Source organism: Streptomyces sp. NRRL WC-3618, assembly GCF_001280005.1.
Lineage (GTDB): Bacteria > Actinomycetota > Actinomycetes > Streptomycetales > Streptomycetaceae > Streptomyces.
This window is the reverse complement of sequence record NZ_LGDW01000455.1, coordinates 1-113,084: the sequence shown is the minus strand read 5'-3', so window position 1 is coordinate 113,084 and position 113,084 is coordinate 1. Positions and strand designations below refer to the sequence as shown.

Annotated in this window: 94 protein-coding genes and 2 pseudogenes; 52 read left to right on the top strand and 44 right to left on the bottom strand. The window is 72.0% G+C overall.

The genetic code is table 11. The annotated features are described in order from the left end of the window. Nucleotides 1-415: pseudogene (locus ADL01_RS32100) on the top strand (serine/threonine protein kinase); the annotation flags it as partial. 285 nt (nt 416-700) lie between these two features. Here ADL01_RS32100 and ADL01_RS32095 read toward each other — a convergent pair. Beyond that, entirely contained in the window at nt 701-1,810 is a 1,110-nt protein-coding gene (locus ADL01_RS32095; protein WP_053745534.1) for a LacI family DNA-binding transcriptional regulator, read from the bottom strand. A 178-nt stretch (nt 1,811-1,988) separates the two neighbouring features. Here ADL01_RS32095 and ADL01_RS32090 point away from each other — a divergent pair, with 178 nt between their 5' ends. The 3 genes from ADL01_RS32090 (at nt 1,989) to ADL01_RS32080 (ending at nt 4,625) form a co-directional block, all read left to right on the top strand. Beyond that, nucleotides 1,989-2,945 (top strand): ROK family protein, encoded by a 957-nt coding sequence (locus ADL01_RS32090; RefSeq protein ID WP_053745533.1) that lies wholly within the window; start codon nt 1,989-1,991, stop codon nt 2,943-2,945. 278 nt (nt 2,946-3,223) lie between these two features. Beyond that, entirely contained in the window at nt 3,224-3,427 is a 204-nt protein-coding gene (locus ADL01_RS32085; protein WP_053745532.1) for a hypothetical protein, read from the top strand. A gap of 142 nt (nt 3,428-3,569) precedes the next feature. Beyond that, a complete protein-coding gene (locus ADL01_RS32080; protein WP_053745531.1) occupies nt 3,570-4,625 on the top strand; it encodes an NUDIX hydrolase in 1,056 nt (351 codons plus the stop codon). A gap of 19 nt (nt 4,626-4,644) precedes the next feature. Here the strand turns inward: ADL01_RS32080 and ADL01_RS32075 are convergent, their stop codons facing one another. Continuing rightward, entirely contained in the window at nt 4,645-6,000 is a 1,356-nt protein-coding gene (locus ADL01_RS32075; protein WP_053745530.1) for a dipeptidase, read from the bottom strand. A 134-nt stretch (nt 6,001-6,134) separates the two neighbouring features. Here ADL01_RS32075 and ADL01_RS32070 point away from each other — a divergent pair, with 134 nt between their 5' ends. Next, nucleotides 6,135-7,343: a geranylgeranyl reductase family protein gene (locus tag ADL01_RS32070; RefSeq protein WP_053745543.1), complete on the top strand. Its 1,209-nt coding sequence runs from the start codon at nt 6,135-6,137 to the stop codon at nt 7,341-7,343. A 25-nt stretch (nt 7,344-7,368) separates the two neighbouring features. Here the strand turns inward: ADL01_RS32070 and ADL01_RS32065 are convergent, their stop codons facing one another. Then, nucleotides 7,369-7,824, bottom strand: coding sequence for a nitroreductase family deazaflavin-dependent oxidoreductase (locus ADL01_RS32065; RefSeq protein ID WP_053745529.1), 456 nt, complete (start codon nt 7,822-7,824; stop codon nt 7,369-7,371). A 183-nt stretch (nt 7,825-8,007) separates the two neighbouring features. On the opposite strand from ADL01_RS32065, the gene ADL01_RS32060 reads away from it, so the two are divergent. The 3 genes from ADL01_RS32060 to ADL01_RS32050 all read left to right on the top strand — a co-directional run bounded on the left by ADL01_RS32060 (nt 8,008) and on the right by ADL01_RS32050 (nt 10,701). Then, nucleotides 8,008-8,715, top strand: coding sequence for a TetR/AcrR family transcriptional regulator (locus tag ADL01_RS32060; RefSeq protein ID WP_053745528.1), 708 nt, complete (start codon nt 8,008-8,010; stop codon nt 8,713-8,715). Between the two features lie 109 nt (nt 8,716-8,824). Further along, the gene (locus tag ADL01_RS32055) at nt 8,825-10,039 is read left to right on the top strand and encodes a sensor histidine kinase (RefSeq protein WP_053745527.1); all 1,215 of its coding nucleotides are present in this window, start codon (nt 8,825-8,827) and stop codon (nt 10,037-10,039) included. Beyond that, on the top strand, nt 10,036-10,701 hold the full coding sequence (locus ADL01_RS32050; RefSeq protein ID WP_053745526.1) for a response regulator transcription factor: 666 nt from the start codon (nt 10,036-10,038) through the stop codon (nt 10,699-10,701). Before ADL01_RS32055 ends, ADL01_RS32050 begins: the two co-directional genes overlap by 4 nt. Here ADL01_RS32050 and ADL01_RS32045 read toward each other — a convergent pair. From ADL01_RS32045 to ADL01_RS32030, 4 genes are all read right to left on the bottom strand, one after another. Then, entirely contained in the window at nt 10,662-10,985 is a 324-nt protein-coding gene (locus ADL01_RS32045) for a DUF6332 family protein (RefSeq protein WP_053745525.1), read from the bottom strand. The two genes, ADL01_RS32050 and ADL01_RS32045, sit on opposite strands and share 40 nt — an antisense overlap. A gap of 71 nt (nt 10,986-11,056) precedes the next feature. Then, nucleotides 11,057-12,544 (bottom strand): MFS transporter, encoded by a 1,488-nt coding sequence (locus ADL01_RS32040; protein WP_053745524.1) that lies wholly within the window; start codon nt 12,542-12,544, stop codon nt 11,057-11,059. A 72-nt stretch (nt 12,545-12,616) separates the two neighbouring features. Beyond that, entirely contained in the window at nt 12,617-13,366 is a 750-nt protein-coding gene (locus tag ADL01_RS32035; RefSeq protein ID WP_053745542.1) for a maleylpyruvate isomerase family mycothiol-dependent enzyme, read from the bottom strand. Nucleotides 13,367-13,455: 89 nt separating this feature from the next. After that, a complete protein-coding gene (locus ADL01_RS32030) occupies nt 13,456-14,295 on the bottom strand; it encodes an alpha/beta fold hydrolase (RefSeq protein ID WP_053745541.1) in 840 nt (279 codons plus the stop codon). A 264-nt stretch (nt 14,296-14,559) separates the two neighbouring features. On the opposite strand from ADL01_RS32030, the gene ADL01_RS32025 reads away from it, so the two are divergent. Together ADL01_RS32025 and ADL01_RS32020 are read left to right on the top strand one after the other, a co-directional pair. Continuing rightward, nucleotides 14,560-17,772, top strand: a complete 3,213-nt coding sequence (locus tag ADL01_RS32025; RefSeq protein WP_053745523.1) for an amidohydrolase family protein — start codon at nt 14,560-14,562, stop codon at nt 17,770-17,772. Nucleotides 17,773-17,830: 58 nt separating this feature from the next. Beyond that, complete coding sequence (locus tag ADL01_RS32020; RefSeq protein ID WP_053745522.1) at nt 17,831-18,286, top strand: RpiB/LacA/LacB family sugar-phosphate isomerase; 456 nt, start codon at nt 17,831-17,833, stop codon at nt 18,284-18,286. A gap of 106 nt (nt 18,287-18,392) precedes the next feature. Here ADL01_RS32020 and ADL01_RS32015 read toward each other — a convergent pair whose 3' ends face one another. Next, complete coding sequence (locus tag ADL01_RS32015; protein ID WP_053745521.1) at nt 18,393-19,172, bottom strand: DeoR/GlpR family DNA-binding transcription regulator; 780 nt, start codon at nt 19,170-19,172, stop codon at nt 18,393-18,395. 153 nt (nt 19,173-19,325) lie between these two features. Here ADL01_RS32015 and ADL01_RS32010 point away from each other — a divergent pair, with 153 nt between their 5' ends. From ADL01_RS32010 to ADL01_RS32000, 3 genes are all read left to right on the top strand, one after another. Then, nucleotides 19,326-20,225: an SIS domain-containing protein gene (locus ADL01_RS32010; protein WP_053745520.1), complete on the top strand. Its 900-nt coding sequence runs from the start codon at nt 19,326-19,328 to the stop codon at nt 20,223-20,225. 90 nt (nt 20,226-20,315) lie between these two features. Beyond that, nucleotides 20,316-21,221 (top strand): class II fructose-bisphosphate aldolase, encoded by a 906-nt coding sequence (locus ADL01_RS32005; protein ID WP_053745519.1) that lies wholly within the window; start codon nt 20,316-20,318, stop codon nt 21,219-21,221. Next, nucleotides 21,193-21,981, top strand: a complete 789-nt coding sequence (locus ADL01_RS32000) for an AraC family transcriptional regulator (RefSeq protein ID WP_053745518.1) — start codon at nt 21,193-21,195, stop codon at nt 21,979-21,981. The genes ADL01_RS32005 and ADL01_RS32000 overlap by 29 nt, the downstream gene beginning before the upstream one ends. 36 nt (nt 21,982-22,017) lie before the next feature. On the opposite strand, the gene ADL01_RS31995 is transcribed toward ADL01_RS32000, so the two are convergent. Further along, nucleotides 22,018-23,154 (bottom strand): methyltransferase, encoded by a 1,137-nt coding sequence (locus ADL01_RS31995; protein ID WP_053745517.1) that lies wholly within the window; start codon nt 23,152-23,154, stop codon nt 22,018-22,020. Nucleotides 23,155-23,220: 66 nt separating this feature from the next. Between ADL01_RS31995 and ADL01_RS31990 the strand changes: the two genes are divergently transcribed. The 5 genes from ADL01_RS31990 to ADL01_RS31970 all read left to right on the top strand — a co-directional run bounded on the left by ADL01_RS31990 (nt 23,221) and on the right by ADL01_RS31970 (nt 28,949). Continuing rightward, a complete protein-coding gene (locus tag ADL01_RS31990; protein ID WP_053745516.1) occupies nt 23,221-23,862 on the top strand; it encodes an alpha-ketoglutarate-dependent dioxygenase AlkB family protein in 642 nt (213 codons plus the stop codon). A gap of 70 nt (nt 23,863-23,932) precedes the next feature. Then, on the top strand, nt 23,933-25,153 hold the full coding sequence (locus tag ADL01_RS31985; RefSeq protein WP_053745515.1) for an ROK family protein: 1,221 nt from the start codon (nt 23,933-23,935) through the stop codon (nt 25,151-25,153). 147 nt (nt 25,154-25,300) lie between these two features. Further along, nucleotides 25,301-25,621 (top strand): SHOCT domain-containing protein, encoded by a 321-nt coding sequence (locus tag ADL01_RS31980; RefSeq protein ID WP_053745514.1) that lies wholly within the window; start codon nt 25,301-25,303, stop codon nt 25,619-25,621. Beyond that, on the top strand, nt 25,618-26,370 hold the full coding sequence (locus tag ADL01_RS31975) for an ABC transporter ATP-binding protein (RefSeq protein ID WP_053745513.1): 753 nt from the start codon (nt 25,618-25,620) through the stop codon (nt 26,368-26,370). Before ADL01_RS31980 ends, ADL01_RS31975 begins: the two co-directional genes overlap by 4 nt. Beyond that, entirely contained in the window at nt 26,367-28,949 is a 2,583-nt protein-coding gene (locus tag ADL01_RS31970; protein ID WP_053745512.1) for an ABC transporter permease, read from the top strand. Before ADL01_RS31975 ends, ADL01_RS31970 begins: the two co-directional genes overlap by 4 nt. A 55-nt stretch (nt 28,950-29,004) precedes the next feature. Here the strand turns inward: ADL01_RS31970 and ADL01_RS31965 are convergent, their stop codons facing one another. Both ADL01_RS31965 and ADL01_RS31960 read right to left on the bottom strand, forming a co-directional pair. Further along, nucleotides 29,005-29,580 carry an ATP-binding protein gene (locus ADL01_RS31965; protein ID WP_078960866.1) on the bottom strand — a complete coding sequence of 192 codons (576 nt, stop codon included), beginning with the start codon at nt 29,578-29,580 and terminating at the stop codon, nt 29,005-29,007. 240 nt (nt 29,581-29,820) lie between these two features. Further along, nucleotides 29,821-30,144 (bottom strand): hypothetical protein, encoded by a 324-nt coding sequence (locus tag ADL01_RS31960; RefSeq protein WP_053745510.1) that lies wholly within the window; start codon nt 30,142-30,144, stop codon nt 29,821-29,823. Between the two features lie 334 nt (nt 30,145-30,478). On the opposite strand from ADL01_RS31960, the gene ADL01_RS31955 reads away from it, so the two are divergent. Then, the gene (locus ADL01_RS31955; protein ID WP_053745509.1) at nt 30,479-31,612 is read left to right on the top strand and encodes a PLP-dependent cysteine synthase family protein; all 1,134 of its coding nucleotides are present in this window, start codon (nt 30,479-30,481) and stop codon (nt 31,610-31,612) included. A 74-nt stretch (nt 31,613-31,686) separates the two neighbouring features. Here ADL01_RS31955 and ADL01_RS31950 read toward each other — a convergent pair whose 3' ends face one another. Next, nucleotides 31,687-32,505, bottom strand: coding sequence for a DeoR/GlpR family DNA-binding transcription regulator (locus tag ADL01_RS31950; RefSeq protein WP_053745508.1), 819 nt, complete (start codon nt 32,503-32,505; stop codon nt 31,687-31,689). 379 nt (nt 32,506-32,884) lie between these two features. On the opposite strand from ADL01_RS31950, the gene ADL01_RS31945 reads away from it, so the two are divergent. Then, nucleotides 32,885-35,302: a hypothetical protein gene (locus ADL01_RS31945; RefSeq protein WP_053745507.1), complete on the top strand. Its 2,418-nt coding sequence runs from the start codon at nt 32,885-32,887 to the stop codon at nt 35,300-35,302. Here ADL01_RS31945 and ADL01_RS31940 read toward each other — a convergent pair. The 4 genes from ADL01_RS31940 to ADL01_RS31925 all read right to left on the bottom strand — a co-directional run bounded on the left by ADL01_RS31940 (nt 35,272) and on the right by ADL01_RS31925 (nt 39,880). After that, complete coding sequence (locus tag ADL01_RS31940) at nt 35,272-37,692, bottom strand: right-handed parallel beta-helix repeat-containing protein (RefSeq protein WP_053745506.1); 2,421 nt, start codon at nt 37,690-37,692, stop codon at nt 35,272-35,274. The two genes, ADL01_RS31945 and ADL01_RS31940, sit on opposite strands and share 31 nt — an antisense overlap. Nucleotides 37,693-37,809: 117 nt before the next feature. Next, nucleotides 37,810-38,415 carry a hypothetical protein gene (locus ADL01_RS31935; protein WP_053745505.1) on the bottom strand — a complete coding sequence of 202 codons (606 nt, stop codon included), beginning with the start codon at nt 38,413-38,415 and terminating at the stop codon, nt 37,810-37,812. Between the two features lie 154 nt (nt 38,416-38,569). Then, a complete protein-coding gene (locus tag ADL01_RS31930; protein WP_053745504.1) occupies nt 38,570-39,394 on the bottom strand; it encodes an MOSC domain-containing protein in 825 nt (274 codons plus the stop codon). Nucleotides 39,395-39,436: 42 nt separating this feature from the next. Beyond that, the gene (locus ADL01_RS31925; RefSeq protein WP_053745503.1) at nt 39,437-39,880 is read right to left on the bottom strand and encodes a DUF6643 family protein; all 444 of its coding nucleotides are present in this window, start codon (nt 39,878-39,880) and stop codon (nt 39,437-39,439) included. Nucleotides 39,881-40,143: 263 nt separating this feature from the next. On the opposite strand from ADL01_RS31925, the gene ADL01_RS31920 reads away from it, so the two are divergent. Then, nucleotides 40,144-41,433, top strand: coding sequence for a TerD family protein (locus tag ADL01_RS31920; RefSeq protein ID WP_053745502.1), 1,290 nt, complete (start codon nt 40,144-40,146; stop codon nt 41,431-41,433). A gap of 10 nt (nt 41,434-41,443) precedes the next feature. Here ADL01_RS31920 and ADL01_RS31915 read toward each other — a convergent pair whose 3' ends face one another. Then, complete coding sequence (locus tag ADL01_RS31915) at nt 41,444-42,610, bottom strand: glycosyltransferase (protein ID WP_053745501.1); 1,167 nt, start codon at nt 42,608-42,610, stop codon at nt 41,444-41,446. 70 nt (nt 42,611-42,680) lie between these two features. Here ADL01_RS31915 and ADL01_RS31910 point away from each other — a divergent pair, with 70 nt between their 5' ends. From ADL01_RS31910 to ADL01_RS31895, 5 genes are all read left to right on the top strand, one after another. Continuing rightward, on the top strand, nt 42,681-43,466 hold the full coding sequence (locus tag ADL01_RS31910; protein ID WP_053745500.1) for a glutamate racemase: 786 nt from the start codon (nt 42,681-42,683) through the stop codon (nt 43,464-43,466). A gap of 85 nt (nt 43,467-43,551) precedes the next feature. Then, nucleotides 43,552-44,118, top strand: a complete 567-nt coding sequence (locus ADL01_RS31905) for a hypothetical protein (RefSeq protein WP_053745540.1) — start codon at nt 43,552-43,554, stop codon at nt 44,116-44,118. 230 nt (nt 44,119-44,348) lie between these two features. After that, nucleotides 44,349-44,489 (top strand): hypothetical protein, encoded by a 141-nt coding sequence (locus ADL01_RS44965; protein ID WP_159049700.1) that lies wholly within the window; start codon nt 44,349-44,351, stop codon nt 44,487-44,489. Nucleotides 44,490-44,620: 131 nt separating this feature from the next. Then, nucleotides 44,621-46,231, top strand: a complete 1,611-nt coding sequence (gene lnt / locus ADL01_RS31900) for an apolipoprotein N-acyltransferase (RefSeq protein ID WP_053745499.1) — start codon at nt 44,621-44,623, stop codon at nt 46,229-46,231. Nucleotides 46,232-46,297: 66 nt separating this feature from the next. Next, nucleotides 46,298-46,792 (top strand): NUDIX hydrolase, encoded by a 495-nt coding sequence (locus ADL01_RS31895; protein ID WP_053745498.1) that lies wholly within the window; start codon nt 46,298-46,300, stop codon nt 46,790-46,792. 113 nt (nt 46,793-46,905) lie between these two features. Here the strand turns inward: ADL01_RS31895 and ADL01_RS31890 are convergent, their stop codons facing one another. Beyond that, a complete protein-coding gene (locus ADL01_RS31890) occupies nt 46,906-48,171 on the bottom strand; it encodes an alpha-L-fucosidase (protein WP_053745497.1) in 1,266 nt (421 codons plus the stop codon). A 65-nt stretch (nt 48,172-48,236) separates the two neighbouring features. Next, the gene (locus tag ADL01_RS44960) at nt 48,237-48,413 is read right to left on the bottom strand and encodes a hypothetical protein (protein WP_159049699.1); all 177 of its coding nucleotides are present in this window, start codon (nt 48,411-48,413) and stop codon (nt 48,237-48,239) included. Between ADL01_RS44960 and ADL01_RS31885 the strand changes: the two genes are divergently transcribed. Then, complete coding sequence (locus ADL01_RS31885; RefSeq protein WP_053745496.1) at nt 48,412-48,822, top strand: SseB family protein; 411 nt, start codon at nt 48,412-48,414, stop codon at nt 48,820-48,822. The two genes, ADL01_RS44960 and ADL01_RS31885, sit on opposite strands and share 2 nt — an antisense overlap. Before the next feature lie 73 nt (nt 48,823-48,895). On the opposite strand, the gene ADL01_RS31880 is transcribed toward ADL01_RS31885, so the two are convergent. Continuing rightward, on the bottom strand, nt 48,896-49,303 hold the full coding sequence (locus ADL01_RS31880) for a MarR family winged helix-turn-helix transcriptional regulator (RefSeq protein WP_053745495.1): 408 nt from the start codon (nt 49,301-49,303) through the stop codon (nt 48,896-48,898). Between the two features lie 285 nt (nt 49,304-49,588). Here ADL01_RS31880 and ADL01_RS31875 point away from each other — a divergent pair, with 285 nt between their 5' ends. The 10 genes from ADL01_RS31875 to ADL01_RS31830 all read left to right on the top strand — a co-directional run bounded on the left by ADL01_RS31875 (nt 49,589) and on the right by ADL01_RS31830 (nt 58,868). Next, a complete protein-coding gene (locus ADL01_RS31875; protein ID WP_053745494.1) occupies nt 49,589-49,876 on the top strand; it encodes a helix-turn-helix domain-containing protein in 288 nt (95 codons plus the stop codon). A gap of 295 nt (nt 49,877-50,171) precedes the next feature. Next, entirely contained in the window at nt 50,172-50,630 is a 459-nt protein-coding gene (crcB, locus tag ADL01_RS31870; RefSeq protein ID WP_053745493.1) for a fluoride efflux transporter CrcB, read from the top strand. Beyond that, a complete protein-coding gene (locus ADL01_RS31865; RefSeq protein WP_053745492.1) occupies nt 50,627-51,010 on the top strand; it encodes a DUF190 domain-containing protein in 384 nt (127 codons plus the stop codon). The genes crcB (ADL01_RS31870) and ADL01_RS31865 overlap by 4 nt, the downstream gene beginning before the upstream one ends. Continuing rightward, nucleotides 51,007-51,363, top strand: coding sequence for a fluoride efflux transporter CrcB (crcB, locus tag ADL01_RS31860; RefSeq protein ID WP_053745491.1), 357 nt, complete (start codon nt 51,007-51,009; stop codon nt 51,361-51,363). Before ADL01_RS31865 ends, crcB (ADL01_RS31860) begins: the two co-directional genes overlap by 4 nt. Before the next feature lie 101 nt (nt 51,364-51,464). After that, nucleotides 51,465-52,298: an undecaprenyl-diphosphate phosphatase gene (locus ADL01_RS31855; RefSeq protein WP_053745490.1), complete on the top strand. Its 834-nt coding sequence runs from the start codon at nt 51,465-51,467 to the stop codon at nt 52,296-52,298. An 833-nt stretch (nt 52,299-53,131) separates the two neighbouring features. Next, nucleotides 53,132-53,821 (top strand): FadR/GntR family transcriptional regulator, encoded by a 690-nt coding sequence (locus ADL01_RS31850; RefSeq protein ID WP_053745539.1) that lies wholly within the window; start codon nt 53,132-53,134, stop codon nt 53,819-53,821. Further along, a complete protein-coding gene (locus ADL01_RS31845) occupies nt 53,818-55,314 on the top strand; it encodes an amino acid permease (protein ID WP_053745489.1) in 1,497 nt (498 codons plus the stop codon). Before ADL01_RS31850 ends, ADL01_RS31845 begins: the two co-directional genes overlap by 4 nt. A 50-nt stretch (nt 55,315-55,364) precedes the next feature. Beyond that, nucleotides 55,365-56,384 (top strand): asparaginase, encoded by a 1,020-nt coding sequence (locus tag ADL01_RS31840; RefSeq protein WP_107091047.1) that lies wholly within the window; start codon nt 55,365-55,367, stop codon nt 56,382-56,384. Between the two features lie 66 nt (nt 56,385-56,450). Beyond that, the gene (aspA, locus tag ADL01_RS31835; protein ID WP_053745487.1) at nt 56,451-57,881 is read left to right on the top strand and encodes an aspartate ammonia-lyase; all 1,431 of its coding nucleotides are present in this window, start codon (nt 56,451-56,453) and stop codon (nt 57,879-57,881) included. A 39-nt stretch (nt 57,882-57,920) separates the two neighbouring features. Then, nucleotides 57,921-58,868, top strand: coding sequence for a glutaminase (locus ADL01_RS31830; protein ID WP_053745486.1), 948 nt, complete (start codon nt 57,921-57,923; stop codon nt 58,866-58,868). Here ADL01_RS31830 and ADL01_RS31825 read toward each other — a convergent pair. Further along, nucleotides 58,857-59,153 carry a hypothetical protein gene (locus ADL01_RS31825; protein WP_053745485.1) on the bottom strand — a complete coding sequence of 99 codons (297 nt, stop codon included), beginning with the start codon at nt 59,151-59,153 and terminating at the stop codon, nt 58,857-58,859. The two genes, ADL01_RS31830 and ADL01_RS31825, sit on opposite strands and share 12 nt — an antisense overlap. A 223-nt stretch (nt 59,154-59,376) precedes the next feature. On the opposite strand from ADL01_RS31825, the gene mptB reads away from it, so the two are divergent. Together mptB and ADL01_RS47580 are read left to right on the top strand one after the other, a co-directional pair. Further along, complete coding sequence (mptB, locus tag ADL01_RS31820) at nt 59,377-60,783, top strand: polyprenol phosphomannose-dependent alpha 1,6 mannosyltransferase MptB (RefSeq protein WP_267889950.1); 1,407 nt, start codon at nt 59,377-59,379, stop codon at nt 60,781-60,783. Between the two features lie 5 nt (nt 60,784-60,788). Then, a complete protein-coding gene (locus ADL01_RS47580) occupies nt 60,789-62,177 on the top strand; it encodes a glycosyltransferase 87 family protein (RefSeq protein ID WP_053745483.1) in 1,389 nt (462 codons plus the stop codon). Between the two features lie 35 nt (nt 62,178-62,212). Here the strand turns inward: ADL01_RS47580 and ADL01_RS42865 are convergent. The 4 genes and pseudogenes from ADL01_RS42865 to ADL01_RS31800 all read right to left on the bottom strand — a co-directional run. Next, nucleotides 62,213-63,109: pseudogene (locus ADL01_RS42865) on the bottom strand (D-alanyl-D-alanine carboxypeptidase family protein); the annotation flags it as partial. A gap of 120 nt (nt 63,110-63,229) precedes the next feature. Continuing rightward, nucleotides 63,230-64,375, bottom strand: a complete 1,146-nt coding sequence (gene rho, locus ADL01_RS31810; protein ID WP_053745482.1) for a transcription termination factor Rho — start codon at nt 64,373-64,375, stop codon at nt 63,230-63,232. Between the two features lie 327 nt (nt 64,376-64,702). Then, nucleotides 64,703-65,530: a class I SAM-dependent methyltransferase gene (locus ADL01_RS31805; protein ID WP_053745481.1), complete on the bottom strand. Its 828-nt coding sequence runs from the start codon at nt 65,528-65,530 to the stop codon at nt 64,703-64,705. A 44-nt stretch (nt 65,531-65,574) separates the two neighbouring features. Continuing rightward, nucleotides 65,575-65,976, bottom strand: coding sequence for a nuclear transport factor 2 family protein (locus ADL01_RS31800; protein ID WP_053745480.1), 402 nt, complete (start codon nt 65,974-65,976; stop codon nt 65,575-65,577). Between the two features lie 76 nt (nt 65,977-66,052). On the opposite strand from ADL01_RS31800, the gene ADL01_RS31795 reads away from it, so the two are divergent. Further along, nucleotides 66,053-66,835 carry a class I SAM-dependent methyltransferase gene (locus ADL01_RS31795; protein ID WP_053745479.1) on the top strand — a complete coding sequence of 261 codons (783 nt, stop codon included), beginning with the start codon at nt 66,053-66,055 and terminating at the stop codon, nt 66,833-66,835. Here the strand turns inward: ADL01_RS31795 and ADL01_RS31790 are convergent. The 3 genes from ADL01_RS31790 to ADL01_RS31780 form a co-directional block, all read right to left on the bottom strand. Next, nucleotides 66,825-67,646: an alpha/beta fold hydrolase gene (locus ADL01_RS31790; RefSeq protein WP_053745478.1), complete on the bottom strand. Its 822-nt coding sequence runs from the start codon at nt 67,644-67,646 to the stop codon at nt 66,825-66,827. The two genes, ADL01_RS31795 and ADL01_RS31790, sit on opposite strands and share 11 nt — an antisense overlap. 169 nt (nt 67,647-67,815) lie before the next feature. Continuing rightward, a complete protein-coding gene (locus ADL01_RS31785) occupies nt 67,816-68,982 on the bottom strand; it encodes a serine hydrolase domain-containing protein (protein ID WP_053745477.1) in 1,167 nt (388 codons plus the stop codon). Nucleotides 68,983-69,102: 120 nt separating this feature from the next. After that, on the bottom strand, nt 69,103-70,071 hold the full coding sequence (locus ADL01_RS31780) for an acetylxylan esterase (RefSeq protein WP_053745476.1): 969 nt from the start codon (nt 70,069-70,071) through the stop codon (nt 69,103-69,105). A 134-nt stretch (nt 70,072-70,205) separates the two neighbouring features. Between ADL01_RS31780 and ADL01_RS44135 the strand changes: the two genes are divergently transcribed. Then, complete coding sequence (locus ADL01_RS44135) at nt 70,206-70,442, top strand: hypothetical protein (RefSeq protein WP_234354858.1); 237 nt, start codon at nt 70,206-70,208, stop codon at nt 70,440-70,442. A gap of 22 nt (nt 70,443-70,464) precedes the next feature. On the opposite strand, the gene ADL01_RS31770 is transcribed toward ADL01_RS44135, so the two are convergent. The 3 genes from ADL01_RS31770 to ADL01_RS31760 all read right to left on the bottom strand — a co-directional run bounded on the left by ADL01_RS31770 (nt 70,465) and on the right by ADL01_RS31760 (nt 72,528). Continuing rightward, nucleotides 70,465-71,061, bottom strand: coding sequence for a hypothetical protein (locus tag ADL01_RS31770; RefSeq protein ID WP_053745538.1), 597 nt, complete (start codon nt 71,059-71,061; stop codon nt 70,465-70,467). Between the two features lie 110 nt (nt 71,062-71,171). Continuing rightward, complete coding sequence (locus ADL01_RS31765) at nt 71,172-71,930, bottom strand: ferredoxin reductase (protein WP_053745474.1); 759 nt, start codon at nt 71,928-71,930, stop codon at nt 71,172-71,174. Beyond that, nucleotides 71,923-72,528 carry a sulfite oxidase-like oxidoreductase gene (locus ADL01_RS31760; RefSeq protein WP_053745473.1) on the bottom strand — a complete coding sequence of 202 codons (606 nt, stop codon included), beginning with the start codon at nt 72,526-72,528 and terminating at the stop codon, nt 71,923-71,925. The genes ADL01_RS31765 and ADL01_RS31760 overlap by 8 nt, the downstream gene beginning before the upstream one ends. Nucleotides 72,529-72,759: 231 nt before the next feature. Here ADL01_RS31760 and ADL01_RS31755 point away from each other — a divergent pair, with 231 nt between their 5' ends. The 3 genes from ADL01_RS31755 (at nt 72,760) to ADL01_RS31745 (ending at nt 75,448) form a co-directional block, all read left to right on the top strand. After that, nucleotides 72,760-73,707, top strand: coding sequence for an NADP-dependent oxidoreductase (locus tag ADL01_RS31755; RefSeq protein ID WP_053745472.1), 948 nt, complete (start codon nt 72,760-72,762; stop codon nt 73,705-73,707). Then, nucleotides 73,704-74,420, top strand: a complete 717-nt coding sequence (locus tag ADL01_RS31750) for a GNAT family N-acetyltransferase (RefSeq protein WP_053745471.1) — start codon at nt 73,704-73,706, stop codon at nt 74,418-74,420. The genes ADL01_RS31755 and ADL01_RS31750 overlap by 4 nt, the downstream gene beginning before the upstream one ends. A 206-nt stretch (nt 74,421-74,626) precedes the next feature. Next, nucleotides 74,627-75,448: a putative protein N(5)-glutamine methyltransferase gene (locus tag ADL01_RS31745; RefSeq protein ID WP_053745470.1), complete on the top strand. Its 822-nt coding sequence runs from the start codon at nt 74,627-74,629 to the stop codon at nt 75,446-75,448. A gap of 56 nt (nt 75,449-75,504) precedes the next feature. Here the strand turns inward: ADL01_RS31745 and ADL01_RS31740 are convergent, their stop codons facing one another. Next, a complete protein-coding gene (locus ADL01_RS31740; RefSeq protein WP_053745469.1) occupies nt 75,505-76,074 on the bottom strand; it encodes a hypothetical protein in 570 nt (189 codons plus the stop codon). A 440-nt stretch (nt 76,075-76,514) separates the two neighbouring features. Between ADL01_RS31740 and ADL01_RS31735 the strand changes: the two genes are divergently transcribed. Next, nucleotides 76,515-77,246, top strand: coding sequence for a glycoside hydrolase family 75 protein (locus tag ADL01_RS31735; RefSeq protein WP_053745468.1), 732 nt, complete (start codon nt 76,515-76,517; stop codon nt 77,244-77,246). Nucleotides 77,247-77,318: 72 nt separating this feature from the next. Here ADL01_RS31735 and ADL01_RS31730 read toward each other — a convergent pair whose 3' ends face one another. From ADL01_RS31730 to dhaK, 3 genes are all read right to left on the bottom strand, one after another. Then, on the bottom strand, nt 77,319-77,747 hold the full coding sequence (locus ADL01_RS31730) for a PTS-dependent dihydroxyacetone kinase phosphotransferase subunit DhaM (protein ID WP_405764516.1): 429 nt from the start codon (nt 77,745-77,747) through the stop codon (nt 77,319-77,321). Next, on the bottom strand, nt 77,740-78,339 hold the full coding sequence (gene dhaL, locus ADL01_RS31725; protein ID WP_053745467.1) for a dihydroxyacetone kinase subunit DhaL: 600 nt from the start codon (nt 78,337-78,339) through the stop codon (nt 77,740-77,742). The genes ADL01_RS31730 and dhaL overlap by 8 nt, the downstream gene beginning before the upstream one ends. 71 nt (nt 78,340-78,410) lie before the next feature. Continuing rightward, nucleotides 78,411-79,403 carry a dihydroxyacetone kinase subunit DhaK gene (dhaK, locus tag ADL01_RS31720; RefSeq protein WP_053745466.1) on the bottom strand — a complete coding sequence of 331 codons (993 nt, stop codon included), beginning with the start codon at nt 79,401-79,403 and terminating at the stop codon, nt 78,411-78,413. A gap of 1,094 nt (nt 79,404-80,497) precedes the next feature. On the opposite strand from dhaK, the gene ADL01_RS31710 reads away from it, so the two are divergent. The 5 genes from ADL01_RS31710 (at nt 80,498) to ADL01_RS31690 (ending at nt 84,380) form a co-directional block, all read left to right on the top strand. Next, entirely contained in the window at nt 80,498-80,707 is a 210-nt protein-coding gene (locus ADL01_RS31710) for a DUF6243 family protein (RefSeq protein ID WP_053745464.1), read from the top strand. Nucleotides 80,708-80,898: 191 nt separating this feature from the next. After that, a complete protein-coding gene (locus ADL01_RS31705) occupies nt 80,899-81,717 on the top strand; it encodes a phytanoyl-CoA dioxygenase family protein (RefSeq protein ID WP_199834986.1) in 819 nt (272 codons plus the stop codon). Further along, nucleotides 81,714-82,037 (top strand): hypothetical protein, encoded by a 324-nt coding sequence (locus ADL01_RS31700; RefSeq protein ID WP_053745463.1) that lies wholly within the window; start codon nt 81,714-81,716, stop codon nt 82,035-82,037. Before ADL01_RS31705 ends, ADL01_RS31700 begins: the two co-directional genes overlap by 4 nt. A gap of 219 nt (nt 82,038-82,256) precedes the next feature. Continuing rightward, entirely contained in the window at nt 82,257-82,523 is a 267-nt protein-coding gene (locus ADL01_RS31695) for a hemerythrin domain-containing protein (protein ID WP_053745462.1), read from the top strand. Nucleotides 82,524-82,955: 432 nt separating this feature from the next. After that, nucleotides 82,956-84,380 carry a non-reducing end alpha-L-arabinofuranosidase family hydrolase gene (locus ADL01_RS31690; RefSeq protein ID WP_053745461.1) on the top strand — a complete coding sequence of 475 codons (1,425 nt, stop codon included), beginning with the start codon at nt 82,956-82,958 and terminating at the stop codon, nt 84,378-84,380. 136 nt (nt 84,381-84,516) lie between these two features. Here the strand turns inward: ADL01_RS31690 and ADL01_RS31685 are convergent, their stop codons facing one another. From ADL01_RS31685 to ADL01_RS31650, 8 genes are all read right to left on the bottom strand, one after another. Then, nucleotides 84,517-87,156 carry a non-ribosomal peptide synthetase gene (locus ADL01_RS31685; protein WP_420719759.1) on the bottom strand — a complete coding sequence of 880 codons (2,640 nt, stop codon included), beginning with the start codon at nt 87,154-87,156 and terminating at the stop codon, nt 84,517-84,519. 52 nt (nt 87,157-87,208) lie between these two features. Next, entirely contained in the window at nt 87,209-88,033 is an 825-nt protein-coding gene (locus ADL01_RS31680; protein WP_053745460.1) for an SDR family oxidoreductase, read from the bottom strand. 11 nt (nt 88,034-88,044) lie between these two features. Beyond that, entirely contained in the window at nt 88,045-88,752 is a 708-nt protein-coding gene (locus ADL01_RS31675) for a thioesterase II family protein (RefSeq protein ID WP_053745459.1), read from the bottom strand. Nucleotides 88,753-88,829: 77 nt separating this feature from the next. Further along, complete coding sequence (locus ADL01_RS31670) at nt 88,830-89,042, bottom strand: MbtH family protein (protein WP_053745458.1); 213 nt, start codon at nt 89,040-89,042, stop codon at nt 88,830-88,832. After that, nucleotides 89,039-92,992 carry a non-ribosomal peptide synthetase gene (locus ADL01_RS31665; RefSeq protein ID WP_053745457.1) on the bottom strand — a complete coding sequence of 1,318 codons (3,954 nt, stop codon included), beginning with the start codon at nt 92,990-92,992 and terminating at the stop codon, nt 89,039-89,041. Before ADL01_RS31665 ends, ADL01_RS31670 begins: the two co-directional genes overlap by 4 nt. Before the next feature lie 81 nt (nt 92,993-93,073). Continuing rightward, on the bottom strand, nt 93,074-99,385 hold the full coding sequence (locus ADL01_RS31660; protein ID WP_053745456.1) for a non-ribosomal peptide synthetase: 6,312 nt from the start codon (nt 99,383-99,385) through the stop codon (nt 93,074-93,076). 6 nt (nt 99,386-99,391) lie between these two features. Then, nucleotides 99,392-107,032, bottom strand: a complete 7,641-nt coding sequence (locus ADL01_RS31655; RefSeq protein WP_053745455.1) for a non-ribosomal peptide synthetase — start codon at nt 107,030-107,032, stop codon at nt 99,392-99,394. 61 nt (nt 107,033-107,093) lie between these two features. Next, nucleotides 107,094-108,413, bottom strand: coding sequence for a cysteate synthase (locus ADL01_RS31650; RefSeq protein ID WP_053745454.1), 1,320 nt, complete (start codon nt 108,411-108,413; stop codon nt 107,094-107,096). A gap of 447 nt (nt 108,414-108,860) precedes the next feature. Between ADL01_RS31650 and ADL01_RS31645 the strand changes: the two genes are divergently transcribed. Together ADL01_RS31645 and ADL01_RS31640 are read left to right on the top strand one after the other, a co-directional pair. Continuing rightward, the gene (locus tag ADL01_RS31645; RefSeq protein WP_053745453.1) at nt 108,861-109,850 is read left to right on the top strand and encodes a thiamine pyrophosphate-dependent dehydrogenase E1 component subunit alpha; all 990 of its coding nucleotides are present in this window, start codon (nt 108,861-108,863) and stop codon (nt 109,848-109,850) included. A 1-nt stretch (nt 109,851) separates the two neighbouring features. Further along, complete coding sequence (locus ADL01_RS31640; protein ID WP_053745452.1) at nt 109,852-111,930, top strand: 2-oxo acid dehydrogenase subunit E2; 2,079 nt, start codon at nt 109,852-109,854, stop codon at nt 111,928-111,930. Nucleotides 111,931-111,947: 17 nt separating this feature from the next. Here the strand turns inward: ADL01_RS31640 and ADL01_RS31635 are convergent, their stop codons facing one another. Continuing rightward, nucleotides 111,948-112,964 carry a zinc-dependent alcohol dehydrogenase gene (locus ADL01_RS31635; RefSeq protein WP_199834985.1) on the bottom strand — a complete coding sequence of 339 codons (1,017 nt, stop codon included), beginning with the start codon at nt 112,962-112,964 and terminating at the stop codon, nt 111,948-111,950. Nucleotides 112,965-113,084: the final 120 nt, after the last annotated feature.

The following is a 113,084-nucleotide window of genomic DNA, read 5'->3' as shown; positions in this document are numbered from 1 at the left end:
GGGCGGCGCCACCGCCGGCGACGCGGGAAGGGGGACGACCGGCGGAACGGGCGCGACGGGCACCACCGGCGGGAGCAGTACAGGCGGCGCCGCGACTCCCACACCCACCCCCACTTCCGCCCCCGCCTCCGACCCGGCGTGCGAGTCGACAGGCGACGGCAAGTACAACTGCACGGTCTGGCGCACCGCGAAGTCGTACACCGCCTCCGGCACCGAGGTCGGCGTCCTCAACTCGGGCACCAACTACTTCTACTGCCAGCAGAACCTGGGCCGGCGCGAGACATACGGCAAGTGGACGAACGTCTGGTGGGCGAAGACCGACGACGACAGCGGCAACGCCGGTGTCTACGTCAGCGACGTCTACCTCAAGGGCGGCGACAACGACACCCCGGTGCCCGGACTCCCGGTGTGCTGAGCCCGCCGGCACGGCTCCGGACGGGACGGACGGAACTCCTCGGGTGCGGCGCCGAACAGGTTCCTCAACTGCGATGATCCGTCGAGGAGTTCGGGGAGCGGTTGCTGTTCTCCCCGCCCTCCGCGCGGATCGGCTCGACGCCCACCTCGGGGGAGGGAGCGGCCGGGCACGGTCGTACGGGCCTGTCGGCGCCGGCGCTCCCTGGCTGGCGTCGAGCCACGTGGCGAACAACTCCCGTACGTTCCCGGGGACGTTGAACCAAGGCCCGTCCAGGATCCCGGACCGTCAGTCCGCCGGCGGCAGTTCCCCCGAGCCCCGGGTGATCAGGCGGGTCGGGAGTTCGATGCGTTCCGGAGTGAGCAGAGTGCCGTCCAGCTGACGGAAGAGTCGTTCGGCGGCCGTACGGCCGAGCTGGGCCGAGTCCTGGGCGACGACGGTGACGCCCGGCTGGAGCAGATCGGCGAGTTCGAAGTCGTCGAAGCCCACGAGGGCGACCGCACGGCGATGTTCGGCGAGGACCCGGACGACCGTGACCGTCACCCGGTTGTTGCCCGCGAAGATCGCCGTGACCGGAGACGGCCCGACGAGCATCTCCTCGGCCGCGCGGCGCACCCGCTCCGGGTCGGTGACGCCGAGGGACATCCACTCGTCCTCGACCGGTATGCCGGCGTCCTCCATCGCGGCGCGGTAGCCGCGCAGCCGCTCGGCTGCGGTGTGGATGCGGGGCATGTCGCCGATGAAGCCGATCCGGCGGTGTCCGTGCGCGATCAGATGGGCCACACCGTCGCGTGCGCCGCCGAAACTGTCCGACAGGACCACATCGGCGTCGATCTGACCGGCCGGCCGGTCCACGAACACCGTGGCGACGCCCGCCTTCAACTCGGGCTCCAGATAGCGGTGGTCGTCACCGGCCGGAATGATCACCAGCCCGTCCACGCGCCGCGCGCACAGCGCCAGTACCAGCTCCTGCTCGCGGTCCGGGTCCTCGGCGCTCGACCCGTTGATCAGCAGCGCGCCGTGCGCCCGGGCGATCTCCTCGACCGCCCGGCTCAGGGGGCCGTAGAACGGGTCGGCGAGGTCCTCCAGGACGAGGCCGATGCTCGCCGTACTGCCCTTGCGCAGCACCCGTGCGCTGTCGTTGCGGCGGAATCCCAGCGCGTCGATGGCCTCCTGGACTCGGCGCTCGGTCTCCGGCGTGACCCCGGGTTCGCTGTTGACGACACGCGAGACCGTCTTCAGCCCGACCCCGGCGCGCGCGGCCACGTCCTTCATGGTCGGACGGTTGCCGTAGCGGTTCTCCGGGCGGCGGGCGGTGTCGGCCACGATGCGCTGTCCTGTCCTGTCGTCGACGGGACGACGGCGGTCCACGGCGATCCACTGGTGCCTGCGGACCATGGTGCGTCCGGGGGATGCGTCGTCCCTTGTTGTATATGAGGATGTCGGATCGAGCATAGAGCCTGGACAACGTTGTCAGGTGCAGGGGACACTGTCCCCCACCAACTCCGGCCTGCGCCCCCCACCATCAGACCGGCCCGCCCCTATTCGCCATGGTTGACAGGGAGATCCGACACTGATGCACACCGACCTCGTGGCAGCGCTCGACATCGGCGGCACCAAGATCGCCGGAGCACTGGTGGACGGCCTCGGCGGGATCCTGTTGCGCGCACAGCGCCCGACGCCCGCGCGGGAGGACGGGGAAACCGTGATGCGGGCTGTCGAGGAGGTCCTCGGGGAGCTGACCGGCTCCTCGCTGTGGAGACGTGCGAGAGCCGTCGGCATCGGCAGCGCGGGTCCGGTGGACGCCTCCGCGGGCACGGTGAGCCCGGTGAACGTGCCCGGTTGGCGCGGCTTTCCGCTCGTCGGACGGGTCCGCGCCGCGACCGGTGGCCTGCCCGCCGAACTGATCGGCGACGGCGTGGCGATCACGGCGGCCGAACACTGGCAGGGCGCCGCCCGAGGCCACGACAACGCGCTGTGCATGGTCGTCTCGACCGGGGTCGGCGGCGGCCTGGTCCTCAACGGGCGACTGCACCCCGGCCCCACCGGCAACGCGGGCCACATCGGGCACATCAGCGTCGAACTCGACGGCGACCCCTGCGCCTGCGGCTCCCGTGGCTGCGTGGAGCGCATCGCCAGCGGCCCCAACATCGCGCGCCGCGCACTGGCGAACGGCTGGCAGCCGGGCCCCGGCGGCGACACCTCGGCCGCCGCGGTCGCCGAGGCGGCGCGCTCCGGTGATCCGGTCGCTGTCGCCTCCTTCGAACGCGCGGCCCAGGCGCTCGCGGCCGGCATCGCCGCCACCGCGACCCTCGTCGAGATCGACGTCGCCGTGATCGGCGGCGGCGTGGGCAACGCCGGCGACATCCTGTTCACGCCCCTGCGCGCGGCGCTGAAGACGTACGCGACCCTGTCGTTCGTCCACCGCCTGGAGATCGTACCGGCGCAGATGGGCACGGACGCGGGCCTGGTCGGCGCGGCAGCGGCGGCGCTGACGCGTTGGGCGGACGACACGGCTGAGGCGGGTGTCTGAGGTCCCGCGGACCAGTTGCTCACCGGCCTCCTGGCAGCGGTCGCGGTGCGGGGACCCGGCCTTGCCAGGCGGCCGGGTCGCGCCGTGACACGTCGTGTTGGCTGCTGCCCCGGCTGTCGGCACGCGGTCGCTGCTGTGGTCCGTGGACGGTGTTTCAGGAGCGGGAGGCACGGGAGCCGTGAATCTGACACGACGGGCGGACGTCTGTCCGGTGTAGCAGTACGACGAAGCCGTCCCTTGGGCGTGACCCCCGCCCCGGTTCGGCAGTTGAGCCGGGCATGAAGAAGCGCAGCATGCTCGCCATCGCCTCCCTCGCCACCGGGTTCGTCGTCGCGGCGATCACCCCTTCCCACGGTCTCGGGGCCGACGCCCTCGGGGATCTGAACGTGGACGACACGCTCAGCGCCCTCGACCACACCGTCGCCAGCGACAGCATGGCCGTGGACGAGAACGCGCTGGGGGGCCCAAGCACCAACCGCTGACGAGGCGGAAGTTGTCGCAGTGGCGCCGGTGACCCGTGTGACGGGGCACCGGCGCCACTGTGTCGGCGGCCTCAACGGGATCTGGTTTCCGTGGCAGGGTGGAGCGGGCAAGCCTCAGGGGTCCAACAGAAGAGGGGGAAACGTGATCGTCTGGGTCAACGGCGCGTTCGGTGCGGGAAAGACCACCACCGCACGCGAACTGATCGAACTGATCCCGAACAGCACGCTCTTCGACCCCGAGGTCATCGGTGGGGCACTCGCGCAGCTGCTGCCGCCCAAGCGCCTCGCGGACGTCGGCGACTTGCAGGATCTGCCGATCTGGCGGCGGTTGGTCGTGGACACCGCGGCCGCCATGCTCGCGGAGCTCGGCGGCACCCTCGTGGTGCCCATGACGCTCCTCCGCCAGGAGTACCGCGACGAGATCTTCGGCGGTCTCGCCGCCCGCCGGATCACGGTCCGGCATGTGCTGCTCGCCCCGGCGGAAACGATCCTGCGTGAACGAATAGGCACCCGGGAGGTCCCACCCGACCTCCCGGACGCGGAGATACGCGTACGACAGTGGTCGTACGACCAGATCGAGCCGTACCGGGCGGCACTCGCCTCCTGGCTCACCGCCGACGCGCACCCCATCGACACCAGCGCCCTCACCCCGTACGAGACGGCCGTGCGGATCGCCGAAGCCGTCAGCACCGGGACCGCGCCCGTGTGCGACATCGTGCAGACCCCGGAACCCACCGGCGAGACCGTGGCCTCCGGGGTCCTGCTCTTCGACGAACAGGACCGGGTCCTGCTCGTCGACCCCACCTACAAGGCGGGCTGGGAGTTCCCGGGCGGAGTCGTCGAGCGGGGCGAGGCGCCGGCGCGCGCGGGCATGCGTGAGGTCGCCGAGGAGACGGGCATCCACCTCACCGACGTACCCCGGCTCCTCGTCATCGACTGGGAGCCGCCCGCACCGCCCGGCCACGGCGGGCTGCGCCTCCTCTTCGACGGGGGGCGGCTCGACCGCGCCGAGGCCGGGCAACTGCTGCTGCCCGGCCCCGAACTGCGCGAATGGCGCTTCGTCACCGAGGAGGAGGCCGCCGGCCTGCTGCCTCCCGTCCGCTACGAGCGCCTGCGCGGGGCGCTGCGGGCACGCGAGCGGGGCGCCGCGCTCTATCTGGAGGCGGGGGTGGCGGTGGGACAGGCCGAGGTGGAGTAGGGCGGGTGTCCCGGCGGGTTCAGGACGCGGCGTAGTTCCGGAGGAACAGGGCCTCTGTCACCGACAGGCGCTCCAGTTCCTCCGGGGACACGCTCTCGTTCACCGCGTGGATCTGGGCCTCCGGCTCGCTCAGGCCGATCAGCAGGATCTCGGCCCGCGGGTAGAGCGACGCGAGCGTGTTGCAGAGCGGGATCGAGCCGCCCTGGCCCGCGTACTGCATCTCCTGGCCCGGATAGGCGACCGCCATGGCCTCGGCCATCGCCGTGTACGCCGGGCTCGTGGTGTCGGCGCGGAACGGCTGGCCCTGACCGATCTGTTCCGTGCTCACCCGCGCGCCCCACGGGGTGTGCGCCGTCAGATGCGCCTCCAGGAGCTTCGTCGCCGCCGCCGCGTCCACGCCCGGCGGCACCCGCAGGCTGACCAGCGCGCGTGCGCTCGCCTGCACGGACGGGGTGGCGCCGACCACGGGCGGGCAGTCGATGCCGAGGACGGTGACCGCCGGGCGCGCCCAGATCCGGTCGGCGACCGGGCCGGAGCCGATCAGCTCCACCCCGTCGAGCACCTTGGCGTCCGCGCGGAACTGCTCCTCGTCGTAGGCGAGCCCGTCCCACGACGCGTCGTCCGTGAGCCCGTCGACCGTCGTCGAACCGTCCTCGGCGCGCAGTGAGTCGAGTACGCGGATCAGCGCGCCCAACGCGTCGGGCGCGGCCCCGCCGAACTGGCCCGAGTGGAGGTTGCCCTCGAGGGTGTCGACCTTGACGCGCAGCATGGTCATGCCGCGCAGCGTCGAGGTGACCGTCGGCAGACCGACCCGGAAGTTGCCCGTGTCGCCGATGACGATCGTGTCCGCGGCGAGCAGCTCCGGATGCGCCTCGGCGTACTGCTCCAGACCGCCGGTGCCCATTTCCTCCGAACCCTCGGCGATCACCTTGACGTTGACCGGGACGCCGCCGTTCGCCTTGAGGGCCCGCAGCGCGAGCAGGTGCATGATGAGGCCGCCCTTGCAGTCGGCGGCGCCACGCCCGTACCAGCGGCCGTCCCGCTCGGTCAGCTCGAACGGCGGGGTCACCCAGCCGGCCTCGTCGAGCGGCGGCTGCACGTCGTAGTGGGCGTAGAGGAGGACGGTCTTCGCGCCCTCGGGGCCGGGCAGGAAGCCGTACACCGACTGTGTGCCGTCGGGGGTGTCCAGCAGGGCCACGTCCTGGAAGCCGTCGGCGCGCAGCGCGTCGGCGATCCAGTTCGCGGCGGCCTCGCTCTCGCTCTTCGGGAACTGCTCGAAGTCCGCCACCGACTTGAACGCCACCAGTTCGGTGAGCTCCACCCGTGCCCTCGGTATGAGTGAGGCGACGGTCTCGGCGACCGGATTCGAGGACATGGGCACGCTCCTTGTGGGTGCGACGTTGTATGGGACAAGTCCTGTGATCCTCCCACAGCGGACTGTGGCGACGCCCGCCGTAGGATGCGGGGGAACAGGTGCGGCAGGCGGATGACCAGGAGCAGCAGACCATCGTGAGCAGCGAGAACTCTTCGGCGGACGACGTGGCGCAGGTGTGGGACGTCGTCGTGGTGGGCGCGGGACCGGCGGGCGCCTCGGCCGCCTATGCGGCGGCGGTCGCCGGCCGCAGTGTGCTGTTGCTGGAGAAGGCGGAACTGCCGCGCTACAAGACATGTGGCGGCGGGATCATCGGCCCCTCCCGGGACTCCCTGCCGCCCGGTTTCGAACTTCCCTTCCAGGACCGGGTGCACGCGGTCACGTTCTCCCACAACGGCCGCTTCACCCGCACCCGTCGCTCCAAGCAGATGCTGTTCGGCCTGATCAACCGGCCGGAGTTCGACCAGCAGCTCGTCGAGCACGCCCAGAAGGCGGGCGCCGAGCTGCGTACGGGCGTCACGGTGTCGCGGGTCGAGCAGCACGGCTCGGCGGTACCGGACCGGCGGACGGTCGCCGTGGTCATGCAGGGCGGTGAGACGGTGCTGGCCCGCGCGGTCGTGGGCGCGGACGGCAGTGCCAGCCGCATAGGAGCACACGTCGGAGTGAAACTCGACCAGGTGGATCTGGGCCTGGAGGCGGAGATCCCGGTGCCGCAGACCGTCGCCGAGGACTGGCAGGGGCGGGTGCTCATCGACTGGGGCCCGATGCCCGGCAGTTACGGCTGGGTGTTCCCCAAGGGTGACGTGCTGACGGTGGGCGTGATCTCCGCGCGCGGTGAGGGCGCGGCCACCAAGCGGTACCTCGAGGACTTCATCGCCCGGCTGGGGCTGGCCGGCTTCGAGCCGAGCATCTCCTCCGGCCATCTGACGCGCTGTCGCGCCGACGACTCGCCGCTCTCCCGTGGCCGGGTGCTGGTCTGCGGTGACGCGGCGGGCCTGCTGGAGCCGTGGACCCGCGAGGGCATCTCGTTCGCGTTGCGCTCGGGGCGGCTAGCGGGGGAGTGGGCCGTACGGATCGCGGAGGCGCACGACGCCGTGGACACGCGCCGTCAGGCCCTGAACTACGCGTTCGCGATCAAGGCGGGGCTCGGCGTCGAGATGGCCGTCGGCCGGAGCATGCTGAAGGCGTTCGAGCGGCGCCCCGGTATGTTCCATGCCGTCCTGACCGGGTTCCGCCCCGCCTGGAACGCCTTCCGGGACATCACCCGAGGCTCCACCTCACTGGGCGAGCTGGTCCGCTCCCACCCCATGGCCGGGCGCGCCCTGACCGCGCTCGACAGGCCCTGAGACGCGGCGCGGGCCCCAGGGGAGTTCACGGCTTGACGGTGATCCGGAAGACGGGGTGCTTGGGCGCGGCGGCGAGCAGTTCCGCGTCGGTCGAGTTCACGTCGACGTCGCCGAAGAAGCGACCGACCTCCCAGCCCCACTTCTTGAGGTAGGTGCGCAGCACGACCGGCTTCTCCGCGTCCGGGAGCTCGACGGCGGTGAACTCCTGTACCCGGCGGCCGACCTTGAGCCGGCCGCCGCCGGCGGCGCGCATGTTCCGCACCCATTCGGAGTGGCCGCGCGCCGAGACGAGGTACGGACCGCCCTCGTAGGGCAGCGGGTTGACGGGCACCTGGCGCCATTCGCCGCTCTTGCGGCCGAGCACGGAGAGCTCGGCGGTGCCCATGACGCTCACGCCGTGCCGGGCGAGCCAGCCGATGAATCCGTTCATGACCTTGTCGAACGCCTTGGGCTTCATGTAGTGGGCTGACGGTGACGTCATGGTGTCCTCCTGGGGTTCGGGGTTCGAGCATCGGAGAGCGCGAGGATGATGCTTGCGAGAGCACCGCTCTCGCTTGTGAAGAGTCTGCCTGAGATAGGTGCTCCAAAGCAAGAGCGCTGCTCTCTTTTTAGTTCGGCGCTCTCGTTTGTGTGCACTGATCTGAAGGCGTGGCACACTCGAACCATGAGCAGCACACAAGGAGCCCGCGCCCGCGCCCGGATCGAAGTCACCTCGTCGATCAAGGACGAGGCGCGCAGACAGCTCGCGGCGGAGGGCGCCGCCAAACTCTCACTGCGGGCCGTCGCCCGCGAGTTGGGCATGGTCTCCTCCGCGCTGTACCGCTACTTCCCCAGCCGTGACGACCTGCTGACCGCTCTCATCATCGACGCCTACGACTCGGTGGGCCAGGCCGCCGAGACCGCCCACGCCGCCGTCGCGGACACCGGTTCGCTACGGCGCTGGGTCACCGTGTGCGAGGCGGTGCGCGGCTGGGCGCTCGCCCATCCCCACGAGTACACGCTGATCCACGGCTCGCCGGTACCCGGCTACAAGGCGCCCGACACGACCGTGCCGGCCGCCGCGCGGGTCGGCCTGCTGCTGATCGGCATCGTGCGCGACGCCCACCGGCGCGTCGGCGTGGCGCGGACCCCCATCCCCGCCGAACTGCGGCCCGAGGCCGACCGGTTGGGCGCCGACCTAGCCCCCGACCTGCCGCCGGAGGTGGCGGTGGCGCTCGTCGCGGGCTGGGCCCAGATGTACGGGCTGATCGGGTTCGAGCTGTTCGGCCAGTTCAACAGGATGGTGGAGGACCGGGAGACGTTCTTCCGGTACGCCGTGACCCGGATCGCCCATGAGGTGGGGCTGGTGTTTCCGGAGAAGGAGAAGAAGTAGGAGAAGGGGTAGGAGAGGGGCGGCCCCGGCCTCGTACTCCCCGGGGAGTACGGGTGATCACCTCGCCCGGCGGACGCCGTCGCCGGGCGGTGCCGTCTAGCGTGGCGGCATGGACGAGCAGCGCGTAAGCGGGGGAGGCCCGCCTCCGTGGTGGGGACGGCGGGACGGTGTGGACCGGGGCGCCGGCCGGTGGCCCTGGCGTTCCACCGCTGTGCTGACCGTCTTCGTGCTGGCCGGCTCGCAGTTCGCCGCCGACCGACAAGGGGGTGACCGCGCCCACCTGGACCTCTTCGCGCGTCTCCTGCTCGTCGCCGGTTCGGGACTGCTGCTGTGGCGGAAGCGGTACCCGGTGCTCGTCGTCTTCGGCACCGCCACGGCCGCCATGGTCTATCTCGGCGCCGGATACCCGTACGGGCCGGTCTTCCTGACCGTGGCCCTGGGCTGCTTCAGCGCTGTCGCCGCCGGGCACCGGAAGGCGGCCTGGGCGGCCGTCGGGACGCTCTGGGCGGGGCATGTGCTGATCGGGCACTGGCTGTACCGGTGGCTGCCGCCGTCAGGGGACGAGGCCGCCTCCTGGGGGCAGGAGATCGTCGTCACCGCCTGGGTGGCGGCCATCGTGGCGGTCGCCGAACTGGTCCGGGTGCGGCGGGAGCAGTGGGACCGGGAGCGCGCCGAGCGAGCCCTGGCCGCGCGGCGGCGCGCCGACGAGGAGCGGCTGCGGATCGCGCGGGAGCTGCACGACGTACTCGCGCACAGTATTTCGGTCATCAACGTGCAGGCCGGGGTCGGACTCGCGCTGCTCGACTCCGACCCCGAGCAGGCCCGCACCGCGCTCACCACCATCAAGGCGGCCAGCAAGGAGGCGCTCGGCGAGGTGCGCCAGGTGCTCGACACGCTGCGTACGCCGGGGGACGCGCCGCGCGCTCCGGCGCCGGGTCTTGACCGGCTGCCCGAGCTGGTGGAGCAGGCGGCCGGGGCGGGTCTGAGCGTCGAGGTGCGGGGCGCGGTCCCGAAGTTGGCGCCGGGCGCCGATCTGGCGGCCTTCCGGATCGTCCAGGAGGCGCTCACCAATGTCGTACGGCACTCCGGTTCGCGCCGCGCGCGTGTGCGGGTCGATGCCGATGAAGCGGACGGCGCTCTGCGGCTGTGCGTCGACGACGACGGGCCCGCGACGGGCGCCGACGCGGGTGGCAGCGGGAACGGGCTGGCCGGGATGCGGGAGCGGGCCGCCGCCCTCGGTGGCACGATCGAGGCGGGCCCGCGCGCGGACGGCGGTTTCCGGGTGCTGGCCGTGCTGCCGCTCACAGTCAAGGAGGACCGGTGATCCGTGTACTGCTCGCCGACGACCAGTCGTTGGTCCGCGCGGGGTTCAGGGCGCTGCTCGACGCGCAGCCGGACATCGAGGTGGCCGGGGAGGCCGCCGACGGGGAGGACGCGCTGCGCCGCGTACGCGAACTGCGCCCCGATGTCGTCCTGATGGATATCCGGATGCCGGTGCTGGACGGGCTGGCCGCCACTCGCCGGATCACCGGCGACGCGGCGCTGGGCGAGGTCAGGGTGGTCATGCTGACCACGTTCGAACTCGACGAGTACGTCTTCGAGGCGATCCGCAGCGGAGCCTCCGGCTTTCTGGTGAAGGACACCGAGCCGGACGAACTCCTGCGCGCCGTAAGGGCGGTGGTCGCGGGTGACGCGCTGCTCTCACCGGGAGTCACCCGACGCCTCATCGGCGAGTTCGCCGCCCGCTCGAAGGAACCGGCCGTCGCCGACACCCTCGCCGCGCTCACCGAGCGGGAACGTGAGGTGATGGCCCTCGTCGGGATCGGCCTGTCCAACGAGGAGATCGCCCGGCGTCTGGTCGTCAGCCCGCTCACCGCGAAGACCCATGTGAGCCGCACGATGGTGAAGCTGGGCGTCCGCGACAGGGCCCAACTGGTCGTACTGGCCTACGAGTCGGGGTTGGTACGGCCGGGCTGGCTCGGCTGAGCGTCGCCCTTGCCGTCGTGCTCGCGGGTGAAGCGGCCCAGCACGCTCACCACGCGCACCGTGAACAGCACGGCGCCCAGCGTTGCCCCCGAGGCGACGAGCGTGGTCTTCGCGCCGTCCGACAGCGCGAAGACCCATGCGGGCCCGGCGACCACCCCGAAGACCAGGGCGGCCAGGAACGCGGCACTGCACAGGGCGTATCCGATCTCCACGGTGACCGCGTCCCGCCGCGCCTGGGTGTCCCGCGTGCGGCCCTGCCCTATGCGTCCCCCGTGGTCGTCCATCCGCAAAGTCAAACAGGCGGGCGCCCGGCCGGGCAAGCAACCCCGGCCGGGCACGGACGCTGACAGCCTTTTCAGTCGCGGGCCGACAACGGTTCCGTCACCGTCTCCTCCTGCCGTCCAAGGGACTTGGCGACGACGACGGACTGACGCGGACGCCGGGTGCGCAGGCCGGGGAGCGAGACGAGCAGGCCGACGAGGGCGATACCCGTCGCCACGATCAGTCCTGGCCGGTAGGCGTCGAGGACGGCCTGCGGTGAGGGACTGGCGGGGGTGCCGGCGGTGACGACCGCCGTCACGACGGCCAGGAAGATCGCGCCGCCCACCTGGACCGAGGTGTTCAACAGGCCGGAGACCATGCCCTGTTCGTGGTCGTCGACGCCGCTGGTGGCCTGGATGTTCAACGAGGGGAAGATCAGCGCGAAGGCCCCGCCGATCAGCAGCATCGACGGCAGGATGAGGGTGACGAAGCTCGGGTCGAGGCTGACGCGCAGGAACAGGGCGTACCCGGTGATCATCAGGGCGAAGCCCGCCACGATCAGCCGCTGGGTGCCGAACCGGTCGACGATCGCGCCCATCTTCGTCGCGGACAGCGCGACGACCGCACCGGCGGGAAGGAAGGCGAGCGCGGTGTGCAGCGCCGACCAGCCGAGCAGCGACTGCATGTAGATGGTCACCAGGAACTGGAACCCGACGTACGAGCCGAAGAGGGTCAGCGCGCCGAGCTGGGCGCGGATCTGGTTGCCGGAGCGCAGCACCCCGAGCCGGACGAGTGGCCCGGCGGAGCGCCGCTCGACACCGGCGAAGACGGTCAGCAGGGCGGCCACCGCGAGGAAGGACAGCAGTGTGCGGGCCGATGCCCAGCCGGCTTCCGGGGCCTGTACGACGGTGAAGACCAGCAGCAGCATCGAGGCGGTGCCGAGAATCGCGCCGGGGATGTCGTAGCCGTTGTGGTCCTTCTCGCGTTCGCTGCGCGGCAGCAGCTTCAGGCCCGCGACCAGGGCGAGGACGGCGACCGGGGCCGGCAGCAGCATCGTCAGGCGCCAACTCGCCTCAGTGAGCAGGCCGGAGAGCACCAGGCCCATCGAGAAACCGGTGGCCGCGCAGGTGGTGTAGATGGACAGGGCCCTGTTGCGCAGCGGGCCCTCCGCGAACGTCGTGGTGATGATGGACAGGCCTGCCGGGGCGGTGAAGGCGGCGCTGAGCCCCTTGACGAAGCGGCTGGCGATCAGCAGCGGGCCCGAGTCGACGAGTCCCCCGAGCAGCGAGGCGAGCGCGAAGACGCCGAGCGCCACGAGGAACACCTGGCGGCGGCCGAGGAGATCGGCGGTCCTGCTGCCGAGGAGCAGGAGTCCGCCGTATCCCAGGATGTAGCCGCTGACGATCCATTGCAGCGTCGAGGTGGAGAGGTCGAGGTCGGAACCGATGGACGGCAGTGCGACACCGACCATCGACACGTCGAGTGCGTCCAGGAACATGGCGGCGCAGAGCACCAGCAGGGTGCCCCACAGTCGGGGAGTCCAACGGCCGTCGGCCGCCGGGGTGTTGAGCGGAGAGGTCATGAGGACGACAGTACATGCACATGCATCGAATGCAAATGCATGTAATGTCGTGCAGCAAATGACCGGTTGGATTCAGACGGCGGACTTCTCCTGCCACAGGGCGGCGAGTGCGGGATCGCCGCTCACGGCGGGGAACGGCTGCCGGTTCCACAGCGCGAGATAGAGCGCGGCGGCGGGGCCGGTCACCTCGCAGTCGGCGTCCTGGCCCACCAACTCCGCCCGCGCCGTGACGCGTTCGGCAGCCGGTGGCTCCGACGTCAGGCGTACGGCCCACACCGCGTCGTCCCTGTCGGTCGCCCGGACGCGCAGCACCCGGGGCTCGTCCGTGCGGACCTGGCTCTTGGGGCGGGCGTGGAAACCGAGCAGCAGTTCGTCGATGCCGTCCGTGGCGAAGTCAGGGGCGAGCGGGGTGGACGCGGTGCCGAGGGCGGACTCCGCGTCCACCCGGTGGACGGCGGTCTCATGCGCCTGCCGCCTGGTCCAGAACGCGAGCGGCGAGGGGGCGGGCATGAATGTCCAGCACTCGACGTCGGGCGGGGCCGAGGCCAGGGTGTCGACGAGGGTGCGATGGCCCTCCCGGAACCAGGCGAGCAGCGCGCCGCCGTCGAGGTCGGGCGGACTGTCGGGGCGGTTGGGCGTCATGCGCCGCTCGGCGATGTGCGCGGCGGCCCATCGGTGCACGGTGCCCGTGTGCCGCAGCAGGTCGCCCACCTGCCAGCCCGGACAGGTCGGCACCTTGGCGTCGGTGCCGGCCCGCTCGGCGGCGGCAGCGAGCAACTGGCCCTCCGCGTCCAGGATTTCCAGGAATCGCGCGGTTTCGATCAAGGCAGGCTCCATGGGGGATTGCGGTTCGGGAGGGATGCGGTTCGGGAGTGCGGTTCGGTATCGCGGCTCGGGATTGCGGTGGTTTTTCAGCTCAGGAACGCTTCCGTGGCCGCCACGAACCGCTTCGCGTCGTCGAGCCACGGGAAGTGTCCGGCGCCCGACTGGACGATCAACTCGGCGTGCGGGAACAGTGCCGCGAGCTCTGCCGTCGCGGGGGGCGGGGAGTTGAGGTCGACCTCCCCGGCCAGGACCAGGACCGGTGAGGTGAGACGGGTGAGTGCCGCGCGGGTCGCGGGCGGGTCGAAGGCGCCTTCGACGGCGAAGACGGCCGCGGCCTCGTTGTTGCGCTGTACGGCCTCCGCGGCCCGGTGGGCGCGGGCGTTCTCGTCCCAACGGCCGTACCAGAAAGGGGCGATGGCCTGGAAGGCGTCGGCGCCCGCCCGGCCGGCGACGAGCGCCTCGAGGGCCGCGAACGCCTCCGGGAACCACGGCTCGTCCCGGCGCAGCCGTGCCGTGGCGACCCGGACGTCTCCCGTGACGGTGATGCCGAGGGCCCCCGCGCTGGGGGTGATCAGCGCGAGTCTGCCGACGCGTTCGGGGTGCCTGGCCGCGTACAGCGTGGCCAGGTTCGTGCCGGCGGAGTGGCCGAGCAGGTCCAGCCGGTCGAGGCCGAGGTGCTCACGCAGGGCCTCGACGTCGTCGACGAGGCGGTCGCAGCGGTAGGACGCGGGGTCCTCGGGTACGGCCGACCGTCCGGTGCCCCGGAGATCGAGCATGATCAGGCGGCGGTGCGCGGACAGGCCGCCCAGGTCCCCGAGGTAGACGGAGTCCTGCATCGGCCCGCCGGGCAGACAGACGAGTGGCGGTCCTTCTCCGAGTTCACGGCAGGCCAGCTTGGTTCCGTCGTACGCGGAGAAGACAGACATGGTCATGACTGTCGCAGCGGTGTTCCGGCCGGGCAACCGGGTTTCGCGCGGGGCCGGGCCGAGGAGAGGGCGCCGGCCCGTTCGGCGGCGACGGGAAACTCCCCGATGGCGCGGCGGTCGCGCGACGGCCCGCACGTCAGGGTGAAGATTCGGCCGATAACGCAGGGCGGGGTCGCCCCAGGGCCGTTTCGCCCCGTACGTTTTGTCAGCGGTCGCTTCTGCCCGACCCGCCCCACACGCCAACTCCGCGCACTGGGAGCTCCTTTGGTCACCGAAGACACCACTTCGCACACCACGGACGACGACACCGGTTTCGGCCCGCTCTCCCGGCGCAGATTCCTCCAGGCCACCGCCGGCGCCACGGCGCTCGCCACCGTCGGTGCGCCGGCCGCCTCCGCCGAGCCCCGGACAATGACCCCCCTCACCTTCACCGCCGCCACGGGCGGCTCCGCGACCCTCGCCCCCTCCGGTGACCGGCTGGTCGCGGAGATCCAGAACGTGCTGTGGTCCGTGCCGCGCGGCGGAGGCACCGCCGTCGCGCTGACCTCACCCGGTCTCGAACCCACCCGCCCCCAGTTCTCGCCCGACGGCAGCCGTCTCGTCGTGTGCGCCTACCGTGGCGGCGGCTTCCACCTCTGGACGCTCCGTCCCGACGGCACCGGGCTCCGGCAGCTCACCGACGGCCCCTGGGACGACCGGGGCCCCGCCTGGTCACCGGACGGCACCCGGATCGCGTTCGCCTCCGAGCGCGGGGGAGACACCGTGACCGGCGCCCCCTACCGCGTCTGGGTGGTGGACGTGCGCACCGGCGAGCTGACCCGGCTCACCGGGCGCCCCGGCCAGCCGGGTCCCGGGCAGGACACCGCCTGGGAGGACTTCGACCCGACCTGGACACCCGACGGCGAGCGGGTGCTGTTCGTGCGCGCGACGGTTCCCGCTCCGGGCACCCTCCGTGCGGCCACCGTCGCGTCGGTGGCCGCCGACGGCTCGGGCGCCGTCACCACGGAGCGCACCGACGACTCCGGCGCCCAGCTCATGACCCCCGCGCTCTCACCCGCCGGACGTCTCGCCTACCTGCGTACCACGGGGGCGCCCGCCGCCTCCTGCACCCTCGTCGTGGACGGCACACCGGTCGCCGTCGAGGGCGACGTCCTCCCGGCGCCGCCCCGCTGGGCGGACGGTGAACGGCTGCTGCTGAACGTCGACGGCCACTTCCGCCTGGTCGACCCGGCCGCGCCGGACGACGGCGAGGAGATCCCGTTCACGGCCACGCTGCCGGTGGAGCGGCCGGCGTACCGCGCCAAGGCGTACGACTTCGCGGGCACCGGTGTCCGGCCCGTGCGCGCCCTGCACCTGCCCGCGCTCTCCCCGGACGGCCGGTCCGTCGCCTTCGCCGCCCTCAACGCGCTGTGGATCGCGGGCACGAAGGGCGGCCGTCCACCCCGTAAGGTCCTCCAAGTCCCCACGACGCGCTATGTGTTGGCGCCGACGTGGACAGCCGACGGCACGGCGCTGGTGTACGCCGACGACCGCGACGGCCTGTTCGCCGTACGGCGCCGGGACCTTCGCTCCGGCGCGGAGACCGCGCTCGCCGGGGGTGGCCGTGTCTTCCCGGCGCTCTCGCCCGACGGGACCCGGCTCGCCTGCCTCGACATGTCGGGCAACCTCGTGGTGCGCGACCTGCCCGACGGCGCCGAACGCGTGCTTGCGGCGGCGCTCGGCGCGGGGGGCCTGCCCGGCCGTCCCAGCTGGTCGCCCGACGGCCGGTACGTCGCCCTGTGCGACCGGAACCGGATCAACCAGCGCTTCCGCGAGGGCTACAACCTCATCCGGGTCGTCGACACCACCACCGGCACCGCAGCCCTGCACGCCGTCGCCCCGCACACCTCGCTCGCCGACCGCTACGACTCCGGCCCCGTCTGGTCCCCGGACGGCCGCTGGATGGCCGTCGTCGCCGAGTCCGCGCTGTGGCTCCTGCCGGTCCGCTCCGACGGCACCCCGGACGGCGAACCCCGCCGGCTCACCACCGAGGCCGCCGACCACCCGTCCTGGTCCGCCGACGCCCGCACCCTCCTCTACCTCTCGGCGGGCACCCTGCGCCTGATCGACATCGCCGACGGCAGCACCCGTACCGTCCGCGTACCGCTGGACTACCGCAGGCCCCGCCCGGCCGACACGGTCGTGCACGCGGGCCGCTTCTGGGACGGCACCGGGCCGGACGTCCGCGAGGACATCGATGTCGTGGTCCGCGACGGCCGGATCACCGAGGTCGCCCCGCACCGGCCCGGCCGCCCAGCAGTGCGCCGGGTCGACGCGAGCGACCGCACCGTGATCCCGGGCCTGTGGGACGCGCACACCCACCCCTGGCAGTCCACCTACGGCGGCCGACAGACCGCGCTGCAGGTCGCGTACGGCATCACGACGGCCGTCTCGCTCGGCGGCTTCGCCTACGAACAGGCCCGCATCCGCGAGGCGGTGGCCGCCGGCGCCCTCGCCGGACCCCGGCTGCTGTCCACCGGCGAACTGCTCGACGGGACGCGCGTCGCCTACAGCATGGCCCGCGCCCACCGCACCCCCGAGGGCCTGCGCCGCTCGCTGGCGCGTGCGAAGGCCCTGGAGTGGGACTTCGTGAAGACGTACGTACGAGCCCCCGGCTGGGTGATGAAGGAGGCCGCCGACTTCGCCCACGAGCGGCTCGGGGTGCGCAGCGGCAGCCATCTGTGCAGCCCGGGCGTCCAGCTCGGCCAGGACCTGACGACCCATCTGCAGGCCACGCAGCGACTGGAGTTCGGGCACGCGACCACGGCGACGGGGCGCGCCTACCAGGACCTGGAGGAGATCTACACCCGTACCGACTTCCATCTCGTCGCCACCCCGTTCACGGCACTTCCCCTGCTCGGCGCCGACCCCGCGCTCGCGGACGACCCGCGCGTGACCACGCTCATGCCGCCGTGGGACACCGCGCTCGTCCGGCAACAGGCGGCGGCGCCGCCCACCCATGCCCAACTGGCAACGCTGGACCGGGAGTTGGACGTCTATCGGCGGATCCTCGCGGCGGGCGGCCTGGTCGCGCTCGGCACGGACCAGCCACTCGTCCCGGTCGGGCTGCACCTCCACCTCTCCCTCCGCGCGCTGCACCGGGCCGGCCTGTCACCGGCGGAGGCTCTGCGCACCGCCACCCTGGTGCCCGCGCGGGTCTTCGGCGCCGACGCCGACCTGGGCACCCTCGAAGAGGGCAAGCTCGCCGACCTCACGATCGTGGACGGCGACCCGTTCACCGACTTCGCCACCCTGATCCGCACCGAGTCGGTCCTGCGCGGCGGCGTCCCCTACGCACAGGCCGACCTGGTGGACGCCTTCACATCCGCCACCACGCGAGGCCACGCCCCACAGCGGTCCGCGTCGCCCGTGGACTGGCTGGAGGTCAGCCGCCAGATGCGACGGGAGGGCTGCTGCTCTCCCGAGAGCGGAGGCTGACCGCACGGTCGCGCGGCTCGCGGCGGCCGTCCGTTCCACGGCTGGGTAGTCTCGGGGTATGCGCATCTCCGTTTCCTCGGACATGGACGAACCCGTGGCGCGCGCCCTCCTCGGCCAACTGCGCGACCGCGGACACGATGTGGTGACGTACGGGGCGCTGAGCCCCGGCGCCGATCCGCAGTGGGCCGCCTGCTCGGAGGCGGCGGCCCGCGAGGTCGCCGCCAAAACCGCCGACCAGGCCGTGGTGTGCTGCTGGACCGGTACGGGCGCGTCGATCGCCGCGAACAAGGTGCCCGGTGTTCGCGCGGCGCTGTGCACGGACGCCTACACGGCGGACGGAGCGCGCCGCTGGAACGACGCCAACGTGCTCGCGCTCAGCCTGCGACTGACCTCGGAGCCGCTCCTCAAGGAGATCCTCGACGCCTGGTTCGCCGCCGAGGCGAGCGAGGACCCCGAGGACCGGGAGAACGTGGCCCGCGTCGAACGGCTGGACCACGGTGGAAACGCCTTGTGAACCAAGGGAGTTGAGAGGACAACGGGGACAACGGGGGCGGCCGACCAACAGGCCCGTGGCCCGGCGGCGCACCTGAGCGCCGACCCGCCGCTCGGGCAATGACTGCTCAGACCGTGATCACCCTGATCCCGGCCTCCTCGAACCGCCCCACCGTCTCCTCGTCCGCCGCCGTGTCCGTGACCAGCGTGTCCACGGCCCCCGCCGCGCAGATCCGCGCGAACGCCCGCCGCCCCAGCTTGCTGGAGTCGGCGGCGACCACCACGCGCTCGGCGCGCTCGCACAGCAACCGGTTGATCGCGGCCTCGGCCTCGTCGTTCGCCGCAGCCCCGTGCGTGACGTCGAAGGCGACCACGCCCAGCACGGCGACGTCGACGGTGATCTGGCTCAGCACGCCGTCGGCGAGCGGCCCGACGAGCTCGTACGACTGCGGGCGCGCGACCCCGCCCGTCACCACGATCTTGAACTGGGGCCGTACGGCAAGCTCGTTGGCGATGTTCAGCGCGTTGGTGACGATCGTCAGCGCGGGCGAGTCGGCGGCCAGATCGCCGCGTACGGCCAGCGCGCGGGCCACCTCCGTCGTGGTCGTCCCGCCCGTCAGGCCCACCGCCTCGCCGGGGCAGACCAGGCCGGCGACCGCCTTCGCGATGCGCTGTTTCTCGGAGGCGCGGCGGGCGGTCTTGTAGCGCAGCGGCAGTTCGTACGACACGCCGTGCACGACCGCGCCGCCCCTGGTGCGTACGAGCATCTGCTGCTCGGCGAGCTGGTCGAAGTCCCGTCGGATCGTCGCGGCCGACACCGTCAGTTCGGCCGCCACCTCCTCGACCTCCAGCCGGCCCCGCTCGACCAGCAGCTCCAGCAGGGACTTCCAGCGGGCGTCCCGGGACATCCGGACTCTCCGTTCCTCGATCTTTCCGCGACCCTAGCGGACCGAAAGCTCACCGAGCTTGCTGCTGAATGCTTGATTCTGCTTGAAATCTGGCTATATCTTGCAAGAACGCGCACACGCTTGCTTGTGTTGGCTCTCGGGGAGGGGCAGGGCATGACCCATGTCGAGGACGAGCTGAACAGTCAGCCGGAGTGCTGGACCCGCGCCGCCATGGAGGCGGCCGGGCACGCCGACGCGCTGCCGGTGGCGGGGGAGCGGGTCGCCGTCGTGGGCTGCGGCACCTCGTACTTCATGGCACAGGCCGTCGCGGCCCTCCGGGAAGGCGCGGGCCAGGGCGAGACGGACGCCTTCGCCGCCTCCGAGTTCCCCTACGGGCGCCTGTACGACCGAGTCGTCGCCCTCACCCGGTCCGGCACCACCACAGAGGTGCTCGAACTGCTCGGGCGACTGCGGAGCGGCACGTCCACCGGTACGCGTACGCGGACGACCGCGATAACCGCCGACCCCCGAACTCCCGTGACGGAAGCCGCCGATGACCTCGTCGTTCTCGACTACGCGGACGAACGGTCCGTCGTACAGACGAGGTTCGCCACCACCGCGCTCACCCTCCTGCGCGCCCATGTCGGACGGCATGGCGAGGCCACGGTCGACGACTGTCGTACGGCTCTGGAGACTCCACTGCCCGAAGGGCTCGTCGAGTGCGCGCAGTTCACCTTCCTCGGCCGGGGCTGGACGGTGGGGCTCGCCAACGAGGCCGGTCTGAAGATGCGCGAGGCGTCCCTGTCCTGGACCGAGGCGTACCCGGCGATGGAATACCGGCACGGTCCCATCAGCGTCACCACCCACTCCACGGCGACCTGGATGTTCGGCGAGGCGCCAGAGGGGCTGGCCGAACAGGTGCGGGACACCGGCGCCCTGTGGGTGGCCGGAGACCTCGACCCGCTCGCCGAACTCGTGCGCGCACAACGCCTCGCGGTCGCGGTGGCGGCGACGCGAGGCCTCGACCCGGACCGTCCGCGTCACCTCACCCGCTCGGTGATCCTCGCCACCTGAGGCAACGTCAGAACACCTCACAACTCATCAGGACAGGTCAGGACACAGCCGCCGCACACTCGTTGACTCGCTGACCGGAATGGAGTGGCCATGCCGATCGTCCCCGCCGGTGAGCTCATCACCCGGGCCGCCGACACCCGCTCGGCCGTCGCCGCGTTCAACGTCATCACCCTGGAGCATGTCGAGGCCGTCATCGCCGGTGCGGAGAAGGTGGGTTCGCCCGTCGTCCTCCAAGTCAGCGAGAACGCCGTCAAGTTCCGCTACGGACGATTCCTGCCACTGGCCCGCGCCGCCGCCTCGGCCGCCGAACGCGCCGCCGTACCCGTCGCGTTGCACCTCGACCACGTGCGGAGCAACGACCTGCTGCGGCAGGCGCCCGGCGCCGGATTCAGCTCCGTGATGTACGACGCGGCACGGCTTCCGTATGCCGAGAACCTCGCCGCGACCCGGGCCGCCGCCGACTGGGCGCACGCCCAAGGGCTCTGGATAGAGGCGGAGTTGGGACAGGTGGGCGGCAAGGACGGCCGGGCGCCGCTGGACGCGCACGAACCCGGCGCCCGTACCGACCCCGCCGAGGCCCATACCTTCGTCGCCGACTCGGGGGTGGACGCCCTGGCTGTGGCCGTCGGCAGCTCCCACGCCATGACCACCCGTACGGCAACCCTCGACCACGACCTCCTGCAACGGCTCTCCGCCACCCTGGACGTCCCCCTCGTCCTGCACGGCTCGTCCGGCGTACCGGACGACCAGCTCATGGCCGCCGTCGCGGGAGGCATCACCAAGGTCAACGTCGGTACGGCCCTCAACATCGCCATGACCGGCGCCATCAGGGAGTTCCTCGTCGCCCACCCCGAGGCGGTCGACTCGCGCCGGTATCTGAGCGTGGGCCGGGAGGCGATGGCGCGGGCGGTGACACGGATCATCGGCGTGCTGCGCCGACAGGACCAGGCACTGGTATTTTCTCACCATGCGCGAAACGGAGCTCCACCTCGGTGAGCCGCCGCAGGTGGCGAACGTCGGCGTCGGCGTGCACGGCGTCGCGAGCCGCACCGACGTCTTCCGTCTTCCGGAGCTCTGGCAGCTGCACCTCTACCAGTACGAGGCCGAGCTCGTCGTCGACGGCACACCGCACGTCGTTCGCCCCGGCCGCGTCAGCCTCGTACCGCCCGGAGCCACGGTCCGTTTCCGCTACCAAGGCCCCTCCGAGCATCTGTACGCCCACCTGCGTATTCCCGCCGCCGGCCCGTCCCGCACGGTACCCGTAGTCCAGGACGCCGGCCCCGAACTCCCCACCCTCACCGGCCTGTTGCTCACCGCTGTCGCCTCCGTTCCACGCGCACCGGAGCGCACGAGGGCGGAGATCTGGACGGCGCTGTGGCGCATCGCCCACCTCACCCCCGACACCGAACGACCCGGCCCCGGCCCCCATCCGGCGGTCAGCGCCGCCATCGCGTACATCGAGGGCCGACTGGCCGCCCCGCTCACCGTGCCCGCCGTCGCCCAGGCGGCGGGCGTCTCGCACAACCACCTGACCAGGCTGTTCAAGGCCGCGACCGACGACACGGTGGTCGGCTACATCCGCCGCCGCAGACTCGACCGCGCCCACCACCTGCTGCGTGCCTCGACTCTCTCCATCCCCGCCGTGGCCGCCTCCGTCGGCATCCCCGACCTGCACGCCTTCAACAAGGCATGCCGACGCGAACTCGGCGCGTCACCACGCGCCCTCCGGGGAGAGTCAACCTCGCCCGCTCACTGAGGTGGTACGAATCCATCACCTCACCACCGCACTGCTTTATTGCTTCACGGCCTTCAGAACCACGAACTTCGCATCGCTCGCGACGAGTCGACTGTTGCCGAACAGCTTCCGCAGCTTGATGTGATAGCCGAGATGCCGGTTGCCGATCACCCACAGCTCGCCGCCGGGCCGCAGCGCCCGCCGCGCGCCGGTGAACATCCGCCAGGCCGTGGCGTCCGTCGTCGCCTGGTGGGTGTGGAACGGCGGATTGTTGAGTACGAGGTCGAGACTCCCGTCCGCGATCCCCGCCAGCCCGTCCCCGACCCGGAACTCGGCACGCCCGTCCGGCAGCCCGTTGGTCCGGTACGTCGCCTCCGCCGAGGCCACCGCCTGGAACGACTCGTCGACGAACAGCAGCTCGGCCTCCGGCGCCGCCAGCGCCACCGCCGTACCGACCACACCGTTCCCGCAGCCCAGGTCCACCACGCGGGCGGCGCCCGACGGCGTCGGCAGATGCTGGAGGAGGAACCGGGTGCCGATGTCGAGGCGCTCGGCACAGAAGACACCCGCGTGGTTGACGACGGTGTGTCCGGAGGCCGGGCCGATGCCCTCGGGCAGCGCGTACTCGTAAGGCCAGGGACTGGAAAGCCGCTCCGTCGACGGACTGACGGTGGAGTGGATGAGCCGGGCTTTCCGCTCCGCGAGGGAGGTCCGGGTCGGGCCGATGATCCGCTCGAACAGCTTCAGCGTCGAGGTGTGGATCTCCTTCACCATGCCGGTGCCCACGACGACCGTGCCCTCGTGCAGCGCGGGCGCCAGCCGCAGCAACTGGTCCTCAAGGAGCGCCAGGCTCTTCGGCACCCGCAGGAGCAGCACGTCGACGGACTCGGGCGGGGCATCCAGGGTGGTGAGAAGCCGTACGGAATCCTCGTCCGCACCGGCCCGCCGAAGGTTCGCCCGGGTCGCTTCCTGGGCCAGGAACGAATCGGTGATCTGTGTCGGCCGGTGCGCGGCGAGCGCCGTGGTGAGCGCGCCCCAGCGGTCACCGACGATCACAACCGTGCCCGACAGATCGGTCCCGGACTCCGCGAGATGCCCGAGAAGGTACTCGTCGGAGGCGTCCCACGCCCGCAGCCGCTCACGCGGGTCGGCGGGGAAACGGGTCAGGGTCAGCTCGGACCAGGGAGTCGTCATACGGTCGTTCATCGTGGCCCCACCCTACCGAGCCGCAGCTCACACCCCGTCGGGCAGGATGGAAACATGGACGCCGAGCTGTTTCCCAGAGCCCGTGCGGAGATCGCGCCGGGCGCGGTGCATGTGCCGGACTGGCTGGACGCGGGGCGTCAGCGCGAGCTGCTGGACGCCTGCCGGGACTGGGCGCGCCCACCCGCCGGCCTGCGTACGGTCCGGACACCCGGCGGCGGCACGATGACCGCCCGGCAGGTCTGCCTCGGCTGGCACTGGTACCCGTACGCCTACGCCCGCACGGTCGTCGACGGTGACGGCACGCCCGTGAAGCCGTTCCCCGAGTGGCTGGGCGAGCTCGGCAGACAGGCGGCCAGGGCAGCGGCGTACGACGGTGACATCGACTACGACATCGCGCTCATCAACTTCTATGCCGCCGACGCCCGCATGGGCATGCACCGCGACAGCGACGAGAAGTCGGACGCGCCCGTGGTGTCCCTGAGCCTCGGCGACACCTGCCTCTTCCGCTTCGGGAACACCACGACACGGACCCGCCCGTACACGGACGTCGAGCTGCGCAGCGGAGACCTGTTCGTGTTCGGCGGCCCGTCCCGGCTCGCCTACCACGGGGTTCCCCGGGTGTACGAGGGCACGGCGCCGCCCGAACTGGGGCTGACCGGCCGGTTGAACGTGACGCTGCGGGTCAGCGGCTTCTAGGGCCTGTTGCGAAAGTCCCCAGACCGATGGCACGGTCCCCGGCCGTACGGATCATGGGAGACTCGCATCCATGAGCGGCAAGGCTGAGGGGACGACCTCAAGGACGCGGTTGGACCGGGGGCGCGGCGCGCTCGGGCCCGCCTTGGAGCTCGTGCACACCGGCCGGGCGCCCACCCGGTCCGTGCTCACCGCCGAGCTGGGGGTCACCCGGGCGACGGCGGGCGCGGTGGCCGCCGAGCTGGAGGCGCTCGGGCTGATCACCGTGGACGCCCGGCCCGGCGCGGCGGCCGGATCGCAGGGGCGCCCCTCGCACCGGCTCGACGTCGCCGAGGACGGACCGGTCGTCCTGGCCGCCCAGGTGCACGCCGACGGGTTCCGGGCCGCGCTGGTCGGGCTCGGCGGCCGGATCGTCGCCACCGCGCCCGGCTGCGAGACCGTCGACGCCGACCCGGCGAAGGTGCTCGGCTCGGTTGTCGACGCCGGCACCGAACTGCTGCGCGGCAGCGGGCGCCGCTGCCTGGGCGCCGGTCTCGCCGTGCCGTCCGCCGTCGCCGAACCCGAGGGCCTGGCCCTGAACCCCCTGCACCTCGCCTGGCCGGCCGGCTCACCGGTACAGGAGATCTTCGCCGAGCGCGTACGGGCGGCGGGCATCACCGGACCGGCCCTCACCGGCAATGACGTCAACCTCGCCGCGCTCGCCGAACACCGGCACGGCGCCGGACGCGGCGCCCGCGACCTGCTGTGCGTGGCCACCGGGCACCGGGGTGTCGGCGGGGCGCTGGTCCTCGACGGGCGCCTGCACACGGGCAGTTCGGGTCTCGCGCTCGAAGTCGGTCACCTCACCGTCAACCCCGAGGGGCGCCTCTGCCACTGCGGCAGCCGGGGCTGTCTGGACGTCGAGGCCGACCCGCTCGCCTTCCTCATGGCGGCGGGCCGCGACCCCGGCCCCGAGGTGTCCCTGCTCCAGCAGGCCGACGACCTGATCCGCGACCAGCAGCTGGACCCGGCGGTCCGCGCGGCTGTCGAGACCCTGATCGACCGGCTGGGCCTGGGCCTGGTGGGCCTCGTGAACATCCTCAACCCCGACCGCATCATCCTCGGCGGCCTGCACCGCACGCTCCTCAACGCCGACCCGGACCGTCTGCGGGCGGTGGTCGCCGACCGCAGCCTGTGGGGCCGCAGCGGCGGTGTCCCCATCCTGGCGTGCACGCTGGACTACAACAGCCTTGTCGGAGCAGCAGAGTTGGCGTGGCAGCCGGTGCTCGACGACCCCCTGCGGGCACTGACGTAGTCCGGCACTCCCGGGAAGCAGCCGGAAGGGGCCCGCGTACTCCCGGGGAGGTACGCGCACTGCCGTCGGCCGTACGACGACCCGGACCCCCTCCCCGCGCGAACCTCGAGTCATCAACGAAAAACCCGATCCGGGAGATGACTCGACATGCAGACCCTCGCGAACTGGAACGGCGGCCCCGGGCCGTGGATCCTCTTCTTCCCCCTGATCTGGGCGGCCGTCGTCATCGGCGTCGTCACCGTCCTGCGCCGCACGGTCTGGCGCGGGCGCGGTGGCCCGTGGCGTGCCATGGACGGCCGCTACGGCGCTCAGGGCCGCCCGGTCTCGGGTGACTCGCCGATCGCCGTACTGGGCCGGCGCTTCGCCTCCGGCGAGATCGACGAGGACGAGTACTGGCGGCGCCTGTCCGTCCTGGACGAGCAGTTCGGTGCCTCGGTCGGCCGCCCGGGCAAGGGCGGTGCGCTGTGACCACCACCGCTACCAGGACCCGTACGGCGGCACAGGTTGTCGACGCGGTGAAGGTGTACGGCGGTGGCGACACCGCCGTACGGGCCCTCGACGGGGTGAGCGTCGGCTTTCCGGCCGGCCGTTTCACCGCGATCATGGGGCCCTCGGGCTCCGGCAAGTCCACCCTGATGCACTGCGCGGCAGGCCTGGACACCCTCACCTCCGGAACCGCGTTCATCGGCGACACCGACCTGAGCGCGCTCGACGACCGGCGCCTGACCCTGCTGCGCCGCGACCGGATCGGCTTCGTCTTCCAGGCGTTCAACCTGGTACCGACGCTGACCGTCGCCGAGAACATCACGCTCCCGATCGACCTGGCGGGCGCGGACGGCGACCCGGAGTGGATCGACGCGCTCGTCGACGTGGTCGGCCTGCGCGACCGGCTCCACCATCGCCCCGCCGAACTCTCCGGCGGCCAGCAGCAACGCGTCGCCGTGGCACGGGCGTTCGCCGGCCGGCCCGACGTCGTCTTCGCCGACGAGCCGACCGGCAACCTCGACTCGCGCTCCGGCGAGGAGGTCCTCGGCCTGCTCGGCCGCGCGGTGCGGCAGATGGAACGCACGGTCGTCATGGTCACCCACGACCCGGTCGCCGCCGCCCACGCCGACCAGGTCCTCTTCCTCGCCGACGGCCGCCTGGTCGACCGGATGGAGTCCCCGACCGCCGACAAGGTCCTGGACCGGCTGAAAGCCTTCGAGGTGCCGTCATGAACAGTCCCGCGCGTGCCCTCCGCCCCACCGTCCGCATCAGCCTCGCCTCGCTGCGCGCCCACAAGCGCCGCTTCGCGGGTACGTTCCTGGCGGTGTTCCTCGGCGTGGCCTTCCTGGCCGGGACCCTGGTCATGGGCGACACCCTGCGAGCCGGTTTCGACACCATGTTCGGCGACGCGACGAGCGGCACCGACGCCGTCGTCCGCAGCGCCGACGCCATCACCACCCCCGGCGAGAGCCAAGGCGTACGCCGGCCGGTCCCCACCGAACTGGTCAAGGCCGTGCAGCAGGTCCCAGGGGTCGCCGCCGCCGCGCCCAACATCCAGAGCGCCGGCCAGCTCATCGGCGCGAACGGCGACCCCGTCGGCGGTCAGGGCCCGCCCACACTCGCCGGGAACTGGATCACCGACCCGAAGCTGAACCCGTACCAACTCGCCGAAGGGCACGCCCCGTTGAAGTCCGGCGAGGTCGTCGTCAACCGGGGTACGGCCAAGAAGGGCCACCTGAGGATCGGCGACCGGACGATCCTGCGTACGCCCGACCCGGTCAAGGTGACGATCGTCGGCCTCGCGACCTTCGCCGGTGAGGACGGCATGGCGCAGGTGACGTTCACCGGAATGACCCAGGCCGACGCCGAGAAGTACCTCACCGCGAAGCCCGGCGAGGCGGCGACCATCCAGGTGCGAGCCGGCCCGGGGATCGGCCAGCGGGAACTGGTCGACCGGCTGACTCCCGCACTCCCCAAGGGAGTTGAGGCCATCACCGGCCACGAGTCCGCCGAGGAGAACACCGAGATGATCTCCAGCCGGTTCCTGACCGTCTTCACCCTTCTCCTCCTCGTCTTCTCGGGTGTGGCGATCCTGGTCGCGACCTTCTCCATCCACAACACCTTCGCGATCGTCATCGCCCAACGCACCCGGGAGAACGCCCTGTTGCGGGCCCTCGGCGCCTCCCGCCGGCAGATCGGCGCGGCCACCCTCGTGGAGGCAAGCGCGGTCGGCGTGACGGCGTCGATCGCGGGCCTCGCGGGCGGCATAGGGGTCGCCGCAGGCCTCCAGGCACTGTTCCCGACCATCGGATTCCCCTTCCCCGAGGGCGACTTGGTGATCAGCTGGCTGTCCATGCTGCTGCCGCTCGCGGTCGGCACTGTCGTCTGCCTGGGCTCCGCCCTGCTGCCCGCCGTACGCGCCGGCCGCACCGCGCCTCTGGCAGCGCTCCGCGAGACGGCAGTCGACCAGTCGGGCGCCTCATCCGTCCGGGCGGTCACCGGTGTGGGCCTCGGCGCCCTGGCGATCGCCATGACGCTGACCGGCGTACTGCTCTCACCGTCCCTGTGGCTGGCGGGACTTGGCGCCGCCCTGGCCCTCGCCACCTTCGTGGTCCTGGGCCCGGTCGCGTCGACGACGGTCGTGCACCTGCTGGGAGTCCCCCTCGACCGGCTGCGCGGAGTCACCGGCCGCCTCGCCCGGCGCAACGCCCTGCGCAGCCCGAAGCGGACCGCCGCCACCGCGAGCGCCCTGATGATCGGCGTGGCCGTCGTCTCGTTGTTCACGGTGTTCGGCGCCTCACTCAAGGCCACCATGGACCAGACCGTGTCGCGGTCCTTCGCGGGCGAAGTGGCCGTGAGCACCCCGTCGTTCGGGGCGGGCGGCAGTGGACTCAGCCCCCGCCTCGCACCCGCCATCGCCCAGCGCCCCGAGGTTGCGGACGCGGTCGGACTCGGCCGGGGAGTCGCCGAAGTCGACGGCCAGGGACGGGCGTTGACCGTCACCGACCCCGCCGGCCTCGCCCGGGTCCTCGACCTCGGCCCCATCCGCGGCTCGCTCGACGATCTCGGCACCGACGGTATCGCCGTCACCGCGGCGGAGGCCGGCCGGCAGGGCCTGAAGACCGGCGACACCACCCAACTCACCTTCACCGACGGCCATAAGAAAAACTTCACCGTCCGCGCGGTCTACGACCGGTCGGACCTCGCCGGTGAGTACGTCATCACCCGCGCCGCCTGGGCCCCGCACCGCATCCAGGACTCCGACACGTTGGTCGCCGTCTCCTTCAAGGATGGCGTCAGCACGGACGCGGGCAAGGCCGCCGTGCAGCAGGTCGCCGCACGGTACGGCGATCCCGAGGTGCAGACCCGCGACGAGTTCGCCCAGTCCTCGGCCTCAGGCATCGACATGATGCTTACCCTCGGCTATGCCCTGCTCGCCCTCGCGGTGCTCATCGCGCTGCTCGGCATCGCCAACACCCTGACTCTCGCCGTCCACGAACGCACCCGCGAACTGGGCCTGTTGAGGGCAGTGGGCCAGACCCGCGCCCAACTGCGCGCCATGGTCCGCTGGGAGTCGGTCCTCGTCGCCGCCTTCGGCACGGTGGGTGGGCTCGGCCTCGGCGGCTTCCTCGGCTGGGCGCTGGTGAAGGCCTCGGACGGCACGAGCGACAGTGACTTCGCCTTCGCGCTGCCACCCGCACAGCTCGTGATCGTGGCGCTGGTGGGCGTCGCGGCCGGCGCTCTCGCGGGCCTGCGCCCGGCCCGGCGGGCGGCACGCCTGGACGTACTGCGGGCCATCGCCACCCAGTGACGCACGGGCACGGCCGACCAGGAAGGGAGGGGGGACACCGCTGGTCACCGCCCGGTCAGCCGGCAACGGCCGACCGGGCGGGAGCGTGTTCCGGCCTGCGCCGGTGAACCCCCGGCTTGACTCCCTTGTCGTACAGCGGCTCGTCGTACCCCGCGCCGTCACACAGCTTCTCCTCGACCGGCTGGCATACGGGTGTCGCCGTCGCGAGCCTGGTCTCCGGGGCCGTCAGGACCGGCGCGACCGTCGGCAGCGTGAACCACACGACCTTCCCGGACTCGCCGTCCGGCCGCACACCCCAGCTCTCGCTCACCGCGGCGACCATCGCCAGGCCGCGTCCACAGGTGGCGCCGGGATCCGCGTTCCGCAGCTCGGGAATGCGGGGGTCGTGGTCGTGCACCGAGACCGTGAGCCGGTCGAGCAGGACCTCGATCTCCACGGTGCACAGCTTGTCGGGCTGGGCGTGCCGGTGGACGTTGGTCAGCAGTTCGGTCACACCGAGCGAAGCCCGGTCTATCAAGGGATCCAGATGCCAGTAGCGCAATTGTGCGCAGAGGATTCTGCGGACCTGGCCGATCCGCGACGGCAGGGCTTGGAGCTCCACCGCGCAGTGCCTGCTTGGGTGACTGATCACGGCTTGCGACTCCCCGAATTGAGGTCCGGAAGAAGACACGAGATCGGATCCAGCAGATTGCCTACGTGCAACGGCCGCCTGCTGTCGATGGCCGACGGGCTGGTTCGCAGCGTTATCGCCGGTAGACCCAGAGTGATGTGTGACAAGCGTGGCTCAAGGGACGGAAACCCGCAACTCGCGGCCCGGATCCGGCCGCGCCAGGGGCCCGCGCGAGATACGGCCCCACGGTCCCCGCCCTGTTCAGTGCCCGCGCCCCGCCGCCTTGCGTACGGCCTCGATGAACCGGCGTGCGGCGGGCGGACCGGGCTCGCCCGGCGCGGGGTCGTGTTCCCCGAGAGTCAACTGGTAGCGCGTGCCGTTGACATCCGCCAGGGCCCGGTCGTTGTTCGCGAACCAGGGCTTCGACGCGCGCACCGCCTGCACGGGAGCGCTGTCGATCTCGCTTCCGTAGCTGGTGAGCAGCTCCAGCCTGCCGCCGCTGATCCGGACCTGTCCGGCCCGGGTGAGGGAACGCAGCCTCTTCCCGATCCGCACGCCCGTGGCCGTGAACTCCGGCTCCGCCATGATGCTCCGCCCCCTTGTCGGCTTCCGCCGAGATGCGTGTGATCCCGCGCTGGAACATGATCCAGCGCGCGCCCCCGTGCCGTGCAGTCTGCCCGCCCCCGGCCTCGAGCACCAGTACGTCCGGCGCTCCGCGGCAACCGGTGGAAGCACTCACCGGGATGCGCCCCGGGGACCGCGAGCCCCCATCGCACTTCCCCCACCCCCTCGCCCCAGGCCCGCCTTTGGGTCTCCCAAAGGTGTGTTTATGCAGGTGAGAGGCGTGCGAAAGGTGTCTATGATCGATGTGTCCGGCTGCCCGAGAAGCCGTCGGCGAGCGCACCACAAGGAGCCTGACGTGAGCACCCTCGACCCCACCGGGACCGCCGAAACCGTCGACACGCTCGACGTCGACCGCAGCGATGCCGACTACCGCGCCTGGCTCAAAGAGGCCGTCCGCAAGGTCCAGGCCGACGCCAACCGCTCGGCCGACACCCATCTGCTGCGCTTCCCGCTGCCGGAGAATTGGGGTATCGACCTGTATCTGAAGGACGAGTCGACCCACCCCACGGGCAGCCTCAAACACCGCCTCGCCCGCTCGCTCTTCCTCTACGGACTGTGCAATGGCTGGATCCGCCCCGGCCGCCCGGTGATCGAGGCGTCCAGCGGCTCCACCGCCGTCTCGGAGGCGTACTTCGCGAAGCTGATCGGCGTGCCCTTCATCGCGGTGATGCCCCGCACGACCAGCGCCGAGAAGTGCCGACTCATCGAGTTCCACGGCGGCCGGTGCCACTTCGTGGACGACTCCCGCAAGTTGTACGAGGCCTCGGCAGCCCTCGCGGCGGAGACGGGGGGCCACTACATGGACCAGTTCACCTACGCGGAACGGGCCACGGACTGGCGCGGAAACAACAACATCGCCGAATCCATCTTCCGCCAACTGGAGCTGGAACGTTTCCCGGAGCCCGCGTGGATCGTCGCCACGGCCGGCACCGGCGGCACCTCGGCGACGCTGGCCCGCTACGTCCACTACACGCAGCGCGACACCCGTATCTGTGTCGCGGACCCGGAGAACTCCTGTTTCTTCGAGGGCTGGACCACCGGCGATCCGGACGTCACCTGCGACTGCGGCTCGCGCATCGAGGGCATCGGCCGCCCCCGTATGGAACCCAGCTTCGTCCCCGGCGCGGTGGACCGCATGATGAAGGTCCCGGACGCGGCGAGCATCGCCGCCGTAAGAGCCCTGGAACAGGCCATCGGCCGCAAGGCGGGCGCCTCCACGGGCACAGGCCTGTGGGGCGCCCTCAAGATCGTGGCGGAGATGGTGGCGCAGGACCAACAGGGCAGCGTAGTAACCCTCCTGTGCGACCCCGGCGACCGCTACCTGGACAAGTACTACTCGGACGAGTGGCTGAAAGACCAGAACCTGAACATCGCGCCGTACGGAGCGACTATCGACGGCTTCCTGAAAACAGGCATGTGGCCCAACTGACCTAAGGGGCGCGAGGAACTGCGCGACAAGCCACGAACCACCCGCACCCGCAACGCACGTACCAAGGCACCCTCTTAGGCGCCAACCTCCCCGGCGACTACAAGTCGCCGCAAATGCTCCGAAACCTCACCCCGAGCCTCAGGCGCCAACCCCGAGTCCGTCACCAACGTATCCACCTGCTCCAACGCGGCGAACGAACTGAGCCCCACCGTCCCCCACTTGGTGTGGTCGGCGACCACCACAACCCGCCGAGCCGACTGCACCAGCCGCCGATTCGTCTCCGCCTCCGCGAGGTTCGGCGTCGACAGTCCCGCCTCGACCGATATCCCGTGCACTCCGAGGAACAGCACATCGAAGTGGAGTGACGCGATCGCCCGGTCGGCCACCGGCCCCACCAGTGAGTCGGACGGCGTCCGCACCCCACCGGTCAGCACCACCGTCGCCGCCCCCTGCCGCTGCCCCGACACGCGCTGCGCGGTGTGGAAGACATCGGCGACGCGCACCGAGTTGGTCACGACGGTCAGATCCGGCACGTCCAGCAGCTGATGCGCCAGCGCGTACGTCGTCGTACCGCCCGACAGGGCGATCGCCGAGCCCGCCGAGACCAACTCCGCCGCGGCCCGCGCGATGTCCTCCTTGGCGGTCAGCTCCAGGCCGGACTTGGCCTCGAACCCCGGCTCATGAGTGCTCGCCTCGACCACCGGCACCGCACCACCGTGGACCTTCTCCAGAACGCCCTGGCGGGCCAGCGCGTCGAGGTCACGGCGAACCGTCATGTCCGACACGCCGAGCGTGCGGGTCAGTTCGTTGACGCGAACGCCCCCGCGACGCCGTACCTCGTCGAGGATGAGGGCGCGGCGTTGCTCCGCGAGGAGGTTCTGGTTGTCGTTCACGGCCGCTCCACGTCCTTCCGGGGTTCCTCCGGGCCTGCCGGTCCACTCGCCCCCACCAACTCCGACACGTCCCGCACACCCGCTGCGAACCTGCTGCGAACCCGCTCCGACAAGGACTTTCCTCCTGCTATCGGCCCGGCGGACGTCCCATACTCGCATGGGCCGGTACTCGTCGCGCCACTGCCCGTAACGACGCGAACATGCCACTCTGACAACACGGACTCCTTGCTCGTCACACGGATCGGGGAGATTCCGTGACGAGAGGTGTACGGAGTCCAGCGGGCGGAGATCATCCTGTCCCGCCCGGCAGCGATTTCGCACACGACACAGGCCGCCGGCGCGGCACGGGGGAAGCACGGACAACGGGGAAGTGCGAACAGTGGAACAAGCGCGGGAACACGTCTTGAAGACCGGGGCGAACGGCGTGGCCGAGTCGCCCGAAGAAACCTCACCCGAAGAAACCGAGCGGACCGGAGCCGAGGCGGCCACCGACATCGCTCTGGAATTACTCGTCCACGGGGTGGGCGGCGCCACACCCGAGAAGATGCTCAACGATCCGCGGACCGTCCGCATCAGCGGCGACGACACGGCCGCCGTCTTCCGGCGCGTGGACGACGTCGACGCGGAGGACCGGCCCGCCGATCCGAACGGCGCACCGGTGCGCGAGGCGTACGTCTGGTGCAACCTCACCTCCGGCAACGGCACGCGCGCCCTGTGGCTGTTGCTGCTGCCGTTCATGGTGGTCAACCTCGCCCACTGGATGCGCCCCACCGCCCGCGACCGGCAGCGCACGGTCCGTTTCTACGGCCTCCTGGTGCGTCTCGCCGGCCTGACCCTCACCGTCCTCCTGGTCGCCGCCGCCTGCGAGGTCGCCCTCGACCTCACGGCCTGGCAGTGCGCGGGCACCCGCGCGTGTGCCGACGCCCACTCGTGGCTCGGTTTCCTCTCCCCGACCGTGTCGGGCGGCGGCTGGTGGAGTGCTCCGGGCCGCCGCCTCGCCCTGGCCGCCGTGGTGCCCGCCATCCTCACCGGCCTGCTGTGGTTCCTGTCCCGCCGCACCTGGCGGGCCTACGAGTCCCAGCGGCCGATGACCCACGCCCCCGAGGCCGCCGACGACAACGTCCGCACGGCGCTCGGGCGGCCCGGGTTCTGGTACGGACGGCGACTGGTCGCCCGGCTGCGCGCCGCGCACACCGCGGCCGGCCTGCTGACGGTCGCCGCCGCCCTGGGCTCCGCCGCCGCCCGCCACGACCGTGAGCCCGGCGGTCCCGCGACCCTGGCGACCCTGGCCGGACTCCTGTACGTCGCGCTGATCGGCGGGGCCGTCGCCGTGGTGTGGGTGGTGTGCCGCAGAGGGCGCAGCGAGAGACGCATAGACCAGGCACTGGACGCCGGGCTCGTCCGCCTCCTCCCGGGCGGCGCGCTCGCCCTGCTGCTCCTGACGGCCGTGTACGCCGGCTGGTCCCGGCCCGGGTGGACATCGGCGGGGCGGCTGCCGGGCGACACGACCTTCGGCGCGCTCGCCCTCCTCCAGGGCGTCATCGTCGTCCTCCTGGCGGTCGTCGCCCACCTGCTGTACCGCGCCCACCCCGACCCGCGCGCCGCCATGCGCGGCCTCGGAGGCCCCGCCGTCGCGATGCTCGCCTGCGCGCTGGGCGGTGTGATGTCCGGCGGCGTGTCCCAGCGCGTCGCCGACTGGCTGGACGGCACCGGCGGCACCATCGACGGCCCACCCGTCCTGCTGACCTGGCAGGCATCCGTGATCCCGGCCGTCCTCCTGGTCGTCCTGGGACTGATCGGCTGGCTGGCCCGGCGCACCCTGCAACTGCGCCGAGGCGAACTGGACGCCGTGGAGCAGGACTACGACGACGGTTCCGGAGCGCCCATGGACGCCGTGCGCACCCGCCGGATCGCCAGCATGCGCGCGATGGCCGCCCTCACCGACCGGGCGCCCCGCATCGTCGGCATCACCTCCACGGTGACACTGCTCCTGGGCGCCACCGCGCTCGCCGGAGCACAGATCACGCACGACACCCCCGCAGAGGCCTCGCACTCCTCGTACGCGTTCGTCCAAGGCGCCGCCGACACCTCCCAGGCTCTCGGCTCCTGGCTGATCGGAGTCGGCTTCCTGCTGTTCGTCACCTGGGGGCGGCGCGCCTACAAGGACCCGGCGGCGCGGCGCACCATCGGGATCCTGTGGGACGTCGGCACCTTCTGGCCGCGTGCCTCCCACCCCTTCGCGCCGCCCTGCTACGCCGAGCGTGCCGTGCCCGACCTGACCTGGCGGATGGCCACCTGGACCGAGGCCACCGGCGGCCGCCTGGTCATCTCCGGCCACTCCCAGGGCAGCGTCCTCGCGGCAGCCGCCGCCTGGCAGCTGAAGCCGTCCGTGCGCGGACGCGTCGGGCTGCTGACGTACGGCTCACCGCTGGAGCGCCTGTACGGGCGCTGGTTCCCGGCCCACTTCGGCCCCGCCGCGCTCACCTCGCTGCACCACGACGTGGCCTGCTGGCGCAACCTGTACCGGCTCACCGACCCCATCGGCGGCCCCGTACACCTGCCCGGCGACTGCGGCCCCGAAGTGGACCGCGCACCGCTGAAGGACCCGCTCGCCTACGGCAGGGACAAGAAGCATCCGCTGCCCTCGCCGATCCTCGGCCACTCCGACTACCAGGCCGATCCGGCCTTCGCCGAGGAACGCGAAGAGCTGCTGGCCCGGCTGCGGCCCCGCGAGGCGGTGCCCGGGCAGCGGCCCGGGGCCGGGCCTCAGGGCAGCTCGGGCAAGTCCTCCGGGTAGAGCAGGGTCAGGTCGTCGGTGCTCGGCTCGGCGTGCTGGGCGACCCGGCCCGCGTGCCGCTCGACCATCGCCTCGAAGGTCTGCCGCGCCGTACGGCCGTTGCCGAACGTCGCCCCCTTGGGGATCGCCTCGAAGTACTTCAGCAGGGCTTCGGAGGAGCCGGGGCCGAGCCGGTACTCGTGCTCCTCCGCCTGCTGTTCCACGATCCGCAGCAGTTCCTCGGGGCCGTAGTCACCGAAGGTGATGGTCCGCGAGAAACGGGAGGCGACCCCGGGATTGACCGAAAGGAAGCGCTCCATCTCGGCCGTGTAGCCCGCGACGATCACCACCACGGCCTCACGGTGGTCCTCCATCAGCTTCACCAGCGTGTCGATGGCCTCCTTGCCGAAGTCACGGCCGGAGTCCTCCGGGGACAGGGCGTACGCCTCGTCGATGAACAGCACACCGCCGCGCGCCCGGTCGAAGGCCTCCTGGGTGCGGATCGCCGTGGAACCGATGTGCTCGCCGACCAGGTCCACCCGGGACACCTCGACGAGATGCCCCTTCTCCAGGACGCCGAGCGCCGCCAGGATCTCGCCGTAGAGCCGGGCGACCGTAGTCTTGCCGGTACCGGGGGAGCCCGTGAAGACCAGATGGCGTCGTGCGGAGGCCGCTTTGAGGCCCGCCTGCTGCCGGCGCCGGCCGACCTCGATCATGTCGGTGAGGGCCCGCACCTCGCGCTTGACGCTCTCCAGGCCCACCAGTGCGTCGAGTTCACCGAGGACGTCCTTGGGGGACCGGGCGGCCACCTCCGGCTCAGGCTCGGTGATGCGCTGGTCCGGGACCGAGCCCAGCAGCCCCGGCGACTGAGCCACCATCGTCTGTACGGCCGTCTCCGGCACCGGGGACGGCCGCAGCGCCCCGCTCTCGTCGCTGGTGCAGTCCTCGACGACCGGCCCGCCGCCGGAGGCCGTGCCGGAGCCGCCGTCGGCGAACTCGTAGCCCCCACGCGCGCATCGCTCCGTACGGCACTTCGTCAGCGTCGCTCGGCAGCCGTCTATCACATGGAAGCCGTAGCCCTCACTGCCCGTCACCCGGCACTGCAGGAAGCTGCCCCGGCCGCCCGCGGACACATAGAAACCCGCCTCGGTGGGGGAGTCGACCGTGCAGCGCTCGATGGTGGGATCGGCGCCCTTGGTGACGATCACGCCGGTCTGGGTGCCGACCACCGTGCAGCCGTTGAGCGTGCCTCCGCTGCCGTGGTCGCGGAACCAGGCGCCCGTCGCCGCGTCCCGGATCCTGCAGTCGTCGAGCTGCGCCGTCGCGCCGTCACTGACCGACACAGCCGTGTTGCGCACCTGCGAGAGGTCACTGTCGATGACGTCCGCGCGAGAGCCCCGGTCGAGTACGAACAGCGCGTCCGGCACGTCGTGCACCCGGCAGGACTCGAGAACCGCCGTGGCGCCGTCGCTGATCCACACCGCCGGGTAGTCGCCGGTGCTGTCGAAGATCTCGCACTGGTTGGCGTCCACCCGGGTGCCCGGGTCCCACACCGACAGCCCGTTGCGCCCGAACTGACGCACCGTCGTACGGGTCAGCGTGAGGACCGAGCGGGACCGCAGATCGACCGCGTTCTCCGGGATGTCGTGGATACGGCAGTCGGCGAGCGTCAGTACGGCGTCGGTGTCGAGCGTCACGCCGTCCGCGGACGTACGGTGCACATCGCAGTCGGTGAGGAAGGCGGTGGCCCGGCCGGTGACCTGGACGCCGCTGCCCTTGGCCTCGTAGACCTCGCAACCGACCGCCTCCAGCGCCGAGTTCGCGCCCGAGACCGACAGCCCGACGCCCGAGGTGTGGTGTACCCGGCAGCGCTCCAGACGCGGATGACCACCGTCGCGCACGGTCACCCCCGCCTGGCCGGCCGAGACGACCTCGCACTCCTCGAACACCCCGCCCGCGTCGTCCAGTACGGCGATGCCTGCGCCCGCGGGGTTGTCGACCGTGCAGCGCCGCACCGTCGGGCGCGCGCCGCCGCGCACCTCGATGCCGGCGGCGGACCGCGTGACGATCCGCACGTCCAGCAGTTCCGGGGTGCCCTCCTCGACGAGCACGGCGGCCGCGGTCGAGTCCTGGCCCTCCACATGCAGGTCCTGGACCACCGCGGAGGCACGCACCGTCAGGGGCACGCCGTCGACGGGCGCGATGCGCACCGAGCCGGGGGAGCCCTCCGGGCCGCGCAGCGTCACCGCCCGCTCGACGACGAGGTTCTCCCGGTAGGTGCCGGGGGCGACGGTGAGGACGTCGCCGTCCGCCGCGGCCTCCAGGGCGGCGGCGAGCGACGCGTACTCACCCGTGCGGCGCCGCCACCTCGATGTACCGGTGTGCGTCACCTGGACCGTGCCCTGTGCCATGGCGCTGCTGTGCCCCCACCTCGTGGAACGCGGGAAGTCGCGGAAGGTGCCGAACGATGTCGGCCGGTCCACCGTAGCGTGCGCGGGCACGGTGGGTTGACCAGAGCGGGAACGCGGTCAACTGCCGGTCCCCGTCCGGCCCCAGTCGGGTCCGGCCCGCTCCCAGGCCTGGTCCCAGCGGGCGTACCGGCGACGGACCATGCGCCAGACGATCAGGCGCCGGCCGCCCTCGGCGAACCCGGCCGACAGAGCGGTCGCGCCGAAACCGGCGAGAACCGCGTGCGCCGTCGCGGTGGCGGTGTCCAGCGGGCGGGCGGCTATTCGCCCCTGCCCGTCCGTCCACAGGCCGAAGTGGTCGCCGGGATGCGGGGACTTGAGGCTCGCCATGACCGTGCCGTGCTGCGACGTGCCGTCCGGTCCCGTCCAGTCGGCCTGCACGCGGCTTCTGGCCTCCCGCGCGGAGGCCGACTCGGGGTCGGGTTCCAGCGGGGAGCGGGCGAGCTTCCTGACCACGGTGGCTGTCACGAGATGGCGGGCCTCGCGCTGGTTCCGTACGGCCTGTTGCAGCGCGTCCTGGGCGGCGCCGCCGACCAGGACGCCGATGAGGGGTGCCGCGAGCAGGATCAGCAGCAGGGCCGCGAGCGCCACCCAGGCCTCCGCCAGGTCGGTCGCGCGACACAGCGGATTGTGCCGCCAGCGCCAGAGTCCGCCGATCGCCCGCACAGCCCGCACCCCCCTCCCCGGTCCGTGACAACGCTCTCACCGGCCGTCACATGGACTTCTCACCAACCCAACGGCCGGGCCACGTGCCGGTGTTCCCGCCCACGGGACCAATCGGAAGGTCACGGCCGAAGGCGCGGCCGAAGACCATGTCCGCCTATTCGAGGATCTTGAGCGGATCGCCGACGCTGATCGTGCCGGGAGTCTCGGGCACGAGGTTCTGGCCGAAGATCAACTGGTTGCCGAAGCGGCGATGACGTCCGAGCGTGCGCAGCGGTTCCTTCCCGCGTTCGGAGGTCTCCTGGTCGGTGGTGGTCACCACGCACCGCCCGCACATCTTGGCGACCCGGAAGGAGACCTCGCCGATGGCGATCCGGGACCAGCCGTCCTCGGCCCAGGCGGTCGTCCCCGAGACCACCACGTTGGGCCGGAAGCGGTTCATCGGCAGCGGGCCCTCCTGAGGGTGGTCCCCTTGCGCGATCAGTGAATTGAGGGCGTCGAGCGACGCGAGAGTGGTGATCAGCAGCGGGAACTCGTCGGCGAAGCTCACCGTCTCGCCGGGCAGCGCGAACTCCGGGTCGACCGCGCGGCGCGTGCCCGGATCGTCCATGTGCACGAGACGGACGTCCTCGCCCAGATACCCGCCGCACCAGTCGTGCGCGTCGTCACCCGCGAGCACCGCCTCCACCTTGGTGCCGAAGATGTCCACCGTCGTCGTGTCCGTCACCTCCGGGACGGGCACGGTCAGTGGCGCGCGACCGGGCGCGGACAGTCGGATCCCGCCCCCGGGCAGCAGCTCGGCGGCGGCCTGCGCGAGGCGCGGCTGCTGGCGTTGTGTGACGACCTTTCCCCCGGCGTCTGTCAGAACCCAGCGCCGGTCTCCGGCCAGCCCCCAGGGCTCCACCACGGCTTGCCGGGGCGACTGGCCCCGGAACGCCTTGACCGGATGAACATGTATCGAGTGCAGTTCCGCATTCCCCATACCGCCATCGTGCCAGCAGGCACTGACATTCCGGGAGTGGGATCAGTACCCGCGGTACTGCTGCTGCTGGTTGTTGTACGGGTCCTGGTACTGCGGCTGCGCGGGTCGCGGAGCCGCAGGACGCATCGCCTCGTAGCCGGTGGCCACCGGCGCCGGACGCTGCTGCTGCATCGGCTGGCCGCCGCCCGGGTAACCACGAGGCGGTACCTGCTGCGGGATGTACGCCGCCGGCGCCTGCTGCAGCGGCGAGGGCTGCTGCGCCTGCGGGTAGCCGTAGGAGGGGGCCTGCTGGGACGGGCCGGCCGGCAGCGCGGGGAGCGCCGAGGGCAGCGCGGGCAGGTTGCTGCCGCCTGTGTCGTACGCGGCGGGGACCCGGATCGGGGCGATCTGAGGGGTGCCCCGCTCGGCGACGAGCGAGTCGTAGATCGGAGTGTCCGGGAAGGCGGAGTAGTAGCCGCCGCCGTAGGTGGAGCGGGGGGAGGTCATGGCACATAAGTTAAGCCCACGATGAGCTGGTTGGGGAGACCGATAAGAAGGTTGTTTTCCGTGTCGGCAGTGACGTGGGACCCCCAATGTGAGCGAACATGCCAAAAAGGGGCACCTGGTCATGCCGAGATCAGGTAAAGGCCTGGTTCCGGGCGGGTTACCGACGGGTCGCCCCGCGTTCGACAGGGGAGTTCAGCAGGCGTTCACGGGCCCGGGAGATAGGTTGTGACGCGAGGCCAGCAGAGATGGGGGCAGCCATGTCAATGCCTAAGGGATCCAACGCTCCGGTGCCCACGACGGCACTCCGGGTCGAACTGGGCTGGCGCTCCGGTGCCGGAGTGCCCGACGCGGATGCCTCCGCGCTGCTGCTGGTGGCCGGAAAGGTCCGTTCGGACAGCGACTTCGTCTTCTACAACCAGCCCGTGCACGCCTCGGACGCGGTCCGGCACGAGGCCAAGCGGGACGAGGGCGGCCGGGTGACGGACACCCTTCTCGTCGACCTCGCGCGCGTGGAGCCGGCGGTCGAGACCGTCGTCCTCGCGGCCTCCGCCGACGGAGGAACGTTCGGGCAGGTCCCCGACCTGTACATCGAGGTCCGTGACGCGGTGCGGGACACGGTGGTCGCCCGCTTCGACAACGCCGGCGCAACCGTCGAAACCGCGTTCGTGCTCGGCGAGTTCTACCGTCGGCAGGGCGCCTGGAAGTTCCGGGCGGTCGGGCAGGGCTACAGCAGCGGGCTGGCCGGCCTGGCCACGGACTTCGGCATCACCGTGGACGAGCCCCAGCACACGCCCGCCCCGCAGGCCGCACCGCCCACCCCGCCGCCCGTCGCACCTCCGGCGACCGTGCCCCCGGCGCCCGCACGACCCGTGTCCGTACCCCCGCCCGCACCTCCGGCCGCTCCCGCGACGCCGGTACGCCTGACCAAGGTGACGCTCACCAAACAGGCCCCGTCCGTCTCGCTCACCAAGCAGGGCGGCACCTCGGGCGCCCTGCGCGTCAACCTCAACTGGCAGGTGCACAAGCAGTTCTCGGGGTGGGGCAGCAAACTCGGCCGCGCCGTCGCCCAGCACTCCGATCTCGACCTCGACCTGTGCGCCCTCTACGAACTCTCCGACGGCAGCAAGGGCGTCGTACAGTCCCTCGGCAACGCCTTCGGGGCGCTGCACCAGCCGCCGTACATCCACCTCGACGGCGACGACCGCACCGGGGCCGTGTCGAGCGGTGAGAACCTCACCGTCAACCTGGACCGCACGCAGGCCTTCCGGCGCATCCTCATCTTCGTGACCATCTACGCGGGGGCACGCTCCTTCGCCGACCTGCACGCCACGGTCACGCTGACCCCGGCGAACGGAGCACCGGTCGACTTCTCGCTCGACGAGTGCACGGTGCCCTCCACGGTGTGCGCGCTCGCCCTGATCACCAACACCGGCGGCGACCTGATCGTCCAGCGGGAGGCCCGCTATCTCGTGTCCGAGCGCGGGGTGAGCCCGCAGCGGACCGTCGACCGCGCCTACGGCTGGGGCATGAACTGGACCCCCGGCCGTAAGTGACGCCCGCGGATCAGCTCTCCTCGGCAGCGGTTTCCGGACGGGCGTACGTCCGCCCCTTCCAGGCGGCGCCGCGCCCCTGGTAGTGCTGCACCGCCGAATCGACCGTCATGAGGAGATAGAGGAACGCGGTGAACGGCAGCAGCGGCGCGAGCCACAGCCGCTGCCCGTAGTAGCGCAGCATCGGGGCGTACGTCCCCGCCATCACCAGCCACGCGAGGCCGCCGCACACCGCCGCCGGGGTCGTCCCGGTGGCGAGCCCGGCGAGCAGCGCGAACGGCGGCACCAGATAGACCAGGGTGAGGCCGAGCACCGTACCGAGCAGGAGGGGCGGGCTGTGGCGCAACTGCGCGTACGCGCTGCGCGAGACCATCCGCCACAGGTCGTGCAGCCGCGGGTAGGGCCGCACGCTGTCCACGCGTTCGGCGAGCCCCAGCCAGATGTGGCCACCGCCGCCCTTGACCGCCCGCGCGAGTGCCACGTCGTCGATGACGGCGTGGCGGATGGCGTCCGGGATCCGGGCCCGGTCGGCGGTCTCGGTGCGCAGCAGCACGCACCCGCCCGCGGCAGCGGCCGTCCGCGTCCCTTTCCTGCCGATCCGGCGGAAGGGATAGAGCTGTGCGAAGAAGTACACGAAGGCGGGCACGACGAGCCGCTCCCAGACGCTCTCCACCCGCAGCCGGGCCATCAGCGACACGGCGTCGTATCCGCCGCCCCGGGCGGCCGCCACCAGCTCCCGCAGGCTGTCGGGCGCGTGGGCGATGTCCGCGTCCGTCAGCAGCAGGTATTCGGGTCCACGCGCGCGTGCCAGACCGATGCCGTGGCGTACGGCCCACAGCTTGCCCGTCCAGCCCGCCGGTGGTTCGCCGGGCGAGTCCACGGTCAGTGGCAGCCCACCGTGGCGCCGCGCCAAGTCCCGGGCCAGCTCCGCGGTGCCGTCCGAGCTGCCGTCGTCGACCAGGAAGACCTCGGCCCGCCCCGGATAGTCCTGGGCGAGCAGCGACGGCAGGCTCGAGGGCAGTACGGCCGCCTCGTCGCGCGCCGGTACGACGACACAGACGGAGGGCCAGGAGTGCGGCTCCCGGTCGTAGGACGGCAGTCTGATGTCCGTACGCCAGAAGAAGCCCTGGCACAGCAGCAGCCACAGCCAGGCGGCGAGTGATCCGGCGGCGATCCACACAACGGCGCTCACCTGCCGCAGTCTGCCCCACCCCGGAGGGCCGTAGGGGGACGCCGTTTATAGTGACCGGGTGAAGATCGCGCTGATGGACTCCGGAATCGGACTTCTGCCCGCGGCCGTGGCGGTACGGCGATTGCGGCCGGACGCGGATCTCGTACTCTCCCTGGACCCCGCGGGAATGCCGTGGGGCCCGCGCACCACGCAGGATCTCACCGAGCGCGCCCTGACTGTCGCCGAGGCCGCCGCCGCGCAGCGGCCCGACGCGCTGATCGTCGGCTGCAACACCGCGACCGTGCACGCCCTGACCGCCCTGCGAGCCCGCTTCGAACCGGAGCTGCCGGTCATCGGTACGGTCCCGGCCATCAAGCCCGCCGCCGCGGGAGGTGGGCCGATCGCGATCTGGGCGACCCCCGCCACCACCGGAAGCGCCTACCAGCATGGCCTCATCCGGAACTTCGCCGAGGGCGTCGCGGTCACCGAGGTGCCCTGCTGGGGACTGGCCGAAGCCGTCGAGCACGCGGACGAGACGGCGATCGACGCCGCCGTCGCCGCCGCTGCCGCCCTCACCCCCGACGAGGTAACGACCGTCGTCCTGGGCTGCACCCATTACGAACTCGTCGCCGAGCGCATCCGCGCGGCCGTTCAGCGGCCCGGCCGCGCGCCGCTCGTCCTGCACGGCTCGGCCGGCGCGGTGGCCGCTCAGACGCTCCGCAGGATCGGCGCGCAGGCCGCACCCGAGGCCTCGCCGGAAGGCACTGTCACCGCACTGCTGAACGGCATCGTGGGTCCGCTGCCCGCGCCCGCGCTCGCCTACGCGGAAGGCCGTCTGCTGCGGGCGGCGGCTCCGGTCCGCTGACGGGCGGCCTGGAAGACGGCCGGGCGGAGTAGTCACGCTCAGCGACCCGGTGCCCGCGCAGCGGATCCTGAGTAGTCTCATCGACATGAGGGACCACCCCCACAACGGACCCGACGGGCGCGTCGGGTCCGACGAATCCGTGCCGACCGAGATCTGGACCGGGCGGGCGACCAATCGTGCCCAGTGGCTGCTGGCGCTCGGTGGCTGCGCCTTCATGGCGCTCGGTATCGAACTGGCAGTCGACTCGGCGTGGACGTCCGGCTCCGCACCGCTCGTCATGGCCGTCGTGGGCTGCATCGCGGCCGGACTGCTCGTCCTCTTCGGCACCATCGCGTTCGTGCACGTCGCCGTGAAGGTCGACAAGGACACCCTCGAGGTGCGCTGCGGCCACATCGGTCTGCCGCGCCGCCGCATTCCGCTGTCCCAGATCGTCGGCGCCGAGTTCGTGGCCAGGGTCACCCCGCGCCAGTGGGGCGGCTGGGGGTATCGCTGGCGCCCCCACCAGGGCACCGCGGTCGTCGTCCGCCGCGGTGAGGGCGTGGTGCTGAGCCTCGGGGACGGGCACACGTTCACGATCACGGTGGACAACGCGGAGGCCGCCGTACGGGTGATCAGGGCCCGGCTGCGGGGCGTGACCGGGGCCGCGCACTGACACCCGAGCCACTCTCGCGGCGACTCACCGGTGTTGCCGCTGCTCCCGCAGGCGAGGTGTCGCCGCAGCGCGTGCGGGGCGGCTACCGCCAGGCTCAGCCCGGCCAGCGCCGCCGTACAGGGGGCGGCGACGGGCAGTAGCGCTCTGCAGAACCGTCCGGCGCGTAGCCGGCGGCCACCGTGCGCACCGACAGGAGCACGCCCTCGGGGCGGCCGCCTTGTCTGGCGGCCGTGATCAGCGACCAGGTGGCGCAGGCGCCCAGCACGACGACGCCCGCCGCGTCCAAAACGTTTCGTCTCTCGCTGGCCGACGGCGCGTCCGTCGCCGACGTCATCCCCGTGGATCCCGACCCGTCGCCCACCGACCTGTGACGGGCCTCCGACCGCGCGGGGCGGTGTGGACGAGTCGCGCAGAAACGGTGCCGCGGACGGGGTGAGCGAGCCCACAGGTGTGGGACGGACCGTGCTGTCGGCGTCCGCCGCAGGCGCCGTACACTCCCGGAGTGACCGCCACCGCTCCTTCCACAGCCGAGCCGGACCAGCTCGAACCGCAGCTCGCGCCCGCTTCACGCCGCGCGCCGCTGCTGCGCCTCTGGCCGGCCGCCGTCGCCGCGCTCGCCGGAGTGCTCCTGTACGTCAGCTTCCCGCCGCGCACCCTGTCGTGGCTCGCGCTGCTCGCCTTCGCGCTCCTCGGCTGGGTGCTGCGCGGCCGGTCCTGGAAGGCGGCACTCGGTCTCGGCTATCTGTTCGGCCTCGGTTTTCTGCTGCCGCTGCTCGTGTGGACCGGGGTGGAGGTCGGCTCCGGGCCCTGGCTGGCGCTGGTCGCCGTCGAGGCGGTCTTCGTCGCGCTGGTCGGCGTGGGCATCACCGCCGTGTCGAAGCTGCCCGGGTGGCCGCTGTGGGCGGCGGCCGTGTGGATCGCGGGCGAGGCGGCACGCGCGCGTGTGCCCTTCCGCGGCTTCCCCTGGGGCAAGATCGCCTTCGGCCAGGCGGACGGCGTCTTCCTGCCGCTCGCCGCGCTGGGCGGCACTCCGGTACTCGGCTTCGGGGTCGTCCTGTGCGGCTTCGGCCTGTACGAGGCTGTCCGGCAGGTGCTCGAATGGCGCCGTACCGGCGCCGTACCCCGCGCTGCGGCGGTCGTCGCCGCGCTGAGCGTGGCCGTACCCGTGGTGGGCGCCCTGGCCGCGCGGACGCTCGTGAGCGACAAGGCCGAGGACGGCACCGCGACCGTCGCCCTCATCCAGGGCAACGTGCCCCGCGCGGGCCTCGACTTCAACGCCCAGCGGCGGGCCGTGCTCGACTACCACGCGCGTGAGACCCAGCGCCTGGCCGCCCAGGTCAAGGCCGGCAAGATGCCACAGCCAGACTTCGTGCTGTGGCCGGAGAACTCCTCCGACGTCGACCCGTTCGAATACCCCGACGCCGCCGCCGTCATCGAGGGCGCGGCCAAGGCGATCGGTGTGCCCATCTCGGTCGGCGGGGTGGTCCACCGGGACGGCAGGCTCTACAACGAGCAGATCCTGTGGGACCCGGCGAAGGGCCCGACCGAGACGTACGACAAGCGGCAGGTCCAGCCCTTCGGTGAGTACCTTCCGCTGCGCTCGGTGCTCGCACACATCAACAAGAACTGGACCACCATGGTCCGCCAGGACTTCAGCCGGGGCAGCAAGCCGGGAGTATTCACCATGGACGGCGCCAAGGTCGGCCTCGCCACCTGCTACGAGGCCGCCTTCGACTGGGCCGTACGTGACACCGTCACCCACGGTGCCCAGATGATCTCCGTGCCGAGCAACAACGCCACCTTCGACCGCAGCGAGATGACCTACCAGCAGCTCGCGATGTCCCGTATCCGCGCGGTCGAGCACAGCCGGACCGTCACGGTGCCGGTGACCAGCGGCGTCAGCGCGATCATCATGCCGGACGGGAGGATCACCCAGAAGACCCGGATGTTCGTGGCTGACTCCCTCGTCCAGAAGGTGCCGCTGCGTTCCTCGAAGACGCCCGCCACCGAGCTCGGCATCCTGCCCGAGATGCTCCTCGTCCTGGTCGCCGCCGGCGGTCTCGGCTGGGCGATCGGCGCCGGGATGCGCGGGCGGCGCGCCGGTGGCGTGTAGCCGTACGCCGGACGCACGCCCCCGTGATCAACAAGGGTGACAGGACCGGCCCGTTAGTGTCGGGGCATGGCTACTCCTGACTTCATCAGCGCTCTGCGTGCCTCCGCCGGCCGCCAGTTGCTCTGGCTTCCCGGTGTCACCGCCCTCGTCTTCGACGACGAGGGCAGAGTGCTTCTGGGCCGGCGCACCGACACCCGCAAGTGGTCGGTGGTCGGCGGCATCCCGGACCCGGGCGAGCAGCCGGCCGCGTGCGCGGTGCGGGAGGTCTACGAGGAGACGGCGGTCCAGTGCGTGCCCGAACGGGTCGTGCTCGTCCAGGCCCTGGACCCGGTGACGTACGAGAACGGTGACGTCTGCCAGTACATGGACATCACCTTCCGCTGCCGGGCCGTCGGCGGGGAGGCCCGGGTCAACGACGACGAGTCCCTGGACGTCGGCTGGTTCGAGGTGGACGCGCTGCCGGAACTGAACGAGTTCGCGCTGTTCCGCATCAAGCAGGCGATGTCCGAGGCCGAGTCGCCCACCTGGTTCGACACCACGGGTCTCGCCAGTTTCGAGTGAGCCGGACGGAGACAGCACGGTGAACGGCCCGCCGGACATTCCGGCGGGCCGTCCCGCACTCAGGGTTCCTGGGCATGCTGTTGGCCGCGGGCCGGCGCGGACGCGTCCGCATGTCAGTCGCGGCCCGTGCCCCGGTACAGGTCCAGCTCGCCGTCGAGTTCCACGGCCAGGACGGTCGCGTACTCGTCGAGGTCGGCCGCCCCGGGCGCGTCGATCCAGGTCACGCCCGGCACCTCGTCCAGGCCGCCGGTGACGTGGTGGCCCAGCTCGGTGCCCGTGCCCACGACCGAGACGCGTCGTACCGCGTTGCGCAGGCCCCGGATCGACACGGCCTCGCGGGGCGCGTCGAAGCAGGTCAGGTACAGGGTGCGCCGGTCGGCGGAGAGCGTGCTCGGCCCGTAGTGGTGCCCGGCGGGCAGCCCCGCGACCGTGCCGTACACGGCGCCGGCGTGCTTGATGACCCAGGCGCCGAGCCCCTCCAGGCGCTCGACCTGCTCCGCGGGAATCGTGCCGTCCTCCATGGGGCCGACGTCGAGCAGCAGGTTGCCGCCCATGCCGATGGTCTCCGTGAAGTAACGCACCAGCTGACGGACCGACTTGAAGTGGCGGTCCTCGGCCCGGAAGCCCCACGAGTCGTTGATCGTGAGGCACAGCTCCCACGGGCCGTACGGGGCGATCAGCGGAACGCCCTGCTCAGGGGTGGCGTAGTCGCCATAACTGAGCATGCGGGCGTTGAGGATGGTGTCCGGGTTGCCCGCGAGGATCAGCTCGGACAGCTCCCGCATCCGCCACTGCTCCTCGGTGCGCTCCCACTCACCGTCGAACCAGAGGATGTCGGGGTGGAAGCGCTCGACCAACTCGCTCACCTGGCCGTCGCGGTAGGCGAGATAGCGTGCCCACACCTCGGGGTCCTGCTCGCCGGGGCGGGCGTGGGAGTAGTCGTTGGGCTCGACGACGAACGGGCCGGGATGGCGCTCGCTCGGGTAGTCGGGGTGGTTCCAGTCGGAGTGCGAGTAGTAGAGGCCGACCTTCAGGTTCTGTTCGCGCAGGGCGTCGACGAAGCCGGTGACCAGGTCGCGGCCGGCCGGGGTGTCGCGGACCACGTCCAGATTGCGGTGGTCGGTGTTCCACAGGGCCACGCCGTCGTGGTGCCTGGCAGTGAGGACGGCGTACTGGGCGCCGACGCGGGCGAACAGTTCCGCCCAGGCCTGCGGGTCGTAGCGCGAGGCGGTGAAACCGTCGAGCTGTTTCATGTACTCCTCGTGCGTGGACTCGCCTGTGTAGAACGACCACGACTCGGCCAAGCCGTCCACGGCGTAGATGCCGTAGTGGATGAAGATGCCCAGCTTGGCGTCGGGGAACCAGGGTTGCATCGGCATGGGCTCACGCTAAGCACGGGCCTTGGACGCGCGCGTGGGCGCGGGTCACCACTACTGGTCCGTTTTCACCAGAGGACCGTGAAGGACCGGACGGTCACCGTGAGCGCCGCCGTCACTTCGGGCATCGTCGTCCCGGGCCAGGCATGGCCGCGCCCCGGCCGGGTATGCGCCTTGGCACCATGCCCGGGGCCGACCGTGTCCCGGGCGGCCCGTACGACCGCTGCTACCAGGGGACCCGCCATGGAGACACCCGCACGCCAGCACACCGCCACACCGGCCCGACGGGCGCTCGACGCCCTGGCCGACAACACTCAGGATCCGGCCGCGTTGGACATCCTCGCCATGAGCGATGTGCTGGTCCCCGTACCGGACGACGTCAGTGACGTGGACGCCGGTGATCCCACGACGGTGGCGCTGCCCGTCATCGAGGAGCCGGACGGGCGGGAGGCCGTGCCCGTGTTCACATCGGAGCCCGAACTGGCCGAACTGCTGCCGTCCGTCTCCCGCTACCGTCTGATACCGCTGGGCGCACTCGCCGACCAGTGGCCCACCGGCGACCTCTCGCTCACCATCGACGCGGCCTCACCGCACGGGATGACGGTCACCTCGGAGGGCGTACGCACCCTGCTGGCCAGGCCGTTCCAGTACTGAGCCCGCCACCAAGCCCCGGCCAACGGCCGAGCGTCCCGCAGACGGCGCACCGGCAAACCTGACAGCGGAGCGGCTACTCGCCCAACGTCCGCGCGAGGGCGGCGCGTTGAAGGGGCAGAACCTCGGCGTGCAGCTCCCGGCCCCGCGCCGTCAGAGCGACCCGCACCCCCCGCCGGTCCTCCACACACATGCTGCGCTCCACCAGCCCGTCCTTCTCCAGCCGGCCGATGAGCCGCGACAGCGCACTCTGGCTGAGATGGACCCGGCCGGCGATGTCCTGCACCCGGCACTGATCGGCCTGGCCGCAGTCGTCCGTCGCGGCGACCGCATCGGAGACGAGGACGTCGAGGACCTCGAAGTCACTGGCGCCCAGGCCGTGCGGATGGAGCGCGCGGTCGATCTCGCACATCGTGCGCGCATGAGCCGCCAGGATGTCCCGCCACTGGTCCGCCAGCTCTGTACCGGGCTTGTTCGCTGCCATGCACCCCATGTTAATGCGTATGCATGAAAACCGACGGGATCGGGGCGGGGGCGCTCCCCGCGATGACGTGGTTCAGCCACCGCTGAGCCCGAAGCGACACATGCCCTGCCGCCCGTGGGGGAGCGGCCGGGCCCCTGTGCGCCGGGATGCAAGGGCTTGCTCGATCGCGCGTACGCGGCAGTAGGGGGTCGACCTCGGCCAAGAGGTGCGAAGCCCCGGACGCGGCGGCCTCAACTGCGGGACATTGGGGAACACGGCACGCGGGAGCCGGGACGAGGAGGCGCGATGCTGAAGAGGCCCGTAGGCGGGCAACGCCTGGAGATCCTGGAGTGGCTGAAGGACCCGGCCGCGCACTTCCCGCGCCAACGGCACGGCGATCCGGTCGAGGACGGCGTCACGGCGGCGGCCGTCGCCGCGAAACTGGGCGTTCGCCGCTCCGTCGCCCACACCCACCTGGGTCTGCTCGCGGGCATCGGCATGGTCCGGACGAAGAGGATCGGCTGGCGCACGTTCTACCGCCCCGACGAGGTTCGTATCGCCGAGGTGGCTCGCATGTTCGAGAAGGGGTGGTGATCGGCGAGGGCGCCCGCAGGCGACCGGGTGGGCCGGGTGGGTGGAGCATGCCGCAGGGCGGCGGGGGCCGGTCGCGCCCCCCCGGCGCCCGTTTCGGGCGCTCTGTCGCCCACCTGACCCGGGTGCGGCCCCCACGCCCCCGGCGTTAACCTGTTGACCGGCCGCGATCTCCGCTCGCGGCGCGGCGGTGGGGCCCGCCGTACCCGAACCGCGGCAAGGGCGCCGCCAACGGTCCCTACTTGCGCGAACAGGTGCGCCCGCACGTCCGGGCGCGGCGAGTAGGAGACGTACGACCATGACAGCCCCCGACACCACGACCGGGACCGTAGCCGCCCGGGCGCGCCCTTCCCTCCTGCACGGGCAGTCACCCGTCGTCGCGGTGGTCGCGATCGGCGGCGCGATCGGCGCCTCGGCCCGGTACGCGGCCTCCCTCGCGTGGCCCACCCAGGCCGGTGGTTTCCCCTGGGTCACCTTCTGGACCAACGTCGTCGGCTGTGCCGTGATCGGCGTGTTCATGGTGGTCATCACGGAGACGTGGGCCGCCCACCGCCTCGTCCGCCCCTTCTTCGGCACCGGTGTCCTCGGCGGGTTCACCACCTTCTCGACGTACGCGGTCGACATCCGGAAACTGGTCGACCACGGCCACCCCGGCACCGGCCTCGCCTACCTCGCCGCGACCCTGCTCGCGGCGCTCACCGCCGTGACACTCGCGGCGACCGCGACCCGCCGGACCCTGAAGCGGAGGCGACGATGACCAGGCTGACCGGCAGCGCCCTGCGCGTGACCGTCCTCATCGGCGAGCACGACACCTGGCACCACAGGCCGCTCTACTCGGAGATCGTCCACCGCGCCCGCGCGGCCGGCCTCGCGGGCGCGAGCGTCTTCCGGGGCATCGAGGGCTTCGGCGCGTCCTCCCTCATCCACACCTCGCGCCTGCTCTCCCTCAGCGAGGACCTGCCGGTCGCGATCGTCATCGTCGACACCGAGGAACACGTCCGGTCCTTCCTGCCGCAGCTCGACGAACTCGTCACCGAGGGACTGGTGATCCTCGACGACTGCGAGGTCATCAGACACGTCGGCCGGGCCGACGGGAAACCGGGCGAAACGGACGAGAAGGGTAAGAAGTCGTTGTGAACTGGCTGCTCGTGATCGCGGGCGGAATGGTCGGCGCACCCCTGCGCTACCTCACCGACAGGTTCGTCCAGTCCCGCCACGACACCGTCTTCCCCTGGGGCACCCTCGCCGTCAACGTCACCGGCTGCCTGATCCTCGGCCTGCTCACCGGCGCCGCCCCGGGCCCCAACCTCCAACTGCTCCTGGGTACGGGCCTGTGCGGCGCCCTGACCACGTACTCGACCTTCTCGTACGAGACCCTGCGGCTGGCCGAGGACGGCGCGGGACTCTTCGCTGTCGCCAACGTCATGGTGAGCGTGCTGGCCGGTCTCGGGGCGGCCTTCGCGGGCGTGTGGGTGGGCGGGGCGCTGTAGGCGCGGGCCCTCGGGCCTTACCGGTGTGTACTCGGGCCTGGTCGGTATGTAGTAGGACTGACTCCGCCGCTGCCCGTCCCTCTCCCGCAGAACTGGATTCCATGAGCGCCATCTCCGTCGGTCAGGCCGTCGTCCTCGGAGCCGTCGAGGGGGTGACCGAGTTCCTGCCGGTCTCCTCGACCGGCCACCTGAAGATCACCGAGGGGCTGATGCACATCCCCGTCGACGACAACGCCGTGGTCGGGTTCTCGGCCGTCATCCAGGTCGGCGCGATCGCCGCGGTGTTCGTGTACTTCTTCAAGGACATCGTCCGGATCGTCTCCGCCTGGGGGAGGGGTCTGAGGAACCGCGAGGAGCGTTACCACCACGACTACAAGTTCGCCTGGTGGGTCATCTACGCCACGATCCCGATCGTCGTCGTGGGCCTCGCCGCCAAGCCGCTGATCGAGGGCCCGCTGGCCTCGCTGTGGGTGGTCGCCGCCTCGCTGATCGTCGGAAGCGGCGTGATGTGGGCCGCGGACCAGATGGGCCGGCACAAGCGCGGCGAGGACGACACCAGCCTCAAGGACGCGATGCTGGTGGGCAGTTCACAGATCCTCGCTCTCCTCTTCCCCGGTTTCTCCCGCTCCGGCGCCACCATGTCGACGGCCCTGATCCTGGACCTCGACCGGGTCGCCGCCACCCGGCTCTCCTTCTTCCTGGGCATCCCCGCCCTGACCGGTGCGGGCCTGTACGAGCTGAAGGACGCGCTCGGCGCGGGAGTGGGGGTCGCGCCGCTGGCCGTCGGTACGGCGGTGTCCTTCGTCGTCGCCTACGGCTCCATCGCCTGGCTGCTGAAGTTCGTCGCCAAGCACTCCTTCAACGCCTTCGTGATCTACCGGATCATCGTGGGTGTGCTGCTCCTCGGGCTGCTGGGCACGGGCGTACTGAACTGAGCACTGGCGACTGGGCACTCAGGGCCAGACGGCACCGCTCGTACGTCCGGCCGGGAGCGCGGGGGCCGTGGCGAGCGTCCTCCCAGGGCCCCCATGCCCCGGTAGAGGTCTCGCACGGCCCTGCCGCCGTCAGCGGCACCGAGGCGGCACAGCGCCGGGCGGCGGCGTGCTCGGCGAACGGCGCGTGGCCCACGCCTGTCCGCGCCCGGCTCGCGCTGCCCACATCGCGTCGAGCCCGTGTTCGTCTCCGGCTGACGTCGGGGATGCGCCACGGGCGCGACGGCGCCCACAAGCCTCGTCGGCGGCCAGAGCCGAGCCAGGATTCGGGTGCCGCGGAAGTCCGTCAGTGCTGGGACGCCTGAGGTCCCGCTTCTCCGTAGGCGAAGACGGCACCGAATGCGTCGGGTCCGTCTACAGCGTCCGGCAGCGACACCCTTCGAGCGCAACCGGTCCCCGTCCTCGTCGGCCACCCAGGGCGCACGCCGAGCCGGTTCCGCAGGGTGGCGCCCCCGATGGTGGCCGGCTCCCTGGAACCGCAGGAACTGCGAGCCTGGCCGCCGACCCCATCCGCCGGGCCGGCGGCGAGAACGCCGTTGTGCGGTTGGTCAGGCCGTGTGCACGGAGCCTTCGACCCTGCGGCACGCCTCCCGGCTCCTACCGTCCCGGCAGGATCCCCACGGATTTCCCGCCGGGAAGAATCACCCCGTCCCTCGTGACGAGGTGATTCGCGGGTCGCGAACCCTTGACAGCCCCCTCTCGTCACCCGCAGGATCACCTCCGTGAACCTGTCAGACAGCCAGACAGGTGGCTCGGTGCCGCGGCGCGTCAGCGCGATGGAAGCGGTTCTCGGTCATCTGCGCAGCGCCATCGAGCGCGGAGACTACGCCGTGGGGGACAAGCTCCCCTCCGAGGCCGAGCTGTGCCGGCGCCTCGAGGTGAGCCGACCCGTGCTGCGGGAGGCCCTGCGGGCCCTGCAGACCATGGGCCTGACCGTCTCCCGGACCGGCAAGGGCACCTTCGTGGTGTCCAGCACCGTCGAGGACCCCACCTTCGGCGACTACGCGGCCAGCGACCTCCTCGAAGTGCGCCGGCACGTCGAGATCCCGGTCGCCGGCTACGCGGCCCTGCGACGGACACCCGAGGACCTCGACCACCTCGCGCACCTGCTGGACCGCATGGAGCACGAGACCGACACCACGGCGTGGGTCGCCATGGACTCCCTCTTCCATCTGGCCGTGGCGCAGGCCGCCCAGAACCCGGTGTTCCGCCGGGTGATCGAGGAGATCCGCGACGCGCTGGCCCGTCAGTCGGCCTTCCTCAACGAGCTGGGCGGCAGACGCGAGCAGTCCAACCGCGAGCACCGGGCGATCGTCGAGGCGCTGATCGACCGCAGCGAACACGACGCGGTGGCGGCCATGTCCCACCACCTCGACCGGGTCTCCACGACCCTCACCGACATCGTGCGCGCCGCGCACAAGGACACCCCCGCAGAAACATCCCCGGAAGGCGGACCCGAGGCGTGAGCGAGCAATTCCTGCAGGACGGTGCGGCACAGAAGAAGGCCGTACACGTGGACGCCGGTGACGCGGGCTACAGCAAGTCGCTGAAGTCCCGGCACGTCAACATGATCGCCATCGGCGGTGCCATCGGCACCGGCCTGTTCCTCGGCGCCGGCGGCCGGCTGGCCGACGCCGGCCCGTCCCTCTTCATCGCCTACGCGGTCTGCGGAATCTTCGCCTTCCTCGTCGTGCGGGCACTGGGCGAACTCGTCCTGTACCGGCCCTCGTCCGGCGCCTTCGTGTCGTACGCCCGTGAGTTCCTGGGCGAGAAGGGCGCGTACACCGCGGGCTGGATGTACTTCCTGAACTGGGCCACCACCGGCATCGCCGACATCACCGCGGTGGCCCTCTACACCCACTACTGGGGCCTGTTCTCCGACATCCCGCAGTGGGTGCTCGCGCTGATCGCCCTGGGGGTCGTCCTCACCGTGAACCTGATCTCGGTGCGGATGTTCGGTGAACTGGAGTTCTGGTTCGCCATCATCAAGGTCAGCGCCCTCGTCGTCTTCATGCTGATCGGCATCTTCCTGCTGGTCACCCAGCACCAGGTCGACGGCACCACCCCCGGCCCGTCCCTGATCACCGACAACGGCGGCATCTTCCCCAACGGCCTGCTGCCCATGCTGCTGATCATCCAGGGCGTCGTCTTCGCCTACGCCTCCGTCGAACTCGTCGGTGTCACGGCGGGCGAGACCGAGAACCCCGAGAAGATCATGCCGAAGGCGATCAACTCGATCATGTGGCGAGTGGGCGTCTTCTACGTCGGCTCGGTCATCCTCCTGTCGATGCTGCTGCCGTGGAACAAGTACACGTCGGGCGAGAGCCCCTTCGTGACCGTCCTGTCCAACATCGGCATCCCGGCGGCCGGCGGCGTGATGAACCTGGTCGTCCTCACGGCGGCCATGTCGTCCCTTAACTCTGGCCTGTACTCCACCGGCCGCATCCTCCGCTCCATGGCGATGTCCGGCTCCGCGCCGAAGTTCACCGGCAACATGAGCCGCAGCCAGGTCCCGTACGGCGGCATCCTGCTCACCAGCGGCTTCTGCGTCCTCGGCGTCGGCCTGAACTTCGTCGTCCCCGCCGACGCCTTCGAGATCGTGCTGAACTTCGCCGCGATCGGCATCCTCGCCACCTGGGGCATGATCATGGTCTGCCACCTGGTGTTCTGGCGGAAGACCGAGAACGGCGAGCTGACCCGCCCGAGCTACCGCCTCCCCGGCTCCCCGTGGACCGAGCTCGTGACGCTGGCCTTCCTCGCCTCCGTCCTCGTCCTGATGTACGCCGACGGCGGCGCCGGCCGCACCACCGTGCTGTGTCTCCCGCTGATCGCCGGGGCCCTGGTCGCGGGCTGGTACGCCGTCCGCGCCCAGGTGGCCCGCAAGTCCGCCGAAGCGGCCGGAGCCCTCGAATCCCCCGGATCCCCCGGATCGAACGGGTCGGCCGGAGCCGACGCGTGAACCACGCAGTGATGCAGGATGCAGTAATGCAGGAAGCAGTGCGCCCAGCCATGTACGACAGTTCTCTCGCGGACGCTCCCGCGATCCGCGAACCCCTCCACGCACCCGTCGCGCACCTTGTGCGCGGCGGGGTCATCGAGGGCATCCACTACGGGTCCGTCGTCGTCCTCGGCGCCGACGGCCAGGTGGAGCTGCAGATGGGCGACATCGAGGCGGCCTTCTACCCGCGCTCAGCCCTGAAGCCGGTCCAGGCGGTGGCCATGCTCAGGGCGGGCCTGCCCCTCGACGGCGAGCTGCTCTCCCTGTCCGCCGCCAGCCACTCCGGCGAGGAACGCCATCTGGCCGGCTCCCGCCGCATCCTGGAGCTGGCCGGCCTCACCGAGGCCGACCTGCGCAACGTGCCCGACCTGCCGTTCGACCCGGTCGTCCGGGACGCCTGGATACGCGAGGGCCGCCTGCCCTCACGCCTCGCCCAGAACTGCTCCGGCAAGCACGCGGCCATGCTCTACACCTGCGAGCTCAACGGCTGGCCTCTCGACTCCTACCTCGACCCGGGCCACCCTCTCCAGCAGGCGATCGCCGAGATCGTCGAGGACCTCACCGGCCAGCGCATCGCCCGGGTGACCGTCGACGGCTGCGGCGCCCCCCTTTTCTCCATCTCCCTGAACGGCCTGGCCCGCGCCGCGGCCCGGATCACCACCGCCGCCCCCGGCACCCCGGAGGCACTGGTCGCCGACGCGATGCGCGACCACGCCGAGATGGCCTCCGGCTCCGGCCGGGACGTGGCCGCGCTGATGCGGGCCGTACCCGGGCTGCTCAGCAAGGACGGCTTCGAGGGCGTCCAGGTCGCCGCCCTGCCGGACGGCCGTGCCGTCGCGGTGAAGATCGCCGACGGCGCGAACCGTGCCCGCGTGCCGGTCATGGCGGCGGCGCTCGCCCGGGTCGGCGTCGACCCGGCGGTGCTCACCGAGTTCGCGGGCGAACCGCTGCTCGGCGGCGGCGAACCGGTCGGCGGCATCCGCCCGGTCCGCGCCCTGGACCCGCTCCCCACGGGACCGACGTACATCTGAGACCGTACGGTCGGCTCTCCCCGCCGCCCCCCCCGCGCCACTCACCCGAAAGAGGCCCGTACCACCATGACCGCAGCAGCCCAGCGCAGCGCCGCCGCAGTCCACCGCAGCGAGCACGACCTGCTCGGCGACCGTGACGTACCCGCCGAGGCGTACTGGGGTGTCCACACCCTGCGCGCCACGGAGAACTTCCCCATCACGGGCATGACCATCTCCGCGTACCCGCACCTGATCGACGCGTTGGCCGCCGTCAAGGAGGCCGCCGCTCTCGCCAACGAAGAACTCGGCCTTCTCGAGCCGAGGAAGGCCGCCGCGATCGTCGAGGCGTGCCGCGAGATCCGGGGCGGCAGGCTGCGCGACCAGTTCGTGGTCGACGTCATCCAGGGCGGGGCCGGTACCTCGACCAACATGAACGCCAACGAGGTCGTCGCCAACCGGGCGTTGGAGCTGCTGGGCCACGCCAAGGGCCAGTACGAGTACCTGCACCCCAACGAGGACGTCAACCTCGGGCAGTCCACCAACGACGTGTACCCGACCGCCGTCAAGATCGCGACCGTCTTCGCGGTGCGGGAGCTGCTCAAGGCGATGGCCGTCCTCCAGGACTCCTTCGCCCGCAAGGCGGTCGAGTTCCACGACGTACTGAAGATGGGGCGCACGCAGCTCCAGGACGCGGTGCCGATGACGCTCGGGCAGGAGTTCTCGGCGTACGCCGTGATGATCGAGGAGGACCGCAGCCGCCTCGCGGAGGCGGTCCTGCTGATCCACGAGATAAACCTCGGCGCCACAGCCATCGGTACGGGCCTCAACGCCCCCGCCGGTTACGCCGAGGCGGCTCGCCGCCACCTCTCCGCGATCACCGGACTGCCGCTGGTCACCGCCGCCAACCTGGTCGAAGCCACCCAGGACTGCGGGGCGTTCGTCCAGATGTCCGGCGTCCTCAAGCGCGTCGCGGTCAAGCTCTCCAAGAGCTGCAACGACCTGCGCCTGCTGTCCTCCGGGCCGCGTGCGGGCCTCGGCGAGATCAACCTGCCGCCTGTGCAGGCCGGTTCGTCGATCATGCCGGGCAAGGTCAACCCGGTGATCCCCGAGGTCGTCAACCAGGTCGCCTTCGAGGTGATCGGCAACGACGTCACCATCACCATGGCCGCCGAAGCCGGACAGCTTCAGCTCAACGCCTTCGAGCCGATCATCCTGCACTCCCTGTCGGAGTCCATCACCCATCTGCGCGCCGCCTGTCTCACCCTCGCCGAGCGCTGTGTCGACGGCATCACCGCGAACACCGAGGCGCTGCGCGCGAGCGTGGAGAACTCCATCGGGCTGGTCACCGCACTCAACCCGTACATCGGGTACACGGCTGCCACCGACATCGCCAAGGAGGCGCTTGTCACCGGCCGAGGTGTCGCGGAACTCGTCCTGGAGAAGGGCCTGTTGCCCGCCGAACGGCTCGCGGACCTGCTGCGCCCGGAGATCGTGGCGGGCAGCGGCGCGGCACGGTAGCAACCAGCGAACGCGCACCAGGACCGGCCCGGAGGGAGAATGACGATCATGGCACCAGCTCCGTCGTCCTCTCCCTCCACCTTCCAACCGGTCCTGGAACGCATCGCCGAGGAGATCGGACGCACCCCTGGCCGAGGGCGCCCCGCCGACTACATTCCGGCGCTCGCCGCCCGCGACCCGCGCAGCTTCGGCATGGCCGTCGCCGAACTCGACGGCACCGTCTACGGGGTGGGGGACTGGCGGCAGCCGTTCTCCGCGCAGTCCGTCACCAAGGTGTTCACGCTCGCCCTCGACCTGGCCCGCGAGGGCGACGAACTCTGGGAGCACGTGGGCCGCGAACCCTCCGGCAATCCGTTCAACTCCCTGATCCAGCTGGAGTACGAGAGCGGCATTCCGCGCAACCCGTTCATCAACGCGGGCGCCCTCGTCGTCACCGACCGCCTGCACACCCGTACGGGCGACGCGGCCGGAACGCTCCTCGACTTCCTGCGCGCGGAGTCCGGCAACCCCGGCCTCACCTTCGACATGGAGATCGCCGCGTCGGAGTCCGCCCACGGCGACCGCAACGCGGCCCTCGCCCATTTCATGGCGTCGTACGGCAACATCGACAACCCGGTCCCGGACCTGCTGGAGCAGTACTTCCGCCAGTGCTCCGTCGAGGCGTCCTGCGCCGACCTCGCCCTCGCCACCGGCTTCCTCGCCCGCCACGGCGTCCGAGCCGACGGCACCCGCCTGCTGACCCGCAGCCAGGCCAAACAGATCAACGCCATCATGCTGACCTGCGGCACCTACGACGCGGCAGGAGACTTCGCCTACCGAGTGGGCCTCCCCGGCAAGAGCGGAGTGGGCGGCGGCATCATCGCCGTGGTCCCCGGCCGCTGCACCCTGTGCGTCTGGAGCCCCGGTCTGGACGAGCGGGGCAACTCGGTGGCGGGCGTGGCGGCCCTGGACCGCTTCACCACACTGACGGGAGTGTCAGTCTTCTGACCGGGATGCGATGAACACCGCTGCCCCGGCGGGATGAGCGCCGGGGCAGCGGTCGGGCGGTGGATCACAGAGCTGCGGGGAGGTCAGCGCCCGGGCCGCTTCCGCGCTGCTGCCGCTGGCGGCTCGGTTGGCCACCGCGTCGAGGAAGTGTCCGTACGCCTCCTGTCCGTCGGTGCCGATCCGGAAGGTGGGGTTGCCGTCGGCGGCGAACGCCTTCGACCCGTTGGTGAGCGGACCCGGCAGGGTGATGAACAGCGCGTCGAGGCCGGGTTCCGCGCCTGCCATGCGTAGTTCTAGCGAGTGCTGCCTCATGACCGGGCCCGCCCGCATCGCATCGAGGCGACGCCAAGCCGTCGCTTTCAGGGGCGCGGGGAACTGCGCGACCAGCCCCCACCGGACCTCGCGCAAGACAACCACCCCCCAGACATCACCCACCGGTAACTCCCAGGCCCCCGCCCGGAGGGCACCCCGTAGCCCCCCGTCCACCCACCCTTGCCACGCTGCCCATGTGCAGGTTCCCCCGACAACCCTCTCCCGCTGCCAGGCCATGGGCCTGATCGGCACCTCATGCCTCGCCCTCGGCGGCGAGAGCGCCGGAGCCCTCCCCGTGCGAGAACTCATCGCACCCTCCACCGGCCGGGCCGCACTCGGACTCGTCGGTGTCTACTTCGGTGTCGTCCTCCTGATAGTCGCGTGGACCCTGCTGGGCAGACTGGTCCGCGGCTCGGAGCCCCCCACCGTCCGTTCCCTGATGGTCGTCCTCGCCGTATGGGCGGCCCCACTCCTCCTCGCCCCACCCCTCTTCAGCCGCGACGTCTACAGCTACCTCGCCCAGGGTGCGATGGTCGACGCGCACATGGACGTGTACTCGCACGGGCCGGCCCTCCTCGGCGGCCCGCTCGCCGCCGAGGTCGCCCCGGTGTGGCAGCAGACCGGCGCCCCCTACGGCCCGGTGTTCCTCGCCGTCGCGTCCGGGCTCTCCGGACTGACCCGGGGCGAGATCCCCGCAGGCCTCTTCGGTATGCGGCTGGTCGCGCTGCTCGGCGTCGCGCTGATGGCGGCGGCCCTGCCCCGCCTCGCCCGGCACAACGGCGCCGACCCGGCCGCCGCGCTCTGGCTGGGCGCCCTCAACCCGCTGGTGCTGCTGCACCTGGTGGCCGGCGCCCACAACGACGCGATCATGCTCGGGCTGCTGGGCGTCGGCCTGGTCGCGGCGCTGGGCCGTTGGCCGGTCCTGGGCGCGGTACTCGTGACGCTCGCCGCCCTCGTCAAGGCACCCGCCGTCCTCGGCCTCGCCGCGGTCGTGGCGCTCCAGATCCGCGCGGGCCGCAGCCCGGCGCGGGCCGTACTGACCACGGCGGGCGCGGCAGCCGCGACCACCGTCGCCGCCACCGCGCTGGCCGGTACCGGATACGGCTGGATAGGAGCTCTGAAAACCCCGGTGTCACCCCAGAACTGGGCCCTCACCAGCCTCCTCGGCCGGGCGACGGCCGCCGCCCTCACGAAGATCGGCAGCGGTCTGGCGCCGCTCGCCGTCCCGGCCTGGCACCTGTTCGGCCTAGCGGTCACCGTGCTGGCCATCGCCTACATCTGGCTGCGCCGCCCACGCCTCAGCCCGCTCTACGCTCTCGGCCTGAGCCTGGCCGTCGTGGTCGTCCTCGGCCCCGCCATCCGGCCCTGGTACGCCCTCTGGGCCCTGTTCCTCATCGCCGCCGCCGCGCCCAGCACCAGTCCGGCGATCCGCCCCCGCCTCGCGGCCGTCACCGGAGTCGTCGCGCTCCTCGCCCTGCCGAGCGGCGCGCCCGCCGGGACCGAGGAACTGGTCCTGGCCGTCTCCGGCGCCGCGCTGGCCTTGGTCGTCGTCTGGCAGGCCCACCTGACGGCCCGGACATCCCTGCGGGAGAGCACGGTATGAGCCCTGTGAGACTGCCCCGCACCGGCCGGGAACGGCTGCTCCTGGTGCTCGCCCTCGTCACCGTGATCACCGTGTTCACGGCGACCGTGCCCCTGCTGCGCGGCTGGTTCGACCTGCGCGTCTATTACGGAACCGTGGACACCTGGGTCCACCACGGCGGCCGGATCTACGACTACCGGGTGCCGGGCACGACGTACGGCTTCACCTACCCGCCGTTCGCGGCCGTCAGCATGCTGCCGATGGCGCTGCTCGGGCTGCGCGCCGCGATCACCGCCGCGCTGCTCCTCAATCTGGCGGCGCTCGGGGCGGTGGTGTGGATGCTCGGCGGGTCCTCGCTGCGTCGGCACGGCTGGTACGGCTGGGCCCTGACCGGGTGCGCACTGGCGCTGTTCGAACCGGTCCGTGACACCGTCAGCTTCGGCCAGGTGAACCTCGTACTGCTGGCCCTCGTCCTCACCGACGCCTGGCTGCTGACGACCCGCCGGGCCCGCTGGGCGGGCATCGGGATCGGCCTCGCCGCAGCCGTCAAGCTGACGCCCGCCCTCTTCATCGGCCTGCTGCTGCTCGCCGGGCGACGGCGGGCCGCCGGGGTCGCGACGGCCGTCGCGGCGGCGGCCACCGCGCTCGCGGCGTGGGTCGCGCCGGACGCCTCGCGGTTCTACTGGGGCGAGGCGCTGTGGGACACCCAGCGCATCGGGAAGGCGGCGTACGTCTCGAACCAGTCGCTCCAGGGCGTGCTGGCGCGGCTGGCCGAGCCCGCTGAACCGAGCCGTGTCGTGTGGCTGGTGGTGGTTCTGGTCGTGCTCGCAGTCTGGGCGTGGCGGGCTCGCCGGGCCGTCGCCGTGGGGGGCTGGTGGGCCGCGTTCGCCCTCACCGGGCTGACCGCGTGCCTGGTCAGCCCGATCACCTGGGTGCACCATCTCGTCTGGCTGCTCCCGTCGTTCGCCGTCCTGCTGCGGACCGGGCACACGCGCGTGGCGGGCGTGCTGTACGCGGTGCTGTGCACGAGCGTGGTGTGGCTGTGGTTCGACGACGCGTCCGGGGTCGACGGCTTCATCGGCGGCAGCGCGTACGTCTGGGTCACGCTCGGGCTGCTGCTGTGGCTGCCGGTGGACGATGCCGGTCAGGCCTTCTTCACGCCCACGATCCGCAAGCCCAGCGACACCGCTCCGGCGCCGAGGACGGCCGCCGCGACGATCGTCCAGGTCTCGGGCCACCCGGGCCTCCCTCTGTCGGACGTCACGGGTGCGGCCACCGGCACCCGCACCCGCGCCGACGCCGGCGCCTCGGGACCCGCATGCGACACGGACCGCGCGGCGACCAGCGAGCCGACGGGATCGACGCGTCCGGCGGCCCGGAACCCCCAGTCGAGCAGCGACCGGGCCTCCTCGTAGACGGTGAGTCCGCCGCCCTCCTGAGGGTTCATCACCGTGACGACCAGGGTTCGCCCGCCCCGGCGCGCGGCGGCGACCAGCGTGTTGCCCGCATTGCTGGTGTAGCCGTTCTTGACGCCGATCACCCCCCGGTAGCGCTCGACGCCGTTGGCGCCGGACAGCAGCCGGTTGGTGTTCTGGATCTCGTACGGCTGTCCGCCGCCGCCCGGGAAACCGGCCCGGACCGTGCCGCAGTAGTCGGCGAAGTCCGCGTTGCGCAGCCCCGCCCGCCCGAACACCGCGAGGTCGTACGCCGACGACACCTGCCCAGGGGTGTCGTAGCCGTCGGGCGAGCGCACATGGGTGTCGTGGGCGCCCAGGGAGCGGGCCTTGGCCTGCATCCGGACGGCGGTGTCGCGCCAGCCGCCGCTCATGGCGGCCAGGACGTGCACGGCGTCGTTCCCGGAGTTGAGGAACACCCCCCGCCACAGGTCGGAGACTCGGTACGTGCGCCCCGCCTCGACGCCGACCAGGCTGCTGCCGGCGCCGACGTCCGCCAACTCGGCCTCGGTGACCTTGTGCCGCAGGCCGGCGGGGAGTGTGGGCAGCACCGTCAGGGCGAAGAGTGTCTTGAGCGTGCTGGCCGGAGGCAGTTTGCGGTGCGCGTTGTGTGCGGCGAGCACCTCACCGGTGCCGGCGTCGGCCACCAGCCATGACAGGGCGGACACGTCCCGGGGGAGTCGGGGTGAGCCGGCGCGGAGCCGGGCGTGGGTGCCCGAGCGGTACAGCAGCCGCGCGTCCGTCGCCGTCGCCGTCGGCGTCGCCGTCGGGGTGGCGGGGACGGTACCGGTACCGCTGCGGGCGGACGCCGGGACGGGAGCCAGCGCCAGCACGCCCGTCACGGACAGCGCACAGCAGGAGGCGGCGATCCGGGATGAGAATCTGATGGTCATACCGCAAACGTAAGAATGGACGTGCCGAACGCGGCGCTGCCGGGGCCGAGGACCGGTCCCGAACACCCGGATGCCGCACACGGGAGCCCGCGTGAGCACGTGGGACGGCCGAAACGGGGTCTACGCGGCGGGCAGCGTCGGCTGGATCCGCCGCAGGAAGGTCGCGTTGTCCGGCGTGTCACGGAGCCGCTCCAGGAGGGCCTCCAGACCCGACTGGCCGTCCCGCGTCTGCAAGGCCCGCCGCAGCCCCTGTACGGTCGTCAACCCGGCCGGGGACAGCAGGAGTTCCTCGCGACGGGTGCCGGAGGGGTTGATGTCGACGGCCGGGTACACCCGCCGGGACGCCAGTTCGCGGCTCAGCCGCAGTTCCATGTTGCCGGTGCCCTTCAGCTCCTCGAAGAAGAAGTCGTCGGCGCGGGAGCCCGTCTCGACCAGGGCCGTGGCGAGGATCGTGAGCGAACCGCCCTCCTCGGCCAGGCGCGCGGCGCCGAACAGCCGTTTCGGCCCGAGGATCGCGGCGGCGTCGACCCCGCCGCTGAGGGTGCGGCCACCGGAGGCCGCCGCGTTGTTGTGGGCCCTGCACAGCCGGGTGAGGGAGTCCAGGAGGATGACGACGTCCTCGCCCGCCTCGACGAGCCGCTTGGCCCGTTCGATGACGAGTTCGGCGAGCGCGATGTGCTGCTTGGGCGTCCGGTCGAAGGTCGAGGCGAACACCTCTCCGCGCACGGAGCGCCGCATGTCGGTCACCTCCTCGGGCCGCTCGTCGAGCAGCACCACCATCAGGCGGCACTCGGGGTGGTTGCCGGCGACGGCCGCGGCGACCTGCTGGAGCAGCACGGTCTTGCCGGTCTTGGGCGGGGCCACGATCAGCCCGCGCTGACCCTTGCCGACGGGTGCGATCAGGTCGGTGACCCGTCCGGTGAGCCCGGCCGCCGGGTGTTCGAGGCGGAGCCGGTCGCGGGGGTGCAGTGGGGTGAGGTCGCGGAAGTGACGACGGCCGCGCAGTTCCTGGGGCGTAAGGCCGTTGACGAGAGCGACCTCGGTCAGGTCACGCCGGCCGCCCTGTGCGCCGACGACGAGGTCGCCCTTGCGCAGGCCGTGGCGGCGGACGAGGGCGGGGGAGACCTGGAGGTCGGTGGGCGTGGGCAGGAAGCTGTCGGCGGCCCGCAGGTACCCCTTCCCGTTGCTGTCGATGTCGAGGACACCGGTCGCGATCCGGGCCGGGGGCAGGTGTTCCACAGGGGGGTATTCGAGTGTGGTGGTCATGGTCGGAGAGTCCTTTCACGGACGTGGACGCATGCCGCATGAGGCACGCGGAGGATGAAGCGGAAGGAAGGTGCGGGGGAGAGGCCGCGAGAACCGAGCGCTCAGAGCGCGCTACGGGCGGCGGGAGACAGCAACACCTCGGCGGCGCGGCAGAACTACGTCGTCGCCGCTGGTGAGGTGGTGTCGGAAGAGCTGATGCGCCGATCGGAATCCGACGGGCGGGTCAGCGAACTGAGAAGGAACTCGCACCGGCGCCCAGAGTGGGACTTACACAGATACTGATGGAACGCTACCACACGATACGCGGGTACGGCGGTGAGTTGTGACTCAGCGGCTCGCGAGGAGCCCGTAGAGGAGCGGGATGCGAGGCTCGGGCAACCGCCACCAGCCTGACGCCGTACGTTCCATCCGGGGCCAGCGCGGCCACGGCAGTTCGTCGCTCTCGCGCAGCCGCCGGATGGTCAGTCCCGCCCCGATCAACGCGTTGACGACCTCGTCCATTCCGTGCATCCACTCGAAGCTCTCGGTCGCCCCCGCCACGGCCGGCCCGTCGGTGTACGTGAACGTCGCGTCACGGTGCACGGCGCCTCGCGCACCCAAGTAGTCGTGCCGCAGCAGAAGTTCACCGGTGTCGTCCGGAGCGGGCTTCGGGCCCAGGGAGTTGAGCAGCGGGTGGAACTCCACGATGTACAACAGGCCGCCGACGCGCAGGAGTTGGGCAACCGTCTCCGCCCAGCGCGTCAGGTCGGGCAGGTAGCACAGGGCGCCCTTCCCGGTGTACACGACGTCGAACCGCCGCTGCTCCAGGGCCTGGACGGCGTCGTACACGTTCGCCTGTACGTAGGTCACGTCGAGGCCCGCCTTCGCTGCGATGCCGCGCGCGGCGGTCACGGACGCCTCGGAGAAGTCGAGCCCGACGGCCCGCGCGCCACGCTCCGCGAAGGCGAGGGTCTCCGTGCCGAGGTGGCACTGGAGATGGAGCACGTCACGGTCGGCCAGTGCGCCGAGGTCGTCCCATTCCCAGGAGGCGAACCAGCGTGACGGATCGAGGCTCTCACCCAGGCCGTAGAAACGGCTGGCGAGATGGACGGGGGTGCGGGCGTCCCAGTTGGCTTCGTTGGCCCGCATCATCCGCGCGTGCTCGTCGGCGCTCATGAGGTCATCCAACCAAAACGCGCCCGCTGCCGGAACCGCCCCGCTCAGGCGGACCCGGCGGCCTGCGCCTCCTGGGCGATCCGCTCGAACTGGGCGCCCATGGCCGCCGCCAGCTCCTGCGCGGCCGACAGCGGGCGGACCATGACGGTCAGCTCGTCGATCAGGCCGTCCGCGTCGAGATGCAGGAAGTCGCAGCCCTGGAGTTCGCGCCCGCCGACCCGCGCCGTGAACACGAGCGCGTGGTCACGACTGTCGGGTGCGCCGATCTCCCGCTCGTACCGGAAGTCCTCGAAGACCCGGATCACCGCGCGCAGGATCGCCGCGGTGATCGCCTTCCCGGGGTACGGCCGGAACGCGACCGGACTGGTGAACACGACGTTCTCCGCCAACAGAGCCTCGACGGCGTCGAGATCACGGGCCTCCACTGCCTCACGAAATGCGCGCATCCGTTCATCCTAAGGGGTGAACCGTCCGTGCGGGCGGACAACGCACCGACGTGCGGACTCCTTCTAAGCTGGGCCGATGTTCAGCCCCGAAGGCCCCACACTCCGTGAACTCGCCGTGCAGGCGCTGTCGTCCGTGGAACACGGCTACGACCTGCTCGCGGCGAAGTTCGACCACACGCCGTTCCGCACACCGGACAGCGTCCTCGACGCGGTGGCGTCGGCGCTCGTCCCGCTCGGCCCCTTCGACGACGGCCTCGACCTGTGCTGCGGTACCGGCGCCGGTCTGACCGTGCTTGAACAGGTGTGCCGGGGGAGTGTCACCGGCGTCGACATCAGCGCGGGCATGCTGGAGGTGGCCCGGCGGCGGGTTACGGCGGAGGCGGGCCAGGACAATGGCGGGCCGCGTGTCGCCCTGGTTCGCGGCGACGCACGCTCCCTTCCCTTCGCCGCCGCCCCCTCCGTCGCGCCCGCCTTCGATCTGGTGGTCAGCTTCGGGGCGTTCGGGCACTTCCTGCCGGGCGAGCTGCCGGGACTGTTCGCCCAGGTCCACTCCGTACTGCGGCAGGGAGGGCGTTTCGCGTTCCCCATCGGGGCCCCGGCCCGGCCGGGAACACGCGCCTACTGGGCGCTGCTGGGCTTCGACGCGGTGATGAGGGTGCGCAACGCCGTCTGGCGGCCGCCGTTCGTCATGTACTACCGGGACTTCCGACTGGCGGACGTACGAAGGGAGTTGACGCACGCCGGCTTCGCAGTGGAGACCTGCGCCCTGCCCGGCTTCGGGCGACGCCCGGACGGCAGTCCGCGCTGCCGGATGGTGGTGGCGACACGGACTGCCGGCGGGTATCCGGTCAGCTCTTGACGAAGGCCAGCAGGTCGGCGTTGAACGCCTTCTCGAAGTCGCCCACCAGGCCGTGCGGGGCGCCCGGGTAGACCTTCAGCGTCGCGTCCTTGACCAGCTGCGCCGTCTTTTCCGCCGAGGCGGCGATCGGCACGATCTGGTCGTCGCCGCCGTGCGCGATCAGCGTGGGCACGTCGATGCGGCCCAGGTCCTCGGTGAAGTCGGACTCCGAGAACTGCTTGACGCAGTCGTAGGCCGCCTTGAGCCCGACCTGCATGCTCCACAGCCAGAACATGCGGCGCATGCCCTCGGACGGGGTCGCGTCCGGCCGGTTGAAGCCGAAGAAGGCCTCGCTGAGGTCCCGGTAGAACTGCGAACGGTCCGCCTCGACGCCCGCCCGGATGCCGTCGAAGGCCTCGATGGGCGTGCCCTCGGGGTTGGTTTCCGTCTTGAGCATCAGCGGCGGCACCGCGCCCAGCAGGACGACCTTGGCGACCCGCGCCGTGCCGTGCCGGCCGATGTAGCGGGTCACCTCGCCGCCGCCGGTGGAGTGGCCCACGAGGATGACGTTGTCGAGGTCCAGTGACTCGATCAGTTCGCCCAGGTCGTCCGCGTACTGGTCCATGTGGTTGCCCTGCCACGGCTGCGCGGAACGGCCGTGCCCTCGCCGGTCGTGCGCGATGGCCCGGAAGCCGTTCTCGGCGACCAGACGGGCTTGACCGTCCCACGCGTCCGCGTTCAGCGGCCAGCCGTGGCTGAACACCACCGGCTGCCCCGTGCCCCAGTCCTTGAAGAAGATCTCGGTGCCGTCGGAGGTGGTGAAGGTGCTCATGCGTGCCTTTCGGAAGAGGACTTCGTCCGACGGGCGCCGGGTCTGCGGCGCGCCGTCGGATGCCGTGCCTCCAAGCTATGCGCGCACGGACTGCACGGAATCTGTCATCTGACTACACCTGCCGCCCGTGGTGTACGGCTCACTTGCACACTGCGGTCCTTACTTCGGTTCAGAGTGCGCTGTAGAGCGCTTCGACCAGCGCCATCTTCCGCGGGTCGTCGGCGATGTGAGGGCCCATGCGGTTCATGACATACCCCAGCGACACTCGCCCATCCGGGTCGGCCAGTCCGCAGGAGCCGCCGAAGCCGTCATGGCCGTACGCCCTCGGATTCGGCCCGTACGAGCCGTCCGGGCCGCTCAGCCACAGCCCGAGCCCGATCTCCGTGTCGTGGCCGAGACCCGCGCCGAGCACCAGGTCGCGGACGCGGCCCTGGCCCTCGCGCACCCGCTCGGCCGCCTCGGAGGACAGGACGCGCCGCCCGCCGTACGAGCCCTGGCCGGCGAACACGCCGTACAGGGCGGCGATCGCGCGCGCCGTGCCGTGGCCGTTCGCGGCCGGTATCTCGGCGGCCCGCCATTCGGGGCTGTTCGCCTCGGCGGCGCCCGCGAGGGGGTTGGCCAGGGCGGCGATCGCGGCGGGCGTCAACTGGGCGAAGACCGCGGCCTGTTCGCTGGCCGAGGCGGCCGGTGGCCGCACCAGCTCGGCGGCCCGCCCGGCCTCCTTCTCGGGCAGTCCGAGGCGGAAGTCGATGCCCAGCGGCCCGGTCACCTCGCGCTCCAGGAAGGCGCTCGGCAGCAGCCCCGACACCCGGCGGACCACCTCACCGACCAGGAAGCCGTACGTCAGCGCGTGGTACCCGGACCGCGTTCCCGGCTCCCACCAGGGCTCCGTCGCCGCCAGCCGGCCGGTCGTCAGCTCCCAGTCGTAGAGCTGGGCGAGCGAGTGCGGCTCCCGCAGGCCGGACAGGCCCGCGCGGTGCGACAGCAGATGCCGTACGAGGACGCCCTCCTTGCCGGCCGCCGCGAACTCCGGCCAGTACGCGGCCACCGGGGCGTCGAGGTCCAGCAGCCCCCGGTCGGCGAGGATGTGCGCGCACAGCGCCGTCGGACCTTTCGACGTCGACCACACGTTGACGAGCGTGTCGCGCTCCCACGCGCGCGTGCGCCCCGAGTCGGCCCAGCCGCCCCACAGGTCGACCACGGTCTCGCCGTCGACGGTGACGCTCACCGCGGCGCCCAGCTCCCCGCGGTCGCGGAAGTTCTCCTCGAACGCCGTGCGCACCGCCGAGAAACGTGTGTCGCAGTCGCCGTGAACGTGTGCCACGTGCTCGGACATGGGCCCTCCCTGGTCCGCCGGAAAACCGGGCCACGACGCTGTGACCCGGCACCGAGGAACATACCGACTGGTCGGATCGCGCGGAAGGCGTCGTCATCGACCAGTGCCGCCCATGGACCGTCAGGCGTACGAGCGCAGCCAGCTCATCGTCGTAGCCTCCTGGAAGGGGCCGCCGCCCTCGTGGTCGTTGAAGTCGTAGACCTCGACCTTCTTGTCGTCGTGGGCCCAGGCGTTGAAGGCCGCGAACACCGTGGAAGGCGGGCAGGTCGCGTCCTCCAGCGCGGTCGAGAAGAGGGCCGGGGCCCGGCCGCGCGCCGCGAAGTGCACGCCGTCGAAGTAGGCGAGCGTCTTCAGGGCGTCGGCGGTGCGGCCCCGGTGGGTCTTGAGGTAGCTGCCGATCTCGCGGTAGGGGGGGCGGTCCGTGATGGTTGTCGCGCGCGGGAAGTCGCACAGGAACGGCACGTCCGGGGCGACCGCGACCAGGTCCGGGACCAGCCCGCCGACCGCGATCGCGATCCCGCCGCCCTGACTGCTGCCCAGGGCCACCGTGCGCGACGGGTCGACCAGCGGATGCGATCGGGCCGCCTCCACCGCGCGCACCGCGTCCGTGTACACCCGCCGGTAGTAGTAGTTCTCGGGGGCGTCGATGCCCCGGGTCATGAAGCCGGGGTACGAGGGTCCATGGCCCACCGGGTCCGCCGTGCCGCCACCGCCGCCCCACCCGCTGCCCTGGCCGCGCGTGTCCATGGAGAAGTGGGCGCGGCCGGTCGACGCCCACAGCAGATGCTCGTGCGGCAGACCGCGCCCGCCGCCGTACCCGATGAACTCCACGACCACCGGCAGCGGTTCGGAGGCACCGGCGGGCAGCCGCAGCCAGCCCTTCACCGGGTGGCCGCCGAATCCGGAGAACGTCACGTCGTACACGTCGACCGTGGTCAGACCGGTCTCGACCCGCTCGAAACGGGCGTCCAGATCGTGTTCCCGGGCCTCCTGGAGGGTCTTGGACCAGAAGGCGTCGAAGTCCGCGGGCTCGGCGGACGCACTGCGGTACTCGTGGAGTTCGTCGAGGGGGAGGTCGAACTGGGCCATGTAGGACCGCCTTCGTCACGTAGGGGCAAGCGCTTGCGGATGATCACACCGTACGTGGGAGGGCAAACGACCCGCCAGGCCCCGAACCCCAGGAAGGACCCCCGAGAGAACCGCGCGCCCCTACCATGACGCCCATGCCGACTGCCGTTGAACTGCTGGTCAGGGATGCCGAACTGCTCGTCGTGGACGACGCGCGCGAGATTCCCGGCGGATGGGTGGCCGTCGACGGCGGGCGCGTCACCGCCGTGGGCGCCGCCGGACCGAGCCCGAGGCCCGCGCGACCCTGTCGGCGGCCGGACGGCGCGTCACCCCGGCGGGACGCGCTCACCGACCACGGCCGCATCGCCCGCCGCATGCAGGCGATGGCCTGACGGCCGGAGGGCGATGCGGCCGTCACGCCCGGCGTCCCGTCCACTCCGGTCCCGTACGCGCCCACGCCCGTTCCCACTCTCCGAGGCGACGCTGAACGACCTTACGACGTAAGGCGGTTCGGGCGAGGAGGACGATCCCGGCGGTCACCCCCGTGGCGCAGATCCCCACCGCCACCGAGTGCTGCCGGACCGCGGCGGCGCCCGGCGGCGGCGCGACGGTCCGCCCCCGCGCGTCGAGCCACAGGTCGACGGCGTCACCGCGCCGCGTGCCGGCCGGCACATGCGCCGTCGCCGAGCGCGACCCCGCCCCGGGCTCCGTCCACAGCACCCGTACGCGGTACAGGTACTGTCTGCCGGCCGGCACCGGGAGCGCCCCGGCTCCGGCCCCGGCGACGGCCACCGCACGGACGTGATGCCGCTCGGCACGCTGCTCGGCTGCCGTCGCCCGCCCCTCGTCGTCCGCCCACCGCGCCGCGACCACCCCGACCAGGGGCGCGCCGACGAACAGCAGCACGGCGAGAACGAGCCCCGTCCACGCCTCCACGACGTCCGACCGGCGCCGCAGCGGATTGCGTCGCCAGCGCCAGCCGTACACCCGCGTTCGCCCTGGGACCCCCACCCGCCCATCGTCGCGCGCGACACCGACCGAACGGGAGCCGCGCACGAGGGTCAGTGCGCACAACGGGCCCGCGCCCCCGTGGGCCCGGCGCACCACCGCACGCAGTGGCCTCAGCCGAAGCGTTCGATCCGGATCCGGTCCACGGGCTGGCCCGCCGCGACGAGCAGCCGTGAGGCGTGCTCGGCGAACGCGTTGGAGCCGCACACATACGCCTCCCAGCCCCCCGGCGGCTGCTCGTCAGCCAGCAGCGGCGCCACCTGGGCGGCCGACAGCCGCCCGACCGGCATTCCCTCGGGCGCCCGGCGGGTGAAGACGGGCGTGGTCTCGGCCCCGTACTCCCGCGCGTAGATCAGCTCCTCGGGGCCGCGCGCGGACACCAGCAGCCGCAGCGGCATGGTCAGGCCGCGGGCGCGGTGGTGCCGGACCATCGACATCAGCGGTACGACCCCGGAGCCGGCCCCGATCAGCAGCGCGGGCCGGTCGCCCGGCCAGGCGAAGAAGCCGCTGAGCGGGCCGCGCACCTCCACCTCGTCACCGGGCTTTGCCACCGTGTGGAACCAGCCGGAGACCTCGCCGCCCTCGACGTGGCCCAGGGTCAGTTCGACGTGCCCGGCGTCGTCCGGGGGTGACGCGATCGAATAGTGGCGCTGGGCCGTGTAACCGTCGTCGGCCCGCAGCCGCAGCATCAGATGCTGACCGGGCAGATGACCCGCCCAGCCGGGCACCGCGAACCGGAACGTGGACGCGTGGGGCGTCTCCCGCCGGACCTCGGTGAGGGTCGCCGTCTGCCAGCGGGCCGCCTCCCGGTTGCTCACGGCGATCCGGCCCGGCACCGCGAACCCGGTCGACGGGACAAAGGTGTCAGTCACCGGAGTACCTCTGCTCCTCCCACGGGTTCCCGCGCGCGTGGTAGCCGTTCTGCTCCCAGAACCCGGGCTCGTCGTGGTCGAGGAGCCGCAGCCCCGCGATCCACTTGGCGCTCTTCCAGAAGTACAGGTGCGGCACCAGCAGCCGTGCCGGGCCACCGTGTTCGGCGGGCAGCGGCCGGCCTTCGTACTCCCAGGCGATCCACGCCCGGCCGCCGGTCAGGTCGCCGAGCGGGAGGTTCGTGGTGTACCCGGTGTGCGAGTAGGCGACGGCGTGGGTGGCGGACGCGTCGGGCCGCACCGCGTCGAGGAACGCGTCCAGGGACACGCCCCCGAACCGCACCCCGAACTTCGACCAGCTCGTCACACAGTGGATGTCACCCTCGTACGCCGACGCGGGCAGCGTGTGGGCCTCGGCCCAGTCCCAGGCGTGCGGTTCGGCCACCAGGCCGTCGATCCGGAAGGACCAGTCCGCGGGCGCGAGTTCGGGCGTGACCTCGGCGGACAGGACGGGCCAGTCGTCGCCCGCGTCGTACTGACCGGGCGGCAGACCGGCGTTCTGGACGCGCGGGCGTCCGGTGAAGCCTCGGGTGACGTTCATAGGGTGGATGCCTCACGGTCAGGCCTGGTCAGTGGGTACGCCTACCACCGTACGGGGTCGCCGCGAAGGTCCCGGACCCCGGGGCCGCGGTGATCGTCACGGGTGTGTGAACTCTCCCCAGGTCTTCGCACCTCCGGGGAATAGCGCTCCGGCGATCGGCCTTGCCGTTGAGTGCGGATGCCGGCGATCGGCGCCGGCTGGTCAGCCATTGGTCGAGGAAAGTTGGAGCAGATGCCCAAGGCGTACGTCTTCACACGGTTCGGTGGTCCGGAGACCGAGGCGTTCGTCGACGTGGACCGGCCGCGCCCCGGCCCCGGACAACTGCTGGTGGCGGTGCGCGCGGCGGGTGTGAACCCCGTCGACTCGAAGCAGCGCAGCGGCTACGCCCGCGTGGGTGAAGCGGCACGTGAGCTGCCCGCCGTCTTCGGCAACGAGGTCGCCGGGGTCGTCGCGGAGGTCGGCGCGGACGTCACCGGGTTCGCCGTCGGGGACGAGGTCTTCGGCAACCCGGTCGCCGGCGGCTACGCCGAGTTCGCGCTGCTGCCGGTCACGGTGACCGCCGCCAAGCCCGCCGGGATCTCCTTCACGGACGCGGCGACCCTGCCCGTCGCGGCGGCCACCGCGTACGACGGCGTGGGCCAGCTCGCCCTGCCCGAGGGTGCGACGCTGCTGGTCACTGGCGCGGGCGGCGGGGTCGGCGCCGCGATCCTCCAGATCGCCCGAAGCCGGGGAGCGCGGGTCGTCGGCGTCGCGAGCGACGGCAAGAAGGACTTCGTCGAGTCGCTGGGCGCGGTGCACGTCCCGTCCGGCCCCGGGCTGGCCGAGCGGGTGCGGGCGGCTGCCCCAGAGGGCGTCGACGGCGTCTACGACCTGGTCGGCGGCGAGGTGCTCGCCGAGGCCGCGACCCTGCTGACCGACCGCACGAAGCTGGTCACGGCGGGCGCCACCGCCGAGGCCGCGGCGGCACTGGGCGGCGCCCGGGTCGCCCGCGCCCGCAACACCGCCGTCCTCGAAGCGGTCGCGGACCTCGTCGTACGCGGCGACCTGACCCCGCACGTGACCGGCACCTTCCCGCTCGACCGGGCCGGGGAGGCCCTGCGCACGGTCGAGGAGGGCCACGCGCGCGGCAAGACGGTCATCGTGGTCGAAACGGCGGCCGGCACCGAGGCCCGCGCATGAGCACCGCCCACCCCCTCGACCACCCCGCGCTCGCCGCCCTCACCGGCCCGCACGCCCACTTCGCCGAATGGCGGGGCCGGCTCGTGCGCTACCCCGTCGACGTGACGCCCTGGATCGCCCTGCCCGCCGAACCGGACGACCGCGACTGGGCGGACCTCGCCGCGCTCGCCGGGCCGGGGGCGGACGTCCCGCTGCTCGGTTTCCAGGGACAGGTCCCGGACGGCTGGGACATCACCTTCCACGCGGAGGGCGTGCAGTTGGTGGACGACCAGGTGACCACCGCCCCGGATCCGGAAGCCGTGGAGCTGGGCCCGGCCGACGTGCCCGAGATGATGGACCTGGTCGCCCGCACCCGGCCCGGGCCGTTCCTGCCCCGCACCGTCGAACTGGGCACCTATCTCGGGATCCGCCGGGGCGGCGCACTCGTCGCCATGGCGGGGGAGCGGCTGCACCCGCCGGGCTGGACCGAGATCAGCGCGGTCTGCACCGACCCCGCCGCCCGTGGCGAGGGCCTCGCCACCCGGCTGATCCTCGCCGTCGCCCACGGCATCCGCGCCCGCGGCGAAACCCCCTTCCTGCACACCGCCGCCGAGAACACCAACGCCATCCGGCTGTACGAGTCCCTCGGTTTCCGGCTGCGCCGCACGACCGCGTTCATGGGCGCCCGGGTGCCCGAACACCTGGGTGACGAGAGGGAGTTGGTAGTGCCGTAGCCGGGATGCGCCGTGCGGGCTGCCCGAGCCCGACGGTTCGGGTAGTGTTGCCGTCCGGCTGTGGAACGCCCCAGCCGGACATCATCTGGGAGGTGAGACCCATTACCGCTGTGTCAGGTCGGGTGCTCTCACCTCAAGGCAGCGCGGACCGCCTCCGCTAGGCGACCGCGAGAGCGCCCTTCGGCTTCCGAAAGGCTCTCGGCTCCATGCCCTCCAGTTCTTCCTCCTCTTCGTCGTCTTCCTCGCTCGACTCCTCCCCGGCTCCCGTCGTCGCCGCCCTGCGCGCGGCCGGCTGTGTCTTCGCCGAGGACGAGGCACGGTTGATACTCTCCGCCGCCCGCGATCCGCAGGAGCTGGCCGCCATGGTCGCCCGCCGCGCCTCGGGCCTGCCGCTCGAACACGTCCTGGGCTGGGCCGAGTTCGGCGGTCTGCGCATCACCGTCGAGACCGGCGTCTTCGTACCGCGCAGACGCACCGAGTTCCTGGTCGCCGAGGCCCTCGCCCAGGCCCCGGACGCGTCCGTCGTCGTGGACCTGTGCTGCGGTTCGGGCGCGGTCGGCGCCGCGCTGGCCGCCGTACTCACCGGCGTCGAACTGCACGCCGCCGACATCGACCCCGTGGCCGTGCGCTGCGCCCGCCGCAATGTCGCCCCGTACGGCGGCCACGCCCACGAGGGCGACCTGTTCGACGCCCTGCCCGCCGACCTGCGCGGCCGGGTCGGCATCCTCGCCGCCAACGTGCCCTACGTCCCCACCGAGGAGGTCGGCCTGCTGCCCCCGGAAGCGCGCGACCACGAACCCCTGGTCGCCCTGGACGGCGGCGGCGACGGCCTCGACGTACTCCGCCGGGTCGCCGCCGGGGCACGACAGTGGCTCGCCCCCGGCGGCTGCCTCCTCGTCGAGACGAGCGAACGCCAGGCACCGTCGGCGACCGAGGCGTTCGAGGCGGGCGGCCTGCTCACCCGGCTCGCGGTGTCGGAGGAGCTGTACGCGAACGTGGTGATCGGAGTCTGCGCCCAGCACGCGTAGAACGGCCGGTGGCCGCCCTCGTTCGGGCGGCCACCGGCCGTGTGTGTGGTCCCCGATCAGAGCCGGTGGGGCTTGGATCGACGGCGCAGTACCCAGGCCGCCGCCACCACGCCGCCCGCGACGAGTACGCCGCCCGCCGCCAGGGTGAGGGTGCCGTAGTCCTTGGCGGCGCCGCCAAGGCCGCCCATGACACCTCGGCTGGGGGAGGAGGCCGTGGCGGAGATGGTCGGGGCGGAGATCGTCGGGGAAGGGGCGGTCGGGGTGGGGGCGGTGCTGACGATGACCGCCTGGGAACCGGCCGTGACGCCGTTCGCGCAGCGCACGGTGACGGTGTGGGTGCCGGTGGGGACGTTGGACCAGACAGCTGACTGACTGGTGCTCGTCCCCGAGAGCATGACCACACGCCCTTCGTCGAAGGTCCGCTGGCTGCTGTTGAGGAGAGATGCGCTGCCGAAGCCGCTGCCGTTGCTGGTAAAGCACGCGCTGGTGGTCACCGACACCGTCGACCCGCTGGTGCTCACGGAGATCCCGGCCGCCGAGGCGGTCTGGGCGGTGACGGCGAGCGGCAGCGCGGCGACGGCTGCCACGGTCAGGCCGGATCGGAGGAGGAGTGGAACGGTTCGCATGTGGACTGCCCTCCGGCGGCACGGTTGGCGGTACGTCCCATGCGCCGCCGAGGGGTCGGGGATCGCCCGTGCTGCCTCGGGGCCAGCCAACGTGCCCCCGGCCCGGCCCGCACCCGGACAGCCACCGGGCAGGTGACGGATTCGTTCGTACGGCGGACCGCTGAGGGGCCGTGAGGGCGAACTCTGCCCCCACGTTCCGTCCGGCGGCCGTGCCCTGATCCGTACCCGACGCGCGATCCGGGCGCGCTGCCCGCTGTCGTCGCGCAACCGGCGCCGGTGCGGGCGGGTCGGGCGGCCGGAGCCGACACGCGCTCAGACATCCGGTCCCTGTGGGGAGTTCGGGGTGTGCACCGTACGGCCCCCTAATGGTGGACGCGTGATCGGACCGGCACCAGATTGGACCGAGTGTCCGTCAGATCCCCCAGGAAAGGCCCCCTATCGTGCGTGTCCACACGCTGACGCTCGCCGTGGCCGGCGCCGCCCTGCTCGCCCCGACCCTGCCCGCCGCCGTCCACTCGAACGAGCCGGTGCGGTACGAGGGCAGCGTCCGGGCCGCCGACCTGCTGGCCAAGGTGCGTGACTGCGCGCCCGTGTCCCACGGCCACTATCGCAGCGACGCGGGAACCCCGGCGGACATCCCTGTCTGCGGGACCGAGGAGGCCGTCTTCTGGAAGGCCGACATGGACATCGACTGCGACGGCAGCCCGGGTCCGCGCTGCAACAGCCACACCGACCCGTACTTCGCCGACAGCACCGCCTACCAGCAGTCCGACGGCCGCCAACTGGACCCCCAACGCCTGCCGTTCATCGTCGTACCGGCCGCCAGCAGCATCTGGAACTACCGTGACTCCGGCATCCGGGGCGGCTCGGTCGCCGCCGTCGTCTACCGGGACCGCGTGCAGTACGCGGTCGTCGGCGACACCGGCCCGCGCGACATCATCGGCGAGGCGTCCTACGCCACCGCCTACGGGCTCGGCATCAACCCCGACCCGCACGGCGGCGGGGCCCCCTCCGGGGTCACCTACATCGTGTTCAAGAACTCCAGGGTGTCGCCGATCGAGGACCACGCGGCGGCCGTGGAGACGGGAGAGCAGCTGGCGAAACAGTTCGTGGGCCAGGCCGACTCGGTCGACACCGTCGAGGAGAGCGACGAGAGCGTGGACGGCGGCTGAGCCGAACCGCTCCCGACGCGCGGGCGGTGGGAGAGGGGGCGGGGGCCGTTCCCCGCCACTTCCTCCCCTCCCTCACACCTTCCGGTACGTGTACGCCTCCGCGGCCGCCGTCTCGACCGCCGCCAGGTCCGCTCCCGTCGACGCCGTGACGACCGCCGCCACCGCTCCCTCGACGAACGGCGCGTCCACCAGCCGGGTGCCGGCCGGGAGTTCGTCACCCTCCGCCAGCAGCGCCTTCACCGTGAGGACCGCGCTGCCCAGATCCATCAGGACGGCGACTCCGGCACCCCGGTCCACCGAACGGGCCGCCGCGGTGATCAGCTCCACGCTCGTGCCGAGCCCGCCGGACTCGGTGCCGCCCGCCGGCGCGACGGGAACGCTCGCACCCGCGCCCACGAGCCCCCGGGCCAGATCCGCCACCGAGGCCGCCACCGCCGCGCTGTGCGACACCAGCACGACCCCGACCAACCTCTCGCCGCCCAGGCCGTTGTCGTCACTCACCGGCGGTCTCCGCGAGCGCCGCGATCAGCAGTGCCGCCGAGGTGGCCCCCGGATCCTGGTGACCGACGCTGCGCTCACCGAGATAACTCGCCCTGCCCTTACGGGCGATCAGGGGCGTGGTCGCGAGGGCGCCCTGCTCGGCGGCCGTGCGCGCCGCGGCGAACGAGTCACCTAGGGCGTCCACGGCGGGTACGAGAGCGTCGATCATCGTCTTGTCGCCGGGCGCCGCACCGCCGAGCGCCATCACGGCGTCCACTCCGGCGCGCAGCGCCTGCGCGAACTGCTCCGCGCTCACCTCGGCCGCCTCGCCGAGCGCTTTGCCTGTGCGGCGCAGCAACGTTCCGTACAGGGGTCCGGACGCGCCGCCGACCGTCGAGATGAGCCGGCGTCCGGCGAGGGTGAGGACGGCGCCCGGCGTGTCCGGCGCGTCCTTCTCCACGACGGCGGCCACGGCGTCGAAGCCGCGCCGCAGGTTGCTGCCGTGGTCGGCGTCGCCGATCGGCGAGTCCAGGGCGGTGAGCCGCTCCGCCTCATGGCCGACGGACACCGCCGTCGCCGCCATCCAGCGGCGGAAGAAGTCGGCGTCGAGCACAGGGTCTCCTTGCGTGGTAGGTACGTCGGTCACTGTCGCACCCGGGCTGACAGCCAGTCGCCCGGCCGGGCTCACATGCCCCAGCGCAGACCCGCCGTCCGCACCGGCGCGTCCCACAGTCGCAGCAGCTCCTCGTCGATCTCGCACAGGGTCACCGAGGCACCGGCCATGTCGAGCGAGGTGACGTAGTTGCCGACCAGCGTGCGGGCCACGGCGACCCCGCGCCCGGCCAGTACGCGCTGCACCTCGGCGTTGAACCCGTACAGCTCCAGCAGCGGCGTCGCGCCCATCCCGTTGACCAGCAGCAGCACGGGGTTGCGCGGGTCCAGATCCTCCAGTACGGCCTCCACCGCGAAGTCGGCGATCTCCCCCGACGTCATCATCGGCCGCCGCTCCCGGCCGGGCTCGCCGTGGATGCCCACGCCCAACTCCAGCGCGCCCGGCGGCAGATCGAAGGTGGGGCTGCCCTTGGCGGGAGTGGTGCAGGCGCCGAGCGCGACACTGAAACTGCGGGAACTGTCATTGACCCGCTGGGCGACGGAACGCACCTGCTCCAACGGGCGCCCCTCGTCCGCCGCGGCCCCGGCGATCTTCTCCACGAACAGGGTGCCGCCCGTCCCGCGCCGCCCGGCCGTGTAGAGGCTGTCGGTCACGGCGACGTCGTCGTTGACGAGGACCTTCGCGACCTGGATACCCTCGTCCTCGGCGAGTTCGGCCGCCATGTCGAAGTTGAGAACGTCGCCGGTGTAGTTCTTCACCACGAACAGGACGCCCGCCCCGCTGTCCACGGCAGCAGCGGCCCGCACCATCTGGTCGGGCACGGGAGACGTGAACACCTCACCCGGGCAGGCCGCCGACAGCATCCCCGGCCCCACGAACCCTCCGTGCAGCGGCTCGTGCCCCGAACCGCCACCGGAGACGAGGGCCACCTTTCCGGCAACGGGCGCGTCCCGCCGTACGATCACCCGGTTCTCCACGTCGACGGTCAGCTCGGGATGGGCCGCCGCCATGCCCCGCAGTGCGTCGGCGACCACCGTCTCCGGAACGTTGATGAGCATCTTCATGGGTACCTCCTGGTGAGACTGTCGGACAGGCTCCTGACCTGCTCCTTTGCAGGTCAGGCAAGTGTTCGCAACTAGGTGATCTCGACGGTGGACGACGGTCGGAAGCGGGTCGTGGCGGTACTGATGCTGACTCGATGACTGACTGTGGTGACGGTTTGTCAGGTCGGCGGGCCGGATCGTGAACGGGTGGGCGAAAACTGTGCTGTCGGCAGTATCGACCTTGCGGTAGCGAAGGTCACGCGCACGGATGCCCCAAGGCGCGCCTGACCATCCGTGAGCCTGTCCAGGCGGGTTGCCGAGGTGGCGCAGCCCGAACCGCCTCGCCGACGCGGCCCGCGCACCACGCGCCGACACACCGCTCGTTCGGCCCAGCACCGGTCGCCGGAAGACGCGGCTGTCCATAGCGTCGATCCGGGAACGTGACGTGACAGGGAGGAGACTCGCTATGAGATGTCGCCACACGGTGGTTGGCGCATGTCTGGCCGTCGTCGCCGCATTCGCACCGCTGTCAGGCATCGCACATGCTCAAAACGACCTCAATTGCAGTGACTTCGCCTTTCAGGAAGACGCACAGGCGGTCCTCAACATGGACCCCAGCGATCCAAACCATCTGGACGAGGACCGGGGCCCGGATGACGGAATCGCCTGCGAAGTCCTTCCCCGGCGCAGTAGCACCTCCGCTGAGCCGGTCGGCCCCACCCCTGTCCCCACCCTCGCCTCCAGCCCGAGCTCCGTACCCTCCCGGGGAGTGGCGGGCGGTCTCGGAGGGGCGTCCGGCCCAGGTGCTGCCGAGACAGCCGTCGGCATGGGTCTCGTCGCCGTCGGCACCGCCTTGATCGGCTACACCTTCGCCAGGCGCCGCCGGACCTGACCCCGCCCGGTGGGGCATGCGCCTGCCTCCGTGAGGTGAGGGGCAGGGTCCGTCGGCCGGCTGGAAGGAGGCGGCTGTCCGTGGGCGCTCGGAACCGGGTAACGTCTCGGTCATGTTCCTCGAGTGAGAGCGTGACGGGCCCCTGCTGACGTCCTTCGGTGTCGCCGCGCCCGCCTCCCGTCGATGAATCCGTAGATCACTTCACATCATTCCGGGAGAACCCGTGAGCAAGAACATCAACAACCCCGTGGGCATGGGCGGCGGCAAGCGCAAGAGGCTGTCCCGCGCCGAACGGCAGAACAACGGCCCGCACCGCAACCTCGACCGCCAGCATGCCGCCGACCAGAAGGCGGAGCTGGTGCGCAAGATGCGCGAGAAGGCAGGCACAGCCGAGGGCGTGGGGGAGACGGGCGACGACACCGCACAGAGCTGACGCACCGCCGCCGCAGGGCGGCACCGCAGGGGGCAGGGCCGGATCGCGACGCGCGATCCGGCCCTGCTGTCGTCGTCAGCGCCGGCGCGTTCCCCGTGCGCCTGCTACCCCATCCCCGGAGGGGAAAATTTACCAGTGATGGTGAGCCGGGCCCACGCGCCCGACGTGGTGCGCTCCCTACCGTGGTGGACATGACCACAACCAGAGAGCGCCTGCTCACCTCCGTACAGATGGCGCACTTCGTCGCCCACGGCTCGCTACGGATGGATGCCGTGGTGCCCGCGGAGATGAACACCGAGGCCATGGAGGTCTTCGAGGCCGGCATCCCGCAGGTGCCGTACGGCACGCCCGTCTCCGAGGCCTGTCCCGAGGGATCCTTCATGCGGCGCCTCGTCGAAGTGCCCGAGGTCGCGGGCGCGCTGCGCAGTCTCGTCGGACCCGAGCCGAACATCGACCACCACTTCGTGCACGTCCGGGAGCCGCGCGAGGGCTCGGCACAGCCGCTGCACGGGGACGCGATCATCGACGTACGGGCCGACGCGTTCGACGTGCAGCTCATGTACTACCCGCAGCAGGTGACGCTGGAGATGGGCGGCACGCTCAGTGTCCCCGGCAGCCACCTGCGGCGTACGAACGAGAGCGACACCGGCCGGTACCAGAACCTGCGCGGCCAGAGCCGGCTGGTCTGCCCGGCGGGCACCGTGGTGTTTCTGCACCACGGCCTCTGGCACGGTGGCCGGCGCAACGACAGCGACACGCGCCGCTCCATGTTCAAGATCCGCTTCAACCCGACCGTACGGCAGCGGCGGCTGTGGGACACCTCGGACCTGTCGGACCCGCGTGTGGCGGAGGAGTTGAACACCGTCTTCCCCTGGTACGAGCACGCGACCGGCCGTCTGGAGCTCTTCAACCGCGTACTGCTGTGGCGGGCGCTGACCGGCGACGAGGGCTTCGACCTCGACCACTGGGTCACCCGTGTCTCCAACCGACCGCAGGAGGTTCCCGCATGACCACGATCACCCCTGCCCCGACCTCGACCGCCTCCGCGGTCCGCCAGCGGGTGCTGGTGCTGTACCTGGCCACGTCGGCCCTGGACTCCCCGGTCGTCGGCTGGTCGATTTACGACGGCACCGGCCGCACGTCCCCCACCACGGGCGACAGTGACGAGCCTCCGTACGAGACCGGCCTGGCCGCCCTGTGCGACGGGTGGCGCCTGTTCCAGGCGGCTCAGCTGATCCCGCCGTATCCGGGTCACGAATACGACGTGTCGTTCCTGAAGCACGAGTTCTTCTTCGAGAAGCTCGTGGATCTGGACGACACCGGGGAGTGACCGCGCCGGCCGCCCTTCGAGAGAGTTACCGACACTCGGGGGCGGCCGAGGTGCGTTCGGGGTACTGACGGGCGTTGACAGATCGTTTATGTCGTTGGTAGGACATCGGATCAGCGTCGCGTGCACCTGGCGAAGAGACCGTCGAGGGCATGGCGGCGTCGAAGCTTACGGAACAGCCTTGGTGCAATCCCACGAGCGCCTGACGGCGTCGGCAACCAGTTGATCGAAGTACACATCTGGCTCCGCGAGGAGCTCGCAGCACTGCGTCAGAACGTCGACGCCTATCTCGAAGGCGGCACGCGAGTCCGGGAGTTGCGGACCCACTGCCTGACCTTCTGTTCGGCATGGGACCGCCACCACAACGGCGAAAACGATGTGGCGTTCTCCAAGGTGGCCGAGCAGTTCCCCGAACTGCGCCCTGTGCTGGAGGAGTTGCGGCGAGACCACCAGCTGGAGTCGGCTGCTGGGCCGCGCCCACTCTCCTGAGTGCGGGCCATACGTCTCGTGCGCCGCGGGACCCGGCCATGCGATCGGCTTGATCCGGTCTCCTTCAGCTCATCGAATCTCATCGAATGTTTCGGACCCGATCGCGAATCATGCGAGAAGTATTGACGTCGCTCACCGGTTCCCTATCATCCAAATTGCCCGACACTTCGAGCTGTGTTCGACATCGCGAACATGTCCGAGCCGCCCCACTCGCACAGCAAGTGCGCCGCCGAGTCACGCCCACCGCAACGGACGAGCCGCAAGGAGCATCCCGTGGGATGTGTATGTCATGGCCCCATCAGCACTGTTTCTTGATGTCTTTCGGGGTCGGCCCTGCGCCCACGGACCGCAATGAACCGCGCCACGACGACAGTCCGGACAGCCTCTGACGGGGCCCCCGGAACCGCTTACTCAAGGGACGACGAGGTCTCCATGCGTAGACGAAGTTTCAGCCGCAGGCATCTCTCCGTGATGCTCGCCGCCGCGGTCACGGTCCTGATCGCGTTGGCGGCGACACTTGTCGCCAACCCGGCTCAGGCGGCCACCAGTGGCGCCCTGCGCGGTACCGGTTCCGGCCGGTGTCTCGATGTGTCGGGCGCCGGCCAGGCCGACGGCACGCTCGTGCAGATCTGGGACTGCAACGGCGCGACCAACCAGCAGTGGACGTCGACGGACAGCAACCAGCTGACTGTGTACGGCAACAAGTGCCTGGACGTTCCCGGCCACGCCACCACGGCCGGGACCCGGCTGCAGATCTGGGGCTGCAGCGGCGGTGCGAACCAGCAGTGGCGGGTGAACTCCGACGGCACGATCGTCGGAGTGGAGTCCGGACTGTGCCTGGCCGCCACGGGCTCCGCCACGGCCAACGGCACGGCGGTGGAGATCGGGACGTGCAACGGCGGCAGCAACCAGAAGTGGACCGGCCTGTCCGGGACGACCCCGCCGCCGGGCGGCCCGTGTTCTCTTCCGTCGACCTATCGGTGGTCGTCGACGGGTGCGTTGGCGCAGCCGGCGAACGGGTGGGTCTCGCTGAAGGACTTCACCAACGTCGTGTACCAGGGCAAGCACCTGGTCTACGCGTCGAACGTGTCGGGATCGTCGTACGGCTCGATGGCGTTCAAGCCCTTCACGAACTGGTCGGACATGGCATCGGCCGGCCAGACCGGGATGAGCCAGGGCACGGTGGCGCCCACGCTGTTCTACTTCGCGCCCAAGAACATCTGGGTGCTGGCGTACCAGTGGGGTGCGTGGCCCTTCATCTACCGCACGTCCAGTGACCCGACCAACCCCAACGGCTGGTCCGCGCCGCAACCTCTGTTCACCGGCAGCATTCCGGGTGGCGCCCCGATCGACCAGACGCTGATCGCCGACGGCCAGAACATGTACCTGTTCTTCGCCGGTGACAACGGCAAGATCTACCGGGCGAGCATGCCGCTCGGAAACTTCCCCGGCAACTTCGGTTCGTCGTACACGACGATCATGAGCGACACGGTGAAGAACCTGTTCGAGGCGCCGGAGGTCTACAAGGTCCAGGGCCAGAACCAGTACCTGATGATCGTCGAGGCGCGGGGTGCGAGTGAGCAGCGGTTCTTCCGTTCGTTCACCGCCACCAGCCTGAACGGTTCGTGGACCCCGCAGGCCGCCACCGAGAGCAACCCCTTCGCGGGCAAGGCCAACAGCGGCGCCAACTGGACCAACGACATCAGCCACGGTGACCTCGTCCGCAACAACCCCGACCAGACCAAGACCATCGACCCCTGCAACCTGCAGCTCCTCTACCAGGGCAAGTCGCCCAACGCCAACGGCCCTTACGACCAGCTGCCGTGGCGCCCGGGTGTCCTCACCCTGCAGCGCTGATCCGCTGATCCGCTGACCGACTGACCGGTACACGCCACCTCAAGGAACCCCAGCCGTGCGTCGGCTGGGGTTCCGTCGGCGGTGCACCCGGCACACCCTGGGATGGGGGTAATCGGTGGCCTGCTCCTGCCGGGCCTCAGCCGGCCGAAGCCGTTGCCGGGTCGGCGTGGGGAACGTCGGCCGCGCCGAGGCCGGCGGCCGTTGCCCGGACGGTCGGGTGACGGTACAGCTCCCGCAGGCGCAGGGACGGCAGACCCCGGGCGCGCAGGGCCGCGCCGATACGGACGGCGAACAGGGAGTTGCCGCCCAGCTCGAAGAAGTCGTCGTCCAGGCCGACAGGCACGCCCAGCACCTCGCTCCAGATCTCCGTCAGGCTCGCGGTGAGGTCGTCCGCAGCGTCCGCTTCACGGGCCGCGCCCGGTTGCCGAGGCATGCGGGCGGCCGGTGCGGGAAGCCGTGCGGCGTCCAGTTTGCCGTTGGGGGTCAGGGGCAGCGTGTCCAGCGCGGTCACCGCGGCCGGGAGCATGTGCTCGGGCAGGATGCCCGACGCCCGCTCGCGGACGGCGCCGGGGTCGCCACCGGGCGACAGGACGACGTACGCGTCGATCCTGGCCGTGGCGGCGTCGGCCGGGTCGTCGCGGCGCACCACGACGGCCGCCGTCCGCACGGCGGGGTCCTCCAGCAGAACGGAGCGGATCTCGTCGAGTTCGATCCGGAAACCACGGATCTTCACCTGGCTGTCGATCCGCCCGAGGTGCTCGAGCCGCCCGTCGGGCCGAAGCCGCCCCAGGTCACCGCTGCGGTACAGCACGCCACCGGCGAACGGGTCAGGCACGAACCGCCGCGCCGTCAACTCCTCCTGGCCCAGGTAGCCGAGTGCCACCCCCGCACCGCCGACGCAGATCTCACCGGCCACCCCCGGCGGCAGCAGCCGTCCCGCCGGGTCCAGCACGTACAGGTGCCAGCCGGGCAGTGCGCGCCCCACGGAACGGGTGGCGGCCAGGGCCAGTTTCCGGGTGAGGGTCTGCTCGGTGACGTGGACGGTGGTCTCCGTGATGCCGAACATGTTCACGACCCGGCACAGCCGCTCGGGGTGCCGGTCGAACCAGGGCAGCAGCATGCGCGCGTCCACCGGCTCACCGCCGAGGACGACGAGCCGCACGACGGCTTCGGTGTGATCGACGTCCAGGAGCTGGGCGAAGGCCGACGGGGTCTGGCTGAGCACGGTGACCCGCTCGGCGACGAGGAGATCACGGAAGCGGTCCGGCTCGCGGGACACGGAGTAGGGCACCACGACCAGCCGTCCGCCGGTCAGCAGACAGCCCCAGATCTCCCACACCGAGAAGTCGAAGGCGCTGGAGTGGAACCACGTCCACACGTCCGCCTCACCGAGCCCGTACTCGTCACGGGTCGCGTCGACCAGGGCGATCACATTGCGGTGCGGCACGACGACGCCCTTGGGCCGGCCGGTGGAGCCGGACGTGTAGATGACGTAGGCGGCGTCGTCCGGCGAAGGGGCGGGACGGTTCGCCTGCTCCTTGGGCGTCCGGGCGTCCGCCAGTTCGTCCGGCGTCACCCGTACGCAGTCCGCCACGGCGGGGAAGTCCGGGCTCCGGGTGATCACCACGCCCAGCTCCGCGTCCCGTGCCGAGTGGGCGAGCCGGTCCGCCGGGTAGGCGGGGTCCAGGGGCACATAGGTCGCGCCGGCCTTCAGGACGGCGAGCAGGACGACGACGAGTTCGGCGGAGCGCTCAAGGCAGACGCCCACCCGGTCGGCGCCGACCACTCCGAGCGCCCGTAGCCTGGCTGCCAACAGGTCGGCCCGCTCGTCGAGTTCGCGGTACGTCAAGGCAGTGGCGCCGTCGGTCAGGGCGACGCGGTCCGGCGTCGCCGCCACGATCCGGTCGAGCCGGCCGGGCACGCTCGCGGGGGCGGTGGCGGCCGGTACGCGGGACGGGCGGCCGAGCGCCACCGTCCGGGCGCGCTCCGCCTCGTCGAGCAGCTCGACGTCGTCCGGCGGAGTGTGCGGACGGTTCAGTACCTGCTCGTGTACGTGCGTCACGTGCCGTACGAACTGTGCGGCGATCTCCGCCGAGAAGTGACTGCTCAGATGGTCGCAGCGCAGCCGCCACCCGCCTGAGTCCCGGAAGACGGAGAGGGTGAGGGGGAACGGCGGCGCGAGGCACGGCACGTACTGGACCGCACCCTCGCCCGCTCCTTCCGCGTCCCGCGTGCCGAAGAGCAGGCCCGTGAGGGCAGGGCCCGTCGCCGGGGAGGGTTTCGACTCGCCGAGCGTGGCCGCCGGTGCGACGGTGAGGCCGCCGTGGTCCGTGCCGATGACCCGCTGCGTGTCGGTGCCGGCGTCGGTTTCAGCGTCGTAGCGGCGCAGGGTGACCGCCAGCGCCGTGAGCCAACTCGCCTCGTCCCCTTGGCGGTTCAGGGGGACGGAGAAGCCGGCGGCAGGGCCGTCGCCGCCCAGACCCCAGGCGGGAGGGGACGCGAAGGGCGGCCGGTCCACCGACGTACCGTCGTGGTGGCCGCGTCGGCGCACGACGATCAGATCGGACACCCCGTCGGCGTACCGGAGCAGGACCCTGCGTATGTCGTGGGTCGCACGGGCGAGTTCGGTGGCCCGGCGGCGCTCGGCGAGGGGGTCCGAGGCCGCAACGGGTACGTCCTCGATCCACAGCCCTTGATCGCCGACGGACTCCGGGACGTGGGCCGACCGGACGCGGATCGCGTGACAGCGGGCGGGATCGGGCAGTGAGGCGCACACGGGCCGTACTACTCCTTGGTACTCGGTACTCGGTGCTTGGGGGGTGCCGGGCTCAGCGGACGCTGAACCCGCCGTCGACGGTCAGGACCGACCCGGTGATCTGCCGGGACTCGTCCGAGGCCAGGAAGACGATCGCGGCGGCGACGTCCTCGGGCTCGATCAGCGCGTTCATGGGCTGCGCCTCGACGAAGGTCTTCTCGTGCTCGTGGACCGGCACCTCCAGCGCCCTGGCGATCTCGGCGAGCATGCGGCCCTCGGCCCACGCGTCGTCCCGCACCGACCCCGGGCAGACCGCGTTCACGCGGACCTTCGTCGGCGCGTAGTCGAGAGCGGCGGCCTTGGTCAGGCCGACGACGGCGTGCTTGGCGGCGACGTATCCGGCGAAGTGCCGGTAGCCGACGAGCCCGGCGGTGGAAGCGACGTTCACGATGCTGCCGCCGCGCCGGGCGCTCATCGCCCTCCCGGCCTCGCGGATCACCCGCCAGGCCCCGGAGAGGTCCACGTCGATCATCAGGGACCACTCGTCCTCGTCGATCTCGTGCACCGGCTTGCCGGAGGGCGCGGCGATGCCCGCGTTGTTGACGGCGACATCGATCCGGCCGAACCGGTCCTCGGCGCGGCCCACCGCCTCCCGCACGGCGCGCAGATCGCGGATGTCGGCCACCGTGGTGAGGACGGCCGCACCGGCCTCCCGGCACAGGTCAGCGGTGTGCTCCAACTGGCCCGGGGTGCCCAGCGGGTAGGGCACCCCGGGCAGGTCGGCGCAGATGTCCAGCAGCGTGAGGTCCGCGCCCTCGGCGGCACACGCGACCGCCGCGGCCCGGCCCAGTCCTCGGGCGGCGCCGGTGACGAGGACCGACTTGCCGTGCAGACGCATGGGGAACTCCTTCAAGAGACCAGTGACGAGGCGATGACGTCGACGAGGGCGGGCGCAGCGTCGGTCAGGTACATATGGCCGCCGGGCAGCTCCACGTACGCGAAGTCGCGGCTGGTCGCCTTGTTCCAGGACCCGGCTTCGTCGTGGCCGACCAGTTCGTCGTCCGCGCCCCGGACGACCGTGAGGGGCATGTCCAGGGGGAGTTCGGTCGAGGGGGTGTGGTTCTCGTGCATCTCGACGTCGGCGCGCAGGGTGGGCAGCAGCAGTTCGCGCATCTCCGGGTCGTCGAAGGCGGCATGGCGGTAGCCCGCGAACTCGCCCACGCGGGCGAGGAATTCGTCGTCGGACAGTCCGCTGGCTCGCTCTGCGCGCGCCTGGCCGGGTGCCGGGGCCCCGCTGACGAACAGGTGCAGCGGCTCGACGCCGGGCTCGGCGGCCAGCCGATGAGCGAGTTCGTACGCGAGCACGGCGCCCAGGCTGTGCCCGAAGAGGGCCACCCGGCCGCCGTTTTCGCCGAGACGCTCCCGCAGTTGCGCGAGGAGTCCGTCGACGGCCCGGTGGACGTCCCGGTAGGGCTCCTCGTCGATCAGCCGTTCCCGGCCCGGCAGTTGCAGCGCGACGATCTCCAGCGCGTCCCCCGCGAGGGCGGTCCAGGGCCGGTAGAACGAGGCGCCCGCCCCCGCGTAGGGAAGGCACACCAGCTTGATCGTGTCAGGCATGGCCGTCGGAGTCTCCTTGGTCTTTTCTGTCTTCGCTGTCTTCACTGTCCGCTGGGATCTCTTCGTGGCGTCCGCGCTCACCGGCCCATGGCCTCGATCAGGCTCTTGGGGCGCATGTCGGTCCACTGCTCGCCGACGTGGTCCAGGCACGACTGGCGGCTCGCCCGGCCGTGGACGACGGTCCAGCCGGCCGGGACATCGGCGAAGGCGGGCCACAGGGAGTGCTGGCCCTCGTCGTTCACCAGGACGAAATGCTCGATGCTGTCGTCGTCGAAGGGGTTGGTGGTCATGCCTGGTTCCTCCTGAGGTGGGTGTCCAGCACCGGGCCGATGCGGTCCAGTGACGTGGGCCGGGTCATCTCGCCGTGCGTGCAGGGGATGTCGTGGTTGACGACGCGGCCCTCGACGTACGGCTGCCAGGCGCCGTACCGGTCGGGGAGCGCGTCGGGATCCTGTGCGGCGGTGAAGAACAGCAGGTCACCGTCGTAGGACGTCGGGGCGAACTCGCCCAGCAGGCGCCGGTTGCCCGCCGTCACCTCGACCAGGGCGGCGAGTTCGGCGTCGGCGAGGCTTCCGGGCATGTCGGGCACGCGGCGGACCAGCTCCGCGAACCGTGTGTCGGTGAGGGGCTCGTCCTCGGCCTCGTCCACCGGGCGGCCGAGGATGGCGAGGAGGCTGCGCAGCAGGGCCGGGCGGTCGGACGGAGCGGGGCCCTGCGCGGTCCAGGCCCCGGGAAACGCGTCGAGCAGCGCGAGCAGCGCGACCTGTTCCCCGGCCGCCTGGAGGCCGACGGCCACCTCGTACGCCACCAGGCCGCCCATGGAGTAGCCGAGCAGGTGGTACGGGCCGTGCGGCTGGATCTCGCGGATACGGGCGGTGTGCTCGGCGACCACCTCGGCGAGGGTCCCGGCCGGTTCCTGTCCCGGGATCAGCCCCCGGGACTGCAGACCGTACAGCGGGCGGTCCGTGGCCAGGTGGCGGGCGAGTCCGGCGAAGCCCCAGGACAGGCCGGAGGCCGGCGGGAGGCAGAAGAGGGGCTCGCGATGACCACGGGTGCGCAGCGGGAGCAGCGGGCCCAGCGGAGCCGCGCCCGCCTCGACGGGGCGGTCGCCTTCGGCCGTCCTGCGGGCCAGCGCCGCCACGGTCGGGGTGTCGAAGAGGACGCGCAGCGGCAGGTCGGTGCCGAGTTCGGCGCGGATGCGCGAGGTCAGGCGGGGGGCGAGCAGTGAGTGGCCGCCGAGGTCGAAGAAGCCGTCATGGACGCCGACTTGGGCCGGTTCGAGCCCGAGGACCTCGGCGAAGATGCCGCGCAGTGTCTCCTCAGTGCCGGTGCGTGGGGCCGCCTTGGCGATGCCGGGCGCCGCGTCGGGGGCGGGCAGTGCCTTGCGGTCCAGCTTGCCGCTGGCGGTGCGGGGGAGGGCCGCGACGGTGACGAACGCCGAGGGGACCATATGGGCGGGGAGCGTGCGGGCGAGGTGGTCGCGGAGGGCGGCGGTGTCGGGGGACACGGCGCCGGCCTCTTCCCCGGCCTCCGTCCCGGTGCGACCTTCGGCGAGGACGACGTACGCGACGAGCTGCTTTCCGCCGGGGGCGTCCTCCCGTACGGTCGCTGCCGCGCCGGCGACGGCGGGGTGGGTGGCGAGTGCGGCCTCGATCTCGCCCAGTTCGATACGGAAGCCCCGCACCTTCACCTGATGGTCGGCCCTGCCCAGGAAGCGCAGTTGCCCGTCCGGGTCACGGACAGCGAGGTCGCCCGTCCGGTACAGGCGTGCCCCCGGCGCGCCGAACGGGTCGGCGACGAACCGCTCGGCCGTGAGACCCGGGCGGCCGAGGTAGCCACGGGCGGGACCGCCGCCCGCCACGTACACCTCGCCGACCGCCCCGTCCGGCACGGGATGCAGGGCGTGATCGAGGAGGTGGACGTGGTTGCGGGCGAGCGGGTGGCCGATGGGAGGCGCGGAGTCGTCGCGAGGGCCGGGGTCCGACTGCCAGGCGGTGGCGTAGATCGTCGCCTCGGTGGGGCCGTAGAAATTGACGAGCCGAACCCCGGGGAAGGCGTCCTGGATGTCGGCGCGGAGCTGTCCGGGGATCGGTTCGCCGCCGAGCGCCACCGTGTGCGGTGCGACGGCCGGCCGTTCGGCGAGGACGCCCGCCAGGACCGTGGGTACGCCGCTGATCAGACCGGCGTCCCGAGGGGTGCCGTCGGTGAGTGCGAGGAGGCTGTCGACGATCTCGACGCGACCGCCGCACAGCAGGGGCGAGAAGATCTCGAACACCGACACGTCGAAGTTGAGCGAGGTCGAGAACAGCACCTCGGCCAGCCGGTCGCGACCGAACTCGCGGTGCGTCCACTCGACGAACTCGACGGCGTTGCGGTGGGTGGCCAGGACTCCCTTGGGGCGGCCGGTGGAACCGGAGGTGTAGGTGATGTACGCGAGGTTCTCCGGCATCAATTCGCTTGCGCCGCAGGCAGCTTGATGGCTCGTCAGTTGGTCGCCGACGTCGAGCGTCGGAGTCCCCTCGGGCAGTACTTCTGCCGTTTCAGCGGTCGTGAGGACGACGACCGGACGGGCGTCGCCGACGATGTACGCCAGTCGTTCGGCCGGGTAGGCGGGGTCGAGGGGCAGATAGGCGGCGCCGGACTTGAGTACCGCGAGGACGGCGACGACGAGCTCGGCCGTGCGGGGCAGGGCGATGCCCACGACGCGCTCGGGGCCCGCACCGGAATCGGTCAGCCAGGCGGCCAACTGCTCGGCCCGTGCGTCCAGTTCGCGGTACGTGAGCCGGGTGCCCCGGTCGAGTACGGCGTCGGAGTCCGGAGTGGCCGCGACCTGGGCCGACCAGAGGCCGGGGAGGGTTCCGGTCGGGGCCGGCGGGAGCTGGGCCCGCCGGGGGAGTTCGCCCGGAGCCAGGATGCCCAGGCGGCCCTGCGGGAGGTCCGGGTCGGCGGCCATGGCCTCCAGGATCCGCACCAGACGGGCGAGCGTGGCGTCGGCCCAGCCCGCGTCGAACAGCGCGGGGCGGTAGGCCAGCCGGAAACGGGGCCGGGGGCCGGGGAGGGCGACGAGGGTCACGGGGTAGTGCGTGGCGTCGCGTCCGCCCGAACCGACGACACGGAGCCCGCCGGTCGCGCCCGGACCGCCCTCGCCCGTCGCCGCCGGATCCACCGGATAGTTCTCGAAGACGAGCAGCGTGTCGAACAGCTCCGGGACACCGACCGCCCGCTGGATGTCCGCCAGGCCGAGATGGTGGTGGTCGAGGAGGTGGACGTAGGTGTCCTGGACGTCATGGAGCAGCCGGCCGAGGGTGTCCGCCGGGCGCAGCCGGACCCGGGTCGGGACGGTGTTGATGAACAGGCCGACCATGGACTCCACGCCGGGCAGTTCGGGCGGCCGGCCGGAGACGGTGGTGCCGAAGACGACGTCGTCGCGGCCGGTCAGCCTGCCCAGGAGGAGCGCCCAGGCGGACTGGACGAGGACGTTCACGGTGACGCCGAGGCTCCGGGCGCGTGCCGTGAGGGCGGCCCCGGCCTCCGCCGACAGCTCCGTGCGGGCCTGCGCCAGACCGGCGGCGCCCGAGGCGGAGGCCGTCGGGGTGTCCGGGGCCAGCCGGGTCGGCTCCGTCACGTCGGCCAGAGCCTCCCGCCAGGCGACCTCGGCTGCGGTACGGTCCCGGCGCTCCAGCCACTGCAGGAAGGTGCGGTACGGCGGGACGGGCGCCAGCGCTGCCGGGGCGCCGCCGGCCGCGTACAGGGCGATCAGCTCGCGCAGCAGGACGGAGACCGACCAACCGTCGAGCAGGATGTGGTGATGGGTGACGAGCAGCCGGTGCCGGTCGGCTCCGGTGCGCACCAGGGTGCAGCGCAGGAGGGGAGGGGAGACCGGGTCGAACCCGGTCTCCCGGTCCTCGTCCAGGAGCGCGGCCCACGCCTTGTCGAGGTCGGTGCCCGGAGCGGTCAGATCGGCTTGCGCCCACGGCAGTGTCGCCCGGTGCGGGACGACCTGCACCGGCTGGCCGCCACGGCGTCGCCTGAAGGCCGCCCGCAGGTTCGGGTGGCGGTCCAGCAGCGACTGGGCGGCGGCGCGGAGACGTCCGGGGTCCACCGGGCCATCGAGTTCGAAGACCAGCTGGACGACGTACACGTCGGGCGCGTCCCGCTCGTGCTCGAACAGGGCGTGGAAGAGCAGGCCCTCCTGGAGGGGGGTCAGGGGGAGTACGTCGGCCAGCGCGGGCTGCGTCATGTCGTCTTCTCGTCTCGCGGTTTCTTCTGAGTCGTAGGGCTCTTCGCGGCTCTTCGCGGCTCTTCGCGGCTCCGCGCGGGGTCAGCCGTCGAGGCCCGCTGCCAGCTCGTCGAGCTCGTCCCGGGACAGTCCCGCGACCGACAGGCCGCCGCCGGTTCCGTCGCCCGTCCGCGACACGAGCGCGGTGAGGGCGGCGAACCAGGACTCGGCCAGGGCCCGTACCTCCGGTTCGGTCAGGACGCCCTCGGGCCACGACCAGTCGGCGTGCAGACTCGGTCCGGTGCCGGTGTCGTGGACCACCGCGTTGATCTCGAGCACGTGGGCGGCGGCGAGGCCGGGGTCGGCGCCGGTGCCGAGTGCCGACGACTCGGGGGCGAAGGCCCACAGTTCGGTGCCGGTCGTGGTGGCGGGGGCGGTGAACCGGCCGAGGTAGTTGAAGCCGATGGACGGCACGGGAGCCTTCGCCAACTCGGCGGCCGTGTCCGGGTTGAGGTGGCGCAGCAGGCCGTAACCCATGCCGTGGTCGGGCAGTTCGCGCAGGCGCTCGGCGATCCGGCCGGCGGCGATGTCGGCGGCGGGTCCGGCGGCCAGCGCGTCGGCCACGTCCACGCCCGACAGGTCCAGGTGGACGGGGTACTGCGAGGTGAACCAGCCCACCGTACGCGACAGTTCGAGTCCCGGCGTCAGCTCCTCACGGCCGTGGCCCTCGACGTCGACGACGACGTGCGGGGAGCCCTGACGGTCGGCGACGGCGAGTGCGAGACCGGTCAGCAGGACGTCCTGGACGCCGGCCCGCAGGGCCGCCGGGACGGTGGTGAGCAGGGCGCCGGTCGTTTCGGTGGGCAGGGTCAGCCGCAGCGAACGGGTCGTGGCGGCGGTGTCCCGGTCCGGGTCGAGCGGGCGCGCGCCCAGCGGGGTGCGCGGGGCGTCCACGATGCCGTGCCACAGCTCGGCCTCGGCGACTCGGGACGGCGTACGCGCCTGCTCGCCCAGCACGGTGGCCCAGCGGCGGAACGACGTGCCGACAGCGGCCAGTTGGGGCCGTCGGCCTGCCGCCACGGCCGTCCAGGCGGTCTCCAGGTCGGGGACGAGGACGCGCCAGGACACGCCGTCCACGACCAGGTGATGGACGACCAGCAGCAGGCGCCCGGGCCGCTGCGGACCGGCGTCGAACCACACGGCCCGGACCACGGCCCCGGTCGCTGGCTCGAGCAGGCTCACTGCCTGGTCGAACTCCTCGGCCACCGCCGCGTGGAGGTCGTCCGTGGCCCGGACATCCCGGCGGTGGAGCAGGTCGGCGGCGCGGACCGTGCCGACCGGGCGTACGTCGAGTACCGGCTCGGCGGCCGGCCCGGTTCCGGTGTCGAACCGGGACCGCAGCATGTCGTGGTGGTCGAGCAGGGCCTGCAGCGCGTCGGTCAGCCGGGGCAGGTCGGCCGTCGGCGGGACCGTCAGCAGCACGGACTGGCTGAACCGGCCGACCGGGCCGCCGCGTTCGAGCAGCCAGCGCATGACGGGGGTGAGCGGAACGGGGCCGGTGCCGTCGCCGGTGGGGAGCAGGCCGGGCGACGCGCCCCCGTCGGGTGCGGGCGCGTCGCCGACCGGTCCACGTGCCACCGCCGCCAGCTCCTTCACCGTCTGGTGCTTGAAGACGTCCCGGGCACTGATCACGACCCCGGCCTCGGCCGCCCGGCTCACCAGCCGGATCGAGGAGATGCTGTCGCCGCCGAGGGCGAAGAAGTCCTCGTCGAGAGGGACTTCCGGCAGGTTGAGCAGTTCGCGGAAGAGCGCGGCGAGAACGCGTTCAGCTGGGGTGGCGGGTTCCTGACCGGCGGACGGCGGCGCCGTGGCGTCCGTGGCAACCGTGGCTCCGGCCTCCGGCGGTGTCCGACGGACGGGTGCCTGGAAGAGTTCGTCGTCCCCGAGGAGGTCCACGTCCTCGATGCGTACGTCGGGGTCGGCGGCGACCGCGGTCAGCAGACGCACCATTACGCGCGTGAGCCGCTCGGCCGTGGCCGGGTCGAACAGGTCGGTGCTGTACTCGGCGATGCCGTCGATGCCCGCCGGACCGCCGTCGGACGCGCGGCGCTCACTGAGATAGAGGGAGAGGTCGAAGCGGGCGGCACCGGTCTCCACGGGTTCACGGGTCACGCCCAGGCCGGGCAGGGAGAGATCCGGGTGCGCGGAGTGGCCGGTGAAGGCGATCACGACCTGGAAGAGGGGGTGGCGGGCGAGGGTGCGTTCCGGGCTGAGCGCGTCCACGAGGAGGTCGAAGGGCACGTCCTGATGGGCGTAGGCGGCGAGGTCGAACTCCCGGACGCGGTGCAGCAGTTCGCGGAAGGTGGGGTTGCCCGACGTGTCCGTCCGCAGGGTGAGACTGTTCACGAAGAAGCCGACCAGGTCGTCCAGCCCCGCGTCGGGGCGACCGGCGACCGGGGTACCGAGAGTGATGTCGGTGCCCGAGCCGAGCCGGGTCAACAGGGCGGCGAGTCCCGCCTGAAGAACCATGAAGAGGGTGACCCTGGAGTCGGCGGCGAGGCCGGCGAGGTCCGCGTGCAGTCCGGCGTCGATGGTGAGGGCGGCCCGGTCGCCGTCACCGCTGGGTTCGGCGGACCTCGGACGGTCGACGGGGAGAGGAAGCTCGTCCGGAGCGCCAGCCAACGCGTTTCGCCAGAAGGTGACATGACGGCTCATCAGGCTCTCGGGCGCGGTCGCGGCACCCAGCAGTTCGCGTTGCCACTGCGCGAAATCGGCGTACTGGACCGGCAGGTGCCGCCACTCGGGGGTGTTGTGGATGCTCCGCGCCGCGTATGCCGTCTCCAGGTCACGCATCAGCGGTGCCATGGACCAGCCGTCGACGGCGATGTGGTGGGCGAGGAGCAGCAGGACGTGGGTGTCGGCGTCGAGCTCGTACAGGGTTGCGTGCAGCGGGAGTTCGGACGACAGGTCGAAGCGGTGCCTGGCGGCGGCGGTGAGCAGCGCCGGGAGTTCGGCCTCGGTGGTCACCGTGACGGCGAGCTCCGGTCTGCCGGCCTCCGGGTCGAGGACACGCTGGTACGGGGTGCCCATGAAGTCGGGGTAGAGGGTGCGCAGCGGCTCGTGGCGGGCCACGAGATCGGCGAGGGCCGCCCGCAGCGCCGACCGGTCCAGCGGGCCGGCCAGGCGCAGGGCCCAGGGGACGGTGTAGGTGGTGTTGCCCCCGTCGAGCCGGCTCATGAACCACAGCCGCTGCTGGGCGTACGACAGCGGAATCGGGGCGTGGCCCCGTTCGTACGGGGCGAGTTCGGGGCGTCGTACGGCGTCCTCGGAGCTCAGCCGCTCGGCCAGCCCGGCGGGTGTCGGCGCCTCGAACACCGTGCGGACGGGCAGCGCGACGGCCAGCGCACCCCTGATCCGGTCGGTCAGCCGCATGGCGAGCAGGGAGTCGCCGCCGAGGTCGAAGAACCCGTCGTCCGCGCCCACCCGGTGCGCCGCCATGCCGAGGACATCGGCGAACAGGCCGCACAGGATCTCCTCCTGCGGGGTACGCGGGGCACGGCCCCCACCGGACGACACGTCCGGCTCCGGCAGGGCGGCCCTGTCCAGCTTGCCGTTCGCGGTCAGCGGCAGCCGGTCCAGGACGACCACGGCGCCGGGCACCATGTGCTCGGGGAGCGTGCCACCCGCATGGTGGCGCAGGCTCTCCGCGTCCAGGGCGGCCCGGCCGACGACGTAAGCGACCAACCGGCCCTCCCGTTCGACCACGACGGCCTGGGCGACCTCGGGGTGGTCGGCCAACGCCGTCTCCACCTCGCCGAGTTCGATGCGGAAGCCACGGATCTTCACCTGGCTGTCGGCCCGCCCCGCGTACTCCAGCGCACCGTCCGCCGACCTGCGCGCCAGGTCACCCGTGCGGTACATACGCTCCCCGGGGCCCCCGAACGGGTCGGCGACGAACCGCCCGGCCGTCAGCCCCGGCCGGCCCAGGTATCCACGGGCGAGGCCCGCGCCGGCCACGTACAACTCACCGGTGACACCCGGCGGTACGAGTCGCAGCCCCGCGTCCAGCACATACGTGCGCAGGTCGGGGATGGCATGGCCGATCGACCCTTGGGCGGCCCGCACCACGTCCTCGGTCAGCGGCAGGCCGGTGACATGGACCGTGGTCTCGGTGATTCCGTACATGTTGACCAGGACGGGCGCGTCCTGGCGATGCCGGGTGTACCACTCGGCGACCCGCGCGAAATCGAGTGCCTCACCGCCGAACACCACGTAACGCAGGGCGAGTTCACGTCCGATCTCCGGCAGGGCGGCGTCCGCGCGCAGCAGTTCGCCGAAGGCCGATGGTGTCTGGTTCAGTACCGTGACGCGCTCCTGTGCCAACAGCCGCAGGAACTCCTCCGGTTCACGGCTCACCGCGTACGGCACCACCACCAGCGTGCCGCCGTGCAGCAGCGCGCCCCACAGTTCCCACACCGAGAAGTCGAAGGCGTACGAGTGGAACAGCGTCCACACGTCGTCCGGCCCGAAGTCGAACCAGTGCCGGGTCGACTCGAAGAGCCGAACGACGTTGGAGTGCGGCACCGGGACCCCCTTGGGGCGGCCGGTGGAGCCTGAGGTGTAGATGACGTAGGCGGTGTTGGCGGGAGCCGGGGGCGGCGACTGCGGTGCGGAGGCGGGGTGGCCGAGCGACTCGGCCACCGTGACGACGTCAATCGCGTCGACCCGCGTCCGTGCGAGGGGCAGGCCGTCCGCCGTCAGCAGCAGCACCGGGTCCGCGTCGGCCAGCATGAACGCCAGCCGGTCCGCCGGATACTCCGGGTCCATGGGGACATAGGCGGCGCCGGTCTTCAGCACCGCCAGCACCGCCACCACCAGATCGGGCGTGCGCGGCAGGGCCAGAGCGACCAACTTCTCCGGTCCCGCGCCCCGTTCGGCGAGCAGATGCGCCAGCCGGTTGGACCGCTCGTCCAGTTCCGCGTACGTGAGACGGGTTCCGTCGTGCACGACGGCTGTCGCGTCGGGGGTGCGCGCGACCTGCCGGGCGAACAACTCGGGAAGGGTGCCGGCCGGTTCGGCCCCGGGGGCTGCCTGGTCCAGGAAGCGTTCCCGCTCGCCCGGCAGCAGCGCCTCCACCTCGCGGACACGACGCGCCGGGTCGGCCGCGAGAGCCGCCAGGACCGCCGCGAAACGGTCCAGCAGGGTGCGGGCGCCCGTCTCGTCGTACAGGTCGGGACGGTACGACAGACGCAGGGCCAGCCGGCGGGCGGGCAGGACGGAGAGGGTGAGCGGGTAGTGGGTGGCGTCACGGGCGGCGAGCCGGGTCACCTGGGACGCACCCTTGGCGGCGGACGCGGGATAGTTCTCGAACGCCAACAGGGTGTCGAACAGGTCGCTCGTGCCGGTCGCGCGCCGGATGTCCGCGAGGCCGAGATACTGGTGCGGCAGCAGGTCGGCCTGTCGGCTCCGGATGCCGGTGAGGAGATCGGCGACCGTGGTCTCCTCGTCCCAACGGACGTAGGTGGGCACGGTGTTGATACAGAATCCGACCATCGACGCGACGTTCGGCAGCTCGGGCGGGCGGACCGTGACGGTCTGGCCGAAGACAGCGTCGGCGCGCCCGGTCAGCCGGCCCAGCAGCAGGCCCCAAGCGCCCTGGACCAGGGTGTTGAGGGTGACACCGAGCGCGCGCGCCGTCGTCTCGGCGCGGACCGTCAGCTCCTCGGTCAGCTCCACGACGAGTTCGTGGGGCAGGGAAGGCGTGGTGGGGGCGCCGGGGGCCAGCAGAGTGGGCCCGGTCAGCCCGCAGAGGGCGCCCTGCCAGGCCTGTTCGGCGGCGGTGCGGTCCTGCCGGGCCAGCCAGGCCAGGTAGTCGCGATACGGCGGCACGATCGCCAGCGCGGTCGGGTGCTCGCCCGCGTACAGGGCGCTGAACTCACGTACGAGCAACTGCTTGGACCAACCGTCGAGCAGGATGTGATGGTTGGTGATCACCAGCCGGTAGCGGTCGGGGGCCCACCGGACGAGCAGGTGGCGCAGGAGCGGCGGCTTGGCCAGGTCGAAGCGGCGGGTGCGCTCCTCGTCGAGGAGCCGCTGCCAGGCGACGTCACGGCCGGGCTCGTCATGCGTGGCCAGGTCGACTTCCGACCAGGGGAGTTCGACGTCCATGGGGACGATCTGGAACGGCTGTCCGCTTTCCCGCCGACGGAAGCAGGCGCGCAGATTCGGGTGCCGGTCGAGCAGGGCCTGCCCGGCGGCCCGTACGGCGGCGGGGTCGACGTCGCCCGTCAGCTCCAGGACCTGCTGGGCCGCGTAGACGTCGGTGCTGCCGTCGTCGTCGAACAGGGCGTGAAAGAGAAGTCCCTCCTGCAACGGGGACAGGGGCAGGATGTCGGAGATTCCGGACCGAGTCACCGTGGGTTACCTCCACTCGCTTCCGAACTCGGCTTCGAGTTCGGCGATCTCTGCTTGGGACAACGACACCAGTGACAGGTCGGACGGGGTCCGTCCGCCCTCCGCGGTGGCGTGGGTCAGTGCGGCCAGGGCGTCGCACCACAGCCCGGCCAGGGCGCTCACGTCGGCCTGGGCCCAACTGCCGGGCGACCACGACCAGGTGGCCCGCAGCCCTTCGTCCGTGGCCGCGGCGGTGATCTCCAGACCGTGTGCGACGGGCTGGGTGGGATCGTGGGCGGCGCCGAGGGCGAGCGCGCCGGGAAGCGGCTCGGGCGCCGCCGACCAGTCGGCCGGCCGTGTGCGGGTGGCCGGTGTGCGCCCGAGGTAGTTGAAGCCGATCTGTGGGGCCGGGAGCGCGGCCAGGGCCGGTGCGGTGGCCGGGTTGAGGTGGCGCAGCAGACCGTGGCCGATGCCGTGATCGGGTACGGCGCGCAGCTGTTCCTTGACGCTCCTGAGGACCTGGGCGGTGTCCTCCAGGTCGAGGCCGGTGAGGTCGAGCCGCGCCGGGACGGTAGTGGTGAACCAGCCCACGGTCCGGGACAGATCGACCCCCTCGGCCAGTTCCTCCCGTCCGTGCCGCTCGATGTCCAGCAGCAGCGCCGGATGGTGCCGCCACCGTGCGAAGGCGAGGGCGAGGGCGGCGAGCAGAACGTCGTCGGGACGGGCGTGGAAGGCGGCGGGGACCGTGCTGAGCAGGTCGGCGGTCTGTGCGGCCGGGAGGGTACGGGTCAGGTGACGCATCGCGGCGACGACGTCCTGCGCGGGGTCGGTACAGCGGGCGCCCGGCGAGGGGTCGGGGTCGTCCAACAGCTGCCGCCAGACGTCCAGTTCACCGGCCCGCGCTTCTGCCGCACGCTCCAGCAGTCGGGCCCACTGTCTGAACGGCGTGCCGGACGGCGGCAGTTCCTCGTCCCGCCAGGCAGCGGCCAGATCGTCGCGGAGGATCCCCCAGGACACACCGTCGACGGCCAGATGATGAACCGTCAGCAGCATGCGGCCGGACAGGTCTGGCCCGGCGTCGTACCAGACCGCACGCATCAATCGGCCGTCGTCCGGGCTCAGTTGACACACCGGCGCCTCGATCACCGCCCCGAAGTCCCCGTCGGGCACGGCCACCCGCTCCAGCAGTTCGGCCGCGTCCAGGTTCCCGGCCGGCGGAATGTACGCGGTCCAGTCACCGCAGGTCGTCACGCGCATCCTCAGGACGTCGTGATGGTCGAGCACGGCCTGGAGTGCGCCCGCCAGACGCTTCTCGTCGGCTCCGGCGGGCGTCACGAGGAGCGCCGACTGGCTGAACGAGGCGACAGGGCCTCCGCGTTCACGCAGCCGGTGCATGGCCGGGGTCAGCGGCAGTTCACCGACGGCCGGTTCCCGGGCGGGCCCCCGCCGCGGGGCCGGACGTGCCGCGGCCACCGCGGCGAGCCCGGCGACCGTCCGCTGTTCGAAGACGTCGCGGGGGGTGAGCCGCAGCCCCGCCGCGAGGGCGCGGCTGACGAGGTGGATGGAAGCGATACTGTCGCCGCCGAGGTCGAAGAAGCCGTCGTCCACACCCACATCGCGCGGATCCCGGCCGAGGATCTCGGCGAACAGCCCGCGCAGCGTCTCCTCGCCCCCAGTACGCGGAGCGCGCGCCCCGTCGAGGGCCGTGACCTGGGGTGCGGGCAGCGCGGCCCGGTCCAGCTTGCCGTTCGGCGTCATCGGCAGGGCACCCAGCACGACGAACGCCTCCGGCACCATGTGGTCCGGCAACCGCCGGGCCGCGAACGCCCGTACGTCGTCGCCGTCGAGGCCGTCCGAGCCCACGAGGTAGGCGACAAGTCGGCGCACCCCGGGGAGGTCCTCGCGGACCACCACCGCGGCCTGCTCGACGTCGCCGTGCGCGCTGAGCACACCCTCGACCTCGCCCGGCTCGATCCGCAGCCCCCGTATCTTCAGCTGCCCGTCGGCCCGCCCCCGCAGCTCCAGGACGCCGTCGGCCCGGCGCACGGCCAGGTCGCCGGTGCGGTACATACGGGTGCCCGGCAGTCCGAACGGGTCGGCGACGAACCGTTCGGCGGTCAGCCCGGGCCGGTTCCAGTACCCCCGGGCCACCTGGTCGCCGGACACGTACAGCTCACCCTCGACGCCGGCCGGGACCGGGCCCAGCCAGGGGTCCAGGACGTGAGCGCGGGTGTTCCACATGGGGCGCCCGATGGGTACCGGGCCGGACGGCAGGTCGTCGCCGGGCTCGACGCGGTGGTCGGTGCAGCCGACGGTGAGCTCGGTCGGGCCGTAGTGGTTGATCAGCCGTACGTCGGGATGGGCCCGGCGCCAAGCGCGCAGGGCCTCCCCGACGAGGGCCTCGCCGCCGAGCATGAACTCCTCGGCGGGCGAGATGTCGTAGGGCAGGGCGGGCAACAGGGCGAGGTGGCTGGGCGTGGCCTTGAGGAAGGTGTAGCCACCGGGCAGCGGGTCCGCGCCCGCCTCGTGGACGGCCGCGATGTGCACCCGGCCGCCCGCGGTGAGCGCTCCGTGCAGGCTCGTCACGGTGGCGTCGAAGGACATCGTGGCGTGCAGCAGCGAGGTGCCGCGCAGACTCGGGTACGCCGACACGCAACGGGCCACGTAGGTGGTGAGGTTGCGGTGCTCGACGACCACACCCTTGGGGCGCCCGGTGGTGCCGGAGGTGTAGATCAGGTAGGCCGGGTCGGCGGGGCGGGCGTCGGGCAGCGGGGTCCCGGTGTCGGGGGCCTCCGCGTCGGGGCTCACCAGCGGGCGGTCCACGGCCAGCGGATCCCGGGTGATGACGCACACCGGGTCGGCGTCGGACAGCAGATAGGCGGTCCGCTCGGCCGGATGCTCCGGGTCCAGCGGCAGATAGGCGGCGCCCGCCTTGAGGACGGCCAGTACCGCCACCGCGAGGTCGACGGACCGGGGGAGCGCGAAGGCGACGATCCGGCCGGGTCCGGCCCCGAGCGAGACCAGCGCCCGCGCCAAACGGTCGGCCCCCAGATCGAGTTGACGGTACGTCAATTCGGTGTCGGCGTCTGTCACGGCCACCGCGTCCGGTGTCCGCGCCGCCCGCGCCTCGAACATCCGGTGGAAGGCCGTCGCCGGCACGTCCTGGGCGGTGTCGTTGAACTCGACGAGCAGGCGCCGCCGTTCGTCCGGGCCGAGGATGTCGAGCGTGCCCACGGGCCGGTCGGGATCGTCGAGGGCGGCGCGCAGCAGCCGTTCCAGCCGGGCGGCGAGTTCCTCGGCCGTCGTCCGGTCGAAAAGGTCCGCGCTGTACTGGAGGATGCCTTCGATGCCGTCCGGTGAGCCGTCGGCGGCCTGCCGTTCACCGAGGTTGAAGGTGAGGTCGATCTTGGTCGCGCCGCTCTCCACGGGCAGCGCCGTGGCCGTGAGACCGGGGAGGTCGAGTTGCGGTTCGGCGCCGGGCCGGAAGGCGACCATCACCTGGAACAGCGGGTGCCGGGCCGGTGATCGGGGCGGGTTGAGAGCCTCGACCAGCTGCTCGAACGGCAGGTCCTGGTGGGCGTAGGCCGCGAGGTCGCTCTCCCGTACCCGGCCCAGCAGTTGCCGGAAGGTAGGGGAGCCGGAGGTATCGGTGCGCAGGACGAGGGTGTTCAGGAAACAGCCGACCAGGTCGTCCAGCGTGTCGTCGGCGCGGCCCGCGACCGGGGTGCCGAGGGGGATGTCGGTGCCCGCCCCGAGCCGGGTCAACAGGGCGGCCAGAGCAGCCTGGACGACCATGAACGGTGTCGTGCCGGTCTCCGCGCCGAGGGCGCGCAGCCGCCGGTGGAGGGTCGCGTCCAGCCGTACGGGGATGTCGCCTCCCCGGTGCGTGGCACGGACCGGGCGGGGGCGGTCGGCGGGCAGGGGGAGTTCGTCGGGGAGCCCCGCCAACGTCTGGGTCCAGTAGGCGCGGTGAGGGCCCGTCAGTTCGGTCCGGACGAGCTGCTCACCCTGCCACCTGGCGAAGTCGGCGTACTGCACGGGCAGTCGCGTCCAGTCCGGGAGGCGGTTGTCCTGGCGGGCGCGGTAGGCGGTGGTCAGATCGCGGGTGAGGGGATCCAGGGACCAGCCGTCCGCGGCGATGTGGTGCAGCACCAGCAGCAGGACGTGGTCCTCGGGGCCGAGCATGAGGAGATGGGCGCGGAGCGGGATGTCCTCGGTGAGCCGGAACTCCAGACCCGTCAACTGGGCAAGCCGGTGCGGCAGTTCGGCCTCCGAAGCCCGGTCGACACGCAGTTGGGGCCGGGCGGCGGCGGGGTCGAGCAGCCGCTGGCGCGGAGTGCCGTCGGTGTCCGGATAGACGGTGCGCAGGATCTCGTGCCGGGTGACCAGATCGGCCAGCGCCAGGCGCAGGGCGTCCACGTCGAGGGCGCCCGTGAACCGTACGGCGAGCGGGATGTGATAGGCCGCGCCGGACTCCTCCAGCCGGTCGAGGAACCACAGGCGCCGCTGGGCGGAGGACAGCGGAGTCTCGTCGGGGACAGCTCCCGGCCCGGGCCGCGAGACGGGCCGTACGACCGCGCCCGTGCCGAGGAGCGGACCGGCGAGAGCCGCCGGAGTGGGCGCCCCGAACAGATCGCGCAGGCTCAGGTCGGCGCTCAGTTCGTCGCGGATCCGACCGATCAGGCGCAGCGCGAGCAGTGAGTTGCCGCCGAGCGCGAAGAAGCTGTCGTCCGGGCCGACCGAGGACAGACCCAGGACGTGCGCGAAGAGACCGCAGAGGTCCTCCTCCTGCGAGGTCCGCGGGGCCCGCCCGGCGCGGCTGCCGCCGCTCTCCACCGGGGGGACCGGCAGGGCGGCACGGTCCAGCTTGCCGTTGGCGGTCAGCGGCAGCCGGTCCAACGACGCGACGGCGGAGGGGACCAGGTGGCCGGGCAGATGTTCGGCGACGTGGGCGCGCAGGCCCTCCGGCTCGGGTGCCGCCCCCGGGGCGGGCACCACGTAGGCGACCAGGCGCCGGTCGCCGGGGCGGTCCTCGCGGACGACCACGACCGCCTGGGCGACCTGCGGATGCGCGGCGAGCACCGTCTCGACCTCGCCGGGCTCGACGCGGAAACCGCGCAGCTTGACCTGACCGTCGGCCCGCCCGTGGAACTCCAGCTCGCCGTTCCCGTCCAGGCGGACGCGGTCCCCGGTGCGGTACATACGGGCGCCCGGCGGGCCGAACGGATCGGCGGTGAAGCGTTCGGCGGTCGCCTCGGGGCGGCCGAGGTAGCCGCGCGCCACACCGGGCCCGGCCACGTACAGCTCACCGACGACGCCCGCCGGAAGGGGCCGCAGGGCACCGTCGAGCACATAGGCACGCATCCCGTCGAGCGGTCGGCCGATCGGCAGCGCGTCGGGCACCCCGGCGCCGTCCGGGCAGGGTCGGCAGGTGGCGAAAGTGGTCGTCTCGGTCGGGCCGTAGCCATTGGTGACCGTCAGACCGGGACACGCCGCCAGGACCCGGCGCACCGCGGACGCGGGGACGGCCTCGCCGCCGGCCCACACCTGGCGCAGCCCGGCGAAGCAGCCCGGATCCTGCTCGGCGACGAGCCGGAACAACCCGGCGGTCAGCCACAGCGCCGTCAGTCCGTGCCGAGCCGTCAGCCGGGCGACCCCGGCGGCGTCGATGTCCTCTTCGGCCCCCGCGACCACGGCCGTGCCCCCGCCCAGCAAGGGCACCCACATCTCGTACGTGGACGCGTCGAAGGCGGTCGGCGAATGGACGAGCACCCGTGCGTGCGCGCCGCCCCCGAACGCCGAGTCGGCGGCCAGCGCGACGACGTCCCGATGGGTGACGGCGACCCCCTTGGGCGTACCGGTGGAGCCCGAGGTGTAGCTGACGTAGGCCAACTGGTCGGGGTGTAGGGGCACTTCGGGGTCGCTGTCGGGCTCGGTGACGAGCGAGGGGTCGCTGCAGGTGACGACGCGGAGGCCGTCGTACGCGCTGCCGTCGGCGGTGTCCGACAGCAGTACCGGCGCGCCGGTCTCCGTGAGGATCCGCCGGGTACGGGCGGCCGGGGCGCGCGGATCGAGTCCGACGTACGCGCCGCCCGCCTTGAGGACGGCCAGCAACGCCACGATCAGCTCGTCGGAGCGGTGCGTCAGGACCGCGACCCGGTCCTCGGGCCGGACGCCGAGCCGGAGCAGACGGTGGGCGAGCCGGTTCGCGCGGGCGTTCAACTCGCTGCGAGTGATGGTCTGTTCGCCGTGGACGACGGCGATCCCGTCGGGGTCGGCTGCCACGCGGGCCGCGAACAGTCCCGGCATACCACCCCCACGTACGACGGAGGCGGGAGCCGGACCGTCGAGCCGCGCCTGCTCGCCGGGGAGCGTCAGTGCCACCCGCCCCACGACCGTGCCGGGCTCCGTGGCCGCAGCCGCGAACCGTTCCACGAAGTGGCCAAAACGCCGGTGGTGGGCGGTGAGTTCGGCGTCGGCGTAGTGCTCGGGACTGGCGTCGAGATCGACCCGGACGCCCTGGCCGTCGGCGCGGTCGTAGACGTTGACCGCGAGGTCCTCGACCGGGCCCGTGGACAGGTTGTGGCGAGTGGTCGGGTGTCCGGCGAAGCGCAACTCCGGTCCGAAGGCCATGATGTTGACGACAGGCCCGAAGTAACGGGGGCCGTCCTGCGGCCAGTTCAGGTCGCGGCGCAGCTCCTCGCCCCGGTGGCGCTGATGGGCCAGCAGGTCGCGGGTGGCCCGGGCGGCCTGGCGTACGAGGTCGGTGGCCGGGGTGTCCGGGCGTACGGACAGCCGCAGGGGCAGCACGTTGGACGCCATGCCCGGGGTCGCGAGTTCCGTCTCGCTCTGCCGGGCGGTGACCGCGAGGCCGAGGACGATGTCATGGGCGCCGGTGAGCCGGTGCAGATAGGCGGCCGTCGCCGCGAGGACCACGCGCGACCAGCGGGTACCGGCGAGTTCGGCGGCGGAGTGGACCAAGTCCCCGGCGGGCTCGGGGAGATGGCCGGTGCGGCGCAGGAAGCGGTCGCCGACCTGGGGCGGCCGGGCGGACAGGCTCACCGGGTCGGGCCGGCCGGCGAGGGCGTTCGTCCAGTGGGCGCGATCGCGTTCGTGCCGCCCGTCGGCGCGGTAGGCCTGGTCGGCGGTGATCAGCGGGGCGAGGGGCGCGGGTGGCGGGTTGTGCGCAGCGCCTGCCGCGAGCGCGGTGTACGCGTCGGCCACCCGGCGGGCGATCAGAGAGCAGCTGAAGCCGTCGACAGCGATGTGATCGTACGCCTGGTACCAGATCCAGTGGTCGTCCGCGACGCACAGCAACGCGTACCGGAACAACGGGCCTCGGAACAGGTCGAAGGCAGTGCCGAAGTCGTCCGCCATCCACTCCCGCGCGGCCTCTGCCCCCGCCGAGACGACGACGGGCATCGTCCACGCGGGACCGGCGTCCACCAGCAGCCGCACACCGTCGTCGTCCGCCGCGAACCGGGACCGCAGCGTCTCGGTCGCGTCCACCACCAGCCGTACGGCCGTACGGAACAGCTCCGGGTCGACGGGCCCGTGGATCTCGGTGTACTCGCCTACGTTGTAGGCGGCACCGGCGCCGTCGAGCCGCTGGCCGAACCACATCGAGCGCTGGGCGGCGGACGGCTCCAGGCCACGGCTTACGGTCATCGGCGGGCTCCGGTGGGGGTGTGGGGGAGTGAGGGTGCGGTGCTGTGGGGGAGGTGGTGCGTCAACGGGCCGCTGCGGCAGCGGCGGGCGCGTACGTCAGGTGCCGGACGACCTGCTCGGCGACCGTGCGCGGGCCGTCGCCGGTGGTGGGCCAGGGCACGCGCAGCCAGGGCTCGGCGGGGACGAGCCGCAGGTCGCGGGCCTGCCGGGCCCGGCCGCCGCCCGTGATGTTGAGGAGGACCAGTTCGTCGCGGTCGACGAGCCCGGCACGTACCGCGTCCGCGAGGGCGGCCAGCGCGACTCCCGCGCCCGGTTCGATGTCGATGCCCTCGGTCTCCTCGAACAGCTCCATGGCGGCGAGAGCGGCAACGTTGTCAACACACAGCACGTCGCCGCCGCTCTCCGTGAGCACATCGCGCACGCCGCCGTGGACGGTGAACGGCGGCCGCCGGTTGGTCAGTTCACGGGCCAGCGGCTCGTGTTCCCGGTGTGCCGCGGCCCGGCCGCCGGACCGCCAGGCCTCGAACAGCGGGGCGAACGGGGCGTTCTGACACATCAGCAGGCGCGGCAGCGCCTCGTCGCCGGTCCGGATCCGGCGCGCCGCCTCATGGGCGCCGATGGCTCCCGTACCGCTACCGACCGCCTGTACGTACGTCTGCGGGAGGCGACCGATCGCCTCGGCAGCCGCCAGCATCACGGTGCCCAGACCGTCGCGGCGCCCGACGTTGCGGCTGCCGCCCTCCGCCTGGTGTCCGGGCAGTTGGGCCAGCAGGTCGGCGCAGGCGATGGCGTCGCTGTAGGTGGCGCCGTCGAGGGCGACGACGCGTACGCAGGGGTCGAGTGGGGCGGGAAAGCGCAGACCGGCCAGTGCCGGGGCGGGTACGACGAGCAGACAGGGTACTTGATGGAGGGTCGCGGCCCAGGCGAAGGCGGCGGCGGTGTTGCCCGCCGACGGGATCACCAGCACGGGCGGGTCGGCGGGCAGCCGGCCGAGCACCGTGTACGCCTCGAAGTCCTTGAAGGTGCAGGTCGGCAACTGAGCCCCGCGTTCCGGCCAGTACCCGTTGAAGGCGACCCACAACTGGTCGAGGCCGATGCGCCGGCCGAGCCGGTCGGCGCGCTGGACGACCGGGCCGGGCACGCCGGGGAAGGTCCGCGCCACCGGCAGCAGCGGGGCGTGGCGGAACAGCCCGGTGCCGGTGCGTCCGCCGGCACCCCCGTACCCGGCTGGTGTGGAGTACTCGGTGCGCAGGAACGCCGGATCGTGCGGTCGGGAGCAGTCGAGAATCAGGCCGTCGTCCTCGTAGCCGGTACCGCAGGAGGAACAGACGAGTGTGTAGTGACGATTTCCCGGGCGTACTTGGGGGTGTACGGGGGACATTTCCATTGCCTTCCGCAGGACCGTGCTTCGCGGGTCAATTGCAGCCGGAGTCATGCGAAGGAAAGGTGACCCGCGCATAGCCGTCGCACCAACGATGGATTGACGTTCGGTTCAGTCAAGTGAGGTGGTCCACACCAGTGGAGAGTTCAGTTCCGCTTCATCTTCCCTTCTCTGATGGAGAGGTGAAGCTGTGTTAGCCCTGGTGGAGCACTCGGGGCGCGCACGCGTCGTGATGGAGAGGACGGCGGAGAATTGGGCGACCAACCGACGAACGAAGCAGTGGCCGAGCGGGCGGATCCGCTGTTCGCGCCCTCACTTTCGCCTTCGCAATGGCTTCCATCCCAAGTTCCGGTACGCTTTTTCCCCTTTAAGGGAGAAACGCCGACAGGCGATCAGATCGAATCGACTGATTCGGCTGGCCCGGCCCCGGATCGCGGGAACTACGAAATGCCGGATTCCGGCGTGCTGCTGGCGGCCTACCGGAAAATGGTTCTCGGGCGACGCTTCGACGAACAGGCGACCGCGCTGGCCCGCCAGGGCCGGCTGGCGGTCCACCCGTCCAGCCTCGGCCAGGAGGCCTGCCAGGTGGGTGCCGCGCTGGCACTGCGCCCGACCGACTGGCTGTTCCCCACCTACCGCGACTGCGTGGCGCTGGTCAGCCGGGGCATCGACCCCGTCGAGGCGCTGACCCTGCTGCGCGGCGACGGCCACTGCGGCTACGACCCCGTACGCCACCGCACCGCACCCCAGTGCACCCCGCTGGCCACCCACGCCACCCACGCCACCGGGCTGGCCCACGGCGAACGCCTCAAGGGCACGGACACGGTCGCCCTCGCGCTCGTCGGCGACGGCGCCACCAGCGAGGGCGACTTCCACGAGGCACTGGGCATCGCGGGCGTCCTGCGGGCGCCCGTGGTCTTCCTGGTGCAGAACAACCGCTACGCCATCTCCGTCCCGCTCTCCGCTCAGAGCGCGGCACCGAGCCTGGCGTACAAGGGAATCGGTTACGGCGTCCGCTCCGAACAGGTGGATGGCAACGATGTCGCGGCCGTACTCGCCGTCCTGGGCAGGGCGGTCGAGGAAGCGCGCGCGGGCGGCGGCCCCTGGCTGATCGAGGCGCACACCTACCGGATGGCCCCGCACACCAGCGCCGACGACCCTTCCCGCTACCGTCCGGCCGAGGAGGCCGAGCACTGGCGCGGGCGCGACCCGATCGACCGGCTGGAGAACTGGCTGCGCGAGCGCGGCATGCTCACCGAGGACGACGTCACGGCAGCGGCGGCGGAGGCCGAGGCGTACGCCGCCGACGTGCGGATCAGGCTCGCCGAGGACCCCGCACCGGACCCGCTCGCGCTGTTCGACCATGTGTTCAGCGCCCCGACCCCGCAACTGACCGAGCAACGCGCCGCCCTGCGAGCCGAGTTGGAGGGAAACTGAGATGGCGGCCACGATGGCACAGGCCCTCAACACCGCTTTGCGGGACGCGCTCACGGCGGACGAACGCGTCGTCGTCTTCGGCGAGGACGTCGGCCGGCTCGGCGGTGTCTTCCGGGTCACCGACGGGCTCGCGGACACCTTCGGCGACCGCCGCTGCTTCGACACCCCGGTCGCGGAGGCGGGCATCGCCGGCCTCGCCGTCGGTATGGCCATGGCCGGATTCCGGCCGGTGGTGGAGATGCAGTTCGACGCGTTCGCCTACCCGGCGTTCGAACAGATCGCCTCCCATGTGGCCAAGTTCCGCAACCGCACCCGCGGCACCCTCGCCCTGCCCATGGTCGTCCGCATCCCGTACGGCGGCGGCATCGGCGGAGTCGAGCACCACAGCGACTCCAGCGAGGCCTACTACGCGCACACGGCCGGCCTGAAGGTCGTCACCCCCGCCACGGTCGGCGACGCGTACTCGCTGCTGCGGGAGGCGATCGAGGACCCGGACCCCGTGGTCTTCCTGGAACCCAAGCGCCATTACTGGACCAAGGAGGACATCCAACTCCCCCTCACCACCAGCCCGTTCGGTACGGCCGCGGTGCGTCGACCCGGCACCGACGCCACGCTCGTCGCGTACGGCCCGTCGGTCGCCGTAGCCCTGGCCGCGGCGCGGGAGGCGGTGGCCGAGGGCCTCGACGTGGAGGTGCTGGACCTGCGCACCCTCGTCCCGCTCGACGACCACGCGCTCACCGCTTCCGTACGGCGCACCGGCCGCTGCCTGGTGGTGCACGAGTCTCAGGGGTTCGCCGGTGTCGGCGCCGAGATCGCGGCCCGGGTGCAGGAGCGCTGCTTCGACGCGCTGCGCGCGCCGGTACTGCGCGTCACCGGCCTCGACATCCCGTATCCGCCGCCCCTGCTGGAGGATGCCCATCTGCCGGGCGTCGGCCGGGTGCTGGCGGGGCTCCGCCGCCTGCTGCCGGACGGCGGCCAGGGCGGACGGCGGCCGACGCCGGTGTCCCTCACCGAGGTGGAGCCGGCTCCCGGGGACCGCACCTTCCTGCTGCCGGACCTGGGCGAGGGGCTGGCCGAGGCCGAGGTGCTGGAGTGGACGGTCGCCGTGGGCGACAGCGTCACGCATGACCAGCCCGTCGTCGAGGTCGAGACGGCCAAGTCCGTGGTCGCCCTCCCGACGCCCTTCGCCGGGACCGTGACCGCCCTGCACTGTCGCGCCGGCGAGATCGTCGAGGTGGGCGCGCCGCTGCTGTCGGTGGCGGAGGCCGCCCCCGAGGGCGACTCGGGCGCGGTCCTCACCGGGTACGGGACGGGCGGGGCGCGCCGGGCCACGAGAAACGGTGTGGCACCGGCACAGCACACGTCGCAGAACCAGCCACAGAGCCGGCCACAGAACAGGCCGGTGAACAACGGGCCCAGCGCCGCGCCAGCCGACCGGCAGCCCGGACTCCGGCTCCCGTTGGACGCGGTCGCCGAGAAGTTCGCCCGCACCCACCGGGACACCCCCGCCGTCACCATCTGGGCGGACGCCGACGCCACCGCCCTGCTCGCCGCCCGTGACACCCTCGGCACGGGTCTTCTGCCCCTGCTGGCCAGGGCCGCTCTCACCGGGCTCGCCGCCTTCCCCGCGCTGAACGCCCGGGTGGACGACGCCCGTTCGGAGATCGTCCGGCTGCCGCAGGTGCACCTGGGTTTCGCCGCGCAGACCGACGACGGGCTGGTCGTCCCCGTCGTACGGGACGCCGACCGGCTGCCCCTGGACGACCTCGCCACCGAACTGCGCCGCCTCACCGGCCTGGCCCGACGAGGCGCGCTCCCCGTCGAACACCGCACCGGCGGCACGTTCACCCTCAACAACTACGGCGTGCTCGGCGTGGACGGTGCCACCCCGCTGCTCAACCACCCCCAGACGGCCATGCTCAGTATCGGCCGCCTCGTGGAACGCCCCTGGGCGGTGAACGGACGGGTGGAGGTGCGCGAGATCGTCCACCTGTCGCTGACCTTCGACCACCGTGTCTGCGACGGCGGCACCGCGGCCGGCTTCCTCCGTCACGTCATCGACGGCATCACCGCCCCCTGAGCCGGCCCGGCACCTGCTCAGCCCAGGCGCGGGTCCACATGGAACTTGGGTCCTGGACCCGCGCCCGCCGGGCGTTCACCCGCGAGGACGGCTCCGACGTCGTCCAGCCCCACCGTCGCGGCGACGAGCGGCCTCGGGTCGACCGAACCCTCGGCGTACGCCCGGATGGTGGCCTCGAGGCCGGGGGAGGCGGACAGGACGCCGACCGCGGTGACGTCCTTGAGGACGAGCGTGCGGGTGTCGATACGGCTGGGTACGCCGGCCAGCCCGATGTAGACGACGTGGCCCGCCGGTTCGACCAACTCCAGGGCCAGGTCCGGAAGATGGGCCGCGTTGGAGGCGTCCACGACGGCGTCGTACGGCAGATCCGGGACGGAGTCCTCCCGCCAGGCGTGCTCGAAGCCCAGGTCGCGGGCGAAGGCGAGCGAACTGTCCGTCGCGCCCATCAGGTGGACCTCCGCACCGGCGGCCCGGGCGAACATCGCGACCAGGAGACCGATCGTGCCCGGACCCAGGACCAGGACCCGGTCACCGGGCCGGAGTTCGGCGGCTCGGGCGGCGCGCAGAGCGTTGCCGCCGGGCTCGACCAACGCGCCCAGCACCGCGTCGACGGAGTCGGGCAGGGCGTGCAACGAGGAAGCGGGCACCGCGAGTTGCTCGGCGAGCGCACCGGCCCGCTCCCCGCGGATGCCGACCTCCTGGCGCTGCTCGCACACATGCCCGCGACCGCGCAGGCAGCGGCGGCAGACACCGCATCCGAGCATCGTGTCGCCCATGACGCGGCGGCCGGTCCACGCGGCGTCGACACCGGCACCGACCGCCGCCACCCGCCCCGACCACTCGTGGCCCAGGCGCATCGGATAGGCGGAGTGACCCTGGTGGAGATAGGCCATCGCGCCGGTGTGGAACTCCATGTCGGTGCCGCACACGCCGACCCGCTCGACGTCGACGACGACCTCACCGGGGGCGGCCACGGGGGTGAGGACCTCCTGGACCTCGTACTTGCCGGGGGCGTTGAGAACGAACGCACGCATGGTGCGACGGGCGCTCATCGTGGGCCGCGCACATGCCGGCGCCGGCTGCCGGGACGGGTAATGCCGAGCTTCGGGTACACGGGGTCAGTCTCCAGTTCGACCGGCGGGGGGTGGGGGGGG

Excerpts from the sequence above, each read along its gene's own strand:
- ADL01_RS31655 (WP_053745455.1), bottom strand. The coding sequence starts at position 107,032 with ATGACCGTAAGCCGTGGCCTGGAGCCGTCCGCCGCCCAGCGCTCGATG.
- ADL01_RS31700 (WP_053745463.1), top strand. The coding sequence starts at position 81,714 with ATGACCACGATCACCCCTGCCCCGACCTCGACCGCCTCCGCGGTCCGC.
- ADL01_RS31920 (WP_053745502.1), top strand. The coding sequence starts at position 40,144 with ATGCCTAAGGGATCCAACGCTCCGGTGCCCACGACGGCACTCCGGGTC.
- ADL01_RS32040 (WP_053745524.1), bottom strand. The coding sequence starts at position 12,544 with ATGACCTCTCCGCTCAACACCCCGGCGGCCGACGGCCGTTGGACTCCC.
- ADL01_RS31850 (WP_053745539.1), top strand. The coding sequence starts at position 53,132 with ATGGAAGCGGTTCTCGGTCATCTGCGCAGCGCCATCGAGCGCGGAGAC.
- ADL01_RS31995 (WP_053745517.1), bottom strand. The coding sequence starts at position 23,154 with ATGACGACTCCCTGGTCCGAGCTGACCCTGACCCGTTTCCCCGCCGAC.
- ADL01_RS31760 (WP_053745473.1), bottom strand. The coding sequence starts at position 72,528 with ATGAACGTCACCCGAGGCTTCACCGGACGCCCGCGCGTCCAGAACGCC.
- ADL01_RS31830 (WP_053745486.1), top strand. The coding sequence starts at position 57,921 with ATGACGATCATGGCACCAGCTCCGTCGTCCTCTCCCTCCACCTTCCAA.
- ADL01_RS31970 (WP_053745512.1), top strand. The coding sequence starts at position 26,367 with ATGAACAGTCCCGCGCGTGCCCTCCGCCCCACCGTCCGCATCAGCCTC.
- ADL01_RS31670 (WP_053745458.1), bottom strand. The coding sequence starts at position 89,042 with ATGACCACCAACCCCTTCGACGACGACAGCATCGAGCATTTCGTCCTG.
- ADL01_RS44135 (WP_234354858.1), top strand. The coding sequence starts at position 70,206 with ATGCCGACTGCCGTTGAACTGCTGGTCAGGGATGCCGAACTGCTCGTC.
- ADL01_RS31665 (WP_053745457.1), bottom strand. The coding sequence starts at position 92,992 with ATGACGCAGCCCGCGCTGGCCGACGTACTCCCCCTGACCCCCCTCCAG.
- ADL01_RS31790 (WP_053745478.1), bottom strand. The coding sequence starts at position 67,646 with ATGAGCACCTTCACCACCTCCGACGGCACCGAGATCTTCTTCAAGGAC.
- ADL01_RS31680 (WP_053745460.1), bottom strand. The coding sequence starts at position 88,033 with ATGCGTCTGCACGGCAAGTCGGTCCTCGTCACCGGCGCCGCCCGAGGA.
- ADL01_RS32065 (WP_053745529.1), bottom strand. The coding sequence starts at position 7,824 with ATGACGTCACCGTCAGCCCACTACATGAAGCCCAAGGCGTTCGACAAG.
- ADL01_RS31740 (WP_053745469.1), bottom strand. The coding sequence starts at position 76,074 with ATGCGAACCGTTCCACTCCTCCTCCGATCCGGCCTGACCGTGGCAGCC.
- ADL01_RS31980 (WP_053745514.1), top strand. The coding sequence starts at position 25,301 with ATGCAGACCCTCGCGAACTGGAACGGCGGCCCCGGGCCGTGGATCCTC.
- ADL01_RS31780 (WP_053745476.1), bottom strand. The coding sequence starts at position 70,071 with ATGGCCCAGTTCGACCTCCCCCTCGACGAACTCCACGAGTACCGCAGT.
- ADL01_RS31985 (WP_053745515.1), top strand. The coding sequence starts at position 23,933 with ATGAGCGGCAAGGCTGAGGGGACGACCTCAAGGACGCGGTTGGACCGG.
- ADL01_RS32075 (WP_053745530.1), bottom strand. The coding sequence starts at position 6,000 with ATGTCCTCGAATCCGGTCGCCGAGACCGTCGCCTCACTCATACCGAGG.
- ADL01_RS32010 (WP_053745520.1), top strand. The coding sequence starts at position 19,326 with ATGACCCATGTCGAGGACGAGCTGAACAGTCAGCCGGAGTGCTGGACC.
- ADL01_RS31650 (WP_053745454.1), bottom strand. The coding sequence starts at position 108,413 with ATGTCCCCCGTACACCCCCAAGTACGCCCGGGAAATCGTCACTACACA.
- ADL01_RS31675 (WP_053745459.1), bottom strand. The coding sequence starts at position 88,752 with ATGCCTGACACGATCAAGCTGGTGTGCCTTCCCTACGCGGGGGCGGGC.
- ADL01_RS31940 (WP_053745506.1), bottom strand. The coding sequence starts at position 37,692 with ATGGCACAGGGCACGGTCCAGGTGACGCACACCGGTACATCGAGGTGG.
- ADL01_RS31690 (WP_053745461.1), top strand. The coding sequence starts at position 82,956 with ATGCGTAGACGAAGTTTCAGCCGCAGGCATCTCTCCGTGATGCTCGCC.
- ADL01_RS31990 (WP_053745516.1), top strand. The coding sequence starts at position 23,221 with ATGGACGCCGAGCTGTTTCCCAGAGCCCGTGCGGAGATCGCGCCGGGC.
- ADL01_RS31905 (WP_053745540.1), top strand. The coding sequence starts at position 43,552 with ATGAGGGACCACCCCCACAACGGACCCGACGGGCGCGTCGGGTCCGAC.
- ADL01_RS31640 (WP_053745452.1), top strand. The coding sequence starts at position 109,852 with ATGGCGGCCACGATGGCACAGGCCCTCAACACCGCTTTGCGGGACGCG.
- ADL01_RS32060 (WP_053745528.1), top strand. The coding sequence starts at position 8,008 with ATGAGCAGCACACAAGGAGCCCGCGCCCGCGCCCGGATCGAAGTCACC.
- dhaK (WP_053745466.1), bottom strand. The coding sequence starts at position 79,403 with ATGAAGATGCTCATCAACGTTCCGGAGACGGTGGTCGCCGACGCACTG.
- ADL01_RS31885 (WP_053745496.1), top strand. The coding sequence starts at position 48,412 with ATGGAGACACCCGCACGCCAGCACACCGCCACACCGGCCCGACGGGCG.
- ADL01_RS31635 (WP_199834985.1), bottom strand. The coding sequence starts at position 112,964 with ATGCGTGCGTTCGTTCTCAACGCCCCCGGCAAGTACGAGGTCCAGGAG.
- ADL01_RS31855 (WP_053745490.1), top strand. The coding sequence starts at position 51,465 with ATGAGCGCCATCTCCGTCGGTCAGGCCGTCGTCCTCGGAGCCGTCGAG.
- ADL01_RS31865 (WP_053745492.1), top strand. The coding sequence starts at position 50,627 with ATGACCAGGCTGACCGGCAGCGCCCTGCGCGTGACCGTCCTCATCGGC.
- ADL01_RS32005 (WP_053745519.1), top strand. The coding sequence starts at position 20,316 with ATGCCGATCGTCCCCGCCGGTGAGCTCATCACCCGGGCCGCCGACACC.
- ADL01_RS31805 (WP_053745481.1), bottom strand. The coding sequence starts at position 65,530 with ATGAGCGCCGACGAGCACGCGCGGATGATGCGGGCCAACGAAGCCAAC.
- ADL01_RS32030 (WP_053745541.1), bottom strand. The coding sequence starts at position 14,295 with ATGTCTGTCTTCTCCGCGTACGACGGAACCAAGCTGGCCTGCCGTGAA.
- ADL01_RS44960 (WP_159049699.1), bottom strand. The coding sequence starts at position 48,413 with ATGGCGGGTCCCCTGGTAGCAGCGGTCGTACGGGCCGCCCGGGACACG.
- ADL01_RS31960 (WP_053745510.1), bottom strand. The coding sequence starts at position 30,144 with ATGGCGGAGCCGGAGTTCACGGCCACGGGCGTGCGGATCGGGAAGAGG.
- ADL01_RS31840 (WP_107091047.1), top strand. The coding sequence starts at position 55,365 with ATGTACGACAGTTCTCTCGCGGACGCTCCCGCGATCCGCGAACCCCTC.
- ADL01_RS31825 (WP_053745485.1), bottom strand. The coding sequence starts at position 59,153 with ATGGCAGGCGCGGAACCCGGCCTCGACGCGCTGTTCATCACCCTGCCG.
- ADL01_RS31925 (WP_053745503.1), bottom strand. The coding sequence starts at position 39,880 with ATGACCTCCCCCCGCTCCACCTACGGCGGCGGCTACTACTCCGCCTTC.
- ADL01_RS32020 (WP_053745522.1), top strand. The coding sequence starts at position 17,831 with ATGCGCATCTCCGTTTCCTCGGACATGGACGAACCCGTGGCGCGCGCC.
- ADL01_RS31785 (WP_053745477.1), bottom strand. The coding sequence starts at position 68,982 with ATGTCCGAGCACGTGGCACACGTTCACGGCGACTGCGACACACGTTTC.
- ADL01_RS31750 (WP_053745471.1), top strand. The coding sequence starts at position 73,704 with ATGAGCACCGCCCACCCCCTCGACCACCCCGCGCTCGCCGCCCTCACC.
- ADL01_RS31890 (WP_053745497.1), bottom strand. The coding sequence starts at position 48,171 with ATGCCGATGCAACCCTGGTTCCCCGACGCCAAGCTGGGCATCTTCATC.
- ADL01_RS31645 (WP_053745453.1), top strand. The coding sequence starts at position 108,861 with ATGCCGGATTCCGGCGTGCTGCTGGCGGCCTACCGGAAAATGGTTCTC.
- ADL01_RS31795 (WP_053745479.1), top strand. The coding sequence starts at position 66,053 with ATGTTCAGCCCCGAAGGCCCCACACTCCGTGAACTCGCCGTGCAGGCG.
- ADL01_RS31880 (WP_053745495.1), bottom strand. The coding sequence starts at position 49,303 with ATGGCAGCGAACAAGCCCGGTACAGAGCTGGCGGACCAGTGGCGGGAC.
- ADL01_RS32085 (WP_053745532.1), top strand. The coding sequence starts at position 3,224 with ATGAAGAAGCGCAGCATGCTCGCCATCGCCTCCCTCGCCACCGGGTTC.
- ADL01_RS32015 (WP_053745521.1), bottom strand. The coding sequence starts at position 19,172 with ATGTCCCGGGACGCCCGCTGGAAGTCCCTGCTGGAGCTGCTGGTCGAG.
- ADL01_RS32045 (WP_053745525.1), bottom strand. The coding sequence starts at position 10,985 with ATGGACGACCACGGGGGACGCATAGGGCAGGGCCGCACGCGGGACACC.
- ADL01_RS31755 (WP_053745472.1), top strand. The coding sequence starts at position 72,760 with ATGCCCAAGGCGTACGTCTTCACACGGTTCGGTGGTCCGGAGACCGAG.
- ADL01_RS31800 (WP_053745480.1), bottom strand. The coding sequence starts at position 65,976 with ATGCGCGCATTTCGTGAGGCAGTGGAGGCCCGTGATCTCGACGCCGTC.
- ADL01_RS32095 (WP_053745534.1), bottom strand. The coding sequence starts at position 1,810 with ATGGTCCGCAGGCACCAGTGGATCGCCGTGGACCGCCGTCGTCCCGTC.
- rho (WP_053745482.1), bottom strand. The coding sequence starts at position 64,375 with ATGACCACCACACTCGAATACCCCCCTGTGGAACACCTGCCCCCGGCC.
- ADL01_RS32000 (WP_053745518.1), top strand. The coding sequence starts at position 21,193 with ATGCGCGAAACGGAGCTCCACCTCGGTGAGCCGCCGCAGGTGGCGAAC.
- ADL01_RS31745 (WP_053745470.1), top strand. The coding sequence starts at position 74,627 with ATGCCCTCCAGTTCTTCCTCCTCTTCGTCGTCTTCCTCGCTCGACTCC.
- ADL01_RS31705 (WP_199834986.1), top strand. The coding sequence starts at position 80,899 with ATGACCACAACCAGAGAGCGCCTGCTCACCTCCGTACAGATGGCGCAC.
- ADL01_RS31875 (WP_053745494.1), top strand. The coding sequence starts at position 49,589 with ATGCTGAAGAGGCCCGTAGGCGGGCAACGCCTGGAGATCCTGGAGTGG.
- crcB (WP_053745493.1), top strand. The coding sequence starts at position 50,172 with ATGACAGCCCCCGACACCACGACCGGGACCGTAGCCGCCCGGGCGCGC.
- ADL01_RS32090 (WP_053745533.1), top strand. The coding sequence starts at position 1,989 with ATGCACACCGACCTCGTGGCAGCGCTCGACATCGGCGGCACCAAGATC.
- aspA (WP_053745487.1), top strand. The coding sequence starts at position 56,451 with ATGACCGCAGCAGCCCAGCGCAGCGCCGCCGCAGTCCACCGCAGCGAG.
- ADL01_RS31895 (WP_053745498.1), top strand. The coding sequence starts at position 46,298 with ATGGCTACTCCTGACTTCATCAGCGCTCTGCGTGCCTCCGCCGGCCGC.
- ADL01_RS32055 (WP_053745527.1), top strand. The coding sequence starts at position 8,825 with ATGGACGAGCAGCGCGTAAGCGGGGGAGGCCCGCCTCCGTGGTGGGGA.
- ADL01_RS31930 (WP_053745504.1), bottom strand. The coding sequence starts at position 39,394 with ATGGGGAATGCGGAACTGCACTCGATACATGTTCATCCGGTCAAGGCG.